This is a genomic window from Citrobacter sp. Cpo032 (assembly GCF_030332975.1).
Classification (GTDB): Bacteria; Pseudomonadota; Gammaproteobacteria; order Enterobacterales; family Enterobacteriaceae; genus Citrobacter; species Citrobacter portucalensis.
Genome location: NZ_JAOWGU010000034.1, coordinates 173,015 through 288,357, shown reverse-complemented (window position 1 = coordinate 288,357; position 115,343 = coordinate 173,015). Strand labels below are relative to the sequence as shown.

The window sequence follows — 115,343 nt, the reverse complement described above, 5'->3', positions numbered from 1 at the left end:
TTAACGTCCACGCGGGCGAAATTGTCGGTATCTATGGACTGATGGGGGCCGGACGAACCGAATTGTTCGAGTGCTTGCTGGGTACTGAGCGCAACTACCTCGGTAAACTGTGGCTCGACAGCAAGCCAGTTCCACAGCGCTTAACCACCGCCGACCGCATTCGTATGGGAATGAGTCTGGTACCGGAAGATCGCAAGCGCACAGGCATTTTCCCCATTTCTTCGGTTGCCAGCAATCTGACTATTGCCAGCCTGTGGCGTCGCCTGCAGCGCGGTTTTGCCATCGCCCGCAAAGATGAGGAGGCCGTCGTCGCCAGCACAATTGGTAATCTGTCGATCAAAGTGTCCTCACCGGATGTTGAAATCCAGGCTCTGAGCGGGGGTAACCAGCAGAAAGTGGTGATTGGTCGCTCCCTACTTACCAATCCCAAAATTCTGTTCCTTGATGAGCCCACACGCGGCATTGACGTTGGCGCGAAGGCCGATGTGTTTCGCATGATGGTACAGCTTTCACAACAGGGTATTGCCGTTGTCTTCTCCACCTCGGATTTAAAAGAAATTATGGCGGTCTCTGACCGCATTCTGGTGATGTCTGGCGGCAAGCTCACGGCCGATATTACTCGCGATCGTGCCGAAGAATCGGCGCTGGTCACCGCAAGTGCTCAGGGGTTCTGACATGAAAACACTACAATCTGCCGTCGTCGCACCGCGAGCCGGCGTCACCTTCTCGCGGGAAAATATCCTGCTGCTGATCCTGAAATTACGTACCTTTATTGCGCTATTTCTGATCGTCGGATTTTTTGCCTTCACCGTCCCCGGTTTCCTCTCTGGCGGCAGCATGGTCATTATGATCAAGCACATCGCCATTAACGCGTTGCTGGCGTTGGGAATCACTTTCGTCATTATTACTGCCGGCATTGATCTCTCGATTGGCGCTACGCTTGGGCTGTGCGGCATGATTGCCGGATGGCTGATCACCAAAGGCATTGTATTACCCATGTTTGGCATCGCTATCTTCCCCAGCGTCTGGGTGATTGTACCTGTCGTACTGCTGATTGGCGGATTGATTGGCGCAGCAAATGGCTGGATTATTACGCGCTATAACGTCGCACCTTTTATTTGTACGCTGGGCACCATGTACGTATTGCGCGGCGCGGCGATGCTGACCTCTGACGGACAAACATTCCCCGGGCTTTCCGGCAATCCACAGTTGGGTAACACCGGTTTTGATGAAATTGGCGCGGGAACTCTGTTTGGTATTCCGTGGGCCATCTGGATGATGATTGTGCTGGCGCTGGTTATTGCCTACGTTGCCCGCCGTCTGCCCTTTGGCCGCCACGTGTACGCCATCGGCGATAACGAACGCGCTGCTGAACTGTCCGGCGTAAAAGTGAGGCAGGTAAAAATCTGGGTGTACACCCTGTCCGGACTATGTGCTGCAATTGCCGGAATAGTTGTTTCAGCACAACTTTCCGCCAGTCATCCGGCCAATGGTACAGCATTTGAGATGAACGCCATTGCCGCCGTTGTACTTGGTGGTACGTCGCTGGCCGGTGGTCGAGGCACCATCTTAGGCACGTTGATTGGCGCTTTCGTTATCGGTTTTCTGGCCGATGGTCTGGTGATGATGGGCGTCAGCGAGTTCTGGCAAATGGTGATTAAGGGCATCGTGATTATTGTCGCGGTCATTATCGACCAGATGCAAAACCGGATGCAGCAAAAAGCCGCAGTGGTTGCGCAAAAGGCGGCGATGGAAAGTCAGTAGCCCTGAAATTACGCCTGATGGCGCTGCGCTTATCAGGCGTAGGTCGTGTATGACATATGGGCCTGATAATGCACCGCCATCCGGCAGTGGGGAAATTTTATTTCATGACGGCTTCAGCCTGCCCTGCCGAAACCTTATCATCCAGTTTAAACATCATCAGCAACCCCAAACTAATGGCATGGAAAATGGCAGGAATCCCGGCAATTAAGAACATAATCGCCGTCATCGTTTCCGATGACACCGCCTCACCCGCTTTGTAACCGCTAAGGGAGAGCACTAGCCCAACCATCCCACCCGCCAGTGCCAGACCAACCTTCATCGAAAAAAGCGTACCGGCAGCGACAGCCCCAGACATTCTGACGCCGGATTTGTCTTCACAATAGTCGGCACAATCAGAAGGCAGCGCCCAGGCAGTAATCGAGCCAAGTTCAGCCATCAATACCGATAGCACCAATAGAACACATGCCAGTGAGATTTGTTCAGGGTTAACGAAATAGAGACATAATGCCGCCACGCCACCGCCCAGTTGCGCCACCTTCAGCGTACCTAATTTCGAGAGCTTGTTGCGCTTAATCAGTTGAATAGCAATCATCGGCGCAATGATCCCCGCAATCGCTGTGGCCGAAAGCAGACCAGAAACAAAGCCATCCCCACGATTCAGGAAATACTTCACAAAATAAATAGTCACACTGCCTTTAATTACAAAAGCAATGGAGCTGGTAATTTTGAACAGATAGAAAACAACCACCGGTTTCGCTTTCAGCATAATTCCCAGTTGTTTGGTAAACGGGACTTTATCGGTCTCCACGCTAACCTGATATCGCTCCTTTGTTCCCCAGAAACAGAGCAGCATAAACGCCGTGGCCAGCACGGCAATAAAGCTCATCGCCATCATGTAGGCGCGTGCTTCATCGGTTTTTCCATACCAGGCGACGAAAATCGGCACTACCATTGAGCAGATAAGAAAGGCCATTTTAGCCAGTGGGAAACGCCAGGAGTTGGCGCTTAAACGATCCATGGGATCGGCGGTGAGTGTCGTCAACAACGCCACATACGGCACCACCGTGGAGGCATACATCAGGATCAGAAATAGATAGGTAATCACTGCATAGACTAGCTTTCCAGTGGGTGAAAAGTCCGGCGCCAGAAAGACTAAAAAACAGGAAATACCGTAAGGGATCGCCAACCAGAGCAAAAAAGGACGATACGAGCCGTGCTTTGTCCGCGTGCGATCGGAGATATTACCGATAAATGGATCATAGAAGGCATCAACCAGACGGGCAACAATAAACAATATCCCCATCGCCGCTGCCGAAATCCCTAAAACATCGGTATAAAAATAGGGCAAAAACATCATCGTCATCCCAAGAAAAATGTTCGCTGACGAATCACCTAACCCATAACAGATCTTCTCTTTGATACTCAATTTATGCTGTTGCTTCATGAGAAACCCTCTTTATGAATATATATTCATTATCGAATTACTATTCACGCAAAGGTTAAGCCCACGAATTTAGCGCTGGCAAGTGGTTAGTCGTGACATTGTTACCAGTATCACAATTAACCTCATTCTTTTGCTCCTAAGCGCGCCGTCATCTAGTGGCGAAATGTCATCTTATTAATAAACAAGACGTTTATGCTGGCTGGCCGTTTCTCTCGTCATTCAGATAACGCTTACTCCTTTCAGTCTCACAGTAAAAACCTCACAGTAATCAGCAGAAATGGCGGCGTTTTTGTGATCGCATGCTCATTTTTTCGCCTTGACAGTGGAATGTTAACGGTAACCTCCCTTACTCTCATCGTGAATATAAAATCACAATGGAATATATATTCCAAAGGAGAGGTGCTATGAGCGAACAAAGTATTGCCCTGTGGGGGCGGTTTGAGTATCAAGTCACGGACGTTGACGATCCTCGCCATTTTACCGACACCGAGCTATCAGCCACCTTTACCTGCGGCGAAGAATCCCGCACGGTTTGGGGCTTTTACAACGGTAACGGTCAGTTCATACTGCGCTTTATGCCGGATATCCCCGGCGTCTGGCACTATCGCATCAGCTCAAATATTCCTTCGCAGTCCCCTGTCGAAGGAACGTTTACCTGCGTCCCTGAAACACAGTTAACCGGCCCGGTACAGCGTGATGGCGACGGGCACTTCCGCTATGCCAATGGCAACGCGTTTTATCCTTTTGGCACCACGGCCTACGTCTGGAACTACCAACCGGACGATATACAGCAACAAACGCTGGCATCGCTGGCGGCGAGTCCGTTCAATAAAATCCGCATGTGCGTATTTCCTAAACACTATCGCTACAATCTGCAGGAACCGATGCGCTTCCCCTTTCCGGGTACCCTCGACCAGGGATTTGATTTTACCCGCTTCGATACCACCTTTTTTGCCCAGTTGGAGAGTCAAATACAAAAGCTGGATGAACTGAATATTGAGGTGGATTTGATCCTCTTTCATCCGTACGACCGCTGGGGATTTTCCGCCATGTCGCAGGAGACCGATCACCGCTATCTCCGCTACGTGGTGGCACGCCTCGCATCGTTTAAAAATATTTGGTGGTCGCTGGCCAATGAGTTCGACCTGCTGAAAGAAAAACCGATGTCATTCTGGGATGCCGCCATAGCGCAAATCAAACGCGAGGATCCCTCTTCGCACATGATCTCCATTCATAACTGGCACAACCCGCCGATCCACTACCGCTCAAATGCGCACTGGTACGATCATCACAATCCCGCGCTCACCCACGCCAGCATCCAGCACCACGATATGCACTTTGTCCCGGAATGGCGGCAGACATTTGCCAAACCCATTGTCATTGACGAATGCTGCTATGAAGGCAATGTCGATCTCGGCTGGGGCAATATCACCGGAGAAAAAATGACTGCATTGTTCTGGCATGGCGTAATACTCGGCGGCTATGTCACTCACGGCGAAACATACCTGAATGAAGATGAGATTATTTGGTGGTCACATGGCGGCACGCTCAAAGGAACAAGCATCCCGCGCATCGCTTTTTTGCGCAACATCCTTGAGGAAGGACAAGCCAAACGCCTGACACCGCTCCCGTGGGGTAGCCACTGGGATACGTCGATGGGGATAAGCTGCGAGGGCAACTGGGGACTGTTCTATTTTGGCGATCATTGCCCTGCCTACAAGATGATGACTATGTTGCCGGAGAATACGGCGTGGAAGGTCGATATCATTGATACCTGGGCCATGACGATCACGCCGGTTGCGGGGGTTATTCAACACGGTGACAAGCTGGATCTACCGGCTAAGCCATGGATTGCTCTACGCTTAACAAAACTCTGATGACTACAGCCAGCCCCAGAGGCTGGCGATAACTTGACTCGCCGCGGCGTCACCCTTTAACCAGATTGCGCGCTGTCGGGTAGTCGGTGATCAGTACGTCGATATAATTCCCCTGCAGCGCGCCACGGATCGCATTCTGTTTTTCTACCCCGCCCGCCAACGCTATCACATGGTTGCAGTCGCGGATCTGCGCCAGCTCCATGCCGATAACCGGGTCTTCCTCATGGCTGAGTACCGGATTGCCCGCCGCGTCGTAATAATGCAGACAGATATCCCCGACCGCGCCGCGTTCGGCCAGCAGTCGCAGCATCTCTTCGTTGTAATAGTTTCCTGAATTTTTCAGCAATTGAGAAGGTTCCAGCTCCCCGATGCCGACAATCGCCACATCCACTTCAGCAAATTTTTCGACGACCGCCGCCACATCCGGGCTGTTAACCAGCCGAGAACGTTCTTCCACCGAATGCTCAATACTTTGCGAAGGCAACAGCCAGGCCGGGCAGCCGAGGTGTGCCGCCAGCTGTTGCGTCAGAATCGTGGCCTGCACGTTGCCGTTTGGCCCCACGCCACCCAGTAATTGGATCACGCCTGCCGCCCGGATATTTTGCGGGTGCATTTCATCAACCATGCAGCGAATGGTACTACTCCAGGAGGAAATACCGACCAGGTCTTCGGCACGCAGACGAGTTTCAACGTAATGTGCCGCCGCACTGCCAATGGCATGCTTAATTTGCGTACTACTGGGGTTGTCGCCAACATCCACGACAATCGCCTGGCGCAGACCAAACCGCTCTTCAATGGCTTTTTCCAGCTCGACAAAGATATTAGTCGGCTGTACGACGGTGATTTTCACCAGCCCTTCTTTCTGACAACGCGTCAAGGCACGGGAGACAAAGGACTGCGACAAATGCAGCAGCGTGGCGATTTCAGACTGTTTTTTATTTTCGGCGTAGTAAAGTGTGGCAATCTTAACCAGCAACCGCTGTTCATCCTGCTTTGACATAACATTCCCCCTGGTAAACTGCCTGTTATTTTTATTCATACCTGAATAGATAACAAGTCGTCTGCGCCTTTCCGGTTATCGCGTTAGTGTGATCCTTTTCTCTTTTCGCCAAAATTTGCTGCTATAAGGCGTAGACAAACCCTCAGACAAGGCATATCTTTAATCATGAATAATAAATCAGTAGTGAATATTTATTCTAACCGATAACGACCAACTGTTTTAGCTGCATATTACGCAGTGGATAGCGAGACAGTTGCACTACTGCACCCACATGGAATATTTATTCACTAAGGATTAAACATTCAAGAGGTGTCTTATGAATCCGTTTTCGCTCTCAATACCAGAGCTAGTCAAGAAAGCACGTGCGGTACGTCGTCGCATTATCGTGTTGAATGCAGAAAGCCCGGCGGGGGGACATACCGGCGCTGACCTGTCGCAGGTCGAACTGCTGACAGCACTCTATTTTCGCATCCTGAATTGCTCACCAGAGCTTATAGCAAGCGATGAGCGCGACATCTACATCCAGTCGAAAGGTCATGCAGTGGGCGGTTACTACTGCGTGCTGGCTGAGGCTGGTTTTATTCCCGTGGACTGGCTGGCGACCTATCAGCACGCCGATTCACACCTGCCGGGTCATCCGGTGAAACACAAAACGCCTGGGATCGAACTGAATACCGGAGCGCTCGGTCACGGTCTGCCGGTCGCCGTGGGCATTGCGCTGGCAGCTAAACGTAACAACAGCAAGCGCCGGGTGTTTGTCGTTACCGGTGATGGTGAACTGGCAGAAGGAAGCAACTGGGAAGCCGCACTGGTCGCCGCCCACTACAAGCTGGATAACCTGATTATCATCAACGACAAAAATAACCTCCAACTTGCCGGCGCAACCAAAGAGATCATGAACACCGATCCATTGGATGAGAAATGGCGCGCCTTCGGTATGCAGGTCACAGAGTGCCGCGGTAATGATATGAGTGATGTGGTGCGCACGCTGGAAGGGTTAACCCCGGAAGGTAAACCGCACGTCGTCATTGCCCACACCACCAAAGGGGCCGGGATCTCCTTTATTCAAGGCCGCCCGGAATGGCACCACCGCGTGCCAAAAGGGGAAGAAGTTGAACTGGCGCTGGAGGAACTGAAAGATGCGTAATAGTGAACACCTCGCCACCGTGATGGTGAATACCTTAATTGCCGCAGTCGAGCGCGGAATGGACGTTGTACCCGTCGTTGCTGACTCCACGTCTACGGCGAAAATCGCCCCGTTTATGAAGGAATTTCCCGGTCGTCTGGTCAACGTGGGTATCGCCGAACAGACGCTGGTTGGCGCCGCCGCCGGCCTGGCGCTGGGGGGCAAAATCGCCGTCACCTGTAACGCTGCACCGTTCCTTATTTCGCGGGCCAATGAGCAAATCAAAGTCGACATTTGCTACAACAACACCAACGTGAAGCTGATCGGCCTGAACGCGGGCGCCAGCTACGGCCCCCTCGCCAGCACACATCACAGTATTGATGACATTTCCGTTCTGCGCGGTTTTGGCAATATTGAAATTTACGCCCCGTCCTGCCCAGTGGAATGCCGGCAGATTATCGACTATGCCTTAAGCCACGTCGGCCCGGTTTATGTTCGCCTCGACGGAAAAGCCTTACCGGAACTACACGACGAAAATTACCAGTTCACTCCGGGTAATATCGATATTCTGCGGAAAGGAAAAGATGTCGCTCTGGTCGCGATGGGCTCAACCGTCCATGAAATTGTCGAGGCTGCCACAGTGCTGGAACAGGCGGGTATTGATGCAAGCGTAATCAGTGTACCGTCAATTCGTCCCTGCAATACCCAACAACTGTTGGCGGCCTTAGCCCACTGCAAGGCCGTGGTCAGTGTGGAAGAGCATAACATTAATGGCGGCGTGGGAAGCCTGGTGGCCGAGGTACTGGCAGAAGCTGGCTGTGCCATTCCGCTGCGCCGACTCGGCATTGGCGATGGTCAATATGCTATCGCGGCCGATCGCGCGGCAACACGTGCCCGCCACGAAATTGACGCCGCTGGCGTCGTGAAAAACGCCGCCGCGCTGTTGCAGCACCACACGATAAAACAATAACAACAGAACACTTACTGGAGAAAGCGATGTCACGAATTCCTCAACAGTTGACCATGGCGGTGATTATTGGCAATCGGGGATTTTTCCCAAGCTATCTGGTTGCTGAAGCCCGCGAACAAGCCAGCGTACTCTTTGCACGACTGGGCATTAAAACCATTATGCTCGACGATACGCAAACGGAACTCGGTGGGGTAGAAACCCGCCAGGATGCGAAAGTGTGCGCCGAACTTTTCCGCGCTCACCGCGACGACATTCACGGCGTGGTCGTGCTGTTGCCGAACTTTGGCGATGAAAAAGCAATAGCGGAAACGCTGCGCCTGTCTGGCCTGAATGTCCCGGTACTGGTTCAGGCGCAGGAAGATAACCTTGATAAAATGGGGCTTGCCACCCGCCGTGACAGCTTCTGTGGAAAAATCTCCCTGTGCAATAACCTGCGTCAATATGGCATTCCATTTACGCTCACCACCCAGCATGTCTGCGATCTGGCCGGTGAGGTTTTTGCTCAGGATCTGAAACGTTTCGAACAGATTTGCCGTGTTGTCAGCAGCATGCGTGGCGTACGCGTCGGCGCTATCGGTGCTCGCCCGGCTGGATTCAATACCGTTCGCTACAGCGAAAAATTACTCGAAAGACTGGGTATCGCCGTTGAAACGCTGGATCTGTCTGAAGTCTTTACCCGCATCAAATGTCTGCGCGATGACGATATCCGTGTGGATGAAAAACGTCGTCTGCTGCTGGATAACGCCGATGCCAGCGCCATTCCCGCCGACAAACTCGTCACAATGGCAAAACTGTTTGTCGTCATCAGCGAATGGGTCATCGCTAACGATATAGATACCACTGCGATCCAGTGCTGGACTTCGCTGCAGGAAAATTTAGGCATCAACGTATGCTCAATCATGAGCGTGATGTCCGGGCAGTTAATGCCCAGCGCATGCGAAGTGGATGTGATGGGCGCGCTGTCAATGTACGCCCTCGCCAGCAGTAATTTAAGCCCGGCTTCCATTGCCGACTGGAATAACAATTTCGGCGACGATCGTGATAAATGTGTGCTTTTTCACTGCGGAAACTTTGCATCAGCCAGTCTGGAGAGCCCCAAAATGGGCACAGCGGACATCATCGGTACCACCGTTGGGAAAGAGAACACCTGCGGTGCGGTACATGGACGCATGAAAAGCGGCACACTGACCTATTTCCGCCTGAGCACCGACGATTTAACCGGTGAAATCAAAGCGTACGTCGGAGAAGGCCAATCGGTAGACGATCCGCTGGATACGGTTGGCTGTCGTGCAGTAATCCAGGTGCCGCATCTGGAGAATTTACTGGCGTGGATCTGTCGTAACGGTTTTGAACATCACGTGGCAATGAACCATTCCGCCAGCGCCGAGGTGCTGCATGAAGCCTTCACCCGCTATCTCGGGGTGGATACGTTGTTCCATCGCTAATACTCAGGGAAACAGAGAGGCTGGAGAAAACGATGTCAGCAACGAAAGACATTATTATTGCGCTTGATGAAGGCACCACCAATGCCAAAGCCGTTGCGCTGGACGGTCGGGGAAATGTGGTCGCGAAGTTCTCCCGCGCGCTGGCGATCCACACGCCTCGCGAAGGCTGGGTTGAACAGTCCGGCGACGCGCTGCTGGAGGCCTCTCTGGCTGTAATGGCGCAAGCAGTTGCCGCCGTAGGTACGCAGCGGGTGGCGGCGCTGGCGATCAGTAATCAGCGAGAAACGGCAATCGGCTGGTATCGCGCAAGCGGGCGTCCGCTCGGCCCCGCCATTACCTGGCAATGCTCGCGCACGGCTGACTTTTGCCGGGCGTTGCGCGAGCAAGGTCATGAGGCGAAAATAAAATCCATCACCGGATTGCCCGTCGCCCCGCTCTTTTCCGCCTCTAAAATGCGCTGGCTTCTGGAGTCCGTCCCCAACGGAATGGCGCTCGCGCAGCAAGGCGAAATTTGCCTCGGCACTATCGATAGCTGGTTACTGTGGAATCTTACCGGCGGTGCGGCGTTTCGTTGTGACGCCTCCAACGCTTCGCGCACGCAGTTGCTCAATCTACATAGCGGCCAATGGGATAGCGAGATGCTGGCGCTGTTTGGTATCCCGCAACAGGCGCTGCCAGAAGTTTGCCCTTCCAGTCATCATTTTGGCGTGACGAAAGGTCTGGCGACCATCCCCGATGGGATCCCCATTCTGGCGATGATTGGCGATTCTCATGCCGCGCTCTTTGCCCACGGGCTAGGTGCTGAAGGTTGTGTTAAAGCGACCTATGGCACCGGCTCATCGGTGATGGCTCCGGTATCTTCAACGCAGTCTGCGGTGAATGCGCTGGCAACAACTATTGCCTGGCATGATGGCGATACCCGGGTCTATGGTCTGGAAGGCAATATTCCCCATACCGGCGATGCTGTGGCCTGGATGGCCGACAGTACCGGCTTAAGCGAACTGCCGGAGGAGCAACTGTTACATGAACTCAATACTCTGCCCGCCACGGTCGACTCGACGCTGGGCGTCTATTTTGTTCCGGCACTTACCGGGCTGGGCGCCCCCTGGTGGGATGAAAGCGCCCGGGGGTTAATTCATGGCCTCAGCCGCGGCGTGAAACGCGCGCATCTGGTGCGCGCCGCGCTGGAGTCTATTACCTATCAAATTGCCGATGTGGTGCAAGCGATGCACCAGCACAGCGGTTTCAGCCTCAGCGCGCTGATGGTTGATGGCGGGCCAACAAAAAATGATTGGCTGATGCAGTACCAGTCCGATCTGCTGGGTTGCCCGGTGATGCGCAGCGACATTCCCGAGCTTTCAGCCATTGGCGCCGGGCTGCTGGCACGCAAGGCGCTGCTCGGTACAGAAACCGCTCAGCTACGCCATTTTTTGCCCGACCACATATCATTTCAGCCAAACGCAGAGCGTCACGGTCGATTGCAAAAACGCTGGCACGAGTGGCAAAGCGCCGTTGAGCGTACGCGCTGGCAAACACCTTAGCGAGTCAGCAATCATGATAAATCCGCCCGCAGCCACGACTGAGTGCGGGCGCTAATCGCGAACAAAGTCACCAATCGCCAGATAGGTGGCTTTTGCTTCCTGCGGGACTTTATCCTCCAGCATCAGATAAGCATGCGTCATCCCAGGAAAGTGAACATGCTGTACGGGTATCCTCTCAGCTTGCAGTCTGGCGACAAAAGCAAAATTCTCATCCCGTAAAGGATCCAACCCACCACTGACTACCAGAGTGGGTGGAAAATCCTGGCTCAACGGCAGGTAAAGCGGAGACGTCTGTTTACGATCTTCTCCATTGCGGAAATATTGCTGAAAATACCAGCGTATTTTGCTTTCATCCAGTAGCTTTCCTGCGCCGTTCTCCTGCACCGACGGCCAGTTCAGCGTGTAGTCCAGGCTCGGATAAATCAGCACCAGGCGATGAATAAATCCTGGCTGCTCGCGGGAAAAGTAGGCCGCCAGCGTCGCACTAAATGCACCGCCACCGCTGTCGCCGATAAGCGTGAGTTGGCAAGTGTAAGGAATATGCTGACTTTCGAGCAGCGACCAGACGTTTTCTATTACGGCTTTAGCATCGGAAAGACCAGCCGGATACGGGTTTTCTGGCGCAAGTCGATAATCAACCGACACAACGATATTCCCTGTCGCCATCGCCAGATGACGGGCAACCGGGTCATACACTTCCACGGAACCGCTCAGATGCCCACCACCATGGATAAACAGCACCACCTTCGGCTCTCCGGTCAGTGCCGGGCGATAAATCCGTACCGGGATGCGACGCTCTCCGGTATCCACTTCCGTATTGATAATCGCCGCCATCGGTTCTGAGGTGGACACATTTGCTTTTGTCAGTGCTGCTAACCCTGCTCTTGAGCTGAGCGTGTCGTAGCAAAGGTTGGGATTGCGAGGTTGTGCGGCGAGTAAATCAGCCAGAAGCGCGGGCGGTGTTTGCGTCAGCGAGCCGTGTTCCTGTTGCCAGCGCTGTTGATAACCTTGCTGTTGCATCTGCACAGTCTCAGCGTTGGCTGTCTCACAGGAAAAGCACTCTGCCATCGACTGGCGTTGCCGTCCGTTTTCATCAAAGTTCTCTGCGGCCAACCAGCGCTGTAACACGGCGTCACACTGGGGCCATTCGCTATCAATCATTGATAACCAGTCGCTGTCGCGATTACGCCCCTTGCGCACAATCTTCTGGCGAAAGCGACCTTCGAAGATAAACCCAAGGCGTTCCGCTGCCCGTCGAGAAGCGGTGTTCAGAGAATCGCATTTCCACTCCACGCGACGATAGCCCAACGCAAATGCCTGGCGTAACAGCAGCCAGATGCTTTCGGTGCCGAGAACCGTATTTTTCATACGCGGTGACCAGGTCACATGACCAATTTCGACCGAACCGTGCTCTCGTTCAATCGCCATAAAGCACACCAGTCCGACAGCTCGTCCTGAACGCTGTTCAATGACGGCATAGGGAACCAGAGATGCATCAGTAACTTTCCCCTGCACCCAGCAAGCTGCGGCCTCGACGCTTGTGGGGCGAGAGCTTGCAAGCCAGGTCCAGTCGCGATCGTCCGGCGCCTGCGCGTAGGCATCAAACAGATCGGCGGCATGGCTGTCGGCATCCAGGGGAACCAGTCGACAATATTGCCCTATCAGCGTTTCCCGTGGCAGTACGGCAGCGCCATTCCAGTCCGGCACGACATCGCCGACGGTCTGCCCATAAAGATTTATTTCCGGCACGATTCAACCCCAGTAGCGAAGTAAAAAATAGTTATAACACCGGCCATTACACCTTCAAAGCGTCATAAGGGTGATTTTGACGACGAACAGAAAATCAGCAGTCCTTCTATACTGATTAAAAATCAACGCGGAAGAGAGCCTTATGCCACTACCCGATTTTCATGTTTCCGACCCTTTTACGTTAGGCATTGAACTGGAAATGCAGGTGGTCAATCCGCCAGGTTACGACCTGAGTCAGGACTCCTCCCGGCTGATTGATGCCGTAAAACCGCAGCTCACCGCCGGAGAAGTGAAGCACGATATCACCGAAAGTATGCTGGAGATGGCGACCGGAGTTTGCCGCAATATCGACCAGGCTGATGCTGAATTGTCCGCTATGCAGCAGATAATTATGCGAGTTGCTGCAGAGCATCACCTCGCCATTTGTGGCGGTGGCACACATCCATTTCAAAAATGGCAGCGTCAGGAAGTCTGCGATGACGAACGCTATCGGCGCAACCTGGAAAATTTTGGCTATCTTATCCAGCAGGCGACGGTGTTTGGCCAGCATGTGCATATCGGCTGCGCAAACGGCGACGATGCCATTTACCTGCTACATGGCCTGTCGCGATTTGTTCCCCATTTTATTGCGCTCTCGGCCGCCTCACCCTATATGCAGACCTCCGACACGCGGTTTGCCTGCGCGCGACTGAATATATTCTCCGGATTTCCCGATAATGGCCCGATGCCATGGGTGAATAACTGGCAGGAATTCGAGGGGCTATTCCGTCGACTGGCTTACACCAGCATGATTGATAGCATTAAAGATTTACACTGGGATATCCGCCCCAGCCCGCACTTTGGCACGGTAGAGGTTCGGGTAATGGATACACCGCTGACCCTTGATCATGCGGTCAATATGGCAGGACTTATTCAGGCTACCGCCCACTGGTTACTCACCAAACGCCCGTTCAAGCACCAGGAGCGTGATTACCTGTTGTATAAATTCAATCGTTTTCAGGCCTGTCGCTTTGGTATGGCGGGAATCGTCACCGACGTCAATACCGGCGACGGCTGCCGCCTGTCAGAAGACACATTGCGACTACTGGAGAATATCGCTACCTCTGCAGATAAAGTAGGCGCAACCAGCGCGATTGAAGCTATACATCTGCAGGTTAAAAATGGTCATGATGAAGCACAGAATATGCGTGATTTCGTGGCGGAAGGGGGATCGTTGAGTGGTCTGGTGAAAAAGCATTGTGAGATTTGGGCGGGGTTGTAAGCGTGGGATTTGCGTTGTCCGCAGAGATCCCGGACAATGGTTTTTTAACTCAAGTTTAACAATGCCATGAAACACCCGCTTGAATCACTGATGACTGTCGCAGGGATCCTGCTACTGGCTTTTTTGTCTTGCCTGCTGCTACCCGCCCCCTCACTTGGCCTGGTGCTGGCACAAAAACTCGTCGCCATTTTTCATCTGATGGATCTCAACCAGTTTTATACTTTGCTGTTTTGCCTGTGGTTTTTACTGCTGGGCGTGATTGAATATTTGGTGCTGCGCTTCATCTGGCGGCGCTGGTTCTCGCTGGCGGATTAGGCCCGCGAGAACCCTCTGCTGTTAATGCGTTCGGCTATGATTTTCTTTACGATAAGCTCCCGGCGGCTGGCTGAACGTACGGGTGAAAATACGCGTAAAGGTCTGCTGCGAATCGAATCCGTATTTCAAACAGATGTCGTACACTTTCTGGTCGGTATCGCGTAGATCGCGCGCCGCCAGCAGCAGCTTGCGCTCGCGGATGTAACGCCCAAGACTTTCCCCTTTGTACTGCATAAAAAGACGCTGCAGGTGCCATTTGGAATATCCCGCATGGCGTGCAATATCATCAATGCGCAATGGCTGATTCAAATTATCATCAATCCATTCAACAATCGTATCAATTACCTGAGCAGAAATCGTCATCATGCTCTCCCCTGTATTCATTGTGTCACCTGTTGCCACCAGGCCGTAAACGGTTGGTCCGGTTCGGACAGTATTACCGGTTCACCCAGCATTGGCGTCAGCAGTCGGTAATCCTGATGACGGCTGGCAAGCGCCAGTCGTTTGTAAGGATCATCCCAGGTATGTTTCGCCAGAACGAAACGGCCGGCATGCCCTGGCAACACGGCTTTCGCATGCAGATCTGCCGCGGCCTGAGCCGTCTCTTCCGGCATCATGTGAATAAACTTCCAGTCCTGGTCATACTGACCGTTCTCCATAATCGCCAAATCGACAGAGCCAAACTGTTCGCCGATGGCTTTAAAATGCGGTCCATAGCCGGAATCGCCGCTGTAATAAACGTTCTGCTCCGGCGTTTCGAACATGAAGCTCGCCCATAGCGTTTGGTTGCGTTTGATACCGCGTCCCGAGAAATGACGAGCAGGCAGCACATGAACGATCAGCGAATCCGTCACTCTGACGGACTGATTCCAGTCCCGTTCTTCGATTATCTCGCTGCGCATCCCCCAGTAACGCAGATGCGACCCGACGCCGAGCGGCGTAATCACCCGCTTAATTTTCGGCATTAGCGCCTTGATAGTGGCGAGATCCAGATGGTCATAGTGATCGTGCGAGATGATGAGCAGGTCTATCTCCGGCATCGTCTGCGCAGTCCATGGATAATCACCGGCAAAGGCCTTGTTCAGGAACGAAAACGGTGCGGCATAATTGCTGAACACCGGATCAATCAGGATTCGTTGACCCGCCAGCTGTAAATACCACGAAGAATGGCCCAGCCAGACCAGGGTATCCTGCTGCGGCGAAAGCCCGGCGAGATCGGTCGCGACCATAGGTAACGGTTGTGCTGGTCGTGCATTTTCACGCTTAGCGACCAGAAACTCCCACCATGCCGCCAGCATGCCTTTGTTGCCGGTATAGCCCGGTGTCGGCACCTGGTTATGAAACTGTCCATCACGATAGTGCGGTGACTGTTCAACCTGACTCAGTTGTGCCCCTTGCGGTGCCTGACCAAACCCGGCATTGAGTACAAACGGTAAACTTGCAGCTGCGGCAATAAGCATAATAACAACCACACAAACTGTGAGACGCTTCATATCCTGACCTTAAACGCGCCCCCTTTCCGCTGGTTTGCGCGACTGACTCTTGATTATGAGTGAGTAAGCACTCATTATAGAAATCGAAAGTTCGTCGTCAAGATGATTTTCAATCTTTGACATTCGCCGTTGCGGTGCTGCAAAGGCCGTGATTCAATCATGTTTTTTACAGACTTAAGGGTAAAGTGTAGTGGCTCGTCCGAAGAGTGAAGACAAAAAATTGGCATTACTGGAAGCTGCAACCACAGCATTTGCACAATCAGGTGTTGCGGCCTCTACCGCCGTAATCGCGCGCAATGCAGGGGTTGCGGAGGGAACGTTGTTTCGCTATTTCGCGACCAAAGATGATTTGATCAACGAACTTTACCTCTTTTTAAAACACGATCTCTGCCAGTCGATGATGGCAAATCTGGATCGCTCAGTGACCGATGCCAAAACCATGACTCACTACATCTGGAATAGCTACATTAGCTGGGGTCTGAATCATACCTGCGGACATCGCACCATTCGCCAGTTGGCCGTCAGCGAGAAAATCAGTAAAGAAACAGAACAGAAGGCTGACAATATGTTCCCGGAACTGCGCGATCTTTGCCATCGCTCCGTGCGACCTGAATTTATGTCGGACGAGTATCGCGCCTTTGGCGACGGGCTTTTTTTAACACTTGCAGAAACAACCATGGAATTCGCTGCCCGCAATCCTGCCCGCGCTGCTGAATACATTTCGCTGGGGTTTGAAGCCATGTGGCGCGCCCTGACTCGCGAGGAAAAATAATGGACGGAAAGACACTGCATGCCTGCGCAAAGCGCCTTGCGCTAGAACTGCCTTTCACCGAGCACTGCTGGCCTTTTGGCCCGGAATACGACGTGTTCAAGGTCGGCGGCAAGATTTTCATGCTGGTGTTTGAACATCACGGACGCCCGCTGGTTAACCTGAAATCCGATCCGCAAAAATCACTGTTAAATCAACAGATCTACCCCAGCATTGAACCCGGTTATCACATGAATAAAAAGCACTGGATCTCAGTCTATCCTGGTGACGATATTACCGAGTCATTACTGGCAGAGCTGGTGAATGATTCCTGGCACCGCGTCGTCGATGGCTTGCCGAAGCGGGATCAAAAATGCCTGCGTCCAAGTTGATTTATCGCTAACCCCGATAAGTGTTTTTGCATTTTCCTGTCTTATCTTTTTCCTGCTAACCCTGTACCCTGCTGAAACAAAACGCACCCGCAGGGTATGGAAAATCACCAGGAGTAGTTATGGATATTGTTTCTGTCGCCTTAAAACGTTACTCCACTAAGGCATTTGATCCGAATAAAAAACTGACCGCTGAGCAGGCCGAAAAATTAAAAACGCTGCTGCAGTATAGCCCGTCCAGCACCAACTCTCAGCCATGGCACTTTATTGTCGCCAGCACTGACGAAGGTAAGGCGCGTGTGGCTAAATCCGCAGCTGGCGGCTTTGTATTCAACGAACGTAAAATGCTGGATGCTTCCCACGTCGTGGTGTTCTGCGCCAAAACGGCGATGGACGATGCGTGGCTGGAACGCGTGGTGGATCAAGAAGAAAGCGATGGTCGTTTCGCCACGCCTGAAGCGAAAGCCGCAAACCACAAAGGCCGCACCTTCTTTGCCGACATGCATCGCAAAGAACTGAAAGATGACAACCACTGGATGGCAAAACAGGTGTATCTGAACGTCGGTAACTTCCTGCTGGGCGTTGCGGCGATGGGCCTGGATGCTGTGCCTATCGAAGGCTTTGATTCAGCAGTCATGGATGCAGAATTTGGCCTGAAAGAAAAAGGTTTCACCAGCGTAGTGGTGGTTCCTGTGGGTCATCACAGCGTAGAAGATTTCAACGCCGCGCTGCCGAAATCTCGTCTGCCGCTGGAAACGACGCTGACGGAAGTCTAATCCTCCGCATTTGCATAAGCTCCGCACAGCGGTCATCATAGACCGCTGTTTATTAAGGAGACATTATGCAGGAATTGATATCTCAGGTAGAAGAACTCGGCATTGAAATAAATCACACCACCTCGCTGGTGATGATTTTTGGCATTATTTTTATCACCGCCATTATTGTTCACGTTATTTTGCACTGGGTGGTATTACGCGCATTTGAAAAGCGCGCCAACGCCAGCTCCCGCCTGTGGCTACAAATCATCACGCAGAACAAGTTATTTCACCGGCTGGCATTCACCCTGCAGGGTATCATTGTCAATATACAGGCCGCACTCTGGCTACAGAAAGGCAGCGAAGCTGCAGAAATATTGGTGAACTGCGCACAGCTGTGGATCATGATGTACGCCCTGCTGTCACTGTTTTCTCTGCTGGACGTTATTCTCAATCTGTCGCAAAAACTCCCTGCTGCGTCGCAACTGCCGCTAAAAGGCATATTTCAGGGCATCAAGCTAATCAGCGCAATCCTCGTCGGAATATTGATGATTTCCCTGCTGATTGGCCAGTCACCGGCAATACTGATAAGCGGTTTGGGTGCAATGGCCGCCGTGTTAATGCTGGTGTTTAAAGACCCTATTCTCGGTCTGGTGGCCGGAATACAGCTCTCCGCCAACGATATGTTAAAGCTTGGCGACTGGCTGGAAATGCCGAAATACGGTGCAGACGGTGCTGTTATCGATATTGGCTTAACCACCGTCAAAGTGCGCAACTGGGATAACACTATCACCACTATCCCCACCTGGTCACTGGTATCAGACTCTTTTAAAAACTGGAGTGGAATGTCGGCTTCAGGCGGTCGGAGAATCAAACGCAGCATCAGCATTGATGCCACCAGCATCCATTTTCTTGATGAGGATGAGCGTCAGCGGCTGCATAAAGCCCACCTGCTGAAACCGTATTTAACTACACGTCACCAGGAAATAGACGAGTGGAATCAGCAGTTAGATGCGCCTGAATCGGTGTTGAATCACCGCCGGATGACCAATATTGGTACCTTCCGCGCTTATCTGAACGAGTATTTGCGTCATCATCCGCGTATTCGCAAAGATATGACGTTAATGGTGCGCCAACTTGCGCCAGACGATCATGGTTTACCGATTGAAATTTATGCCTTTACCAATACGGTGGTCTGGCTGGAATATGAAAGTATTCAGGCTGATATCTTCGACCATATATTTGCCGTAGTTGAAGAGTTTGGCTTGCGCATTCATCAGTCGCCTACCGGAAATGATATTCGTGCTCTGTCTGGCGCGTTTCAGCGATAAAGCTCAGGTACTGGCGCGTGAAATATAGCGCCAGTCCATCATCACCCTTTCCGTCTGCGCGTCAGGATTTTCTATTTTATTCAGCAATAATCCTACCGCTTTGCGGCCTATATCCCGTGACGGCTGCTCAATGGTCGAAAGCTGTGGAGAAACCATTTCTGCCAGTTCCGTACCGTCGAAACCAACAACGGCGATATCCTGCGGGATCTGTAATCCGGCATCGAAAATAGCGCGCATCGCACCAGCGGCTAGCGTGTCCGATACGGCAAACACCGCGTCGGGTTTCACCTCTGCGGCAAGTAGTGTTTTCATCGCCGCAATTCCTGCACTGGAACTTAATTCACTGGCATATTCCACAGCCTGATATTCAAGCGACAGCGCATGCAGCGCCGCTTTATAGCCGCGTTCGCGCAAACGAGCATATTTATAACTCAGGTCATGATTGATTAAGGCAATTCGTCGGTAGCCCTTATCCACCAGGTGAGATATCACCGACTGTGCGGCGTCAACATCGTTAATCCCCACGCAGGAAACCGCGCCTTTGTCAGCATATTCCGCGCACTGAACCCAGGGCGCATCGCCAATCAGCGTAGTCAGTTCCGGTAATTTTGAGAATGCATCCATGGTGATAATGCCATCAACAATTTTCCCCGACAGGAGCTTCAACGCCGATTTTGAGCGGGCTGTATCCGAGCCGGAGTTACACAGTAAAATGCGATAGCCATTCTTCTCCGCCTCCTCTTCAATGCCTTTAACAACCTCTGCACAAAAAGGGTTGGCAATGTTGGAAACCATCACCAGAATCATCGAGCTGCGCGCTGTACGTAGCTGACGCGCCAGCAGGTTGGGCTGATAATTGCTTTCTTTAATAGCCTGTAGCACGCGCTCGCGATTTTTGGCTTTGACGGTATCACTGTGATTCAGCACACGCGATACCGTCGCCACCGACACACCGGCAAGCTGGGCGATTTTTTGAATAGACATAACGACGACACATCCTGCGGTTTACGCTTTGCGTTGAGGCTACCATAAAATCGCCGACTGGCGAACCGGATGCGTGTTTAGCGCTGTACTGATATCCAACGCTGCTGCTGATGGCTTTTTATAATTGCATCAATAATATACATCACATCCGCACCATCAGAAAAAGACGCAAATCGACGCTCCGCCGTCGCGGGCATTTTGCCTGCCAACACAGCCTGATAAAACTGCTGCATCATATTCTTGAACGCATCCGGCCAGCCCTCAATATGCCCACCCGGAAAGTGCGCACTGGCAGCTACATCAGCATTCATCAATCCTGGGTCGTCCGTCAGGATCTGGTTCGCCTGCTGACGGTGCCCGACCCAAAGCTGTTGCGGCGTTTCCTGATCCCAGTGCAGTGAACAGTGGCTACCGTTAATTTCAAAGCTCAGGTGATTCTTGCGCCCGGCACTCACTTGCGAAACGCTAAAGCAGCCTTTGCTGCCATCATCAAAACGTACCAGCACCGATCCACGATCTTCCGTCGTAACCGCTTTATCCTCAAATTGCACATCAGCCGTTTGCTGGCCAAACGTGGCGTTACTGGCAATGCTGGCTTTACGAACCGGCCAGACGATAGCCAAATCGGCCATCACCTCGACAATACGTTTTCCAGTCACGAATTGCACCGTATCACACCAGTGCGAACCGATATCCGCTACCGCCCGTGAATCGCCGCCCTGTGCGGCATCGACCCGCCAGTTGTAGTCAGTCTCCAGCAGCATCCAGTCCTGCAGGTAGCTCCCCTGTACGGCAAACAGATTGCCCACGCTGCCGCTTCTGACCATACTGGCCGCCTGCTGCACCATTGCAAACTGGCGATAGACAAAGCTCACGCCGTGCACCACTCCAGCCTGCTGTGCCAGCGTTTCCAGTTCACGAGCCTCATCCGGCGTCATACACAGCGGCTTTTCTGAAAACACGTGCAGACCCGCGCGTAAAATCTGCCGATTGATGTCGGCATGCAGATGATTCGGTGTACAGTTATGCACTACCTGCAGTCCGGGATGCGCCAGCAGCGCTTCAACGCTGCCGTAGGCATGAGGAATATGAAGAGCATCTGCGCGTTCCTGGGCAACCGCCAGTGAGCTATCACAGAGCGCCACCACGTTCACACCGCCGAGTCGACGCAACGCCTCAATATGTGCAGGCCCAATAAATCCGCTGCCAATAATGCCAACCTGTATCATTTGCGTACCTCATCGCCAGCGGCGAAATCATCAAATGCACGTGCAGAAACCGGAATAATATGGCGCCGTATAAAATCACTCCCCTCACGCGCCCCGGTTTGCGCGTCTTTCAGGCAACACTCCCATTCCAGCACCGCCCAGCCAGGGAAATCATATTGTGTGAGCTTGCTGAAGATCGTTTTGAAATCGACCTGCCCGTCCCCCAAAGAACGGAAGCGCCCGGCGCGATCGAGCCACGGCTGATAACCGCCATAGACACCGCTGCGGCTACTGGCATGGTACTCAGCGTCCTTGACGTGGAACGCTTTAATACGCGAGTGATAGACATCGATAAACCCAAGATAATCCATCTGCTGCAATAACAGATGGCTCGGGTCATAGAGAATGTTGCAGCGAGGATGATTATCAACCAGCGCAAGAAAACGCTCGAACGTCACGCCATCGTGCAGATCTTCGCCGGGATGGATCTCAAAGCAAACATCCACCCCATGGTGATCAAAGCGATCGAGAATCGGTCTCCAGCGGCGCGCCAGCTCCAGAAAAGCCTCTTCAAAGCGCTGACGATTATGCGGTGGCCACGGATAAAAGAAAGGCCAGGTGAGCGAACCTGAAAACGTGGCATGTGCCGTCAGCCCCAGTCTTTGCGAAGCCGCAGCAGCCTGGTGTAGGGTTTCGATGGCCCACGCCTGTCTGGCCTGCGGATTAGCGCGTACAGACGGCGGAGCAAATCCGTCAAAAGCGTCATCGTAAGCCGGATGGACGGCAACCAGTTGACCTTCAAGATGGGTAGATAATTCGCTAATCACTAACCCATATCCGGCCAGCATCCCGCGAATATCATCACAATAGGCCTGACTTACAGCAGCTTGTTCGACATCAAACAGCGACTTGTGATTACACGGGATTTGTAATGCCTTATAGCCCAACTCCGCCGCCCATTTTGCCACGCCTTCCAGGGTGTTAAATGGCGGGCGATCCCCGATAAATTGCGCCAGAAAAATGCCAGGCCCCTTGATGGTTTTCATAACCCCTCCTGAAAATTACGCCTGCTCTTTGTCGTCATACTTGAAAGAGAAAAGGAAAATCACGGCAATCACTGCGGCAGCGACTGCCGGGATCCACCAGAATGTGGTCCACGCCTGAGGCACGGTTTGCCCCGCCACCAGCCGGTTGTAAAGTGCGCCTGAAATTTGCGAGCCCAGCAGCATACCGATCCCATAGGTAAACATGACGATCATGCTTTGCGCCTGACCTTTTACTTTTTCCCCGGCGATACGATCGGTGTAAATAAAGCCGACCACGAAGAAAAAGTCGTAGCAAACGCCGTGCAGCAGAATGCCGAGATACAGCAGGAATCGCCCCTCTTCGCTGATGCCGAGGGCAAAGAAGGCATAACGCACGAACCAGGCGCACATCCCGATTAACAGCATGTATTTCACGCCCAAACGTCTGAACAGGAACGGGATCACCAGCATGAAGAATATTTCAGACATCTGACCAAACGACATCGCCGTACTGACGTCGCCGACGCCCGCATCAGCAAGAAACGACGCGGTATACGCGTAATAGGTTCCCAACGGTACAGAGATAAGCGTCGCGCAGAGCGAGAAGACAAAAAAGTGACGGACCTTGAGTAAGGCAAAAGCATCCGCACAAAACAGATCACGAACTTTCACCGGCAGTCCTTTCGCCGGTGCAGGCGTGTTGGGCAGCGTCAGGCTGTAGAGCGCCAGAATCACAGAGATAATCGCCGCCAGCGTAAAGATGCCGGTGGTGTCCGAAATTCCGGTTACACCGATAAAGATCCCCGCGACAATCCAGCCAATGGTGCCAAACACCCGCACCACCGGGAAGGTTTTGTCCTTATCCGACAGGCTATGAAAAGCAATATTGTTGGTAAGCGCCAGCGTTGGCATGTAGCACAACGTGTAGCCAAACAGCAGACCAATCAACAGTGCACCGTTTTGCGCCACCAATGCCTGCGGAACAAACCACAGGATTGCCGCGCCAGCAAGGTGCATCACCGCCATCACCTTTTGCGAGGCAAAAAAGCGGTCTACCAGCATCCCTAAGACGAATGGCGACAGAATAGAGGCAATGGGCCCGGCTGAGAACGCATCGCCAATCAACAGCGACATGTTGTGCTGGCTCATCACCAGCCCCAGCGTGACGGACCAACTTCCCCAGATAAAGAACTGTAAGAACATCATTAGCGACAGCCGGGGGACCAGCAGCCGGTACTGTACGCTCTGTTTTCCACTACTTTCGGTTGTTGACACCATTTTTTGCCCCATCCTTAAAAAGTAATCGATTACAAATTAGATTCAATAGAAAAGTAATCGATTACAAAATAAAGATCCTGTCAGCAGCAGCAAAATTGCGAGAACGGTCACGATAAACGTTGAGTGAGGATCCGATCCCACCCTGACGATGGGATCGGTAATAACAAGATCGGTAGAAACTTAGCGGGACTTACGACGCAGCAGTTTGAAGGCAACAAACAGGAACAGGATCCACACTGGCAGCAGGATAGCTGACAGGCGCATCTCATCCATCGTACTCATCAGCACCAGAATCATGCCAAGGAAAGCAATACACAGGTAGTTCCCTGCCGGATACAGCAGCGCTTTAAACTGCGTGTCACGTCCCTTACGACGCATCGCCGCCCGGAATCGCAGATGTGCCAGGCAGATCATAATCCAGTTCAGCAGCAGCGTCGCCACCACCAGCGCCATCAGCAGGCTAAAGGCCTTTTGCGGCAGCACATAGTTGATGAGTACCACCAGCGACGTAATAGCACCGGAAAGGATCAGTGAGTTCACCGGTACGCCGCGACGGCTGACGCGGGTTAAGAACTTCGGCGCGTTACCCTGAACCGAGAGACCAAATAGCATACGGCTGTTAGAGTAGACGCCACTGTTATACACCGACAGCGAAGCCACCAGGATGACAAAGTTCAGCGCAGAAGCCACTACGTTGCTGTCGAGATTATGGAAAATCATTACGAACGGGCTGCTGTTGGATTTCACTTCCACCCACGGGTACAGCGCCAACAGCACCACCAGAGAACCGATATAAAACAGCAGAATACGGTACACCACCTGGTTTACCGCCTTTGGAATGCTTTTCTGTGGATCCTGCGCTTCCGCGGCAGTAATCCCGATAAGCTCCAGCCCGCCAAAGGAGAACATAATCACTGCCAGCGACAGAATTAATCCGTTCCAGCCGGTAGCAAAAAAGCCGTTGTAACGCCACAAGTTATCGATGCTTGCATGTTCCCCGCCGTTACCGGAAAACAGCATCCACACGCCAAAACCAATCATGCCGATAATGGCCAGTACTTTAATCAGCGCAAACCAGAATTCCGTTTCGCCATACAGACGTACGTTGACCAGATTGACGGCGTTGATGATCACGAAGAATGCCGCGGCCCAAATCCAGGTTGGAACATCGGGCAACCAGTACTGCATGTAGATCCCTGCCGCTGTCAGTTCAGCCATGCCGACCAGCACAAACATCACCCAGTAGTTCCAGCCGGACAGAAAACCCGCGAACGGTCCCCAGTATTTATAGGCAAAATGGGCAAACGATCCGGAAACGGGTTCTTCGACCACCATTTCGCCCAGTTGACGCATAATCAAAAAAGCGATGATCCCGGCAACGCCGTAACCCAGTAACACCGCAGGTCCCGCCATCTGAATAGCCGGGCCAATGCCCAAAAACAGGCCGGTACCAATTGCGCCGCCCAGCGCAATTAACTGAATATGGCGGTTTTGCAACCCTCGTTGAAGCGTCGGCTCGTTCGTCGACGCGGCATCAGACACGCTGGTGTCAGATGCAGTTGACGCGTTTTTCACGCCCTTCCCCTGTGTGGTTTTTATTGAAGGGGCTTCTTTTAACATTTCAACCTGGTTGTCGCAAGGCGCAATCGATTGGATACGCCGGGCTTCCTTGCCCAACGCACCGAGGCTCGGGAGAAAAACAATAGAAAGAAGGCGAGCTGTTATTGTTTATTCAGGTCAATACGTACCACGTTATCTGGCGCAGACGTAGAGTGGTCTTTATTAAATTTCTGTTTCACGGTGACAAACAGGGTTTGCCCATCCGCCGAGAGCAGCAAGCTGTTAGGGTTAGGTGGTAAATCCCAGCTTTTCTTCACGCTGTAATCGGTCGCATTCAGGCTGAGCAATTTCCCTGAATCACGCTGGGTAATATAGATTTCGTTGCGTTTTGCGTTAAATTTCACCGCCAGCGAATCACCCACATCCAATTTTTTCAGCAGCTTACCGGTATGGATATCCAGCACCAGGGTAGTCTTCGCTTTCGAGTTGTCGGTGACAAACAGGCGACCCGTTTGTGCGTCCTCCGCCATATTCAGCAACAGCGCAGGTTGTTCCCCCAGCGGTTGCCAGCGTTTTTCTACGCGCTGATTACGCGGGTTGATAACAAGAATTTCACCGCCGCCGTTAGCTGCATAAATTCGCTGCGTCACTTCTGAATAATGCAGTCCGGTCATCCATTTACCCGTATTTTTAATGCGGGTTTTTTGTTTCAGGGTTTCAGCGTCAACCACCCAAATCACCGCCGGATCCGCCACGGCACCAATATAGAGCAAACCGTTATGCAGCAGCACCTGCCGCGCACCATACGGGAAACCTTCTGGGTTACGTTCCGGGAACAGTACGCGATTTTTCACTTTGCCGTCAGCGGTATTCAGCGCGCTCAGGCCACCATCCAATGAGTTGGTGACATACACCGTTTTACCGTCCGGCGAGATAGCCATACCAAAGTTTTTCATATCGGTATGACTCAAGCCGAGCGTTTTAAGCGTTTTTGGATCCAGCTTGTAAACCACGCCGCCCTGCACATCTTTAAATCCTTCGGCGCTGGCAACGTACAACGCATCCCCTGCCGGGCTAAGCGCCATTTCATATAACCCATCCGCCAGCGCGCGTTGTTGCACATCACTGACGGCAGGTTGCGCTGTTTTTTCCGTAACGCTGGCGTTGCTGGCTGGCGTGGTATGCGCCGCACAACCGCTTAACGCCGCAGCAATCAGCAATGCCAGCGCGGATGTTGTTTTTTTCATTGTCGGGATCCTTACCAGAAGTAATACAGGGAGTTAATAACAAAAGAGAATGAGAACTATACGCATTATCTTTACTGAATCAAGAATAATTACCCGAGAGTAAAAAACATGAAACAGAGGTTTGAAGATGCAGACAGGTGCGCGCGACTTCCGGTTTTTCATAATTACAGTGAATTATTCTGGACGAAAAGGCATCGCAGGCCACAGAATGCGCTTTACTGTTTTTCTAACATTTTCAAACGGGTGAACCTGTTGTACTTCAGCCACTCGTTTTTTAGCCAAGCCAGGCAATGACTGTCATGAATAAGATCATCAAACGACTGGAAATCGTCAAAAGCGCTATTGAACTGGAAGATGAGGAGATTATTTTCCAGCAGGTGGCGCATCTTAAAAATGAGCCTTTGTCAGTCGTACCTGGCACCATTGTGCAGGCGATCGAAGAACGACGCTTTGGTGATGCCCTGCGGGAAATCTCAGCCTGGCTGCAATCTCAACGGGCAGTCTCTACGTGGCAGGATCCCGCCATTGCCGCCAGTAAGCTGGAACTCAAAGCACTCGAAACACAGTTGCGTGACCTGATCGATAAGCGTAACACGCGCATTCAAATCCTCGATGATTTCAACGATCTGTATCACCTTCGTCTTGGACCGCTGATGAGCCGCATTCTCGAACTGCGTAAACAGCTCGCCGCCAGTGCCCAGCGCAAACAGGAAGCGGAGCGAAAACGCCGGGAAAAAGACTATCAATCCTGTCAGCACTATATTTCCCAGGCTGTTGATCAACTAGCCAGGCTCAAGCAGCACTGGATGAACCAGAATTCAGATTCGCGCGAATCGGTGGAAACACGCCAACGTATTCAGCAGCAAACTGAACTGATTACCGCCCTGCTGGCGGAGATTCGTGAGCTGGAAAACGACTTTTCTCGCCAGGACGACAGCGCAACCCGTCAGGCACAGGAAGAGGCCAGCCATGAATATGATGAATATCAGGAGCAGCAGCAGGATGCACAGCATCGTTTTAGCCGTGACCAGCGGCTTTCCTCTGATGAACGTAATGAGTTAAAACGCCTGTGGCGGCAGGCCAGTCGTCTTTGCCACCCGGACGTGGTAGCCGATGATCTGAAAGAGAAAGCGCATCAGATGATGGTGCAGCTTAACCAGGCGCGCCAAAATGCCGATCTTGCCACCGTCCGGGCGCTACTGACTCAATTGCAAAGCGGCCTCGAACCGATGATGGCCAGTGACCGATTGAACGATTTGCAGCATTTACGCAGCAAAATACAGCAGCTCAGAGAACAAATTAACGCGCTGCTCAAAGAGATTACCGAACTGGAAGCCGAAAACGCCTGGCGGCTTGCCACCTCCGTGACAGATAAAGAAGCCTACTTCTCCGATCAACAACGGGCGCTTACGGAAATCCGCAATACACTGGAACAGCAGGTACATCAGGTTGAACAGGAACTGTTGGCGGGCTAAGCCCTATCAGCAATAGCAATCAGAAAAAATAACCTCTTCAAGTGAGTTTTTAAAATTAAGCACAAAAAGCTAAAAATAGGATAATTCCCTAAAAACATCACAACGCTAAGAATTATCAACCTGGATACTCGAGTTTCAGGTCAATAACTGCAAATTTAGCGATATTTCTCTCTTCCCCTCGACGCCCCTTCTCTTTGTCCTGGTCTTGATTAAGAATTCTCCTACCAACCAGTAAGCCCATTAAGAAAAACGGATATCCATCTGAAATATAATGTTTTTCATGTAAATTCCCTCCAAAACAGATAGGAATACCCTGTCTTTATAGAAACCACTCAATCATTATTCATGCGATTCATAAGCGAAATCTATCAATCATTTACGCAGAGCTGAAATAAACGATTTATCTTAAATTTTAACAAAGTGTAATATCTACTTTAAGAATAGTTAATGATTCTAATAAATACAGAGAATATCTGTTTAATCTGGAATTAATAAGGATACGTTCACAACACAGAACGTAATACGAGATTTAATTAACATTTCACGCGTCGCAAGAAACTCTTTTTTAACCTACAAAAAGAGGCGGCTGCTTGCACCAAAATTTCAAGGAGATCGTTATGTCAAAGGCTATTTTTTTGGGTGACTCAATTTACCCTTGGCTAGGCATGCGAGAAATCCTACGTGGCTCATCATTATATATTGATATCGCGTATTACTCCTCCCAGACGCTCTCTGCTGTCAAAATGCTTCCTTATGAAACGGATTGCATCATCATTAATCCTGACAAATCAGATTTTTTAAAATATGCCAGGATTATCCGCAACATGGCTTTACGACCTGTCACCAAAATTATTGTTTTGGCAGATGAAGCTACTTTTACTCTTTTTCAAACCGTTTGTGGGAAGAACATGCTGTTTCTTGATCAAGATGCCAGTCTTGATCGGCTACACCATGCCGTTACACGTATCACAAAGAACAATAACCAACAAAATATCAAAGCATTACACAACAAGATCACAGCAAACGAATTCAACGTAATGATGATGCTTGCCCGAGGATGGTCACTGACACAAATCGCCGGGGCATCACAAAAAAGTGAAAAAACCATCGGGGCGTACAAAAGCAATATTGCCAGAAAACTCGGCAAAAATAACACCCGGCTCAAGTACACCATTTCCCACTATAGCCAGCCGTAACTGACTTATTTAAGGACAATTATCACGGTTATTATTTAAAAAGGTTTTCTTTCGACTCGCTTTTTAATTCCGCATCGCACGGAAGGAAACCCTATTCCCAAAAATCTATTACCGGGTAGCACATCCGCGTGCCAACCATAGCCAACAACTCAATGTATTAACACATGCATAACAGGAATGTAGACGAGGGTTATATATGAACAAAGTTTACAGCATTATTTGGAACGCGGCGCTCGGTATCTGGGTGGTCGTTTCTGAATTAACCAAAGGAAAGAAAAAAAGCAGCTCGCGTAAAACGGTTGCGGTATTGGCAGCGGGTGCATTAAGCGCTGCTTCAATGCAGGTTTCCGCTGATCCGATTATCGACACCGGTGATCACAATATTTTCACCGACTACCAGGCAGGTATTTCCGTTGGGGATTATACGGGTATCCACGACTACGGGTTCTTATATAAAGATATCACTGCTGGTCAGGCGCTCAATATCAGCGGCGCGATCCCAACGATCGGTCCGGGTCAAAGTGGCGTTGTTGAATCAACGACCATCAGAGAACTGCTGCAAACAAACAAAATCACTCTTAAGGCCACCAGCCCTGACCAGAGCGTAAAAACGATTACTACCGCTGAAGAACTGGCGGAATACCTGACGTACAATCGGTCGTCGACGCCTTCACAGAGCACAGAATTTGATATTAACGACCCGGCGTTCCCTGGCGAACCTACAACTATTAAAGTATTTGACACCAATGAGTTAAGTAATTTTCTTACTGAATCCCAGATTGGCGATTCGGTATTAAACACCTACGATCCAACATTGTCTAAAATCTATAAACAATTTGGCATCGCGCTGGCGACAAATGGCTCCATAGCCAATCTGGATATTGGCAACGACACGCTCAATGTCCGGGACAAAGCCAATACCATTGAGTTACTGGCCAAAGACTCCTCCTTGCTTGAGGCTCAGGACGCAGGTAGTCAGGTTAACTGGCAATCCGATAACTATATAAAATTTAACGCCGCCCCAGTTATCCCTGAAAAAACATTCGCCGGTTCAGCGCAAACCTCCGTGTTTGGCGATGAGTTTTCGTTCATGACGTATGGCTATAACGAGGATGGTGAAGTCGTTCAGACCGGTGAACGCAAGTTTACCATTACCAGTACGCAGGATCTGGCCGATTTCAACGACTGGTTGTTGGGCTACAGTAGCGACGCAGCAGAAAACCCTGAAGGGCAAAAGGTCAGCCAACTGCAGTTGTGGCTGGATGTTGAAAACGGTGATATCACAACCGTCGCCGCCGCGCAGACAAAATACGCGGAGCTGATTGATGGCTTGATCAACTCCAGCAAGTCTTCAGACGTGCTTACCTGGGATTACGACGTCTGGACCGACGGCTTGTCGCATAGCAATAACGCGACTGCTGGCCGCGGTGAGCTCCATGCCATTTACGCCAACGGTGCAGGCACCTCCGGCACCCTGAACAAAGATGCGATTATTGCCGTTGACGGCAGTATTAACGGTGTCATGAAATCCCTTGATGGCGGGGTTATCACTAACCTTGGCGAGCTGAACGCATTACGCACGTCTACCGGGCAGAGTCTGGCGATTGGCATGCTGGCAAAAGACGCAACGGCAACCAACAACGGGATCATCAACTCCGGGCTGTTTATCGACAAAGACGGCAACCAAAACGTCAACAGCTATGGCGCATTTGGCATGCAGGGGCAAGGCGCCAGCCAGATAGCAAACAACGGCACCATTAACCAGGCGATCACCACCGATAACTTTGGTACCGCGTCGGCAGCCGATCCCTGGAGTAAGGATGAGCCAGATTCTTCGCTGACGCTGGCTATTGGTATGCAATTGTCTGACGATGCGCAAGGGGTCAACAACGGTGATATCAACGTCGTGGACGGGCGCAAAAACGGTGCATCCTTTGCCAAAGGCACCGCTTATGGCGTAGAAGTCGCCGGGAATGCCACTTTCACTAACGCTCAGGATGCCTCAATTTATCTTGGTCGCGACGCAAGCGATCCGTCTAAAGATGTCACGATGGCTGGCGGCTCTAGTCTGAGCGCCGGGATCATGACCAAGAGTGCCAAAGAGGTGATTAACAACGGTCTGATCACGCTGGGAACCGGGATACGCAACGCCGCGGGGATTCTGGTCGGGAATGCTACAGGCAACGTTCTCAATACCGGCAATATCGTGATCAATGGAGGTTCTGACGGGGGCAGCAGTAAAAACTACGGCATCTCCGTACGCGACAGCGGCGCGGAAAATAATCAGGAAATCCGCAACGACGGCAAGATTAACGTAAATGGCACCAACAACGTGGGGATCCACGTTAGCGCCAATAACAAAAATGCCGAAGTCACCACCAGCGCTGCGGGCTCTATCGTGGTGGACGGAGAAGGTGGCGTCGGTAACCGTAACTACGCTATTTGGGCTGAAGGTGGCAGCAGCGGCCAGGCAGTGGTCAACGTTTACTCCAACATTACGCTGGATAAATCCGGTAACATCGGTGTGCACGTACGTGATAACGCCATCGCTAACGTTGACAGTCTGAGTAGCCCGACATTCAACAACACCGATCAGATTGGTTATTACCTGTATGGTAAAGGCGCTACCGCCAATATTGGTCAGGCGGTGATGAATGACAATGGTCAGGATCGCACCACCATTTTCCGTATCGCCAATGGCGCATTGCTGGCCGGTAACACGACTAACCCGAAAGATCAGTCCAGTTCCAACCTTGATCTTACCCTCAACGGTAAGAATTCCGTGGGCGTTCTCGCCACCGGCGCTGGCAGTAGCGTAGATACTGGTGAAGCAACGTTTGCCGTTAAGGGCAGCGACTCAGCGGCACTGGTAATCGAAGGCGGCGCGAAAGGGACCATCAGTGATAAAACCACCATCAATTTAACCGGCGAAAGAACCATTGCCGGGGTTGTGGATGGTCAGGCTCACCAGTTGAATGGCCGCACGCAGGGTGATCCTACTAGCACCACCCTCACCTCGAACGCGAAGATTACCTCTGAAGCTAGCGGCAATGAGGTTATCGCCTATGTGGCGAGGAATCAGGGCAACCTGATCCTGGATACCAACTCGCTTATTGATCTGGCCAGCGTCGACAGCATCGGTGTTGATGTTCAACAAGGCGGGAGCTTAACCAATAACTCTTCCAGCGCTCTGCATGTCAGCAACGGCATCGGTGTTAGAGCTTCAGGTGCCAGCGCACAGATCAATACACTGGGCAAAGTTCAGGTTGATAATGGTACTGCCGGGGTTCTGCTCACCCAAGGAGCCAGCCTGCTAATTAACGGTATTTCTGGCGACAGTATTACTACCGATGGCACCGCTGACGGTATTCGTCTGGCCGAAGGCGCTGGCGCTCTGTCCGCGCAAAATGTGGAGATCAGTGCAAAGGGTGACGGTGCAGGCATTCAAAACGATGCTAACAATAACAATATCCTGTTACGAAACGTTACCATAAACTCCAACGATGGCGCAGGCATCCGCACCAGCGTGGCGTTGACCATGACCGATAAAGACAGCGCTGGAAATATCCTCAACGTCAACGGGAAAGGTACCGGCTTCGCTTTTGAACAACGCGACGGCGGCTCGGTGACGGGCGATCTGACCATCGGAAAAGGCTACACCACTGAGGTACTGAACAGCGAAGGCAGCGGTATCCGCGCTAATACCAACGGTAATGTCACCACCAATGCCGACATTAACGTGCATAACGACGCAGGCGGTTCGGCGATCATCGCGAAAAACGTCAGCGCCTTGACCAACAGCGGCAAGATTATCTCTGCCAGCACCACCTCACCGGTAATTGACGCCAGCGGCGACAGCAGTAAAACCATTACCAACACGGGAACCCTGCAGGCCATCAACGACACGGCCGTGGCCATTCAGTCCGGCAAAGGCAATGACACCATTGATATCAGCGGCGGTGTAACCAGCGGCGTAATCAATACCGGCGAAGGTGCGGACATCTTTAACTGGCGTAGTGGCTCCTATGCGGGTGAAGTGAATTTCGCCGGTACTGGCGGTAACAATAAAGCCAACATCGGCAATGTGACGCTGGATAAAACACGCCACATCACTACTGAAGCTGGTAGCGGCAACGCCCTCACCTTCACCGATACAAAAGGTGCGAAGATTGGTACGCTGGCGAGCGACAATCTGACCACTGGCACCAACATCGGCACCGGCTGGGATTCGCTGACCATCAGCGGCTCAAACGCGGATGTCCGCGTCGTAGAAAACCTGACACTGGCAAGCAAAACCATTGCCGTAAACAATGGCGCAACCCTGAGCACCGGCGACCACGTCGAGCCGACCAGTACTGCAGCAAGCATTGGCGATTACAATGTTACGACCCAGGGCACAGGCAGCCGGGTTATCTTCGATACCCAGGGTGATGCTTCAGCGGCGCAAATTTATCGCGGTATCATCAGCGGTGACGGGAAGTTCGAACGTGCGGCGGGCGGTACCACGATCTTCACCGCTAACAATACCTACACCGGCTCTACCACTATCGCTCAAACCGGTACGCTGCAGTTGGGTGACGGCGGAAATACAGGCGAAGTCAGCGCCGTGTCAGACATTATCGACAACGGCATATTGGCGATTAATCGCGCCAACACCGTGCTGCTCAACGGCGTGATCTCCGGTATTGGCGCGCTACAGCAAATCGGCGGCGGCATTACCCGTCTGAACGGCAACAACACCTATACCGGCGACACCACCGTTACCAACGGCACGCTGCTGGTGAATGGCGATCAAAGCGCGGCGCGCGGTGCCACCACCGTTAGCGGCACGTCCACACTTGGCGGTAATGGCACTATCGGCGGCAACGTGCTGATGAACGATGCCACGACCCTCAGCGCCGGTGACGGTGGTGCGGGTACGTTATCCATTAACGGTAATCTGCAGCTTGGTAGCAAAACGACTTCCGCTTTCGAGCTGGGTCAGGCCTATACGCCAGGCGGCGCGCTAAACGATCTGATTAACGTCGCGGGCGATCTGCAACTGGACGGGACTCTGGATGTCACCACTTCACAGGGCGGTAACTTCGGACCGGGCGTGTACCGTATCTATAACTACGGCGGCACGCTGGATAACCAGACGCTGGAATTAGGCGCAATACCGGACAGTCAGGATAAGAGCAATATTTTTGTCCAGACCTCCATCGACAAACAGGTCAACCTGGTGAACGCCAACGGCGTTACCCTGCAGTTCTGGGACGGCGCAACCGTCAATCAGAGCCACGGCGCGTCGGGCATTGAAGGCGACAGCAAAATTGACGGTGGCGATGGCAAATGGATGGCAATCGGCAACCAGGGTGATAACAACTGGACCACCGCAACCGGTGAAGGTAACGCCCCTTGGGCACAGAAGTCCTTCGCCGTCTTCACCACCAAAGGCGGTACAGTTACCGTGGACAACGCCGCGGGAGAAGTTAACTTCTCCGGGGCACAGTTTGATGCCGATGGCTATGTCGTTAAAGGCGATGCGCTTAACGCGTATGCCACCACGGAAAACGCGACCCACGCAGGCCAGACGCCGGGAACTGGCGAACTGCTGCTGCGCGTTGGCGCCGGTGGCGCGGGGCAAAACTATACCGCGACCATTGAGTCTGTTATCCGCGAAGCCAGTACTGCTGATAAGCTGACGCTGGTGAAAACCGACCTTGGCCGTCTGATCCTCAGCGGTGACAACGAGTATCGCGGCGGCACGCGCATTGATGGCGGCACGTTGCAGATCTCCTCCGACAGCAATCTCGGCCAGAGCGGAACTGACCTGGCAATCAATAACGGTTCAACGCTGCAACTGGGCGCGGACCTGACCAGCAATCGCACCATCGAGCTGGGAGCGAATGAGAACGCAGCGGTGTTCGATCTCAATTCGCATCACTTCACGCCAACTGGTGAGATTACCGGCGACGGTAAACTGAAAGTCACCAGCAGCTCTAGCGATGCGGGCAGCACCTTGTCGCTCGACCGCGCAAACAGCTACAAAGGCGACACAGAAATTGCCGGTACCGGAAACGCCAACAATGTGACGGTCAACGTCAGCAAAACCGGAGCCTTTGGCAGTAACGAAAGCAGCACAGTGAACGTCAATAAGGGCGCGACGCTCAATGTCAGCGGGACAGATACCAGCCTGAAATCCCTGACCATGAACATCGCCGACAGCCTGTTAACGCTGGCAGATAACGTCACCGCAGCGAGCGCAATGCTGAACCTGACGGGCACGGCGAAAGCGGTGTTAACCAACAACGCCACCGCGGGCAACGCGACGGTTAACGTGTCAAAAGACAGTACTCTGGCGCTGGAAGAAGACGCCAGCGGCGGCAATGCCACCGTGAACAACAGCGGGCTGATGACCTTTGCTGACCTGGCGATGGCAGAAAATACCGTCGTTAAAAACCTGGCGGGCGGTAAGGTCGATATCAGCGCAGTCGACAGCGCAACATCGATCGGCTCGTTGTCCGGCGCGGGTAATGTCGAACTGGGCAATAAAGAGCTGTCGCTGGGTAATCTGCATCTTGATGACACCATCAGCGGCATTATCAGCGGCAACGACGGCAGCCTGGTGAAAATCGGTGACGGCACGTTAACGCTGACCGGCGACAACACATACACCGGCACCACGGACGTCAATGAAGGCGTACTGCTGGTCAACGGTAATCAGTCTGCGGCTACCGGCCAGGTGACAGTGAAATCCGGGGCAACGCTCGGCGGTAACGGGATTATTGGCGGCGCGGTTGATGTACTGGACGACGCTCATATTACCGCGGGTGCAGCTATCAACAGCGTGGGTAAACTGACTACCGGTTCGCTGACGCTCAGTGATAACGCACAGCTGGATTATCAGTTTGGTCAGGCTTACACCCCGGGCGGTGCTTTCAACGACTTGATTGACGTTAATGGCGATCTGACGCTCGACGGTAAGCTCAACATTGAAACCTCACCGGGCGGCAGCTTTGATGTCGGCGTCTATCGCGTCATCAACTACACCGGCACATTGACCAACAATGTGATGGATATTGCTAACGCGCCGGAAGCGGCTGACAGCCTGTACGTGCAGACATCGGTGAAAAATCAGGTCAACCTGGTCAACCACGCAGGACTAACGCTGCGCTTCTGGGACGGCACCGGTGGTGAAAATGGCGAGCTGAAAAACAACGGCGTCATCAACGGCGGCGACGGTATCTGGCAATCCAGCCAGGGTAACGACAACTGGACGACCGATGAATCAACGCCGGAAGGCGCGCTGAACGCACCGTTTACCGATGCCGCGTTTGCCGTCTTCCAGGGTGAAGCAGGCAACGTGACCGTCGATAACAGCAAAGGCGACGTCATCATCAGCGGTGCGCAGTTCGCCACCGATGGTTATCGCGTGGGCGGCGAAGCCATTACCACCGATACGGCCAACACCCTGATTCGCGTTGGCGATGGCACAGTAGACGGCGCCAACTACACCGCGACTATCGACAGCGTGATCCGCGGTACCGGCGGCCTGAATAAAGGCGATCTCGGTACCCTCATCCTCACGGGCGACAACACCTACAGCGGCGGAACGACCATCACCTCCGGGACGCTGCAGGTAGCGGGCGATACCAACCTGGGTGCGGCAGATACGGGAATTACCTTTAATGGCGGTACGCTGAAGTATGGCGAAGCGTTTGATACTGCCCGTCAGGTGACGCTGGAATCCGGCGGCGGGACATTCGACACCAACGGGCATGACGTTTCTCTGCTAACGGAAGTCGAAGGTAATGGTCAACTGACCAAAACCGGTAAAGGTTCCCTCACCCTGACGCTGGATAACACCTACACCGGTGGCACCACCATCGAACAAGGCGTTTTACAGCTGGGTAACGGCGGCGATATCGGCAGCATTCAGGGGGATGTCGTTGATAACGGCGTACTCAACGTCAATCGTGGCGATACCCTGGCGCTGACCGGCAATATCAGTGGTAAAGGCCAGTTGCATCAGACCGGTAGCGGCATTACCGAGCTGCAAGGTGAAAACAGCTACAGCGGCGCGACGTTGATCGCCAACGGCGTGTTACAAGCGGGTAATGCCAACACCCTGAGTAGCGCATCGCACCACTATGTGGTCGCAGACACCACGTTGAATACGCAGGGTTACAACCAAACGGTAGCAGGCCTGAGCAACGGCGGCGATGTCTCGCTCATCGGTCAGCAGACTGGCACAACCTTAACCGTCAAAGGGGATTACACCGGCGAAAAAGGGACTATCAACATGGCGGCTATCCAGAATGGTAGCGGCGCAGGCATTGCCGACCGTCTGATTATCGATGGCGGTAAAGCCAGCGGTAGCACGCTGCTGGATGTCGATGGTTCTGGTCTCGGCGCGCCGACCATTGGGGATGGTATCGAAGTGGTGACAGCGCTCAATGGCGCAACCACCACCGCACAAACGTCGCGGGATGCCTTCCATCTTGCCGCCGATCGTATGGCTGCAGGTGCGTTTGAGTACCAACTGCATGCGGGTAACGCTCAGGGCCAGGGTGAAAACTGGTATCTGAGAAGTGAATACCGTCCAGAAACCATGCTGTATTCTGGCCTCGCCAGCGTCGTACGTCAGGGTGATCTTAGCCTGTTGGGTAACATGCACCAACGTATGGGTGACGAGGTTAAACCGGGCATTGATGAAGACAATCGCGCCTGGGCAAGAATGATTGGCTACTCCGGTAAAACCAAACTGGATGATGCGGCCGGTACGCAAACCAGCTCCCATACCATGGGCATTCAGGTCGGCGTTGATATGTATGCTAACGAAAGCTGGAAAGCCGGGATGTATACCAGCATCCTTGATATCGACAGCAACGTGAAAGGCACGAAGACAGGCAGCGATGGCAAAGGCGGTAACATCGACGACAACGCATTTTACGTCGGCGGCTATGCTACCTGGTTCTCGGGTGACGGTATGTATGTTGATAACGTCCTGCAGTACGGTAACCATAAATCCCGCCTGGAGGCGACCGGGAACAACGGCTCGTATACGGTCAGAGGCAACACGCTGACGGCGTCGACAGAGGTGGGTAAATCGTTCCGTTTAGGTGCCAGCGTATGGAGTCTGGAACCTCAGGCTCAGTTGATCTACCAGTACAGCGACTTTGATAACAGCACGCTGGATGGTGTGACCCCAACGAAAGTGAAAATGGATACTGCGGATTCCTTTACCGCGCGTCTGGGCGTGCGTCTGGTCGCTGACTATGACACCAACCATGGCAAATTCCAGCCGTACGGCAGGGTAAACGTCTGGCAGGGTCTGGGTTCAAAAGACAAAACGCACTTTAGCAATGCGGTAGCCACCACCACGCTGGAATCTTCACAGCAGTACTCCAGCACTGAAGTTGCAGCCGGCCTGTCATGGTCCATCGACAGAAACCTGCAGGTCTACGGTGAGCTGGGTACGCAATTCAGCAACGGCGGCAGTAAATCGCAGGTAGAAGCGCCGGTCAATGCCTCTATCGGGTTTAAGAAATCGTTCTAAGCTGACATAAACTCACCAGCCCCCTGTTCTGCAGGGGGCTTTTTTTTGCCGTTCAAAGTCGCCTGATGCGCTACGCTTATCAGGCCTACAGACTTAACAGCAACGCGGAACAACCAAGGGGTTGGGAAACGTGAAAAGGAGGGATTAACGATTATATTGTGCTAAGAGTGAAGGGATCTCTTCTGCCAGCACCGGGGGAGAAATGAAAAAGCCTTGAATTTTGTCACAACCAATCTGCATCAACCGCTCCAGCTGGGACTGGGTTTCCACCCCTTCGGCAAGAACTTCAATGCCAAAATTATGCGCCAGTGAAATAATACCCTCAACAATCTTTGTTGATCGGGTGTCGGGCTCAATACCGGTGACAAATTCCTTATCAATCTTTAAGGTGTCAAAAGGATATTTCAACAGGTAATTAAGATTAGCATGGCCAGTTCCAAAATCATCAAGTGCAAGCTTGACCCCTATCGCCTTTAATTCTGTCATATTTTTAGCCGCAATCTGGCTGTCACACAGCGGTGACGTTTCCGTGACCTCTATTTGGCATCGATGGACCGGCAGTCCGGAAGTGGCAAGATTTTGTCTGACGCGTTGGGGTAACAGAGGATCGCAGAATTCAAGCGCGGAAATATTGACGGATAATACAATGGGGTCAGGCCAGGAAGTTGCAACATCCCACGGAGAGTGAGTAACCATATCTTCAATGGAAATAATATTGCCGCTATCTTCCAGTAAGGTAATAAAAACATCGGGAGAGATCATTCCCATCTGAGGACTATTCCAACGCATTAATGCTTCAAATCCGCTTATACGCTGGGCATGCAAATTGAAAATAGGCTGATAAACCATATAAAGTTGACTGGTATTCAAAGCCTTTTCAAGCGCAGTTAGCACCTCATTGGGATTAAACATTCCCCTCTCCCTCTACAAATCATAAAATTAAAAACCAGTCAAAATCACTCCCAAATTGTATCTACTATTAGGTGTATTACATCAGAAAAGAATGGTCAGGTTAGGGTAAAAAAGACATAGGATGGGTAAATCTGACAATTAACTTATTTAAATCAGAGGTATTGGTCAGGCCAAGCTTGACGACGACTCTCATCTTATGTGCCTGAATCGTTTTATAGTTCAGGCTAACTAACTCAGAAATTTCTTTGGCTGTATAACCACTTACCAGTAAGTTCAGGATCTGCTGTTCTCTTTCGGTTAATCTCTTCTGCGAACGATACAGTCGGGGGTTCCATTTCCCGACTGATAATGTTGCCAATTGACCAAAATCACGCAGTGAAGATTTTTCAGTCAAAACTATTGTTTTTTCGACATATAATAACTCTACGCATAATTTCGCCACCAAACTATCAGCAACAATCACCACGACGTTATTATAAAATTTGAATCGGTTTTTATTCAAAAACTGAACAATGTCTGAACACGCTTGTTCATTATCAATGATATTAAAAACCATGGTTTGATGCTGGCATAATGATGACTGATGCAACATATCCTCAAACTGGAATGTTTGTATCGGTACATGTTTGCTGGTCAGGTAGGCAAACATACCATTGCCCACAAAATTATCACTGCCACACATCAACATCCTGTTCACCGTTCCTTATAAGCTTCTAATCTTGTTACTCATTAAAAATTTAATAATGATTTTCTCGACTTCAGTCTCTTCACGACGATTTTTAAAGTCGAACTCACATGAGATCTGATGACAGGAATACAACTGGTTATCCTCATCAAATTCATTGATCGGGACGACATCGATCACTTTTAAGTCCAGTTGTAAACTGCCAAAGGTATCGAAATCCAGAGATGCATTTTTAATCACCGCATCTTTATAAAGAAAACGGGCGTTTACATCTTTAACGATTAACGCACAACCACCCTGCGAGATATTTTTAATCTTGAGAGAGTAGTTTTCTCCATTTTTGTAACGACCAAAACAGAAAAAGTCATAACCCTTCAGGAATGAAAAACGCTGATTTTGTCTCTGCTGGGCAAAGAAAATCATATCCGGGATGAAGTAGGATAATCCTGCTTCCGCACCTGCTGACGAGGTTTGTTCGAACCTGGCAGTAAACTTTACAATCCCGCTTTCACTGTGCAGGATAAAGTATTGGACCTTTTCAGGAACAATGTCTCCGTGTCCGGAGATGACAAACCGTTCGAAATCAATCTTCTCTAACTGCGTGATAACGCTACTGTCTCCACACAGGATTTCCAGTTTCGTTTTCTTATGAAGCTCTTCACGAAGGATAGCGATGATTTCAAACTTGTCTTCCTTTGCTAAGCCAAAGCTCATTCTAAAACCCTTATTTCCATATTTAAGATATGTCCCGCCTTTGGTTACTCACAAAACGCGAGATCAGCATCCACCCCTGGTGCTTAATTACCATAGTGGATTCCATGTCAAACAGTTGGTTAAAAATTAAGTTTTTAACTATCTTTAGTCAGTTATTGATACGTAAAAACATTTAATCAGGATTAATTCTAGCTCAAGCCAGGCCTAAAACCACGCGAACTTGCGTACTGGCTATAACAAAAGCGAATAACAAAATTTTTTAAAATGAGGTTTTGAGATAACGAATAGCAAGAATTGTACAGAAAAAAATAAAGCTATCATGATGGAGGGGCTAAGCAACATGCGGGTTGGCGTGCTATCGCGGGGGATAAGAGAAGATGTTTACTGCACTCTATCATTAACTAAAAATATAGCTCTGACTCGTTATGCTTCTAAATTGAATAATTGCAATTTATATATGCTTAATAAATTTACCTTAAGTCAGAAAAAAAGCCAGCATCCTGCTGGCCCGGTAAGTACCGAATCGAACTATAGTGGCTTGCTATCTTACAGAGGGCACAACGTTAAAAATTCAATATCGCTGCTTAATTATTGATCGGGATGAATCTGTGATGATCATCACTGCTCCCGCCAACATTAACGTGTCTTTCAACACCAACCGTCCGGCGCCTGACAAGTACGGAAATCCGTGGTGTAAATCACCCAGCGGCATTACCCATGCTTCCGGCGTGGTTATTAAAAATGATAAGGTAACAATTGGTGTGGCAAATGCCAGAACGCCGCCAATTAATCCCAACCAACGGCTAACAGGATTAGCCAGCACCAGCAAAGCGATAAGAACTTCGACTACGCCCAGGCCATTTGAGAACGTATACGTGTTATTCGCCGTCTGCCATTCACGAGCCTGCGGTTTGAATTCACCTTCGTGGGTTAAATGTTGTTTGTATTCTTCTGGATGCTCATAAAAAAATGACATTACCGGACTATTGGCGACAAACGGCGTAATGCTGTCGGCTTCGTAAGGTACAAATTTTAATAAACCAATCCAGATAAAAACAATCGCGATACTCAGGCGAATCAAGGTTAATCCAACTCTATCGCCTTTGCCCAATATACGAAGATACTTTTCCATCCCGGCTCTCCTCACTTATACAAAATTGCCGTTGCGTGAGTGCTGCTATCAATGCGCATTGAGGTAATTTTCCAGGAAGTCGCATTCTTTTCCTGCGCCAGTTTCGCAATGGCATCTTCCATCACGGAAGGAGAGCCAGACACGGCTGATACGCTAACGTGGGCAACCTCTGTTTGCGCTAACGCGGAAAATGTCACCGGAGCAGTCAGTAACGCAGTCATTAGTAACGTAGACTTAAACATGTTCATTTCTATTTCCATTAACGAGTTATTTCAGTGGGAATATAATAAAACATGTCACTTTATTTTATTTCATCCGTAACGCCAGAATAACTGTCAATTAGTATCAGGAGTATAAAAAACAAATAAAAAAAAGCCCCACACGGGTGGGGCAAATATGCAGACTACGTTATTATCATTTTATGAGAGAAAAGAGATCGTTTAATGATTCGCTCATACTTGGATGGGTAAATATCTGGTCACGCAATGTGGTATAAGGTAACCCCGCGTCCATAACCGTCTTGATGATATTAATCATTTCATGAGAATCCACGCACAGCAGCGACACGCCTAATATTTGTTTCGTTTCACTATCCACCACCGCTTTAAGAACACCACGCGTATCATTCATCACCCGCGCTCGCGGGATAGCCGCTACCGGCAACGTCACGACTTGCACCGCCGCACCGCTGGCGCGAGCCTGTTCTTCAGTCATTCCGACGCGGGAAAGCGGCGGCGTCATAAAGACGGAATACGGTACGTTTTGGCGATCGCCCGTGTTACGTAACCCCTCGCCTAGCAGGTTGTCACGCACAATACGGAAGTCATCCAGCGAGATATAGGTAAATTGTAATCCACCAGTGACATCGCCCATTGCCCAAATATTGTCTGCCGATGTACGCAAATATTTATTCACAACAATGGCACCACGATCGTTTACATCCACACCCGCTTTCTGCAATTGCAGGTTTTCTGTCGCCGGTTTGCGACCTGATGCTACCAACAGCGCATCCACCGTCTGGGCACCCTCCGGCATGTGCAGCTGTACTGCACCATCATGAGAGGAGACCGACTGCACGTTGGCATTGAGGATCAACTCGACACCTTTGTCGCGTAAAATGTTGGCGATAGCGTCAGCAATATCCCGGTCCTCACGAGGCAAAAACTGCGGAGCTGCTTCATAAATAGTGACTTTGCTACCAAAGTTGGCAAACATCGATGCGAATTCAACGCCGATATACCCACCGCCCAAAATGCCCAGACGCTCTGGACGTTGCGTCAAATTCAACAGCCCGGTGCTGTCAAATACGCCAGGTGTCGTGGTTAATCCCTCAACGTTTGGAATCGTTGACTGGGCGCCAGTATTAATAAAGATTTTCTCGCCGCTCAGCTCAATCTCGCCTGTTGACTGCACGACTCGCACAGTATGGTTATCAACGAATTCAGCACGACCTTCAATCACATCCACGTTTTCCAGATCGGCAAGATTATGGAAATTTTTATCGCGCAGAAAACTGACAACAGAGGCCTTGCGTTGCATTGCTTCGGCAAACTCATGCTGAAGTTCAGCATCATGTACCAGGGTTTTGGTTGGGATACAGCCGATGTTGATGCATGTCCCGCCATACATGGTGTTTGACTGTTCAATAATCGCTACCCGCCAACCCGTTTTGGCCAGTGTTGCCGCCAGCGTTTTACCCGCTTTGCCAAATCCAATAATAATCGCCTGATACTGATTCATGCTGTCTCTCCGCCAAGTCACTGTTCGTTTAATGAAATGAAGTATAGGTCTAACTCTGCCAGAACAATGTATCCACAACTCGCAGATAACTGTCAGATCGTCTAAATTAGCCTTAAAGATGACTAACATTTCGAGAATGAATTATTACACTAACACTTTGAAGGTATTAATATAATAATAAAATAAAGAGATAATATCGTTTCAATAAACGACAACAAAAAATGCTCAGGAGTCTCCATGGATGCCCTTAGCCGATTACTGATGCTTAACGACCCACAAGGCTCGATCGATCAAAATTGCCTGCTGAGCAGGGACTGGCAACTGCCGCACGCAGCAGGTGAATTGTCCATTATCCGCTGGCATACGGTCACACAAGGGGCAGCCCAACTGGACATGCCCGATGGGACATCTTTTACTCTGCGGCCCGGTACTATCGTGATCCTGCCGCAAAACTCCGCACATCGGCTCTGCCAGTCTGGCGATGAACAAACACACATTGTTTGTGGCAGCCTTCGATTGCACGCTTCCTCACGCTATTTTTTAACTGCGTTACCGGAAGTATTGGTTCTGGCACCTGATGAAAATAGCCCTGTCAGCCATTGGCTCAAGGCCATGATTGCGTTGATGCAACAGGAATCCATGAGTACTCTGCCAGGTTCCAGTGTAGTCTGCAGTCAACAATGCGCCACACTGTTCGCCTTAGCCGTTCGCGAATGGTTAACCAAGGCGACCCCCGTTCAAAACGTGTTGAATCTACTGCTTCATCCCAAACTAGGGGCTGTCGTCTTCATGATGCTGGAGTCACCGGCGTTTGCCTGGACCGTCGAAGAATTGGCGAAACGTGCACATATGTCGCGGGCCAGCTTCGCGCAGCTATTTCGTGAAGTCTCAAACTCCACGCCGCTCGCAGTATTAACCACTTTACGCCTGCAATTCGCTGCCCAGATGCTGTCACGTGGGTCGCAGCCATTGGTTGTGGTGGCCGAGTCGGTAGGCTACGCCAGCGAATCGTCATTCCATAAAGTCTTTTTACGGGAATTTGGCTGCACGCCGGGTGAGTACCGCAAACGCGTGAAGGCACTGGAGGTATAACGCGGCGCCTGCTTCGGCAACAAATCCGAATGCAGGCGCGCGCTTTAGAGCATTATTTTTGACCGCGGTGTCTGTGCAACCACATCAGCTTATACGCAGCCGGAATAATGAATAGCGACAGCAATGGTGCGGTGATCATGCCGCCAATCATCGGTGCGGCTATGCGGCTCATGACTTCTGAGCCTGCTCCCGTCCCCCACAAGATAGGTAACAGACCCGCGATAATCACCGCCACGGTCATCGCTTTTGGCCGCACGCGCAGCACAGCACCGTGATATAACGCTTCATCCAGCTTGTCCGCCGTAAAGGTTTGCGGATTTTCCAGCGCGGGTTCGGCTTCAATAGCGTGGCGCAAGTACATCAGCATCACCACGCCAAACTCCGCAGCAACACCTGCCAGGGCGATAAATCCGGTTCCGGTTGCGACCGACATATGGAACCCCATCCAGTAAAGGAACCAGATACCGCCCACCAGCGCAAAAGGCACACTGGTGATAATCAGCAGCGCTTCGCCAAAGCGACGGAAGGCCAGATAAAGCAATACGAAGATAATCATCAGCGTCATTGGCACCATCAACTTGAGCTTATGGCTGGCGCGCTCAAGCAGCTCGAATTGCCCCGAAAACGCCACACTGGTCCCCGGCTTTAACTGGACCTTTTCAGCAATAGCCTTTTTCAGATCGTTCACCACTGAGACCATGTCACGATCTCGGGCGTCGATGTAAATCCAACTGGTTGGTCGCGCATCTTCGGTTTTCAGCATCGAAGGCCCCGAAACCACCGTCACATCGGCGACATCCGCCAGCGTAATTTGCTGTTTCATGGGCGTCAGAATCGGCAGATTACGCAATGCTTCCGGGCTATCACGATAGCTCTGCGCATAGCGCAGGTTGATAGGATAGCGTGCAATCCCTTCCACCGTTTCGCCCACCATTGCCCCTCCTACCGCTGAAGTGACAAACAGCTGCACAGCACCTACAGTCATGCCGTACCGGGCCGCTCTTTCACGATTAATATCTACGTTGAGATAGCGTCCGCCCACCAGACGCTCGGCCAGCGCCGAAGATACACCCGGCACGGTTCTGGCCACCTCTTCAATTTGCTCCGCCGTGGCGTCGATATCTGCCAGAACATTACCCGACACCTTAATGCCAATTGGGCTTTTGATCCCCGTAGAGAGCATGTCGATACGGTTACGAATCGGCGGAACCCACAGATTCGCCAGGCCCGGCAAGCGTACTGTTTTGTCCAGCTCGGCGATGATTTTGTCCATCGTCATCCCCGGACGCCACTGGTCCTGCGGCTTCAGTTGGATCGTCGTTTCAACCATTTCCAGCGGCGCGGAGTCTGTTGCGGTTTCTGCCTTACCGGTTTTACCAAACACGCGCGCCACCTCCGGAACGGTCATGATCAGCTTGTCGGTTTTCTGCAGCATGTCCGCTGCCTGCGCCGCTGAGATCCCCGGCAATGTCGAAGGCATATACAGCAGATCGCCTTCGTTAATCTGCGGCAGGAATTCACCACCGACTTTATTCAGCGGGTAGACAACCGTCAGTATTGAAAGCACCGCCACCAGAATGGTGGTCTTGGGCCAGTGCAACACCTTCAGCAACAACGGATGGTAAATACGGATCAGAAAACGGTTAAGCGGGTTGCTACTTTCGGCCGGTATTTTTCCACGGATCCAGAACCCCATCAGGATAGGAATAACCACAATCGCCAGAAATGCCGCGCCTGCCATCGCATACGTTTTGGTGAACGCCAGCGGGCCGAACAGTCGCCCCTCTTGCCCCTCAAGCGTGAAAATGGGGATAAACGACAACGTGATGATCAACAGGCTGATGAACAATGCCGGGCCGACTTCTACCGAGGCGTCAGTAATAACCTTCCAGCGCGTTGCGTTATCGAGCTTTTCATTCGGATGCTGATGCCCCCACTCTTCGAGCCGCTTATGGGCGTTTTCAATCATCACGATTGCGGCATCAACCATCGCCCCGACGGCAATGGCAATTCCCCCTAGCGACATGATGTTGGCGTTCAAACCCTGGAAATGCATCACGATAAACGCGATACACAGCCCCAGCGGCAAGGAAATAATCGCCACCAGCGCCGAACGCAGATGCCACAGAAACAGTGCGCACACCAGCGCCACGACGATAAACTCTTCCAGCAGCTTGTAGCTGAGGTTATCAATGGCACGATCGATGAGCTGACTGCGATCGTATGTTGTAACTACCTCTACGCCTTCCGGCAGGCTGCTTTTCAGCGTGTCGAGTTTGGCTTTAACGGCAGAGATCACCTCACGCGCATTTTTACCGGAACGCAGGATAACCACCCCGCCCGCGACTTCGCCTTCACCATTCAGTTCGGCGATCCCGCGGCGCATTTCCGGCCCAATCTGTACGCGCGCCACATCGCGCAGGTAAACAGGTACACCGTCGGCCCCTGTTTTCAGGACGATGTTATTAAAATCATCGAGCGTTTGCAGATATCCACTGGCGCGGACCATATATTCCGCTTCAGCCATCTCAACAGATGAGCCGCCCGCTTCCTGATTCGACGTATCCAGCGCCGATTTCACGTCCGCCAGGCTGATGCCATATTGCGTCAGCTTCATCGGATCGATAACGACCTGATACTGTTTAACCACGCCGCCTACCGAAGCTACTTCCGCCACGTTAGGAATCGTTTTTAACTCATACTTTAAAAACCAGTCCTGAAGAGAGCGTAATTCCGCCAGATCATGTTTCCCACTGCGATCCACCAGCGCGTACTCAAATATCCAGCCGACGCCCGTGGCGTCCGGTCCCATTTCCGCGCTAACGCCAGCCGGTAATTTTCCCTGAACCTGGTTGAGATACTCCAGTACGCGCGAGCGCGCCCAGTAAGGATCGGTACCATCTTCGAAAATGACGTACACGTAGGAATCACCAAACTGCGAGAAACCGCGCACGGTTTTCGCGCCGGGTACCGACAGCATGGTGGTGGTCAGCGGGTAGGTCACCTGATTTTCAACAATTTGCGGCGCCTGCCCCGGATAGCTGGTTTTGACGATCACCTGAACATCAGAGAGATCGGGCAGCGCATCAACCGGCGTATTGATGATGGTCCAGGTTCCCCAGACGCTAAGAAACAGCGCCCCCATCATCACCAGAAAACGGTTTGCCACCGAACGACGGATAATCCATTCAATCATTTATCATGTCCTCAGTGTGAATGGGTCGCCTGGGCTGGCATGGCGGCTGCGTCTTGCGCCTTACTGTTCTGGGCGCGCATACGGTCCAGTGCGCCAGAGATATTCGCTTCAGAATCAATCAGGAACAGGCCACTGGACACCACTTTTTCGCCTTCGGTCAGGCCGGAGCGGATAGCCGTCAGCCCCTGGGATTCATGGAATACCGCAACCTGTTTCGGCACAAATCGGCCTTCGTTATCAACGGTGATGACCCGCTGCTCGGTACCCGTATCAATCAGTGCTTTAGACGGGATCAGCAGCATTGGCTCGCTTTGTGTTTTCAGTTGTAGGTAAGCATTCATCCCGGGCTTGAGCGCCTCGTCGGGGTTATCGACCTGTAAACGGAGCTGGAGCGTACGCGTGGTAGCATCAACGCTTGGTAAGATACTCCACTTGCTGATGGTGAAAGGCTTATCCGGCCAGGCGGGCACGGTGATGGTAAATTGCGAGGCATCTTTAATCAGCCAGGCGATAGATTCCGGGACCGACGCGCTAACCCATACCGGGTCCATACCCTGAATTTTCGCGACCACATTGTCTTTGGAAATGTTCATACCGGTACGCAAATCGAATGCGGTGATCACCCCATCGATAGGCGCTTTCAGAGTAAAGCGGGTCTGAATTTTACGCGTCGATTTTAAGCGCTGAATATCCGCTTCAGGCATTCCAGCCAGACGTAATCTCTCCAGAATCCCTTCCACCTGCGTCGCGCTGCCGCCCGTTTCCCGCAGCAATAAATATTCGCTCTGCGCCTCAACCCAATCAGGAATAGTCAGGTCGATCAGCGGCGAACCCTTCTTAATTTTGTCCCCCACGGTCAGCGGGTAAACCTTCTCGATAAAGCCCGCAGAGCGTGCCTGGACAATAACAAACTGGTATTCGTTATAACTAACGTTGGCCGGGAAAGTTTGCGCGTAGTGCAGTGGTCCACGACGCACTGGCTCTGTTTTCAGCCCCAGGTTCTGGGTCTGTGTAGGATCGATGCGCACGCCTGGTGATGATGCGTTCGCGGTCTCTTCATCGGCATATTTCGGGATCAGATCCATATCCATAAACGGTGATTTACCCGGTTTATCAAAGCGCGTGTTCGGATACATGGGGTCATACCAGAACAACACTTTTCTGGCTTCTTTTTGCTGAACTGGTCCGGCTACAGACGATATTTTTGCCGATGAATAATAAGTATAAACACCGACAGAAATAATCCCGCCGGCAATCATGCTACCGAGAATAAGCGCGGTATTTTTAATATTTAAAGACGCCATAGTGATTTCCATTGCGCGATAGTCTCGCCCGCGTTCGCAAAAACCCGGGCAAGAATAAAAGAGACCAGCGAGAACGTTATTTACTGATGTGAATATCGCGTAACACAGAGAGATTTCCCTGCTGAACAAACGTAAACGCGACCTTATCGCCTGGCTTAATATCATCAGCCTTCGTATCAGCAACCAGCGTAAAGCGCATCGTCATGGCCGGCCAGTTCACCGCTGGAATAGGGTCATGTTTGATCGTGATTTTTTTACTCTCCATATCAACAGCTTCAATCACCCCGGTAGCGCTAATGCGTTGTTCCTGTTGAGCCGCTGGCTGCATATTCATCATCTCACCATGCTGATTCTCACTGGCCTGAGCGTTAAACATAACCACAGAGAAAAGGCTAAACAGTACGGCTTTGGCGGTAGTATTCATACATCATGCTCCTGAAAAGTTAATATTAAGGATTACTCCACCCAACCGCCGCCTAAGGCAGCAAACAGTTTAATTTCATTAACCTGTTGGGCGTAATTAAGATCGAGCAGCGATTGCCGCGTAGCGAATAAAGAACGTTCTGCGTCTAATACTTCGATATAGCTAACTGCGCCATTCTGATAAAGCGCTCTGGCGCGCTGTAGTGTGATTTGCAATGAATCCAGATAACGCTGCTGCCCACTAATTTGATCGGCAATGCTTTGGCGTAACACCAGTGCATCCGCCACTTCTTTAAACGCGTTCTGAATTTTTTGTTCGTAATTCACTACCGACTGTTGCTGGCGAATTTCTGCCAGGTCGAGATTGGACTGATTACGTCCGGCATTGAAGATTGGAATATCTATTTTGGGGACAAAATTCCACATGCCGCTGGAGGCATTAAATAAATTGGAAAGATCGCTACTGCTACTGGACACGGAACTGGTCAACGTTATCGACGGAAAAAATGCCGCCCGTGCAGCACCGATATTGGCATTTGCCGCCAATAATCCGTGCTCAGCTTCCATAATATCCGGGCGCTGCAACAGTATTTGCGACGAAAGCGATGGCGGCAGCGTTACCGGTTTAATATCCCCACGGCTGCGCGCCTGGTCATCGGGTAATTTCCCGTATGTACCCAGCAACAGTTGCAGCGCGTTATTGGCCTGTGCCAACTCACCTTTACGCTTGGCAATTTCGCTACGCGTACTTTCAATCACGCCGCGCGCTTGTTCCAACGCCAGTACGTTGGTGCTACCGGTTATCAGTTGCTTCTCTACAAAAGCATAAGAGCGCTGATAGTTTTGCAGCGTTTCTTCGGCAACTTGCAACTGCGCGTAAGCCAGACGCTGGTTGAAATAACTTTGCGATACGTTGGAAATTAATAAGATATGCACCGCCCGATGCGCCTCTTCGCTGGCGAAGAAGTTCTGCCGTTCGGCTTCACTCATATTTTTAAGCCGCCCAAAGAAATCCAGGTCGAAACTGAGATTGAGTCCAGCTTCGAATTGACGATCGGTGCTGCTATCACCTTTTAATTTACCGCTGTAGGTACCGCTGGAGCCTGCCGTGATTTGCGGATAACGGTCAGCGTCCGTGACGCCATACTGCGCTCGCGCTTCCTGAACCTTCAGCGTCGCCATGCGTAAATCGCGGTTATTGATCAGCGCTTCACCAATCAACGCCTTCACCTGGTCGTCAACAAAAAAGGTTCGCCACCCCGTGTCCTGGTATTCACCAGGAGCCAATACCAGGGAATTCTGGCTTAAAGAAAATTGCTGTGGCACCGGCAAGGCCGGGCGCTGATAGTCCGGCGCCAATGAACAACCAGCGAGCACGAATATAGCGCTGAGAGTAAGAAGCTTAAATTTGCTCATAGTTCTTCTCGTCCTGACCGGACTGATGTCCCTAAAATAAGTAGGAATTTATAGTCTTGTACTTTAACGAAGTGACTCTGTTTAACCGGTGACAGGAAAATGACAAAACTGTCATTTTCCCAATAACAGATTGCTATCCGATCCCGCTTCCCTAGAATTGAAAGTCCGCACAACCAGTGCGAGAAGGAGAATGCGATGAAGGTTTTGATAGTCGAAGATGAGAAAAAAACCGGTGAATACCTGACAAAAGGCCTGACGGAAGCGGGTTTTGTCGTGGATTTAGCGGATAACGGCCTGAACGGGTATCACCTGGCGATGACCGGCGATTACGACCTGCTCATACTCGACATCATGCTGCCGGATGTAAACGGCTGGGATATCGTGCGGATGCTGCGTTCCGCCAACAAAGGAATGCCCATTCTTCTCCTCACCGCACTGGGTACCATTGAACATCGGGTTAAAGGTCTGGAATTGGGTGCTGATGATTACCTGGTTAAACCGTTTGCCTTCGCGGAACTGCTGGCACGGGTCAGAACGCTGCTGCGCCGGGGCGCTGCGGTGATTGTTGAAAGCCAGTTTCAGGTCGCGGATTTAATGGTCGATCTGGTCAGCAGGAAAGTCACCCGCAGCGGTACGCGCATCACCCTGACCAGCAAAGAGTTTACGCTGCTTGAGTTTTTCCTGCGCCATCAGGGGGAAGTTTTACCCCGCTCACTGATCGCCTCCCAGGTCTGGGATATGAATTTTGACAGCGATACTAATGCCATCGACGTCGCCGTTAAGCGTCTGCGCGCCAAAATTGATAACGATTTTGAGCCGAAACTGATTCAGACCGTGCGCGGTGTGGGATATATGCTTGAGGTTCCTGATGGCCAGTAAACGATGGCGACGCCCTTTTTCGCTGGCGACACGACTGACCTTTTTTATCAGCCTGGCGACAATTGCTTCATTTTTCGCCTTTGCATGGATAATGATCCACTCCGTGAAAGTCCACTTCGCCGAGCAGGACATCAACGATTTACAAGAGATTAGCGCCACGCTGGAGAGGATTATTAACCAACCCAACGAGCCAGAATCACGCCGCCTGGAAACGCTAAAAAATGTGGTGTCGGGTTATTCGAACGTCATTATTTCTCTGGAAGATAGCAACCAGAAGGCCATTTTCCATTCGCCCAATGCGCCGGATCTCCGGCAGTTTATCGCCAGTGCAAGGCCGGATAAAAATGCTCATGCCAGCGATGTTTTTATTATCTCAGGCCCCACACTGCAAACCTCCAAACATATCCACGGACAGAAAACATCGTCTAACTGGCGAATGATTCGCCTGCCGGTAGGACAACTTGCCGATGGAAAACCAGCGTATACGCTGTATCTGGCATTATCGATCGACTTTCATCTGCACTATATTAACGATCTGAAAAACAAGCTGATTATGACAGCATCGCTGATTAGCATGATGATTGTTTTTATCGTGTTGTTCGCCGTATACAAAGGTCATGAACCGATTCGTAACGTCAGTCGTCGCATCCAAAATATCACCTCGAAAGATCTCGATGTACGCCTCGATCCGCAAGCTGTTCCTATTGAACTGGAACAACTGGTGAGTTCGTTTAATCACATGATCGAACGCATCGAAGACGTATTTAAACGCCAGTCGAACTTCTCAGCGGATATTGCCCATGAGATCCGCACGCCAATAACTAACCTCGTCACCCAAACGGAAATTGCGCTCAGCCAGACCCGCAGCCAAAAAGAGCTGGAAGATGTGCTGTATTCTAATCTCGAAGAGTTTGGCCGTATGTCGAAGATGGTGAGTGATATGCTGTTTCTGGCGCAGGCGGATAACAATCAGCTGATCCCAGAAAAAAAAGCGCTCAATCTGGCTGATGAGGTCGGTAAAGTGTTCGACTTTTTCGAAGCCTGGGCTGAAGAGCGTGAGGTTGGTTTACGGTTTGAAGGACGCGCATGCTGGGTTTCAGGCGACCCATTAATGTTACGCCGGGCAATGAGTAATCTGCTGTCAAATGCCATGCGCTATACGCCAAAAGGCGAGTCGGTAACCGTACGGGTGAAAGAGGCGGATGGCCAGGTGCAGATAGTCGTTGAGAATCCCGGAAACCCCATTCCCCCGCAACATCTTCCGCGACTCTTTGACCGCTTTTATCGAGTGGACCCTTCACGACAGCGTAAGGGCGAAGGCAGCGGCATTGGTCTGGCGATTGTGAAATCAATTGTGACTGCCCATCAAGGAAAAGTCTCGGTGACTTCCGACCCTCATGCCACTCGCTTTATTCTGACGCTGCCCAAGCACGCGATTTAATTTATGGTGATGACGCTTATACCCGTCATCACCTGTTGTCTGACACAACCGTCATAATCCTGTCACGCCACTGACAGCCCCTATTAATTATACTTTCTTCCGTAAACCCAAACAGGAGAAATATGATGAATAAGATGTCCTCTTTTTTAGCTATCGCGTTTTTTATTTCAGCTGGCGTTAATGCGGCAGAAACACCCAAAATGCATCAGCAGGCCGCAATGGCTCATGAAATGATGAATAACAGCGACGCTCCTGCACATCAACAAATGGCACAAGCACACGCCGCGCAAGCAAATAATTCATCGTCAATATCAACCAATGCGAAATCATTTTCACAAATGAATGAACATGAAAAAGCGATGGTTGTTCACCAATCGGTAAACAACGGCCATTCATTTGCTCATGAGGTACAGGCCGAGCAGCACCGCGCGCAGATCTCCACTCAGGGGTAAAGACGAACTATATTGACAACGACATCCATAAATACGCGAAGTTTGAATATTGTGGACTACTCTCCCCACGCGGGCCTGTTTATATACAAGCCCGCGTCCCACTTCATCGTTAATGTCAATATTAATAATTTATTAAATCCTTCTTCTAAAAGTGAATACATCTTAGTTCTCTACCCGGGTTGTATAAAATAAGTAAATAAACGGCTTGTTTTGTTGCGTATTACAGCATTCATCACCCCACCCTAATTATAAATTAGGATTCCCCCTGGTATGCTTCATTAATATTTAATGGGAGACTGCCGTCGTCGTAAACATGACAGTCCAAAAGTTCGTATGCCTATAAATAAATTTAATGATGATAGTGAGTAAAAAATGAATAAACGTCTGCTAACCCTCCTGGTCCTTGGCCTGACAACTGCCACAACAGCATGTGCAATTACCCCGGCAATGCAGAAAAAGTATGAACGTTCAGGTTGTACACAGATGAGTGAACTCAATGGCTGCGATGTGAATAAATCCTATCAGTGGAACCGCGATCATGGCTTTATTGAGAACAGCAACGGCCAGCAGAATCGTCATCATCATGGTGAAAAACAGCAAAATACCACTAACACGGATAACCACGATAATGCCGGTATTGATGGCAAATTCAGCGGAAATTACGTAGCCAAATTTGCCAATGGTCAACGCAGTGTTGATATTCACGTCGAAGATTCCGGCGTTTACGTCAATGGTAATGAAGTGCGTGACGTAAATACCTATAAGGATACGATGACCTTCCGTGTCGGCTATGCCACCTATACGATTAAAACAAATGGTCACGGTAGCTGGAATGACAGCGATGCAGGAAACGCAGGCAAAATTGTGCGTGAATAACGGATAACGCTAAAGAGCGCTGAGATCACAGCGCTCTCAAAAGCGATGCATTACAGTATGCCGTTTTAATACGGGAGTCAGGCATGGCTTTAACCCTCACGGTGCTGCTTGAAAACCGACGCGCTGCTGGCGCAGAAAAATCAATACTGGCCAAGCCTGGATTAAGTCTGTTAGTTCAGGATGAAACAACCACCATATTGTTTGATACCGGGCCGGATGGCAGCTTCATGCACAACGCTGCACAAATGGGCGTGGACCTGACCCAATTAACCGCCGTAGTGCTGTCGCACGGTCATTATGATCACTGCGGCGGCGTGCCATGGCTTGCGGATAACAGCCGTATCATTTGCCATCCCCAAATAGCCTGCGAACGGTACGCCTCAGTTACGGTTGCGGGAACACCACGAAAAATAAAAAAACTCTCGCGTGATAACAACTACTCTCGATTCATAATGGAATACACCCGCGAGCCGCTGGCTATCAGCGATCGCTTTTTGTGGTCCGGGGAAATCAGTGTCCCCACGCCACAGTCCTATGGCGTGATTAGCGAGAAAACACTCCAGCCAGATTACATCAGTGACGAAGGCGTATTGATCTATAAATCTGCACGCGGGTTAGTCATCATTACCGGTTGCGGGCATCGGGGAATAGAAAACATCGTACGCCATTGCCAGAAAATCACCGGGGTTAACAAAATTTATGCCCTGGTCGGTGGGTTTCATTTACGCGCCGCCTCCCCCGCTAAGCTATGGCGGACTCGACAATTTGTTCAGCAACAACAACCCGAAAAACTGCTCGGCTGTCATTGCACCGGTTCGTGGGGGCGATTGTGGCTACCGGGAACTGACGCCCCGGCAACGGGAGATGTGATTGTGCTGGCTGAGTAACAACAGTAAAAAGCAGCCCAAACAGCAATAAAAAACGGGAGCCTTACGGCCCCCATTTATCAGTCATCACTACATGGTGACAATTGCTGGCTCATCAAAGACGGTGAGTTTTGGCGCTTCACCGGTGTATTTTTCTGCGTATACCAGGCTGGTATTCCCGGCACAGCCGTTCGCCAGTCTTGAAGTCGGGATATCCGCCGTCAGCACGTTCGCGCCGCCATTTTTACAGATACCGTTTTCAATATCCGGCCATGCGCCTTCATGAATACAGATGATGCCCGGTTTGATGCCGTCGCTGACGTGCGCCCCAACCAGAACCTGTCCACGAGCATTCCATACGCGGACCAGATCGCCCTCGGCAATCCCTCTGGCTTTTGCGTCATCCGGATGAATCGTCACCGGTTCACGATTGGCAATCGCGTACTCTTTACGTAGCGACGCGTAGTTCAGCTGACTATGCAGACGATGTGCCGGGTGCGCCGTCAGTAGCTGCAGCTGATCTTTATCCGCAGTTCCTTTCCATTCATCCGGTTCAATCCAGGACGCATGCGGCGGACAGTCTTTATACTGATAGCCTTCAATCGTTTTCGAGTAGATTTCTATCTTGCCGCTCGGCGTTCCGAGTGCGTTCATCACCGGATCGCTGCGGAAATCCGCGTAGCGCACATATTTGTTATTCTTTTCATTCTCACGCATTTCGATCAGTTTATTCTGCTGCCAGAACGCGTTGAACTGAGGCATGGCAACACGCTGGGCGCGGGCGGCTTTTTGCGCGACGTCATAGAACTGCTTCAGCCACGCCATTTCATCTTTGCCTTCGGTGTAGACAGCTTTCCCCCCCGGCTTGAGCATCTCAGCCAGATCGGCAAAGACGTCAAAATCACTACGCGCTTCAAACTGCGGCTCAATGACCTGCTTCATCGGTACCAGATGCTGGTTACTGTAATCACCGGTCATGGTCAGATCGTTACGCTCAAACGAGGTGGTGATTGGCAGAACGATATCGGCGTGTTTGGCCGCAGCGGTCCAGTAGCATTCAGAGATGACAACCAGTTCAGGCTTCTGCCAGGCTTTGATTAAGCGGTTGGTATCCTGATGATGGGTAAAGTTAGCGCCGCCCGCCCACCAGATCATTTTGATATCCGGGAAGGTTTGCTCTTTACCGTTATGTTGATATTTGCCGCCTGGGTTTTCCAGCGCCTCGACAATTCTCGCTACCGGCAGGCTGGTCACCGCATCGGAAACCGCCCAGTCATTACCTGCCGATGACCCACCCTCAATTTTGGCGGAGATCGCCGGTAAGACTCCACCGATGCGCGTTGGATTACCGCCGTTGGAATAGTGATAAGAGAACCCGAAGCCGCCGCCTTCGGTACCAATTTGCCCCAGCATCGCCGCCAGAGTCACCAGCATCCAGTGTTTTTGCTCACCGTATTGCTGGCGCTGAATCCCCCAACCTGCCATGAGTATGGTTTTGTTGCTGGAGAAAATTTCCGCCAGCTTTTCCAGTTGCTCAGCAGGCACGCCACACACGCCAGATGCCCACTCGGCGGTTTTCTCTACTTTATCGCTCTTGCCGAGCAGGTACTCTTCAAACTGCGGATATCCGGTAGTGTATTTTTCCAGGAAGGCTTTGTCGTGAAGGTTTTTCTTCACCAACGTATGGGCAATCCCTAACATCATTGCCACATCGGTCCCCATATGTGGCGCAATCCAGGTCGCATTATCACCAAAGAACTCGATAGTTTCAGAACGCATCGGATCGATGGCGATGACGCTTTTCCCTGATTTCTTCAGCAGATTAAAGTATTCGATCCCTTGTTCATCCGTGCTGCTCCAGGCAATCTTAAGGGTGTTGAGCGGGTTCATCCCCCACAGCACCACGACCTGACTGTGCTCAAGCACCATCGGCCAGGTGGTTTGCTGCTCATAGACCTCAACCGATCCCACAACATAAGGCATGATCACCTGCGCGGCACCGGTTGAATAATCTCCGGTATGCCCAGCGTAGCCACCGGCCATGCTCATATAACGTTGCAGTAAGGTTTGCGCCTTATGCAGAACGCCGCTGGATCGCCAGCCATAAGAACCGGCAAATATCGAAGCGGGACCATAGCTGCTGCGGATCCGGCTGTGCTGTTCATGAATGAGCTTCAGCGCTTGCTCCCAGCTGACCCGCACGAAAGGATCGTTACCGCGTTTGCCATCCGCTTTACCCGGGTTTTCCAAATAGCTTTTGCGCACCATCGGATACTTAACGCGGATATTGGTATGAACCTGATCTGGCGCAGTTTGCTGTAATGAGTTCGGCACCGTTTTCGGCAACGCACCTTTTGAGGAAACCACTTTTCCGTCTTTTACTTCCACGTATACCGCACCCCAACGTGCTGCCGTCAGGATTGCTCCGCCATTCTGGCCTTCGGCCCAGGCTGGCATTGGGATCACCGAAGAAATCGCCATTGTCCCGGTTGCCGCGCCAGCCGTCTTAATAAAGTCACGTCTTGTGAGTTTCATGATTTCTCCTGATTGATCGCTTATTTATTCATGTCTTTAGCGTTGTACTGGAAGTAACGGCTCAGGATATCCAGTTCGGTTTCACTGATATTGGTGCGAGCGCCCATCCCTTTGGCTACTGAAGGCCAGGCGTTGAGCGTGAAATGATTCGCCGGAATTGGCGCATGACAGCCTGCGCAGTACACATTGTCGAGTTTGCGCGCGTAATCCCACATTGGTTCGCGGCTGGCGAGAGCGGAACCGCTCCATTCCCCCTGTAGCACGACATCTCGCCACGCATTGCCGTAGTCATCTTTTTTCCAGTCGGAGAGGATCTTCAGCGACTGTTGACCTTTTTCACTCAGGCTGGCAAGAATCAAACGCTGCCCTGCTGCGTAGTAAATAACCTGTTCACTTCCTTGCATCTGGCTACCGCGAATCTCGACCAGTCGCGCGTTGTCCGTTGTTTTCAGGACCTGCATTTTAGTTGCCGGGTAAACGGTTCCCAGATCGCCCAACGCGGTGTTGCTTACAGCATAAAGTTCAGTTGCTGAAGCTGGGGTGGAGGCTGACTGCGCTTCAAGCCCTTTAAGCGCGCTGTCATCCATTTTTATTTCAGGTGGGAAATGGGCGACGCCTTTATGGCAATCAATACAGGTTTGCTTTTCCGCGATGCCCATTTTGTGCATCTTCTGAGCATCCGCGCTTTGTGCGGCAAGATCCATGGAGTCCATACTGTGGCAGCTACGGCAGGTCGCAGAATCATTAGCCTTGAGCTGTGCCCAAACGGTTTGCGCCATCTCCAGACGGTGTTCTTCAAATTTTTCCGGGGTATCGATCTTTTTGGTGATGAACTGATGATAAACATCTTTTGTGGCCCGCAGCTTAGCCACCAGAAAATCCAGACCGCCCTCCGGGATATGGCAGTCCGCGCACTCTGCGCGAATGCCTTTCTGATTCTGGAAGTGAACCGAGCCGGTATATTCTTCGTAGGGCGCCTGCATCGTATGGCAAGACAAACAGAATTCTGTACTCGAGGTTTTATGTAATGTCCATTGCCCCGCCAAAACAATAACTGCGCCAAGAACAATGCACAGCAGCATCGTCCATAGGATAGTTTTATTTATTTTTCTCATCTTTTATTTCCATCAGACGAATACCCTTTTAGAGGTAGACAATAAATATCCTAAAGCAGCTATTTATTGATATTCATCAAGAAAAGAGAGAAATAAGAATCAGCCAATGGGTAAGTTTGAAGGGGCTCGCATAATTAGTGAGAATGAAATGTAAATATAAAATTTCGTTTAAAATTAGAGTTTTATTCTATATGCAAGGTTTGATTATCCATTAACCACACAAACTTCAGAATAAAAACTCTATAAACAGTAAAAGTCGCTGAAGTTAATCCCGCGTTAACACTCGCTATATAATTAAATATACAATGAAAGCATATAAAAAAGAACCCTTTTCTATTTTGCGATTACACGTATTAATGAAGATACCTGTCTTACTATTTCGCTCACATATACATTACGGCCAGACATACGACACACACACATTTCATTGGCCCGAACTGATGCACACATTCTTGATCTGGTCACTTATTATACAGAAACAACTTTCGCTACACTCAGGGTAGAGGTAAAACAAACAGGAGGTAGTGAATATGTATCGCTCAATTCTGGTGCCCATTGATATCTCTGAAGCCGATCTCACTCGTCATGTTGTGCCGCAGGTCCAGGCGCATGCCAAAACCGCGAAGGTCCACTTTTTAGCAGTTATTCCTACCGTTCCGTTCTATGCCTCGCTGGGACTGGCCTACTCTACCGAATTTCCGGACAGAAGTGGTCTGCAGGCCAAGGCCAGCGAAAAACTCGAAGAGATTATTAAGCAGTTCAATATTCCTGCCGGCAGGACACAGACCCACGTTGTTTACGGCCCGCCGAAGGATCAGATCCTCAAGCTGGCGGAGGCGGTTGACGCCGAGCTTATCGTCATCGCCTCACACAAGCCGGGGTTTAGCACTTATTTACTGGGTTCAACGGCGGCAGCCGTAGTCCGCCACGCGAAATGCCCGGTGCTGGTTGTGCGGTGATAAGGTTAAAACGGGAGCGAATGTGCTCCCGTTTTTCTGTGGCTCAGGCCATCACTCAGTTCTGATGATCCAGCCTGACAAATGCCAGCAGCAGCTGGCTCAACGCACCGTAGAAACCAAAGTCATCATATCGGCGGCATTTAGCGGTGAACTCCGGTAACCAGCGTAACAGCCCCGCCAGCGTTTCTCTGCGCAACGCATCAATACGCTGACGGCTCCCTCCTGGCTCACCAAGAGAAAAATGCAGATGACTCAGCAATTCGATAAAAATCGCCAGATGATCGGCTGATTCGCTAAACGTATCGCTTACCTGCATGCCCGTATCAGATAACAGTTGTTTAATGACCCCGTAGTTTGGCCCTTCTTCAAGATGAGCCGACGCATAGGGTAACGCGGCGTGTTTATCCGACATCAGGAACAGGCTGCAAAAATCTGCCGCCAGTTCCAGGGTAGCGTCTTCACGTACCTTGAGCGCGGCAATTTTCGCTTCCAGCAAAAGAACATCCGCCTCAAGCGACGGTTCACCTTTGAGTACGGTGAACCACTCAGTCATTTCGCTGGACTGCAATTGCGCTAATCCCTCACCGTCACGCTCCCGGGAAAACATTTGCGCCAACCATGCATAAACACAGGCCATCTGTTCTGTCGTCAGGGAGGTGTGTTTCATCATGACGTCACCTTCTGTGCCGGGACATATTCACACTGCGCCACCATTTTTATCGGGCCGCTGAACGCCGTCACGTTATCCACCTTACCGGTATATTTCTCAATTTCCACCAGCGTAGTATGCGCACTGGTCGCCTGCGCCAGCTGAGACGTGCCGATATCTAGGGTTAACACGTTCGGATTGCCGTATTTACACAGCGATCCGATTTCTCCACCGTTATCAGGATCGTACCAGGCACCTTCATGGATGCGCGCCACGCCCGGCGAGTAGAGATCGGAGACAACCGCGCCGGCCAGCACTTGTCCACGCGCGTTAAATACACGAACTATATCGCCGTTGCGGATCCCCCTGACGCTGGCATCCTGCGGGTTAATAAACACCGGTTCTTTGCCACCTACCGCGTAATGCTTACGCAGCGCTTCGGACTCGCAGAGCTGTGAGTGCAGACGGAAATCCGGGTGGACGGATTGCAGATGCAGCGGCCAACGTTGCGATCCAGGCCCACCGTGTGAACGTTCGATTTTCTCAAACCACATCGGATGCCCCTGGCAATCGTCATATTGCATATCGGCAATAGTTTTCGAATAGATCTCGATCAAACCGCTCGGCGTCCCCAGAGGTTCAAGGTCGGGATCTTCGCGGAAGGCCTGATGACGGACAAACATCTGCGGATGTTCGAATTCAACGTACTCCTGCTGATTCCAGAAAACGTCGAAAGCCGGGAGATGGACGCCGCGCCCTTTCCCCTGCAGGCTACCTTCCTGCCAGATCCGTTTTAACCAACCCATCTCATCCAGCCCTTCGGTGAACGCTTCTTCACGGTTAAAGCGGCGGCAAAGATCGCGGAAAATATCGAAATCATTACGCGCTTCAAACTGCGGCTGCACCAGCTGCTTCATAGCGATAATGCCGCGGTTGGAGTGGTTGCCATATTGGTCGAGATCGTTACGTTCAAACTGGGTCGTCGCCGGCAATACGATATCGGCGAATCGACAGGTCGAAGTCCACTGATTGTCGATGGCGATAACGGTTTCCAGCTTACGCCAGCCCTCAATAATACGGTTGATCTGCTGGTGACGATGGAACGGATTGGTCCCGGCAAAAACGCACATCTTCAACGGTGGCAGCTTGACGGTTTTACCGTTCCAGTTAATGCTCTTGCCGGGCTCCAGAATCGCATCGATAAAACGCGCGATCGGAATGGTACTGCTGTAGCCCTTATAATCGGTGCTGTCATGTACCGGTGGAACGGTGGTAGAACCAGAAAATCCGCTCAGGATAACGCCTTTACGACCTGGGGTGCCCGCGCCGTTGTAATGCCAGCCAAAGCCAAATCCCCCGCCGGGTAAGCCAATTTGCCCAAGCATTGAGGCCAGCACTACGATCATCCACGCCCACTGTTCCCCATGCTGCATACGCTGCACGCACCAGCCAGCAATAATTTGCGTTCTGCCCCCCGCCATCTGCCGAGCCAGTTCACGGATTGCCTCAGCATCAATCCCGCAGATTTTTTCCGCCCACTGAGCATCTTTAGGCTGTCCGTCACTTTCTCCCAGCAGATAAGGCAGAAATTGCTCAAACCCAACGCAGTAGTTCTCGAGGAAATGCTTATCGTAGAGCTTCTCGGTATACAGCGTGTGTGCCAGCGCCAGCTGTAGTGGCACATCAGCCTGCGGGTTTACGGCGATGTGCTTAACCTTGTCGCGGCCCAGGTAGTCATGAGTCGAGGTGACGACCGGGTCAACGCTGATGACCGAAATCTCGCCCCGAGCCACTTTTTCCTTCAGTTGCTCGTAGTATTCGTAGACATCATGATCCGGGCACCACCAGTTCGCCTGCTGGTTTTTGATAAGGTCAGAACCCCACAGCACAATGGTTTTGCTGTTTTCGAGTACCAGTGGCCAGGAGGTCTGCTGTTCATATACCTCCATTGAACCCACCACGCGCGGCAGAATGACCTGAGCGGCACCGGTGGAATAGTCGCCCCCCGTACTCACACTGTTGCCATGCAGCGCAATGGCACGTGCCAGCATCCCGGAAGCATTGTGGAACATCCCGGTCGATTGCCAGCCGCTGGCCGTTAGCAGCGCGCTCGGACCATAAGTCTTCTGAATGCGCTCCAGCTCCTGATAGAAGAAATCCAGCGCTTCATCCCACGAAACGCGCACAAAGCGGTTATCTCCACGTTGCGAGGTATCGCTCTGATGGCGTTTACGCAACCAGTCCACGCGGACCATCGGGTAGCGAATACGCGCTCCACCATGTACGTGATCCGGGAGTCCGGCAATCATTTTTGACGGGTATTTATCGCGCTCGAACGGCCTGGCCTCAATGAAACGACCGTCAACCACGGTGGCACGAATCGCCCCCCAGTGAGAACCGGTCAGAATCCCCTCTTTGACGCCTGCCCCCTGCACCTCTGCAGCACTAGCGCTACGCGGCGTGAGCAGCGAAGGCCCTAACATACCAGCTACGGTCAAGCCGCCCAGTTGCAGCAAAAAACGTCGGCGCGATGCCTGAAAGAGATCGTTATTTTTCATTGCTTTCTCCCTTATCGCCATGCGGCTTATCCGTAGTGTCAGAGGCATTCATCTGCAAATATTTCAGCAAGGTACGTTCTTCACGTTTATCCAGACTGGTAAATCCAATCATGCCGTTCAACGTGCCAATCCAACCGTTAGCATCAAAGTGTTCTTTCTCTGGTGCACCGTGGCATTGGTTACAGGTTCCGTTATAGAGCGAGTCGGCATAAGCCCAGATAGGTTTGATATCGTTGACCATATCGCCCTTCTGCATCCAGGCAGTGGCCTGCAATTTACTCCATGGCGTATTCGTTTCCGCAACGGTGGTTTGCTCCAGCGTCTTCACGTGCTGCTGGATGTCACCACGAATGGAAGCCACAAAAATGCGCTTGCCCGGCAGTTGCGCCAACACGCGCTGACGCCCATTACTCTCGGTCCAGCCCACAATTTCAATTTGCAGCCAGTCACCATCACGCTTTAACACTTTCACTTCAGAAGCGGGCAGCAGTGAGCCTGCAGGTTCTTTATCACCTTTGGCGGCATAAATAGGTTTGATGTCCAGAGAGTAGAGCGTCTCGCCATCGTCGTTCGCCCTGGCGCGTAACTCATCAAACTGCTTGCGGAAACCGCTGCTCATATCGGGAAGCTGGTGTGCAATACCTTTATGGCAGTCGATACAGGATTGGTTGTCCTTGGCCGCAATCTTCATCTGGCGCGCAGCTTCAGGATGTTGTTTCGCGTGGTCCATCGCATCATAGTCATGACAAGAACGACAGGTCGCGGAGTTGTTCTCCTTCATTCGCGCCCATTCGCGCTCCGCCAGCTCAGCGCGTTTGGCTTCGAATTTCTCTGGAGTATCAATAGAGTGGGCAACAAAGGTTTGGTAAATATCGTTGCTGGCCTCCAGCTTACGTTTCACCATGCCTGGAATATCGGATGGAATGTGGCAGTCATGACATTCTGCGCGCACCCCGGAGGCATTCTGAAAATGCGCAGACTGTTTATATTCTTCGTAAACCGGCTGCATACTGTGGCAGCTCACGCAAAACTCGGTAGAACTCGTTAATTTAATACCAACGTGCGGCAAGACGATCAGCGCAATACCGACCACAATCCCGATAACGACCAGCGCCAACACTGACCAACGTGCGCTCGGTCTGAGCAGCGCCCTCCATAGTTTCCGCATAATAGCCCCTGTAATCATATGGTTTAGTTACAGAGGATCTTATTTCTCAAATGTGAACAGCAACACTGGTCAGGATGAATGGCTTACGGCACAATGTGAACAGATATGAACAGAAAGAGAACGCCATCAAGATGCCGCATCACATTGTCATTGTTGAAGATGAACCCGTCACCCAGGCGAGGTTACAGGCATATTTTGAACAGGAAGGTTATCATGTCTCTGTCACCGCCAGCGGAGCTGGTCTGCGTGAAATAATGTCACAACATCCTGTCGATCTCATTCTGTTGGATATCAACCTCCCGGACGAAAATGGCTTAATGCTGACCCGCGCCCTGCGCGAACGCTCAACGGTGGGGATCATTCTGGTGACAGGTCGTAGCGATCAAATTGACCGGATCGTTGGCCTGGAAATGGGCGCTGATGATTATGTCACCAAGCCGCTGGAGCTACGTGAACTGGTGGTTCGGGTTAAAAATTTGCTCTGGCGTATCGATCTTGCCCGCCAGGCACAGCCGGAGACCAAAGATAACTGCTATCAGTTTGCCGGATACTGTCTGAATGTCTCCCGGCATACCCTGGAGCTGGGCGATGAGACGATCAAACTCACCCGCGCCGAGTATGAAATGCTGGTCGCCTTTGTCACCAATCCGGGGGAAATTCTCAGCCGCGAACGTTTACTGCGTATGCTTTCGGCACGACGGGTAGACAATCCAGACTTACGCACCGTAGATGTACTGATCCGCCGTTTGCGCCACAAGCTACGGGCTGATTTACTGGTGACGCAGCACGGTGAAGGTTATTTTTTAGCGGCCGACGTGTACTGATACAGATAAACCGGACGGAACCCGCCAGGAGACAGCGAGCGTTGAACATGCTGGCTGTCGGCATTTTTCGGGGTGAGCACCAGGATCGGCGGACTGATATTTTCCGGTACCGGTTGCCCTTGTAGTACCCTGATCGCCTGTTGAATCGCCAGTTCACCTTGCCAGACCATCTGATCGCTGGCAGCCATAATGATTCTTTCGCGTTTAAGTCCGCGATACACCTGATGCGACAGGTAAAAAGAGACCACGGTGAGCGACGTCCCCGGATTCCGCTTCTCTCCCATCGCCGCTTCCGCAGCAATTGCCGTACCGGCAACCACATCGACATCCGGGTGACGCTCAAGCATCTCCTGCAACAGGTTGCGCTGAACTTCAATATCATTATCCCCCAACGCCACATCCACGATGTTCACCTGACTACCGGCAATCGCCTGACGGAATCCTGCCACCATTTCGCGGCTACCTCCGGCGTCATCAGGTCCTGGCAATAGCAGAACCTTTAACGGTTTGCCGCCGCTCCACTTGACCAGATAGCGGCCCGGCTGATACCCCATCTGGAACCACGGAACGCCGACCCGAGCTTTCACCGTCGGATCGTGTATCGCATTCACTACCTCAATGACCGGCAACGCGCCTACCTGCGCGGAAAGATCCGGGAAGGTCGTCGTGCTGCTACCCAGCAATATGACATCTGCTCCCCATTGCTGGCACTGGGCGATTTGTGTTTTTTGCGTGGAGAACTGACGATACCCTCCCGCCTCTAACACCTTCAGACTTACCCCGTATTTTCTCGCCGCCTCAAGCATGCCGTAATTCACGGAAAGCCAATAGGAGTCTTTCAGGCTGGGATACAGTGCGCACAGTTTCCAGACTTTGTTTGCAGTAACGTCCGATTGCAGTTCCGGGACTGCCTGCTGCGTATCCTGCCAGCGCAGCAATGCGGACCCGGCCGCATGACTCAAACCGGGAAAAAGCGTGATTAACAGGAAAACCAATACGCGCATGATAGCCTCAACATTGATAAGGCTTTATCCTAGTTGCTTTCCTCTTTTGGACTCAACCTTTTTAATCTGTGGCGACCAGACAGTGAATTTATCTCTGACCAAACGACTGTGGATAGGCTTTGCGCTGATGGCGGCACTGACTCTCATCAGTACGCTGACAGGCTGGTATAACCTGCGTTTTGTCAGCCAGGTTGAGCAGGCCAATACCCAGGCGCTAATTCCAACCATGGATATGGCGCGCCAGCTCAGCGAGGCCAGTGCCTGGGAACTGTTTTCCGCACAAAATCTGACCACCGCAGACAATGAAAATATGTGGCTGGCTCAGGGGAGAATGCTAACCGCCCAGAGCCTGAAAATAACCACATTACTCAGAACCCTTCGAGAACAGGGCTTTGATACTTCTGCCATTGAACAGCAGGAGAAAGAAATCGCCCGGTCGTTAAGCCACCAGGGGGAGATGGTTGGCGAACGCCTGAAATTACGCACTCAACAGCAACAACTCAGCCAGCAAATTATTGAGGCCACCGCCGACGTTGCCGAAATGGCACGCGGACAGGCAAGTAATGCCGCCACGTCGGCGGGTGCGACACAGGCCAGCATTTATGATTTGATTGAGAGCCATCAGGGGCAGGCCGCTGAACACGCGCTGGACAGGCTCATCGATATCGATCTGGAATATTATAACCAGATGAATGAACTGCGCCTGAGTGCGCTACGCGTGCAGCAAATGGTCATGAACCTGGGGAATAACCAGGCGCAGAATAACCTGGCTGCGCTGGAAAACCAGTTGAATGCCGCCGTCAGAGTACTTCAGCGCCGACAAATACGTATTGAAGATCCCGTGGTGCGCATTCAGGTGGCCAACACCGTCAATACGATTAGCCGTTATGTTGAGCTGCTGTCCCTGTATCGCCAGGATAATGACATCACGACCCAATTGCAGATCTTATCGCAGAATAATATCGAGCAATTTACCCGTTTCAGTAGCGAAGTCAGCCAGTTGGTGGAAACCATCGGCCAGCGTAATCAAAGTGGACTGGCGCATCTCAAACAGGCCAGCCAGCGCGGGCAACACTTGCTGCTGCTGTTAAGTGGCGTGTCATTATGTTTGCTGATTCTTATACTTTGGCGTGTGGTTTATCGCTCAGTCACTCGACCACTGGCACAGCAAACCCAGGCGTTACAGCGTCTGCTGGAGGGGGATATTGACTCCCCATTCCCGGAAACCGCAGGCGTTCGTGAACTGGATACCATCGGGCGGTTGATGGATGCCTTTCGCGGCAGCGTTCACGCCCTCAATAGCCATCGCGAACATCTGGCCGCACAGGTTAAAGCTCGCACCGCCGAGCTGCGTTCTATGGTATCTGAACACCGACAGGCCCGTGCAGAAGCTGAAAAAGCTAACCAGGCAAAATCGGCGTTTCTTGCCGCCATGAGCCATGAAATACGCACCCCGCTGTATGGTATCCTCGGCACTGCGCAGTTGCTCTCAGACAATCCCTCCCTGGCACAGCATCGGGAAAATCTACGCGCAATCACCGATTCGGGCGAGTCTCTGCTGACCATCCTCAACGATATCCTGGACTATTCCGCCATCGAAGCCGGTGGAAAAAATGTGGCGATAGGCGATGAGCCTTTTGAACCCAACCCCTTGCTGGAAAGTACGCTTCAACTCATGAACAGCCGCGTTGCCGGTCGCCCGGTCGTGCTGGTTGCGGATTTTGCCGATGATGTTCCCGCTTCCCTGCGTGGCGATCCGCGCCGCATCCGGCAAATCATTACTAATTTATTAAACAACGCACTACGCTTTACCGATCGGGGACACATCATCCTGCGTAGCCGATGTGAGGGCAAAAACTGGTACATCGAGGTTGAAGATACGGGATGTGGAATTGACCCTGCCCGCCAGCACGATATTTTTCAGCCGTTTGTTCAGGTCAGCAGTAAACGAGGTGGAACCGGACTCGGACTAACCATCAGCGCCAGTCTTGCCCAGGCAATGCAGGGAGAGCTGAGCGTCACCAGCACACCCGGCGTCGGGAGTTGTTTCCAGCTGCGTCTGCCATTGCGGGCAACCACGATGCCCATCATGAAACCCGCACAACGCTCCATATCGTTACAGGGCTTACGCTTATTGCTTATCGAGGATAATCCTCTTACACAACGTATCAGTACTGAAATGCTCATCCTCAATGGCGCACAGGTTACTGCTGCCAGCAGTGCCGCTGAGGCGCTAAAAATATTGCAGGAAGATACACACTACAATGCTGCTCTGGTTGATTTCGATCTTCCTGATATCGACGGGATCACGCTGGCACAGCAGTTAGCCCACGACTATCCGGCACTTAACCTGATCGGCTTTAGCGCGCACGTCATCGACGAAACGCTAAGCCAAAGAACCAGCACCCTGTTCCTTGGGATTATTCAAAAACCAGTCCCCCGGGATGAACTCAGTCGACTTATTACGCATTATCTGCACGGTAGTGCGACTCTCCCGCTTGCATCAGAAAATAACAACAAACGGTTAGATTTTCAGCAATTGGCTGGAGATATCCAGGTTATGGGGTGGCAAAAGGTGCACGAATGGTTAGCGCTCTTTAAGCAACACACTCTTCCTGTATTAGATGAGATTGACGCTGCCCGCGCAGCACATGACGACGAGCAGATAAAACGTCTGATGCATCAGCTAAAAAGCAGCTGCGCCAGCATGGGAATGCGCTCAGCCAGCACGATGTGTGCAGCACTTGAACAGCAGCCGTTGGGTGATTTTTCACTCAGAGAGGAGATCCAACAAAGTCTTTATGAGGTAGAACGTTGGCTGGAAAAAGAAAAACCGTCCCGCGCGTAACGGTACGTTGAAGCTGAGCATAGGGACTAACTTTAAATGGTACGCCCTGTAGGATTCGAACCTACGACCTACGGCTTAGAAGGCCGTTGCTCTATCCAACTGAGCTAAGGGCGCATTGCGAAGTGATTACTTCATGCAGATGAAACGCGTGAATTATACGGTCAGCGCCTGCTGAGTCAATGCCTTTTGTTTCAGTTGCTGGCGAAGTGAACGAATGTTGTTTTTTTCTGCTTGTTCAAGGGTATCCAGGAAATCGCCTGGTAACAACTCAGCCCACGAAACGCCAGATTTAGGGATACATGTATTTAGAATATTTATGATTTTGCTTAACATTCCCTTACCCCTCCAGCGGTTCAGGAACTCTTTAATGTTAAGTATCGCCATCAAGGAAGAAAACAGTCACTTCGAACATGGACTAAAAATTATCATCTCCCATTTGGCAAATCAGTGGCATCAGGAGATTTGCTTTTTGCCTGTCGAGGATATTGATCGCGCTGACATCGCGTTTATTTCCCTGGATGAAGATTGGCTCAGCGCCGATTGCTATCAGATTCCGGTCCATACCCGCCGCCAACACCGGGTTGTCATCTGCAACAGAAACGATAAAGATAAGCTGATGTTCCGGCCCTGCCTGTACATGTTGCCACTGATCTATCGGGAAGATGACGTTGAGGAAATGACTAAAAAATTAGTCCTCATCCTGCAAAAACGTGCGCTGCGCAACAACGTGCCCGCAACTATCTGCCATTACTGCACCACTCGCAACTTTTCTATCGAAGAACGTCAGTTCTTAATGTTTCTCGCCAGCGGCTATACCTTAGCCGAAACGGCTCACTTGCTCTCGGTAAGCGAAATTCAGGCTAAAGCCACCCGTCGCAGCATTATGAAAAAGCTGCATGTGAAAAACGATCAGCAATTCTTAAGATACATCCGGGCGCATCTGAACTTTCTACAAAATTAGGTGGCATCTCTCTGCCTGATTTTTTATTGAGAAAAATCTCATCACCAATTAAGTATCGGCACCTACTGTACCTATCTCCATGCTGCCAGAATAATCTTGGCTTACTATTTCCGGGGTAACAGAAAGACACACCCGGTAATATTTTATCTAATCCCATAGAGAGGTTGAACTGGATAAAACGACTTTTTGGGCATTGAGTAAGACATCAGAAAACTTCCGGCAGATTATTCTGATGGGATACGCAATTGCCAGTCTGATGATTGCTGAAGCATTGAAACCCAACAGCACAAGGAAGCTCGCCTTTACGCTGGAGAAAATTTGGGTCAGGGATGTTTATAGCCAGCAATTTATCCAGACCTGCCGCAACAGAAATGGAATGGAAAAGGATGCACAGCGCAAAACGCCGGGATCGACATCGCCGTATACGAAACACTAACTGTACCTGGCAATATCCTCACTACACATCACAGGTATTTGACCAACTTGAGTATCTGACGCAAAAACTCGAATACACATTACCGAGTGACACTATATCTCAGGCGATTATTACGACAGATTACTATCTGGCCTATGCACTGGGTCGACATTTATTTTCAGGAGCACGTACCGCGATCTTCCAGAGCATTGAATCGGCCAAAATCAGCCTGCGAGAGTCGGTAATTAGTCAGTTAGTGGTTGATATGGAAGGTTTAACAATCTCTTATTTTGATGTTCTGGAGTATCTGCGCCAGCTAATTAAACCGCGGAATAACATCCAAATCTTCATATTACTTTCCCGCCACGATGAAGACCTAATCCCTTTTATTTCTCTGTCCGGTCCATTTTATATCTTGTCACGTAGCCTGCGCCTCCCGGAGATGCGCCGCGCTTTATTGTCGCCAGTCCTTAACTATATTCACTCCAGGCACATAAACCAGCTTGATTGGGAGATGGTGGAATTACTCTTACAAGGTAACTCCTTAAAAGAGATTGCTTTGTTACAAGCTCGCCCCTACCACCGTATCATCTATCGCCTGAACCAGCTGATTGCGCGTCTGGGCTTAGCAAACCGGCAGCGTTTTTTGCACCTGATACATCGCCTCAGCGTTACCTCTGCTCATTTAATTTAACACCCTAACCCTATGTGCCATAAGATTTTTTAGGAAATTACTTATTTTTATATGAGATAAAAGATCTAAATTTCACAACTATTTAATATTTACAACTATTCCTGGTATTATGCTAACTTCCACCACCCCAGTAAACCATACTGATTCTGTGCATATCAGCACAAATAGCGTCATTCCCACCTTAACAAATCCTAAACAATTAGTTTATTGTATTGTTTTTACCATTTAAAAATTTTTTTCACTCCGCCATAATTCAAACAGCAGTAAAATAATGCCAATAGTCATTAACACATCTGGATCTTTTAGAACATCCTAACTGACATTAACAACCTGAATGTTGTAAGCCTTTTCCGAAAGAACAGAGCAGGTATAATCCCCATAGTTTTCTGATTAATTGTTAGTTTTCCCAGTGTGAAATGGATTTTCCACAAATTCATTGTTCTGTAGAAGAGCAACCGAATAAACAAGGATGAAATAATATTTATTCGACTCTCCCTCAGAACAACCCTTGGCTATTTGACAATATTATAACGCCTGATGTTTTATAAAATTATCAAGATACGCATACAGTTTGAGGCATACAACAATGAAACCAGCATCCGTTATCATTATGGACGAACACCCTATTGTCAGAATGTCGATAGAAGTACTACTTGAAAAAAACAGTAATATCCAGGTTGTGTTGAAGACCGATGACAGCCGTACGGCAATAGAGCACCTGCGCACTTACCCTGTCGATCTTGTCATTCTGGATATTGAACTACCTGGTTCAGATGGATTTACATTACTCAAGAGAATAAAGTCTCTGCAGGAGAATACTCGGGTGCTGTTTCTCTCCTCCAAATCGGAGTCTTTTTATGCCGGGCGTGCTATCCGGGCCGGTGCAAATGGTTTTGTCAGTAAACGAAAGGATTTGAATGATATCTACAATGCGGTAAAAATGATTTTATCGGGATATTCTTTTTTCCCTTCAGACACCCTTAACTTCATTAACAATATAAATATGAAAAAAGGTGTATTGAATGACATGCCGCTCTCTAATCGCGAAGTTACGGTTTTGCGTTATCTGGCAAATGGCCTTTCTAATAAGGAAATTGCTGAGCAGCTGTTACTCAGCAATAAAACGATTAGTGCTCACAAAGCTAACATCTACGCCAAACTCGGCTTACATACTATCGTTGAGCTGATCGATTACGCAAAAATGCATGAATTAATGTAATAGCACTCCCGGCGAGACTTCGTTCGGGAGCGTTTTATCCGCGCATTGATTAGTTATAGTTAATCATAAATGTGGCATCGGCCCTGGCGAGGCCAGGCTGAACCCCGTCTGCTAACGCGATATAGTTGGCGAAAAAGGTCAGCGTGGCATTGCCGTTCTCATCAATCCCTACGGTTTGGCTGGCCTGCTCGAGCGGTAATCGCGTACGGTCGCTGTCATGCAGTTCGATCGCCACCTTTTGCGCCATCACCGCGTCATCAAGCGCCAGCAACGTCGTACCGGGGGCCGGAGTACCAGAAAACGTTATTGACGCGGATCCCGGCGGGCAGCCTTCCAGCTTCAGCGTAAACGCGACTGGTTGGGTAGTATCCCCGCTGGTCTGTAACTGCTTTGTTGGCCAGGTGCCCAATTCAACCGACTTATTGCTGTCGCTGGCAATCACCGCACAGGTAAAGTCCACCACGTTTCCGCGCAGTTCAATATTGATTTCGCCCAGCGATGAGGACGCATGGCACAACGAGCTGAATGTCAGTATGGGCAGCATCACCAGAAGCGCCCATGAAGTTGGCGTTTGCTTGTTAGTCATAATCTACTCGCAGATAGCCACGGGCAGTAAAAGGCCCTTCGGTAGGTTTATTCCCCGTCACGCTGACCGGCCATGTCCGAATACTCACGTTTGCCGCGGCGTTATCATCCAGTTGAAATGGGATCGTGCTGGACAGATTATTGGGCGTCAGCGGTCTACCGGTTTTGTCGGCGACAATGAACCCTAAGTCAGGATTGTCCGATACCATCATTTGCCCGGAGGCTTTCTCGGCCTCTACCCGCATGGTTAAGTAGGCCTGTGCGGCGACGTTGGTGCATTTTATCGCCACCGTTTTGGTCTGCGGATTAATGCCTTCGGGACGGTTTCCTGCCCCCGCCTTGCTGAACAACGATGCGCCAATATCGCCAAAATCAAACTCGACAATCTGCCCTGCGTTCACCTCACAGTTTTGTGGAACCTCCACCTTACCGCTGTAGCTGATGGTATAAACCGGCGTGCTTAGCGCATCTCCGGTACTGGTCGTGACATAGACTCTGAACATGGTCTGGCGCGGGATCGGCACCATGTTAATAAACGAGCGGATCACTTTGAGTTTAAACACCAGGTTTGAATCCTGTACGCCAAAAGGCTTCTGCTTCGAAACGTTCGAGTCAACGCCCATACGGATATAATTTCGCGGAGGATAAAACAACCCGGCATAGCTGTCGGTGATGCTCATGGCCCCCAGCAGGTAGTCATTGAGCTTCAGATACTGAAAACCACCCTCGGTACTTTGAACCGGAAGTTCAGTGACATAGCTTCGATAGGTGTAATTCACCGTTGTCCCAGCCGGACAGGTGGCATTAACGCCAACCCAGCCCGATTTTTCCGGTAACGTCACCACCTGCCCCGGCTGATTATTGCTGCTGTTAAAGACGTTCGACAGATCGTAAAAAACATCCGTTGGTGTGCCATTCGAGTTTTGGCAGACCGTCGCCCAGGACGAATGAGCCATCAGCAGTAAAGCGCTTCCCAGTAACAAACCTGTTTGTCGTTTCATCGTATTATTCCTGTCGCGCCGTTGGAGATTCGCACGTCACGTTCGTGAGCGTCACCGCCTGTTTCAGACTCTCCTCAGGCAAGGCATAGTGCGCCACGCAGCGAGCGTTAGCGCTTTCCCCCCATTGGATCAGCAATTCGCCTTTTAGCGGTAAGCCGCTCAGGTAGATTTGTCCGTCTTCGCCCACCATACTGGTCACGCCGCTGGTGTTTTCACGCACAACGGATCCAAATGGCACAGGTTTACCTGCATATTTCGCGGTTATCAGCGCCCGCACGCCGATACGTGTATCAAACGCTGCTCGCACCAATGCCCCTTGCGTTGGCACGACGCTGCTAACGTTATTTTCCACATCGGTATTGTTGTTCATTGAATTGGTATCTAACGCGACGCGGTTATAGCGATAAACGGTGGCATACGGCATCACCGCGTATCCGCGCCAGTCGGTTTGCACGCCGGTCTGGTTTTCTATCCGCACACCCTGCGCGCCAGGTGCTTTAACCAGCACATTGGTGTCCCCCAGCGGCTGACTGAGGGTAATACCGTCCGCATGCCCCACCACGCCGCCGGAGAGCTGCCAGTTATAGTCATGTTGATCGCGATCGTAGTTGTATCCCACGCCCAGCGTGCCATAAGCCGCCTGCCAGTTGGCGCTGGCGTTTCCGCTGTAACCGTTGGTGCTGCTGTGCCCCTGATTCACGCTGTAGCTCAGGTTGCGTCCATCCAGTAATGTACCGCCGATCCCGCTCTGCCAGCTGTTTTGTCCGTTGCTGTTGCGGTTGGCATTAAAAGTGGCGTAGGTGCGATCGAGTGCGTTATCACGCGAGTAGCGCCGTCCACTTAGCAGGCTGAACGGCACTGACATATTGAATGCCAGAATACGGTCAGTGTCGGAGATGCCTACCGATTCATTCCACGACCAGGAGAGTGAATAGCTAATTCCCTGCCAACCGCTGGCATAGCCCACCTGATACCAGGTATTGGTGTCTGAGGTATTCCAGTACGTTTGCTGACTCCCCGAAACATACAGCGAGCCGTAGTCTCCCAGGTTCTGCGAAATGTTAATCTGGAAGCGGCCCTTTTTGCTGTAACTCAGGTTGTGGTAACTCTTCACATCGGGCACGTCGTGGCGATTGCCTTCGCTGTCGTATTCATACCCTTCCATGCTGCGATACGCGACGTCATCAAGGGTATAGAAGCCGCGCGTTGAGTAGCGATATCCCAACAGCTGGAAGTTTGTACCAAAGTTGTTCAGCGATTTTGCATACAGAAAACGCAAAGACTGCCCCTGATGCGTACTGTCATCCGCCAGTTGACTGCGCGCATGGGTTAAATCCACAGAAACCGCCCCCCAGTCCCCCAGGTTTCGGCCGGTGCCTAAAACTACCGCGGTGTAACGTGAGGCCAGCTGCGTACCGCCATAAGCGGTGTAGCCTTCTGGTAACCCGGCAATTAATGTTCCCTGGAAAAAGAACGGTGAAGATTGCTGGCTATTGCCGCTGCGAAAATCCCCGGCAACCACGTCGTATTTGAAACGCCCTTCTCGTTGTAACAAGGGAACCGTGGAGTACGGCACCGTATAGCGCTGCTGGCTGCCGTCCTTTTCGTCCACCGTCACCTCAAGGTCACCGCTGGATGACGTCGGGTTGAGATCGGCTATCGAAAAAGCGCCCGGTGACACATAGCTTTGATAAATCACATAGCCATTCTGACGAATGGTCAGTTTCGCTGCGGTACGCGCAATGCCACGAACGGTTGGCGCGTAGCCCTGTAAGCTGTCGGGATACATACTGTCTGAGGAATAGAGCCGCGCCCCACGAAATCCGACGCTGTCAAAAACGTCGTTGCCGGTGTTGCTGTCGCCCATCACCAGTTCACCCTTCAGCGGGATAATCGCGCGCTGAAGCCATGTACCGATATTTTTCCAGCTTTGTGAGTGGTATCCGTCACCTTTGGAATAGCTCCATGCGCCGTTATTTCTCAAGCGCCAGGGGCCATAATTCAGGCCACTGAGCATACTTAAGAAATAGCTGTCAGTGTCACTGCCGCGGCTGCCGGTAAAGCTGTAATTGACCAGCGCAGCCGGGATCCCTTCATCCCACTCCTCCGGCGGAATATAGCCACGCGCGCTGTTTAACATTGACGCCTGCGGCAGGCTGACGTTTAAGCGCAGGGTAGAAAAATCAAATGCAATCTCACTGCCTGGAATCGCCTCCGGTAGATTGATGCAGGTATCGTTCGGATCCTTACTGAGTGCCGGAAATGCAGCGATATTGACGCCAAGGCGCTTCACCCAGTCGAGTCCAAAACACGGCATCAGCCCACCAGACTTCTCCCCGGCTTTTCCCGCACTGCTCGTAAAACGAATATCCTGAGTAGCAACAAACTCATCGTTGCGCCAGATATCCACACGATAAACACCTTCAGGCTGATGATTGCCTTTTTCAAAACGTGATAAATCCGCCACGGTTGCCGTATCCGCAGATAAAAAGGCCGGATTAAAATAGCTTTCCCCATGGCTTAAAGAGGGAAAGAGCGCCGCCAGCGTGGACAACGCCACCCCCGCCAGCGGTGGCGTAACCCCCGGTAACAGGCCAGGAAAATACGTTGTCTTATTCATCGTTATCTCAACGCACGCTAACCGTTTGGGCCGGAGTCACGGCACCATAATCATTGACCGTCTGGAACGTGACGTTGCCCTGAACGCCCGTTGGTAGCAGGACCTGCGCATCACTTTTCGGCGCGACCATCACGTTATCAACCTTCGTTTTCCCCACGTTGAGATTGACCAAGGTGACGTAATACGCTGACGGATTATTGATTTTCAGGTGGTTGCCGGTACGGGAAAATTTCAGCATCCCGGGCGCATCTTCCGGAATTTGCGGCAGATTATTCGGACGGACAAAAAGCTTGATGCGGGACAGAATCGCCAGTTGCAGAACGTTTTTACCCTCAAGGCTGTTTTTATTGACTGACGGAATGGCTTTCACATTCATCCAGAACAGCGATTCACGGTCTTTGGGCAGCGGAACACCTGCATAGATGATACGCAGCGTGTTTTCGCTTTTGGGTTCGCTGACGAACAGCGGAGGCGTAACCACAAACGATTTTTCTTTAACGCCTGCGCTATTCTCGATCCATGAATTGACCAGGTAACGTTCTTTGGTATCACTATTGCTAATAGACAGGGACGTTTGTTTGGCATCGGCTGGATAAATAACGCGGGTGGCGCCTAATGCAATGCCTCCGGCAGCCTGAACACTGGCAGCAGAAAATAAGGCCAGTAAAAGGATAAAACCTGATTTTAGATAATTAAACATAGCTACAAATACCTTTGGTGTGATTATCGTTGGGAAATTAATCAGGGATAAACCAACGTAAACCACACGTCTGAACGAAGCGTTCCCGGCGTTATATTTTCCGAGACAGCCCGATAACGAGCAGTGAAATGAAACGTCATCTCTTGCGTTATAATCGGCGCATAATGAAGCGGCAGCGCATTCGGAATAATTTGCTGTTGGCGCTCATCAAATAACGCCAGACCGATCCCCGAAGCCGCAGACGCATCACCACTAGCAAGAAAAACCTGCGGATCTTCTGCTGGTGTCACACCTGCAAACGCAATCCCAACGTGGTCGTAAACATCGGAGCTGCATGACGTTAAGCGCAGTGAAAACGGCACGCTGGTCGAGGCAAAGCTTCCCGTCCCGGAGAAAGCATTGGTGCGATACTGCCCCATTTGCACCCGCAAATTTTGGCTGTCGGTAGCGACCGTACAGGCACCATTGACGAGCTGCCCCCGTAAGTGAAGGCGGCCACTTTCCAGTATTACCGTATGTGCAAACACAGGCAGTACGCACAGCATTCCCGCCAGCGCCACGCCTTTCCCTATCATCTGCCGCATCCTTCATCATCCCCGGAAATTGCCTCATCCAGTGAGGCGAACGTCATCCTTGCGCAAATCAGAACGGCTTATTCGTACTTCATAATGAACGTCGCGTCGGCATTTGCCTGACCCGGCGTAGCGCTGGTGGCTGTGGCTTTGTAACGCGCAGAGAAACGCAGGGTGTTGGTCCCTTCTACCAGCGCCTGAGCTGTAGAGAAGGTGGCTCCATCCGGCTTCAGCGCGGTGGACGTATTGTCCAGGATTTCAATCCCGACACCGCTGGCAGTAGTACCGTTATCTGCAGAAGTGACAGCCAGCAGGTTGTTGTTGGTAATATCGGATTGACCAGAGAAAGCCACGGCTGCGGTTGCGGCAACTTTCGGGTCACAGTCGTTTAGCACGATTGAGAACGGAATTTGCGCCGTTGTATCGCCAACTGCGGTAAAACTGGCGGTACGATACTGGCCTAAGGTGACAACCTGATCGGATGACTGAGTACTGACTGCACAGGCTGCATTGACCAGTTCACCTTCAAAATGCACAGTACCGCCGCTAACGCTTACCGGATCGGCTGCAACCGCTGCACCTGCAACTAACATCAGGCTGGCAATAACAGAAGAGGTCATTAATTTACGTTTCATGGATTTCCCTTGAATTACACACATCCGGCTCCGGCGTCCTGCGGGATCCGTTTGAATCATTATCGACATTAAATGTCAGGCTAATTATCTCTGCATCCTGTAAAGATATATATCGCAAGAGAATTAGCTAACCTTTTACCCCAACTCTCCTGAGTATTTGATTCACTAATTAATCTTCGCGAATATGACTATTCGTCACAGGGTTAAATTAAACATTTCAATTAATGAAAAATACCTGCAAATCCTTTTATTGACCCTGGCCAATTCTTATTGGGACCTAAGAAAAATCTGGGTGAATATTACTTAAATGCTCCCATAAAGGTACGTAACAGACTGGTTTATGGCGCATTACCCCTGAAAACACCAGGGTGATGAATTGTTTCATTCACGTTAATTTTAATTCGCATGCTCATTAATTACCTGGGAGACTTCAGCCTCTGTGCTGATCCCATGCTCTGACCATGGCACCCGTTATCGCACGTAAAAACGCAAACGAAAACTGACAGCACGCCCCGCTTCTGACAAAATAGTGACATCCCCTTCGGTTTAACGTAACAGACGGAATTCTCTCTCTGATGGCAGCAAAGATTATTGACGGTAAAACGATTGCGCAGCAGGTGCGCTCTGAGGTTGCTCAAAAAGTTCAGGCGCGTTTAGCGGCTGGATTACGCGCCCCAGGCCTGGCTGTTGTGCTGGTAGGTAGCAACCCGGCTTCGCAGATTTATGTTGCGAGTAAACGCAAAGCCTGTGACGAAGTGGGGTTTGTCTCCCGCTCCTATGACCTGCCTGAAACCACCAGCGAGGCGGAGCTTCTTGAGCTGATCGATACGCTCAATGCAGATACCACCATCGACGGTATCCTGGTACAACTGCCGTTGCCGGCGGGTATCGACAACGTGAAAGTGCTGGAACGTATTGCACCGGATAAAGACGTTGACGGTTTCCACCCGTATAACGTCGGTCGCCTGTGCCAGCGCGCACCGCGTCTGCGCCCATGTACTCCGCGCGGTATCGTTACCCTGCTTGAGCGTTACAACATCGATACCTACGGTCTGAATGCCGTGGTCATTGGTGCCTCGAATATTGTCGGTCGCCCAATGAGTATGGAGCTACTGCTGGCTGGCTGCACCACCACCGTCACCCACCGATTCACTAAAGATCTGCGCCGCCACGTAGAAAATGCTGACCTGCTGATTGTTGCCGTCGGTAAACCGGGCTTTATTCCTGGTGAGTGGATCAAAGAAGGTGCGATTGTGATTGATGTCGGCATCAACCGTCTGGAGAATGGTAAGGTTGTTGGCGATGTGGTCTTTGACGATGCGGCCGCACGAGCGTCATATATCACGCCGGTCCCCGGCGGCGTAGGCCCAATGACGGTCGCCACACTTATCGAAAACACGCTGCAGGCGTGTGTTGAATATCATGATGTAAAGGACGTTTAAGATGGCCACATTTTCACTGGGTAAACACCCACACGTTGAACTCTGCGATTTGCTGAAGCTGGAAGGCTGGAGCGAAAGCGGCGCCCAGGCAAAAATTGCTATTGGCGAAGGGTTAGTGAAGGTCGATGGCGTTGTTGAAACGCGTAAACGCTGCAAAATCGTTGCCGGACAGACCGTCAGCTTTGAAGGCCACAGCATTAACGTCGTGGCGTGACCCTAAGTGCCGGATGAGGTTAACACCGTATCCGGCCACTTCCCCTTCTCGTTTTCAGATAATGACTTCATCCCCACTTCACAGTGAACTGATAGCATGTTGTTTTTCCTCACGAAGCGATCATCATGCCCACTATCGTTACCCACGCGGCCGTTCCGCTCTGTTTAGGGTTAGGTCTCGGACTTAAAGTCATCCCCCCACGATTACTGTTTGCTGGCGTCGTTCTGGCCATGCTGCCAGATGCCGACGTGTTGTCATTTAAGTTCGGCGTCGCCTACGGCAATGTGTTTGGTCACCGGGGTTTTACCCACTCACTGCTGTTCGCCTTCGTGGTACCGCTGCTCTGCGTCTTGATTGGCCGACGATGGTTTAAGGCGGGATTGATTCGCTGCTGGCTATTCCTGACGGTTTCACTGCTGTCGCACAGTCTGCTGGATTCTGTCACCACCGGCGGCAAAGGCGTCGGCTGGCTGTGGCCGTGGTCGGATGAACGCTTTTTCGCGCCGTGGCAGGTGATTAAAGTCGCGCCGTTCGCGCTGTCACGCTACGCCACGCCGTACGGGCACCAGGTGATCATGTCGGAGTTGATGTGGGTATGGCTGCCGGGAATCGTAATGATGGGTGTGCTGTGGTGGTATCGGAAATATTAATCTGCCGGATGCGACGCGATGCGTCTTATCCGGCCTACACGGCCCGGTAAGCGTAAGCGCCACCGGGCATTACAGAGTTACTTACGACGCCAGGTGGTACCCTGCGGGCCGTCTTCCAGCACGATGCCCATCTCGTTGAGACGGTCACGCGCGGCGTCAGCTGCCGCCCAGTCTTTCGCCTTACGCGCATCCAGACGCTGTTGGATTAACGCTTCAATTTCAGCGACTTCACCGTCATCCGCCTGCGCACCGCTTTGCAGGAACGCTTCTGGATCCTGTTCCAGCAGGCCCAGTACGCTGGAAAGCTTACGCAGATGCGCAGCCATGCCGTTAGCCGCCGCCATATCTTCACCCTTCAGACGGTTTACCTCACGTGCCATATCAAACAATACGGAGTAGGCTTCCGGGGTGTTGAAGTCGTCGTCCATCGCTTCAATAAAGCGCGCTTCAAAGGCTTCGCCACCGGCTGGCGCAACGGATTTGTCGGTGCCACGCAGCGCGGTATACAGACGCTCCAGCGCAGAACGCGCCTGCTTGAGGTTCTCTTCGCTGTAGTTTAACTGGCTACGGTAATGACCAGACATCAGGAAGTAGCGAATGGTTTCGGCGTCGTAGTATTTCAGCACATCGCGAACGGTAAAGAAGTTGCCCAGCGATTTGGACATTTTCTCGCGGTCAACCATCACCATCCCTGAGTGCATCCAGTAATTAACGTACTCACCGTCATGCGCACAGGTGGACTGAGCAATTTCGTTTTCATGGTGCGGGAACATCAGGTCCGAACCGCCGCCGTGAATATCGAAATGGTTGCCCAACTGTTTGCAGTTCATCGCCGAACATTCGATGTGCCAGCCCGGACGGCCCGCGCCCCACGGAGACGGCCAGCTCGGCTCGCCTTCTTTGGACATTTTCCACAGCACGAAGTCCATCGGGTTGCGTTTCACATCAACCACGTCAACGCGTGCGCCTGCCTGCAGCTGATCCAGATCCTGGCGCGACAGCTGGCCGTAGTTCGGGTCAGTCGGCACGTCGAACATCACGTCGCCGTTATCGGCAACATAAGCGTGACCTTTGGCAATCAGCTGTTCAGTGATTTCGATAATTTCAGCGATATGGTGCGTAGCACGCGGCTCCAGATCCGGGCGCAGAATATTCAGCGCATCGAAATCGCTGTGCATTTCCGCGATCATTCTGTCGACCAACGCCACAAAGCTTTCGCCGTTTTCATTCGCGCGCTTGATGATTTTGTCATCGATATCGGTAATGTTGCGCACATACTTCAGCTTATAGCCGAGGAAGCGCAGATAACGCGCAACGACGTCGAAAGAAACGAAGGTACGTCCGTGGCCAATATGACAGAGATCGTAAACGGTAATACCACACACGTACATGCCGACTTCCCCGGCATGAATAGGTTTGAATTCCTCTTTTTGGCGCGTCAGTGTATTAAAGATTTTTAACATCGAAGATTCCGTGTAGACGTGTGTGGATAGTAAAGTCTGTATAATACCCATAATTTAGACCGGAAGCAGCACACTTTGCGAGGTGATCGCAGCTTGCGGTTATGCTATAACACACCCCTAACTCTGACCCTTGACGGGGTCGAAGCACCAATCTATCGGAACAGGATGCAAAAATGGTTACTTTCCACACTAATCACGGCGATATCGTAATCAAAACGTTTGATGATAAAGCGCCTGAAACAGTTAAAAACTTCCTGGACTACTGCCGCGAAGGTTTTTACAACAACACCATTTTCCACCGTGTTATTAACGGTTTCATGATCCAGGGCGGCGGTTTCGAGCCAGGCATGAAGCAAAAAGCCACGAAAGAAGCGATCAAAAACGAAGCGAACAACGGTCTGAAAAACACCCGTGGTACGCTGGCGATGGCGCGTACTCAGGCTCCGCACTCCGCAACCGCACAGTTCTTCATCAACGTTGCAGACAACGACTTCCTGAACTTCTCCGGCGAAAGCATGCAGGGTTGGGGTTACTGCGTGTTCGCTGAAGTTGTTGAAGGCATGGACGTGGTTGATAAAATCAAAGGCGTTTCCACTGGTCGCAGCGGTATGCATCAGGATGTGCCAAAAGAAGACGTTATCATCGAAAACGTGACCGTCAGCGAGTAATCGTGGCGACACTGTTTATTGCAGATCTTCACCTCTGCACAGAAGAACCGGCGATCACCGCCGGTTTTCTGCGTTTTTTAGCCGGTGATGCGCGAAAGGCCGATGCGCTATATATTCTTGGCGACCTGTTTGAAGCCTGGATTGGTGACGACGATCCTAATCCGCTGCATCGTGAAATGGCCGCGGCGATAAAATCACTGACTGATTCCGGCGTTCCCTGCTTTTTTATTCACGGCAACCGTGATTTTCTGCTCGGTAAACGTTTTGCCCGTGCGAGCGGCATGACCTTGCTTCGCGAAGAAAAAGTGCTCGACCTGTATGGCCGCAAGGTGCTGATCATGCATGGCGACACCTTATGCACCGACGACGCAGGCTATCAGGCATTTCGCGCCAAAGTGCATCAACCCTGGTTACAGAAGCTGTTCCTCGCTCTGCCGCTGTTCGTTCGCCAGCGAATCGCTGCGAAAATGCGTGCCAACAGCAAAGCAGCCAACACCACCAAATCGCTGGAAATCATGGATGTGAATCAGCAGGCCGTGATTAGCGAGATGGAAAAACATCAGGTTCAGTGGTTAATTCACGGCCATACCCACCGCCCTGCCGTCCACAAACTTACGGCCAATGAGCAACCCGCTTTCCGCGTGGTATTAGGCGCATGGCACACCGAAGGTTCGATGATCAAAGTCACCCCTGACGACGTTGAACTGATCGCCTTTCCGTTTTAATTCTGCAGATACCCAGTTCCTCTTTACACAAAACTATTCGAGTTGCATCAAAGCGGCAAATCTGTGAGTCCCCTGGAGCTTACAAAAGTAAGTGACTGGGGTGAGCAGATGCAACCAACAAAGAGGCAGCTTGAAGAGTGAAGTGCAAAGCGCGCAATCGTTTTCCTTGGCGGTGAATTATGCTATTCTCTGTGGCCTCAAAAGTCGAGTGTAGTGCACCACAGGAGTTTTCAGACGCATGTCTTCCCGCAATAATCCGGCGCGTGTCGCCATCGTGATGGGGTCCAAAAGCGACTGGGCTACCATGCAGTTCGCCGCCGAAATCTTCGAAATCCTGGACGTTCCGCATCATGTTGAAGTCGTCTCCGCCCACCGCACCCCAGACAAACTGTTTAGCTTCGCCGAAAGCGCTGAAGAGAACGGTTATCAGGTGATTATTGCCGGGGCCGGTGGCGCAGCGCATTTGCCTGGCATGATTGCGGCGAAAACGCTGGTGCCAGTTTTGGGCGTTCCGGTGCAAAGCGCAGCGCTGAGCGGCGTAGATAGCCTCTACTCTATCGTTCAAATGCCGCGCGGTATTCCGGTCGGCACGCTGGCGATCGGCAAAGCGGGGGCGGCAAATGCGGCCCTGCTGGCAGCACAAATTCTGGCAACACACGACAAAGAACTGCATCAGCGTCTGGCTGAGTGGCGTAAAGCGCAAACCGACGAGGTGCTGGAGAACCCGGACCCGCGAGGTGTCGCATGAAGCAGGTCTGCGTACTTGGCAACGGACAGCTAGGGCGCATGCTGCGCCAGGCCGGTGAGCCACTGGGCATAGCGGTCTGGCCCGTCGGGCTGGACGCTGAACCGGCTGCGGTCCCTTTTCAGCAAAGCGTGATCACCGCTGAGATTGAGCGCTGGCCGGAAACGGCACTCACCCGCGAACTGGCACGCCACCCGGCGTTTGTTAACCGCGACGTCTTCCCGATTATTGCCGACCGTCTGACGCAAAAGCAGCTTTTTGACAAGCTCGGTCTGGCGACCGCGCCATGGCAACTGCTGGCAGATAAAAGCGAATGGTCTGCGATATTCGACAAACTTGGCGAGCTGGCGATTGTGAAACGTCGCGTCGGCGGCTACGACGGACGTGGACAGTGGCGCTTGCGCGCAAATGAAACTGAGCAACTGCCGGACGACTGCTACGGCGAGTGCATCGTCGAGCGGGGAATCAACTTCTCCGGAGAAGTCTCACTGGTTGGCGCTCGTGCGCACGACGGCAGCACCGTTTTCTATCCGCTGACCCATAACCTGCATCAGGACGGCATTCTGCGCACCAGCGTGGTGTTCCCGCAGGCTAACGCCAGACAGCAGGAACAAGCTGAAGCAATGCTCTCTGCCATCATGCAGGAGCTGGGCTATGTCGGCGTGATGGCGATGGAGTGTTTCATCACCCCGGAAGGTCTGCTGATTAACGAACTGGCTCCGCGCGTGCACAACAGCGGGCACTGGACGCAAAACGGCGCCAGCATCAGCCAGTTTGAGCTGCATCTACGTGCCATTACCGACCTGCCGTTACCGACGCCGGTGGTGAACCACCCTTCGGTGATGGTAAACCTGATTGGTAGCGACCTGAACTACGACTGGCTGAAGCTGCCGCTGGTGCATCTGCACTGGTATGACAAAGAGGTGCGTGAAGGGCGTAAGGTGGGTCACCTGAACCTGAGCGACAGCGATACCGCGCGCCTTAGCGCGACGCTGGAAGCGCTTATCCCCCTGCTGCCGCCGGAATATGCCAGCGGTATTATCTGGGCGCAGTCAAAGCTGAAATAAGCCAATAATGCCGGGGAGTTGATTTTATCCTTCCCCGGCCCCTCCTCTGGCGCGTAAAATCCCCTCCATTGCTGTTTTGTATTTTCAGGATCAAACATGAACGATGGAACGGACTACCGCGCAATTTTGCTTGCCGGTACGCCTTTAATCGATGTACGCGCCCCCGTGGAATTTCAGCAGGGCGCAATGCCGGGCGCAATCAACCTTCCCTTAATGAACGATGACGAACGTGCCGCCGTGGGTACCTGTTACAAACGCCAGGGGCCCGAAGCCGCCCTCGCGCTCGGCCATCAACTGGTCTCGGGGGAGACCCGCCAACAGCGCATGCATGCCTGGCAGGATGCCTGCCGTCAAAATCCTGCAGGCTATTTATGCTGCGCGCGTGGCGGTCAGCGTTCGCATATTGTGCAGCAGTGGCTGCATGAGTCCGGCATTGACTATCCTCTGATTAAAGGCGGTTACAAAGCCCTGCGCCAGGCAGTGATACAGCTGACTGAAGAATTAGTGCAAAAGCCGATCGTCTTAATTGGCGGCTGTACCGGGAACGGCAAAACCCAACTGGTGCAACAACAGCCAAACGGTGTGGATCTCGAAGGTCTGGCGCACCATCGCGGCTCCTCGTTTGGGCGCACCGTTGAACCTCAATTGAGTCAGGCGAGTTTTGAAAACCTGCTGGCGGTTGAAATGCTCAAAACCGATAGCCGTCAGGATTTACGTCTGTGGGTACTGGAAGATGAAGGCCGCATGATCGGGGCTAATCATCTGCCCGAATGCCTGCGCGAGCGCATGACCCAGGCATCAATTGCAGTGGTGGACGATCCTTTTGAGCGTCGTCTGGAGCGACTACGCGAAGAGTATTTCGTGAAGATGCACCACGATTTTACCCACGCTTATGGCGAGAGCCAGGGCTGGCAGGAGTACAGCGAGTATCTGCACCACGGCCTGTTTGCTATACGCCGTCGTCTGGGTTTACAACGTTTTGCCGAGCTGACCACCCTGCTCGACGAGGCTCTGCGCGAACAGCAGGCAACGGGCAGCACCGACGCCCATATGGGCTGGCTGGTACCGTTGCTCAACGAATATTACGACCCGATGTATCGTTATCAGCTGGAAAAGAAAGCCGCGAAAATCGTTTTTCGCGGCACATGGCAGGACGTTGCCGACTGGCTTAACGCACAGTGATCAGTGTCTGTCGCGCTTATCTGCGCGTTTTGCCAGCCAGTCACCCAGCACCTGAACGACCTGCACCAAAATAATCAGCGCCACCACAGTGACGATCATGACCTGGGTTTCGTAGCGGTAATAACCAAAGCGAATCGCCAGGTCGCCGACTCCACCGCCGCCAACGATCCCGGCCATCGCGGAGTAACCGATCAGACTCACCAGCGTTATCGTCAACCCACGCAGCAGACCCGCGCTCGCTTCAGGTAACAGAACGGTGCAGATGATGCGCATCGGGCTGGCACCAAACGCTTCCGCTGCTTCAATAATCCCTTTATCGACTTCACGTAGCGCGCTATCAACCAGACGGGCATAGAAGGCGATTGCCGCCACTGAGAGCGGGACCGACGCCGCAATCGGGCCAATGGTATTCCCGAGCAAAAACTGGGTTAGCGGCAGCAGCAGAACCAGCAGGATCACAAACGGTACCGAACGAATGATATTCACCAGCACGGAGCTGAGCAGATACACAAAACGGTTTTGCCAGAATAAATGCCGGTCGGTGACGAAAATCAGAAAACCGAGCGGCAGACCACCAATAATTGCCAGCACCGTAGAGATGCTCAGCATCTGGAAGGTTTCATTAAACGCCAGCGTCAAATCAGGCAATAAATCATCCACGAATCACCTCCACCTGTGCAGTACGTTGACGAATATGTTCCACGGCGACTTCCACCGCTGAAGGGTTATGCGGCGCGGTCAGCTGCACGACCAGAATCCCCAGCGCACGTTCGCCAATATATTCAATTTTGCCGTGCAGAATGTTCACCGCCACGCCAAATTTAACCGCGACTTCTGACAACACCGGCTGTTCCGCCGAATCACCGATAAACAGGATTTTTAGCAACTGACCAGGCAGATGCTGGCGCAGACGCTCGGGCAGCGTCAAATTGAGGGTATGCGACACCAGCTGCTGGGTGAAAGCGTGCTGCGGGTGAGCAAAAACGTCAAACACCTCACCAGACTCCACCACCTTGCCACCGGACATCACCGCCACGCGATCGCAAATCGATTTGATCACGTTCATCTCGTGAGTGATCAGCACGATTGTGATCCCCAACTGTTGGTTGATCTGCTTAAGCAATGCCAGAATCGTGGCTGAGGTTTCGAGGTCCAGCGCCGAGGTAGGTTCATCACACAGCAGCACATCCGGGTGATTGGCAATCGCGCGGGCAATACCCACACGCTGCTTTTGCCCACCGCTGAGCTGAACCGGAAAGCGGTTCGCCTTGTCTGACAGCCCCACCAGCGCCAGGATTTCGCTTACGCGCGGACCAATTTTACTGCGCTCCCATCCGGCAGCCTTCAGGCTAAAGGCGACGTTTTGCGCCACGGTACGGGTATGCATCAGGTTAAAATGTTGAAAAATCATACCGATACGCTGACGGGCTTTACGTAGATGCCCCCCTTCCAGCGCGGAAATTTCTACGCCGTTCACCTTCACGCTTCCCTGGCTCGGACGCGTTAAGGCGTTCAGGGTGCGCAGCAGCGTACTTTTCCCCGCGCCGCTGGTCCCGACAATGCCAAATATCTCACCTGCGCCAATGCGCAAGCTAACGTCATCAACCGCCCGGGTTGATGGTCCACGGCCTGCGCTAAAATCCACGCAAACCTTTTCTATCTCAATCATATCCACCTCAGAAATGCGAAAAGGGCAGTCGTCGCTGCCCCTGTTAACCCTTGTGCGCAGCGATTATTGGGCTGCCGACATCCATTCCGGTTTCTGGAAGGCGCTGTAGATATTTTGCGGATCGTCGATCACCGCGCGATACGCCGGAGATTTCACCGCCTCAACAATATCTTTCGCGAACGGTTTATCCGCATCTTCAGTGCGTACCGCGATGATATTTTTCAGATTTTCGTCCAGGTGCTCTTGCTTGATGGCGCTGGAAAGATCCAGTTTTGCCGCCACGGCAAAGTTACCGTTGACCAGCGCGCCGGTCACACCGTCCAAAGTGCGCGGCAGCTGTGCCGCTTCCAGCGGTTTAAACACCAGCCCTTTCGGGTTGCTGGCGATATCGCGCTCGGAGGCTTTCGTTGGATCAATATTGTCTTTGATGGTGATAAGGCCAATAGACTGCAGGAAACGCAGACCGCGAGCCAGGTTGGTGGGATCGTTGGAAAGCGTGATCACATCCCCTTTTTTCAACTCATCCAGGCTTTTGATTTTATGTGAGTAAAACCCCATTCCGGCCGTCGGGACCACAATCAGCTTGCTCAGCTTCAGGCCTTTATCGGCGGTGAATTTGTCAAAATAGAGCGAATGCTGGAACAGGTTAGCATCAATGCTACCGTTGGAGAGCGCCATGTTTGGCTGCACGTAATCGCTGAATTCGCGCACCACTACCTTATAGCCTTTCTCTTTCAGCGTGGGGGCAATGGCCTGTTTCACCATATCACCGTATGGCCCAGGCGCGACGCCAAACACGATTGTGTGCGGGTCACTGTTCGCATGAGCAAACTGTAATCCACAGGCCAGTAACAGCGCCCCGGTCGCGACGCGTAAACTCTGACGCAATCCCATATTTTCTCCATTTTAACGTTGTGGTGTCATGTCTCACGCCGTTCATGCGGCGTTGTTCTCGTTGGCCTGATAACAGGCAGATTTCTAACATGACACAGATCACAACCTGCTGTCCTTGAAATTATTTCATGATGTTGCAGAGTATGTTTTTAAATGTGAGAAGGTATGAAAAAGCCGGATGTCGGCACAAGTGCCTTATCCGGCCTACAACAGCTTTCTTAGGCCCGATAAACGCAAGCATATCGGGCGGCAGGCGTCGATTAGAAGTCGTAACGCAGACGAACCAGGTTCATGTCACCCAGATTGTCGGTGCTGGAGGTAAAGACGTGTTCGTAATCAACACGGAAACCGTAATCCAGCTGGAAGCTGATCCCTACGCCGTTGTCGGTACGCAGGTAGTTACGGCCATTCACGTACTCAATACGGTCGCCCATAAAGTAAGGCTGAACGGATTTCAGCGCATATTGACCCACCGGGAAGGTGTAACCGGCGAAGTATTCCAGACCCCAGGCGTCACCGGCAAAGTAGTCGTTAACAGAGACTTTTTTGGTGGTCATGAAGTTTTGATACCAACCGCCGCCCATCGAGAAGGTCCAGTTGTCCGGTTTCCAGCTCAGCGCGGTACCGACGATGTTTTGATCGTAGGTTTTGCTGGTGTTGCCACGCATTTCCGCGCGAGTGTAGTTCCACGCCGTACCCCAGGTCAGGTCATCGGTAATGTGATAATCCACACCCAGTGAGCCGCCGCCTTTACGCTTGTAGCGCAGACCGTTGTTCGGGTTGTAATCATCGCTGAACAAATAAGATGCATAGAGATCAACATCCCCCACCGTTTTCTTATACTTCAGAGATTTACGTGTACGATAGGAACCGTCATAGTCGCCATTAATACCGTTACCTGGAGCCTGACCAATCATGTCATAGTCCCAGATATCCGTTTTCGCACCGACTACATCATAGTAAATGCTGTTTTGTTGACCGAAGGTCAGCGTACCCCAGGTTGCACTCTTCAGACCGGTGTACAACATACGACGCGTGGTATCGTTGGCACCGTCAGCGTAGTGGTTATCCCAGTTGAACATCGCCGGGAAGTTAACGCCCAGCTCGTAGTAGCTCACCCAACTAATATCATCAAACAGATAGTAGTCAGCGGCAAAGCGGAAACGTGTACCGCCATCGAAGCCATTACGTTTGTAGCCATTCTTACCATCGTCACCGGCCATATTCTGGAACTGCGGACGAATACTGCCGCCGACGGTGAAGTTAAGACGGCTCAGCGGGTTGCCCGCTTGCGGATCTTGTTTCAGGACCGTGATTTCCGCCTGTGAAGCGAAAGTCGTTAATGCCACTGCTGCGCCGATCGATACCGCCAGCGCTGTTTTTTTTATAGTCATTATTTATACCTTGATAGATAGCCTGCCAATTATTCAGCACACAAATATTAACGTTTATTAATACTCTCGTGTTGTTGGGTTTTTATTGTTCTGTGCTGTTAAATATCAAGGAGTTATCAATTTGTGCTACATAGAAAAAAAGACGCACCGATTTTAAAACCGGTGCGTAATCATCACAAATATGAATTAACTACTGAACTGACGGAACAGCGCTTTACCTTTTAGCAGACGTGAACCGAGCCATCCGCCGCATAAAGAGAGCAGCAATGCTCCACTAAATGGTAATACTACCCACAGTCGCCAGTCTGGCCCCCACGGGAAATCAAACACTTTGGTTTGCAGTACCGCCAACGCTGTTTCCGCACCGATGGCCGCCACCAGTCCGGCAACCATCCCGAGCATGGCGAACTCGCACCACAGCGTGGTACGCAGCAGCTTCTTACCGGCTCCCAGCGTGCGCCAGACCACCAACTCCTGATGACGTTGACGCATCCCCACCTGAACCTGCGCCAACAGCAACAACATGCCGCAGGCGGTAACCAGCACAACCATCACTTCCAGCGCTCTACTTACCTGCTCCAGCACCTGCCCTACCTGTTTGAGGATGGCGCCAATATCCAGCAGGCTGATGGTCGGGAATTCGCGGTTAAGCTGCGTCAACATGCCGTTGCCGTTCTCCCAACGAAAGCTGGTTAACCAGCTCTGGGGCTGATCGTCCAGCGCCCCGGCAGGGAAAATAAAGAAGAAGTTAGGCCGCAGGCTTTCCCAGTCCACTTTACGCAGGCTGCTGACCGTGGCGCTGAAATCCTGGGTATCGCCCATAAAAGTCACTCGATCGCCGAGTTTGACGTTCAGCCGTTTCGCTAACCCCTCTTCCATCGACACTTCACCCGCTTTTGGCGGCCAGCCTCCGGCAGTTATCGGGTTATGATCCGGTCGGGTATCCTGCCAGGTCAGGTTAAGCTCGCGGTTCAGCGCCTCATCCTGATTGCCTTCGGTCGGCTTCTCATTGATCGCCGTCAGACGCGCCCGTACAATCGGATAGAACGATTCCGGGATCACCTGATGTTCCGACAAGAAAGCCTTCAGCGGAACCACCTGCTCGGTGGCAATGTTGATCAGATAATAGTTCGGGCTTTCCGGCGGCATTTGCTGCTGCCAACGGTCGAGCAGATCGCCGCGCAGTACCAGTAACAACGCCAGCAGCATAAAGGAAAGCGAAAATGCCGATAGCTGGCTGAGCGTTGACCACGGCTGGCGCAACAGTCGACTGACCGCCAAACGCAACGGCAGCGAGGAGAGCGTCAGACCACGCAGCACGTTGAGCAGCATCCAGCCGAGCACCCCGCACAACAGCGCCAGTACCACCGCACCAGCCAGTACCGCCCACAGCAGCGGACTTCCGCCCATCAGTCCAGCAAGCAGTGCAATCACGACTATCACTACCACCGGCAAATAAAACTTCAGCGGCCAGACGTTTGCCACCACGTCACGGCGCAGCACCCGCAGCGGCTGCGTCGCCAGCAGCAGGCGGTAAGGGCGTAACCCGACCAACAGCGAAATCACCGTCATGGTGCCTAGTGCCCATAGCCACGGCCAGGGGCTGGCAGGCGGTAGTTCTCCAGGCAGAACCGGCTTGAGCAGTAGCACCAGCACGCGCTCAAATAGCAGTCCGAACAGCCCGCCGGTCAAGCCAGACAGCGCCAGCACCATCAGCCATTGACCAACAATCAGCCTGCGCAGTTGCGCTCTGCCCGCGCCGAGGGTTTTCAGAATAGCCACCAGATCGTAACGGCTGCGGCAATAATGGCTCATCGCCACAGCAACCGCGGCGACCGCCAGCAGCAGCGTTAACAGCGCCGACAACAGCAGGAACTGTTGCGAACGCTCCAGAGATTTCCCAAGCGCGCCTTCATCCTGCTCCAGCCCGTACCAGCGCTGTTCAGGCTTTAGCTGCGGCAACAGCCATTTTTCGTAGGCGTCCAGTTGCTGCGGCGTTCCGCCAAATTTATAGCGCCAGGTCACGCGGCTTCCCGGCTGGACCGCCGCCGTTTTTTCGACATCCGCCATGCTCATCATCAGACGCGGTGCTATCTGGAACGGATTAAAACCAGAGTCCGGCTCCTGCACCACCTCCCCGGCAATGCGCAGCGTGGCATCACCGACGTCAATAGAATCACCGATTTTTAGATTGAGCAGCGCCATCAGACGCGGGGCCAGCAACACCATGCCCGGCTGTGGTTTCAACCCCGGTGGATTAGTTTGTAACGTGCCGTACATCGGATACACGTCATCCACCGCTTTGACATTCGCCAGTTGCGGCGTATCCCGGGCAAAAGTCATGGTCGCAAAAGTCAGCTGCTCGCCGACTTTCAAACCCCGCTGTCGCGCCTCGTCAATCCACGCTTTCGGCACGGTACGCGAACTTTGTAGCGACCGATCGCCCGCCATAAACTCACGGCTTTGCTGGCTCAGCCCTTTTTCCATACGGTCGCTGATATTGCCCAGCGCCAGCACACAGGCTACCGCCAGGCTTAGTGCCAGCCAGACAATCAGTAATGAAGGCGAGCGCCATTCGCGCCAGAACCAGCGTGCAATCATGCCTCCTCCTGCAACTGTCCATTCACCAGACGTAAGCGCCTGTCGCAACGCGCCGCCAACTGCGGGTCATGCGTCACCAGAATCAGGGTGGTGCCGTGTTCCCGGTTCAGAGAAAACAGCAGGTCGGCTATTTTGTCTCCGGTCTGGCGATCGAGGTTGCCTGTCGGCTCATCGGCAAACAGCACATCCGGACGCCCGTTAAACGCTCGCGCCAGCGCCACGCGCTGCTGCTCCCCGCCGGAAAGCTGGGCCGGAAGATGATCAAGACGTTTTCCCAGTCCCAGTTGTTCCAACAGCGTTTTTGCCCCGTCACGACTTTTTCCGCTATTTTCGCCGCGCAACAGCGCGGGCAGTTCGACGTTTTCCAGCGCGTTGAGGGTCGGAATTAACATGAATGACTGGAAGACAAAACCCACGTGCCGCGCCCGCAGCTGCGCCCGGGCTTCTTCGTCCATGGTGTGCAACGCCTGCCCCACCAGGCTGACTTCACCGCTGGTGCCATCGTCCAGCCCGGCGAGGATCGCCAGCAGCGTGGATTTCCCCGATCCCGACTCGCCAATCAGCGCAATGGTCTCGGCGCGTTTGACAACCAGTTCAACTCCGGTAAGGATGGATAGCTCATGATCACCCTGACCGACGGATTTCTTAAGATGATGAACTTCAACAATGTTTTCCGCTGGCATTGGCCTTTCCTGTTCCTGGTCCTGTTAACTTTCCGCGCCGCCGCAGCGGACACGTTATTAATTCTGGGTGACAGCCTGAGCGCCGGATACCGAATGTCCGCCAGCGCCGCGTGGCCTGCGCTACTTAATGATAAATGGCAAACCAAAACGCCAGTGGTGAATGCCAGCATTAGCGGCGACACCTCGCAGCAGGGCCTGGCCCGTCTGCCTGCATTACTCAAGCAGCACCAGCCGCGTTGGGTACTGGTCGAACTTGGCGGCAACGATGGCCTGCGCGGCTTTGCGCCTGCGCAAACCGAACAAACCCTGCGCACGATTTTGCAGGACGTGAAAGCGGCAAATGCCGAACCGCTATTAATGCAAATTCGTCTGCCGGCAAACTACGGTCGCCGTTATAATGAAACCTTTAGCGCGATTTATCCAAAGCTCGCCAAAGAGTTTGATATCCCTCTGCTGCCCTTTTTTATGGAAGAGGTTTATCTGAAACCCCAGTGGATGCAGGATGATGGTATTCATCCTAACCGTGACGCCCAGCCGTTTATCGCCGACTGGATGGCGCAACATCTCACACCTCTAGTAAATCACGACTCGTAATTCAACGGAGATCCTGACAGGTAAAGTTATGCAAAAATCGGTCTTAATAACAGGATGTTCCAGCGGAATCGGCCTGGAAAGCGCGCTTGAGCTAAAGCGCCAGGGTTTTCAAATTCTGGCAGGCTGTCGCAAACCTGACGATGTCGCGCGTATGAACAGCATGGGATTCACTGGCGTGTTGCTGGATCTGGATTCACCCGAAAGCGTGGATCGTGCCGCCGATGAAGTGATCGCCCTGACCGATAATCGTTTATATGGGATCTTTAACAACGCCGGATACGGTGTCTATGGTCCACTGCCCACCATCAGCCGTGAACAGATGGAACAGCAGTTTTCCGCCAACTTCTTTGGCGCACATCAGCTTACCATGCGCCTGTTACCTGCCATGTTACCCCACGGCGAAGGGCGCATTGTGATGACCTCCTCGGTGATGGGATTGATCTCAACGCCGGGACGCGGCGCCTATGCCGCCAGCAAATATGCACTGGAAGCCTGGTCCGACGCACTGCGTATGGAACTGCGCCACAGCGGGATTAAGGTCAGCCTGATTGAACCCGGCCCCATCCGTACCCGCTTTACCGAAAACGTCAACCAGACCCAGAGCGATGCTCCCGTTGAAAATCCCGGCATTGCCGCGCGTTTTACGCTGGGACCAGAAGCGGTTGTCGCCAAAGTGCGTCATGCGTTTGAGAGCGATAAACCAAAGCTACGTTATCCGGTTACGCTGGTGACGTGGGCAGTGATGCTGCTTAAACGCCTGCTGCCAGGCCGCATAATGGACAAAATTTTACAGGGTTGAGTTGAAGCTCGCGCGTCAGCCCCCATGTAACAAGAAATCGACAAAAGAGAGTAACTCCATGTCCACACAGAATATTGTTAACATTAACGAATCGAACCTACAGCAGACCCTTGAACAGTCGATGACCACCCCGGTCCTGTTCTATTTTTGGTCTGAGCGCAGCCAGCATTGTCTGCAATTAACGCCGGTACTGGAGAGCCTTGCCGCCCAGTATAACGGTCAATTTATTCTCGCTAAGCTGGACTGCGACGCCGAACAGATGATCGCCTCCCAGTTTGGTCTGCGCGCGATCCCTACGGTTTATCTGTTCCAGAACGGCCAGCCGGTAGATGGATTCCAGGGCCCGCAACCGGAAGAGGTTATTCGCGCGCTGCTGGAGAAAGTGCTGCCGAGCGAAGAAGAGCTGAAAGCACGCCAGGCTATCGAATTCATCGAAGCTGGTAATCACGCGGATGCGCTGCCGCTGCTGAAAGAAGCCTGGCAGATCTCCAACCAGAGCAGCGAAATCGGTCTGCTGCTGGCGGAAACGCAAATCGCCCTGAACCGTTCTGATGAAGCCGAAGCGGTACTGAAAACCATTCCGTTGCAGGATCAGGACACCCGCTATCAAGGGCTTATCGCACAGATCGAATTACTGAAGCAGGCCGCTGATACACCGGAAATCCAACAGTTGCAGCAGCAGGTCGCCAGCAATCCACAGGATGCGGCGCTGGCAACGCAGTTGGCTATTCAATTGCACCAGGTCGGACGTAACGAGGAATCGCTGGAATTACTGTTCAGCCACCTGAAGAAAGATCTTACGGCTGCCGATGGTCAGGCACGTAAGACTTTCCAGGAGATCCTTGCCGCACTGGGTACCGGTGATGCGCTGGCCTCGAAGTATCGCCGCCAGCTGTACGCGCTGTTGTACTAATTGGTTCATCATGCCCGATGGCGCTACGCTTATCGGGCTTACAAACACAACCAACACCTCATTCCCGTCGGCCGGATATGGCGGTAGCCGTCATACGGCATCACATCACGGTTTCTTTAATGGCGTCACCACCAGTTGGTGGCGCGAATTATAGAACTTCCGATAGGTTAAATAGCAGGCGATAATGGTCGACAGGCTGGCGGTTGATAGCAGCATAAACGTCACCATAATCTGATACTTAATCGCTTTTACCGGGTCAATACCTGCAAAGATCAATCCTGACATCATTCCCGGTAAACTCACCAGCCCCACGGTCTTCGCTGAATCAATCGTCGGGATCAGCGAGGCGCGAATGCTGTCGCGAATCAGCGGCGCGGAGGCCACTTTCGGCGTCGCGCCGAGGCTGAGTTTTTCCTGAATTTGCTGCTGCTCGCTGTTAAACCTCTGCCCCAAATTGTTGTAACACAGCCCCACCGCCACCATCGCATTGCCTGCAATCATGCCAGAGATCGGGATGACCTGCATCGGCGTGAACTCGATAGAGCCTGAAAGAACCAGCACCGAAAGCGTTAGCCCCGCCCCCGCCGTAATGGCAATAAACGACGAGAGAAAAGCTTTATCAATATATTTACTGCGTTTTTGCGCGTTATAGGCCGCGTTAAAGCAGATAAACAGCACCATCAATAAGGTCAGAATGCTATGGTTGACGCCAAAAATATATTTCAGCACGTAGCCCACGATAATAAGCTGAACCACTGCCCGGCAAACGCTCCAGAGAATATCTTTTTCCAGCGCCAGCTTTTCTTTGTTGCTGATCAGTATCGCGACCACCACCAGCATCATCGCTAACGCCAGGGATTCATTGGTAATATTATGCTCGTTCATTGCTGACTTCCTGCATTTCACCGGCGTGCGGTTGAAGGGTTATGACGTTATCCGCATGTTCAATTTCATCTTTGTCATGCGTCACCCACAGCACAGCAATATTCTTGTCGCGAACATAGTGGTGAATTAATTCGTTCACATTACGCTTGTTGGCTTCATCCAGCGCGCTGGTGATTTCATCAAGCAGCAGGATTTTCGGCAGAAACTGCAAATTACGAATTAACGAGACGCGCTGCTTTTCGCCACCAGATAGCTCATTGATATTTTTTTTCAGGATCGTCTCGGGCAACTGAAAACGAGCCAGATCTTCCAGAAACACATCCGGTTCCGGGCGTTTATCGCGGATTTGCCAGGGAAAAATGAGGTTGTCGTAGACGGTATCACCGAACAAAGCGGGCGTTTGCGCGCAATAAGAGACCTGCTGGCGATAAGCTTCAGGCTTAAGCGTTGATATCTCCTTACCCTCAAAAAGGATTTCACCGGAACTCGGGCTAATTAACGACGCGACTATCTTGAGTAACGTACTTTTACCGCAGCCGGACTGGCCGGTAATCAGCTTAAATTCTCCGGCGCGGAGATCAAAACAGATGTTATTAAGAATCTGCGTCGCCCCTGCCTGCCACGCGACATTTTTTAACTGAAGCAGAATGCTGCTTTCTTCCATTACCAATCCCTTTTTACATCTTTCGTGCAGATAGTCTATCCCTGTAATTTATTATAGGGGAGCCCACCTTGATAAATCGGGTATAATTTGACTAATGAGGCAGTAAAGGACAGCACAACAGGAGGTTTCATCAATGCTCATTTTTATTCCTATTCTTATTTTTGTCGCGCTGGTGATCGTCGGCGCAGGCGTCAAAATCGTCCCGCAGGGATATCAGTGGACGGTAGAGCGTTTTGGTCGTTACACCAAAACCCTGCAACCGGGTTTAAGCCTTGTTGTACCGTTCATGGACCGCATTGGTCGTAAGATCAATATGATGGAACAGGTGCTTGATATCCCCTCTCAGGAAGTCATCTCCAAAGATAACGCCAACGTCTCGATTGATGCTGTGTGCTTCATTCAGGTGATCGACGCGCCGAAAGCCGCGTATGAAGTCAGCAACCTGGAACTGGCGATCATCAACCTGACCATGACCAACATTCGTACTGTTCTCGGCTCGATGGAGCTCGATGAAATGCTCTCCCAGCGCGACAACATCAACACGCGCCTGCTGCATATCGTTGATGAGGCAACCAATCCCTGGGGCATCAAAATCACCCGTATTGAGATCCGCGACGTGCGTCCTCCGGCAGAACTTATCGACGCCATGAACGCGCAAATGAAAGCCGAACGTACCAAGCGCGCCTACATTCTTGAAGCCGAAGGGATCCGTCAGGCAGAAATCGTCAAGGCCGAAGGTGAGAAGCAGTCGAAAATCCTCATCGCGGAAGGTGAACGTCAGTCCGCATTTTTACAGGCTGAAGCGCGTGAACGTTCCGCAGAAGCAGAAGCCCGCGCAACACAGATGGTGTCTGAAGCCATTGCCGCCGGGGATATTCAGGCCGTGAACTACTTCGTGGCGCAGAAATATACCGAAGCGCTGCAGCATATCGGCTCGTCGAATAACAGCAAAGTGGTGATGATGCCGCTGGATGCCAGCAGCCTGATGGGTTCCATTGCCGGGATCGCCGAACTGGTTAAGGACAGCGCCAGCGAGCGGAAAAAATCATGATAGCGATGATTCTGGTGCACCCGCATATCTTCTGGCTCAGCCTCGGTGGTCTGTTACTGGCCGCCGAGATGCTGGGCGGCAACGGCTATCTGCTGTGGAGCGGCGTGGCAGCGGTGATTACCGGTCTGGTCATCTGGCTCGTTCCACTAGACTGGGCGTGGCAGGGGGCAATGTTCGCTGCCCTCACCTTGCTGGCAGCCTGGCTGTGGTGGAAGTGGCTGGCAAGGCGCGTTCAGGAGCAGCAGCCAGCCGACAGCCATCTTAACCAACGTGGACAACAGTTAGTTGGCCGTCGATTTACTCTGGAAACTGACCTGGTCAATGGTCGCGGACATATGCGCGTCGGCGACAGTTCCTGGCCCGTTAGCGCCCGTGACGATTTGAGCGCCGGAACGCAGGTTGAAGTCATTGCCGTTGAGGGAATCACCCTGATTATAAAAGCGGTATCACACTAAAAAGACAGGAAATAAGACTATGGTCAGGAAGACACCCCTTGCCTTTGCCCTTTGCACATTGCTGACCGCCGCTCCGCAGGCATTCGCTTCGTTCGATATGGAAGACTGCAAATGGAGCGACGACAGCTGCCTGCTGAAGGGAACGCCGACCTTTAACCCTGAAAACGACAGCCGCGACAACCTGCTGCGGCTGCTGAGCCAGGAAAAATCATTTGCTCTGCCCGTGCAGTCGATGCCCGCAGACATCACTCGCTCCCGCGATTTCTATTTTGCCTATCACCCGCAATGGGATGAGGCTGCCCCGCAAACAGCGGCAGCTCAGGCATCCGCCGCGGACAGCCCTCTCTCCCGACAGATGGCCGAGCTGAACATTAGCGCCGACGAAATAAACATCAATGACGCTGAGTTAGAGAACCGTCATGTTTCGAATAACGCCGAGAGCGTTAGCGCCTTTTTTGCCGCGCTGTTGGCCGATTCCACATTAACAGCGGAACAGCGTCAGGCTTTAGCCCAGGCGCGTACGGGACTGCTTTCTGGGGCAACCCGCGAGCAAATTGAGTCTTCTCTTGCCACCTTCCCGGCAGATTCTCAAGCTCTGCCCTATAAAAGCTATCTGGCAGCAGCCGCCAGTTTCTATGCCGGTGATTATGCCAGTGCCGAACGGGATTTCACTCAGCTTGCTACAAGCGATCGTCCGTGGTTAGCAGAGACCGCGCAATACATGCTGATGCGCACGGCGTTGAACAAGAGCAGTCAGAACAGCGTGGGCGAGTACGGCGATTTTGATATTGCGAAAATTAATCGCGAGGATGCCACTCAGGCTCAAGAGTTGGCGCAGGCCTATCTGCAGCGTTTTCCCCAAGGACTCTACGCTGACTCTTCACGAGGCATGTTGCGTCGCATCAACTGGTATTTACAGTCATGGCCGCAGCTGGCCGGGTTGTATGAACAGACGCTAAAGCAGTCGGCTGACGCACGGCAACTGCGCGAAAATGTCATCGAATACGATAATGTCTATGGCATGGCGTTCTACGACCAGTCCGTCGTTGAGTCCTTCCCCGACGCGCCGCGAGTCAGCTATATCGAACTGCTACGCGCGCTGCGCCTGGATAACAACAGCAAACCCACGCTGACGCAGGCACAGCTCGACGCCAGCAAACCGGTGTTTGAACAGAGCCAAAAACTGCCGCTATGGCGCGATCTGCAACTGAATCTGTGGCTGGCAACGGGCAACTACGCGGCAATTATTCAGACAGTTACGCCAGCGCAGAAACTTGCCGCTCACGATACCCTCGCCTTCAGCGAACAGGTGCTGTACGGCGAAGCGTTGATGGGCCAGAAGAAATGGGCCGAGGCGCGCGATTTTTGGCAGCAGTTGTTAAAACTCAGCCAGGATAACGAACAGCAGCAATATGTGCAGGCTAAGCTTGCCGCCACGCTGGTATATAGCGGCGATGTGGCGGCAGTTTTCGCACCGAATAGCGCGGTGACCAACCTGCGCTTTCGCTCGCAGGTGCTGAAAACGCAGGCCACGCCAGAACTGCTGCGCCAGCAGGCCGTTCATGGCCCGAATAACGAAGAGCGTACCATTGCGCTGCATACGCTGCTGGTGCGGGATCTTACAGAGAATCGTTTTGGCGACTGGCTTACTGACAGAAAACTGGCCAGCGCGATTACATCACCGGTCATTGGCGAAGCGTTTGATGACGTTAACCTGAGCATATTCGACTGGAATGGCGACACGGCGCAGGCGGGTTATACGTGCCGCAGCCTCAATGAAACGGTAACGGTATTGAGCAAAAAAGCGGATGATGCTCACGCGCTGAACTGCCTTGGCGAATTCTTCCGCACCACGCAAACACATGTTGATCTGTGGAAAAACAGTGCTGGCAACGACGTGCTTGAATCAGCTATTTCGCGTAAGAAACCGTTCGGCCAGTTCGACAGACAGAGCTACTACCAGCAGGTAATCACCTCACCCACCGCGGAAGTCGAAGATAAGAGCTTCGCGCTGTATCGCGCCATCATGTGCTATGCGCCATCAGGCGCTAACGAATGTGGCGGTGAAGACGTGGATAAACTGCAGCGTAAGGGCTGGTTCACCCAACTGAAAACGCAGTATCCGGGAAGCCCGTGGGCGCAAAAACTCAAATATTACTGGTAACCACACTGCTTCTCGGCCAGGCACAGGCGGCGGATATCGTCGCCGCCCGTGAACATTCAGCCTTCTGGCTGTGGTCTGGGGTGAAAGCCAGTTACGAGCTGAAAGACGCGCAAACGGTTTATCTGCACCAGGGCGAGGTACTGGTTCGTTCCGGTAACGTGGTGTTCCAGCGCCTCGGACTGCCGGTCAGTCGTCTGTCTTTTCCCTCAATCTGGCTGACCGTACGCTTTACAACCCTCGACGTACCGGAAGAGATCCCGGCGCGTATCATACGGTTGATGCAGCGCTGGCAGACCGCCGGGAATCACGTCGTTGGCCTGCAGGTTGATTTTGACGCAGCGACCCATCAACTGACCGACTACGCCCGCTTTCTGCAGCAACTGCGCCAACAGCTCCCGGCCGAGTTTGCGCTAGGCGTAACCGGACTACTGGATTGGGCAAAAACGGGCGACGTCGCTACGCTGAACGCGTTGGCGGTCGATGAACTGGTGGTGCAAAGCTATCAGGGGTGTCACACAGTGACGAATTATCAGGCGTATCTACCCGCGCTGAGCCGCCTGCGCATTCCATTTAAGCTGGGACTGGTGCAAAACGGTAACCGGGACCCACTGGCTGAAGCGCAGCTTGAGAAATCCCCGTGGTACCGCGGCACGGTGGTGTTTATGCTTAATCCCTCTCGCCGTTAAGCCTTCGCTTTGTGATGACTGCAACCGGAGAGATTATCCATGATCGGACATTCAGCACTGTCATCGCCAGGGCAACTGTCTGCCAGCGCCAGCAAATGCAAGCGCATGGCCTGCAATTCTCTGATATGCCGCTCAATGTCAGCCACCTTTTCCAGGGTGCGCTTTTTCACATCCGCGCTATGACGCGCCGGATCGTTAAACAGGTTTACCAGCTCGCCGCACTCTTCCAGGTTAAACCCAACCTGCCGCGCCTGACGCAGCAGCATCAGTTCATTCAAATGCTTTTGGCTGTATGTGCGATAGCCATTTTCACCACGCAGCGGCGGCGTCACCAGCCCTTTCTCTTCATAAAAGCGAATCGCTTTACTGGTTAAACCGGTTTTTTTAGCAACATCGGATATATTCACATCTCCCCCCTTGACCTTCCCCTTGATGGAAGGTTTAACCTTTATAACAGTTAGTCAAAACGATTGCTAAGGTCAATGAATCTCAGACCAATCATAGAGGAAATTTGTTATGTCTCAAACAATCGATCTAACCCTGGACGGCTTGTCCTGTGGTCACTGCGTAAAACGCGTTAAAGAAAGTCTGGAGCAACGCCCGGACGTTGAGCAAGCGGATGTCACTGTGACTGAAGCGCACATCACCGGGAGCGCCAGTGCTGAAGCGCTGATTGAAACCATCAAACAAGCCGGTTACGGCGCGGAGTTAAGCCACCCAAAGGCTAAACCGCTGACGGAGTCATCAATCCCGTCGGAAGCACTGGCAGCGGTCCCTTCCGAGCTTCCGGCAGCTACGGCTGATGATGACAGCCAACAGTTGCTGTTAAACGGCATGAGCTGCGCCAGCTGTGTTATCCGCGTACAAGATGCTCTGCAAAGCGTACCGGGTGTCACGCAGGCACGGGTAAACCTGGCGGAACGTACTGCGCTGGTAATGGGCAGTGCGTCCGCCGACCAGTTAGTGAAAGCGGTGGAAAAAGCGGGCTACGGCGCAGAAGCCATTGAAGATGATGTTATGCGCCGCGAGCGTCAGCAAGAAACCGCCGTAGCAACCATGAAACGTTTTCGCTGGCAGGCGGCCGTCGCGCTGCTGCTGGGTATCCCTGTCATGGTATGGGGAATGATTGGCGAAAACATGATGGTCACTGCCGACAACCGTAGCCTGTGGCTGACGATTGGTCTGGCAACGCTTGCCGTGATGGTTTTCGCGGGCGGTCATTTTTACCGCAACGCGTGGAAAAGCCTGATGAACGGCACCGCGACCATGGATACGCTGGTGGCGCTGGGTACAGGGGTGGCATGGCTTTATTCCATGAGTGTCAACCTCTGGCCGCAATGGTTCCCGATGGAAGCGCGACACCTCTATTATGAAGCCAGTGCGATGATTATCGGTCTGATTAACCTCGGGCACATGCTGGAAGCGCGGGCTCGCCAGCGTTCGTCCAAAGCACTGGAAAAATTACTCGATCTGACGCCGCCGACCGCGCGTGTTGTTACCGACGAAGGCGAAAAGAACGTGCCTTTGGCAGACGTTCAGGCGGGAATGCTGCTGCGCCTGACCACCGGTGACCGCGTTCCGGTAGACGGCGAAATCACTCAGGGCGAAGCCTGGCTGGATGAAGCCATGCTGACCGGAGAGCCTATTCCGCAACAAAAAGGCGAAGGCGATAGCGTCCACGCCGGTACGGTCGTACAGGACGGCAGCGTGCTGTTCCGCGCCAGTGCCGTTGGCAGCCACACCACGCTGTCACGCATTATTCGTATGGTGCGCCAGGCGCAAAGCAGTAAACCGGAGATTGGTAAACTAGCCGACCGTATCTCCTCAGTGTTCGTTCCGGTCGTCGTCGTCATCGCGCTGGTGAGTGCGGCAATCTGGTATTTCTTCGGGCCGGCACCACAAATTGTTTATACGCTGGTGATTGCCACTACCGTACTGATTATTGCCTGCCCTTGTGCGCTGGGCCTGGCTACACCAATGTCGATTATTTCCGGTGTAGGTCGTGCCGCTGAGTTTGGGGTTCTGGTACGTGATGCCGATGCGCTGCAGCGCGCCAGTACGCTTGATACCGTCGTATTTGATAAAACCGGGACATTGACTGAAGGTAAACCGCAGGTTGTCGCCATCAAAACGTTTGGCAATACCGATGAAGCGCTGGCGATTCGTCTGGCTGCGGCCCTTGAACAGGGTTCCAGTCACCCGCTGGCCAGGGCGATTCTGGACAAAGCCGGTGATGTTACGCTGCCACAGGTCAATGGTTTCCGTACGCTGCGCGGTTTAGGCGTAAGCGGTGAAACGGAAGGTCATACGCTGCTGCTGGGCAACCAGGCACTGCTCAATGAGCAACAGGTTGATACCACTGAAATGGAAGCTGAAATCACCGCTCAGGCATCCCAGGGTTCAACCCCGGTCCTGTTGGCGATTGATGGTAAAGCGGCGGCGCTGTTAGCGGTGCGTGATCCGCTGCGTAGCGACAGCGTGGCAGCACTTCAGCGCCTGCACCGCAACGGGTATCGTCTGGTGATGCTTACTGGTGACAACCCGACCACGGCTAACGCTATTGCCAAAGAAGCCGGTATTGATGAGGTGATTGCCGGTGTTCTGCCGGACGGTAAAGCCGAGGCGATTAAACGTCTGCAAAGCCAGGGGCGTCAGGTTGCCATGGTGGGTGACGGTATTAACGATGCGCCTGCGCTGGCTCAGGCCGATGTCGGAATTGCCATGGGTGGCGGCAGCGATGTGGCGATTGAAACCGCCGCGATTACGCTGATGCGTCATAGCCTGATGGGCGTTGCGGATGCACTGTCTATCTCCCGGGCAACGTTGCGTAATATGAAGCAGAACCTGGTCGGCGCGTTTATTTATAACAGCATCGGTATCCCCGTTGCCGCGGGGATCCTGTGGCCGTTCACCGGAACACTGCTGAATCCGGTCGTTGCAGGGGCGGCGATGGCACTCTCCTCCATTACTGTGGTGAGCAACGCTAACCGACTGCTGCGCTTCAAACCGAAAGAGTAACCCTCTGCCGCATGGCGCTCACGCTTATCCGGCCTACAAAGTGCAGGTAACATTGTAGGCTGGATAAGACGATTTCGCGTCGCCATCCGGCGATTCTCGCATTGCACCTTCCTGGACCACGCGCTAGCATGAAAGTCTACTTAGGGAGGTCGTATGGATCTGTTATACCGGGTAAAAACATTTTTCACCGCGCTACGCGGCAACCACTATACCTGGCCTGCCATCGACATTTCATTGCCCGGCAACCGCCATTTTCATCTGATTGGCAGTATTCACATGGGCAGTCGCGATATGGCACCTCTGCCTGCCAAATTACTCAAAAAACTCAACCATGCCGACGCGCTGATTGTCGAAGCGGATGTTTCCGGTGACGACGCGCCGTTTGCTAACCTTCCTACATTTGCCGCACTCGAAGAACGTATCAGCCCGGAGCAGTTAGAAAACCTGCATAAAGTCACCAACGAACTGGGCATTTCCCCATCGCTGTTATCTACTCAGCCGTTGTGGCAAATCGCCATGGTATTACAGGCGACACAGGCACAGCAGTTGGGGCTACGGGCGGAATACGGAATTGATTACCAATTGCTGAAAGCGGCAAAACAAGCGCATAAACCCGTTATCGAGCTGGAGGGCGCATCCAGTCAAATCGAGCTGTTATGTCAGTTGTCTGATAACGGACTGGCCTTGTTGGACGATACTCTGACGCACTGGCATACCAATGCCAGATTGTTGCAACAAATGATGGGCTGGTGGCTTAAAACACCGCCACGCAATAGCGAACTGACGCTTCCCAATACCTTTAGCCAGTCGTTGTATGACGTATTGATGCATCAACGCAACACAGCCTGGCGCGATCGGCTCAGGGCGATGCCTGCTGGTCATTACGTCGTGGCCGTTGGCGCGTTGCATCTGTACGGAGAGGGAAATTTGCCGGAGATGTTACGGTAAAAAAAATGGCCAATATTTCTATTGGCCCGTCAAAGAGGAATTTCATCATTATTATGATCCCAATGCTTAAAGCATCGGTGTAGTTCGATTGTCGCTCAAAGTCATCATCCTGCCAATACTATTGCGCAAGATGGTACTATTTTTTAGACAGACATCAGGCGTATGCTTGAGTCGTATTTTGTCTGGTCCAGGAAAATTGCTATGACACCCGCCGTTAAATTACTCGAAAAAAACAAAATTTCTTTCCAGATTCACACCTACGATCACGACCCGTCCGAGACGAACTTTGGTGATGAAGTGGTACGCAAGTTAGGTCTGAATGCGGACCAGGTCTACAAAACGCTGCTGGTTGCCGTGAATGGCGATATGAAGCATCTGGCGGTTGCGGTCACGCCTGTAGCCGGTCAATTGGATCTCAAAAAGGTCGCTAAGGCGCTGGGGGCTAAAAAGGTCGATATGGCCGATCCAATGGTTGCGCAACGAACCACCGGTTATCTGGTGGGGGGGATCAGCCCATTAGGACAGAAAAAGAGATTGCCAACGCTCATTGATGCCCCTGCCCAGACGTTTGACACCATTTATGTTTCCGGCGGCAAACGCGGGCTGGATATCGAACTGGCAGCGGGCGATCTGGCGAAAATTCTGGATGCGAAATTCGCCGACATCGCTCGTCGCGATTAAGCGGTTATAGACTGATTGCCTGATGGCGCGCAGCTTTAAGGCCTACAAACCGAATACTCAACAGGGCGTTATTGGTGAAGGCAGTTTGGACTCGGCCAGCGCGCAGGAACCGGAGCGTACATGTAGTACGTGAGGATTCCGAGCACTGCCCGCGTTCAAAATGGCGAACAAAATAGCCCTGTTACTGCCAGGTAACTTCACCCTTCGGCTCATACACACTGGCATCCAGCGGTGAGTTCTTCTGCACGAACTCTTTCAGCACTTCCGCATCAATAAACCCGGTATTCACATAGCCTGGTTTGTTATCAATGCGCGGATAGCCATCGCCGCCGGTCGCGTTGAAGCTTAGCGTTGCCATGCGATATGTCTTCGCTGGGTCAACGGGCTCGCCTTTGATTTTCAAATCGTTAAACTTGCCGTCTTTCGCCACAAAGCTGACGTTAGCAAACTGCGGATAAGCCCCGGAGTCCGGCTTCATTTGCGCCACGACGGTCAGATAGTCAATCACCTCTTTCCCGCTCATGTCGGCATACACCACGATGTTTCCGAACGGCTGTACTTTCAGTACGCTCTTATAGGTGATATCACCGCCTTCGATGGAATCACGGATGCCACCGCCGCTCATCACGCCAAAATCAGCGCTGGTTCGCGCCATTTGCGCAGCCAGCAGCAAATGTCCCATGTTGGTCTGCACGAAACGGACTTTGCTTCGGTCGCCTTCGAGGCGCGCATTGACGCTACCAATTTTCACGTCGAGCTGCGCTTTACCTTTATTCTGGAACGGCGTCAGCAGCGAAAGCATTTGCTGATTTTCAGCTATTTCCGGGGTATAGAGTACGCGCTCACTTTTACCGTTGTCCCAGGTCACTTTTTTCTTCAGGTTGACGGGAATGAGCTGGTAGTTGACCATTTTCATTTCGCCGTTACGGAACTCAAAGTCCGCCCGGCCCACATATTTCCCCCACTCGTGCGCCTGCACAATCCAGATCCCATTTTGCTTGTCTGGCGCACACGGCGTACCCGGTACGTAATCAACCTGCTTCTTGTTCTCTGAAGCCATACACACCGGATCCTGCGAGTGACCACCGACAATCATCGCCAGCGATCCCGCTGGCAGGCTACGCGCCATTTCGACATCGCCAGGGGCGTTCGAGCCATGGTTGCCGTTGTCATAATGTCCCATATGGGTGGTCGCGATAATGATGTCTGGCTTTTCACCCATATTCAGTTCCTGGATAACCAGTTTGGCTTCATCAGCAGGTTTACGGAACTCAATATCGGTAAAGAACTCGGGGTTGCCTATTTTCGCCGTATCGTCGGTGGTTAAACCGAGTACGGCAATTTTTAAATCCTGGCGCTTAAAGATGGCCCACGGCTTAAACAAACGCTCGCCAGTGCTTTTCTGATAGATATTGGCCGAGAGAAACGGGAATTTGGACCATTTTTCCTGCTGGCGCAGTACGGTCATGGGATTATCAAACTCGTGGTTTCCGACCGCCATTGCGTCATAGCCAATCAGGTTCATCCCACGAAAATCAGGTTCCGCATCCTGCAGATCGGACTCCGGTACGCCGGTATTAATGTCGCCACCGGAAAGCAGCAGTACGCTTCCCCCTTCCTCTGCCACCTCTTTACGAATACTGTCCACCAGCGTTTTTTGCGCCGCCAGTCCGTATTCTCCGTATTCGCTGCGCCAGAAGTGACCGTGATGATCGTTGGTATGCAGAATGGTAATTTTGTAGGTTTTATCTTTTTCGTACGCTTGCGCTGGCTGACCTGCCAGCGTAAATGCGGCTAATAACGCCAGCGCCACGCCCCGTTTTAAAAACTTCATATTTCTCTCCCTGAGCCAAAATCAACGACTGAAATTACAATGATATGAAATAATAGTCGAAAATGTTTTCAGAAATGAGACTTCCTTCAAACACCTTCCGCAGGTATGTTAGTCAGGTAATAATAACAAAATAGATTACCCTCATAATCGCAACCCAAACAGAAGTGACTTTCTATGGCAATAAGTGAACCAACCCAGCCTGTGGCTGGCGCGTCAGCGTCGGTTGCTAAAGCACGCACCTCATTTGGCATTTTAGGAGCGATCAGCCTCTCCCATCTGCTAAACGATATGATTCAGTCGCTGATCCTGGCGATTTATCCGCTATTGCAGTCAGAGTTCTCGCTAACGTTTATGCAGATCGGGATGATCACCCTAACCTTCCAGCTTGCTTCCTCGCTGCTGCAACCGGTGGTGGGTTACTGGACGGACAAATACCCGATGCCGTGGTCGCTGCCCATTGGGATGTGCTTCACGCTGAGCGGACTTGTTTTGCTGGCCATGGCCGGCAGCTTCCATATGGTGCTGCTCGCCGCGGCGCTGGTTGGCACCGGCTCTTCGGTATTTCATCCGGAATCGTCCCGCGTTGCGCGCATGGCCTCCGGCGGTCGTCACGGCCTGGCGCAGTCAATTTTCCAGGTTGGCGGCAACTTCGGCAGCTCTCTGGGGCCCTTGCTGGCAGCTGTCATCATCGCGCCATATGGTAAGGGTAATGTGGCCTGGTTTGTTCTGGCTGCGTTATTAGCGATTGTCGTCCTGGCACAAATCAGCCGTTGGTATGCCGCGCAGCATCGGATGAGTAAAGGAAAACCGAAAGTCGCCATCGTAAATCCGTTACCGCGCAATAAAGTGGTGCTGGCGGTAAGCATCCTGCTGGTGCTGATTTTCTCCAAATACTTCTATATGGCGAGCATCAGCAGCTATTACACCTTTTATCTGATGCAAAAATTCGGATTATCGGTACAAAACGCCCAGTTTCATCTGTTTGCCTTCCTGTTTGCCGTCGCGGCCGGGACGGTGATTGGCGGACCATTAGGCGATAAAATTGGCAGAAAATATGTTATTTGGGGCTCTATCCTCGGCGTTGCGCCATTTACCCTCGTTTTACCCTACGCAACTCTGGAATGGACCGGGATTTTAACCGTGATCATTGGTTTTATCCTCGCATCGGCGTTTTCTGCTATTTTGGTCTACGCGCAGGAGCTGCTTCCTGGGCGTATCGGCATGGTTTCTGGGCTATTTTTCGGGTTTGCCTTCGGCATGGGCGGCTTGGGAGCCGCGGTGCTAGGGCTAATAGCCGACCATACCAGCATCGATTTGGTCTACAAAATATGTGCTTTCCTGCCACTTCTGGGGATACTGACCATATTCTTACCTGATAACCGACACAAAGCCTGATTTTCTGACGGCCAAAAGTAAATTTTGGCCGTCATTACTTGCAGTAGCCATCAGCCTTTACCTCTCACATATCACCGTACTTTTCCGATCCGTGCTTTTTTACGCTTAAAATCCCGTTTTCTTCAAAATTCAATAATTATTCATAAACATAAACATTAAAATTGTCATAAACTATTACTCGTAGTTTGGGTTTTCAGGATCATCACAGCAACCAAAGGAGACGGAATGCATCACGCCACCCCGCTTATCACCACCATTGTCGGCGGCCTTGTGCTCGCTTTTATATTAGGCATGATTGCCAATAAACTGCGTATTTCTCCTCTGGTGGGATATCTGTTAGCGGGCGTTCTGGCCGGTCCATTTACACCTGGTTTTGTTGCTGATACTAAGCTCGCGCCTGAGCTGGCCGAGCTTGGCGTTATTCTGCTGATGTTTGGCGTGGGGCTGCACTTTTCGTTGAAGGATTTGATGGCGGTAAAGTCTATCGCCATTCCCGGCGCGATTGCCCAGATAGCGGTGGCAACGCTGCTGGGTATGGCGCTTTCCGCCATATTGGGCTGGTCACTGATGGTGGGTATCGTGTTTGGTCTGTGTCTTTCAACCGCCAGTACCGTGGTGCTACTGCGTGCGCTTGAAGAACGACAGCTCATTGACAGCCAGCGCGGGCAAATCGCCATTGGCTGGTTGATTGTCGAAGATCTGATGATGGTGCTGACGCTGGTTCTCCTGCCAGCCGTCGCCGGGATGCTGGAAAAAGAAGACGTCGGCTTTGCCTCGCTGGCCGTCGATATGGGTATTACCATCGGTAAGGTGGTGGCGTTTATCGCGATCATGATGCTGGTGGGTCGTCGCCTGGTACCGTGGATTATGGCCCGCAGCGCCGCAACCGGTTCACGCGAACTGTTTACCCTCTCAGTCCTCGCCCTCGCCTTAGGTATCGCCTTTGGCGCAGTAGAGCTGTTCGATGTCTCCTTTGCGCTGGGCGCGTTCTTCGCCGGTATGGTGCTAAATGAATCTGAACTAAGCCACCGTGCGGCGCATGATACTCTGCCGCTGCGCGATGCGTTCGCCGTGCTGTTCTTCGTTTCCGTCGGGATGCTGTTCGATCCGTTAGTTCTGATCCAGCAGCCGTTGGCGGTACTGGGCACGCTGGCGATTATCATCTTTGGTAAATCCCTTGCCGCCTATTTCCTGGTGCGCCTGTTTGGTCACTCCCAACGCACAGCGCTCACCATTGCCACTAGCCTGGCGCAGATTGGTGAATTTGCCTTTATCCTGGCGGGTCTGGGAATGGCGTTGAACCTGTTGCCGCAGGCCGGACAGAATCTGGTGCTGGCCGGGGCAATCCTGTCCATCATGCTCAACCCGGTGCTGTTTGCGGTGTTAGAAAAATACCTCGCCAAAACAGAAACGCTGGAGGAGCAGACGCTGGAAGAGGCCATCGAAGAAGAGAAGCAAATTCCGGTGGATATCTGCAATCATGCCTTGCTGGTTGGCTTTGGTCGCGTCGGCAGCCTGCTGGGTGAGAAATTGATGGCTGCGGGGATCCCGCTGGTGGTGATCGAAACCTCACGTACCCGGGTGGATGAACTGCGCGAGCGTGGGATCCGCGCGGTACTGGGAAATGCCGCCAACGAAGAGATTATGAATCTGGCGCATCTGGATTGCGCGCGCTGGCTGCTGCTGACCATTCCCAATGGTTATGAAGCGGGTGAAATTGTCGCTTCTGCACGTGAGAAATGCCCGTCGATTGAGATTATCGCCCGCGCGCATTATGACGATGAGGTGGAATATATTACCGAACGCGGCGCCAACCAGGTCGTCATGGGTGAGCGTGAAATCGCCCGCACCATGCTGGAGCTGATTGAAACGCCGCCTGCAGGTGAAGTTGCTACGGCCAGTTAATGTCCGTGCCGGATAGCGTTATCGCTTATCCGGCCTATGCAAGATTTAACGGTCCCAGTACGACTCTTCGAGACTGTCTTCACGTTCCGGTAAACCGCGCGTCAGGCGCGGTGAATGCTGGTTCAGCACCTGATAACTCACGCGATTAGCATACTTACACACCTGGGCTAACGACGAATAGGTCAGCCAGGTGAACTTGTGCTTGCTGGAGTTAGGCACGTTACTGCGGTGATAGCTGTTGGCGGTAATATCATGCAGCAATGCCGCCAGCGCGCCGTCACCTGCGCCGTTGGTGTTCATGATCTTCTCAGGCCCGCCCATATACGGTGCGATGTGCGAATACACGCGCAGCGGATTGGTACAGTCTTTATGGCGCATGGCGCGGCTGAATTCGTACTGGTTAAATTCGGCAATAGCACCAGGGAGCAGCGGATGCTGGGTTTTACGTTTAACTTCTTCTTCCGTAAAGCCCGCCATATACAGACCCGCCGGACCCGCCGTGCACAGCACCAGATCCACCCAATCCAGCGCCTTATCAGACGCCAGCAGCGGGTCGTTCTCGCCGGTCAGCGCTTCAGCCTCTTCTTCATTCATCGCCAGAATAGAGACATGCTCTTTCAGGAATGCCTGCCACCACTGCGGGTTATCGGCAATGACGAATTTGGTGCCCAGGGTCAGAACCACCGGCACATTGTGCTTTTTGGCGTATTCAATCGCCTTCATGGTCGCTTCCGGCATCGGCTCACCCGGTTCGCAGCGCACCAGATAAGACGTCAGCACCAGCGCGGACGCTCCGGCAATCACTGATTCAGGGATGCTATCCGCTCGTAGCTTATTCATATGCCCAGGGCTGATTGCGAAGGTACGCTCACCTGACTCGCCAATCAGCGTAAAGCAGCGGCCAATCGGTCCGTTAACGCCTTGCAGGTAATTCAGGTCGGTACGGCTGGAGGTATTGCATAAATAGCGGTAAGCATAGCTGCCAATCTCGATATTGCTGCACATCACGCCCAGCAGCACCGAGCGGTCATCCGCCAGCACAGAGTAGTTGTGCATCGTGTTACCGATAGTACCGCCCGCAAACTGATGGGTGATCAAATTTTCACGCACCAGTTCCTGGTAGAGCGCTTCTGCGACATCATCGGCAATCACCAGAGAATGCCCGGCGCTTAATCCATAACGTTTTACAAAGTCATCATCCACTTTGGCTTCAATATCCACCAGCGTCTGGTCGATACCTACCACCCAGGCTGCGCTGGTTTCATTTTCTGGCTGAATTTGTTGCAGCAACGGATCGCGCGCGCTGACGGGAAAATAGTGTTTGGATTTGCGTTTACCGGGAAATTTCATGGTCGATTTTACGGGTGGTTAACTGAGCGATGCATGGTAGCACATTCCCTGCCACGCATGCGATGCGGCGCTAAGTTTCAATATCAGACGGTGAGATCGCAGTTTATACGGGATTAATTTCTACAATAACTCACCTTCACAAGGAGCGTTTTATGAAGCTGGAAAACAAGATCCCCGTACTCGACAGAATTTCGGATGAAATGAAAAGCGTGGTGAATTTTCATCGCGACGATCTGCCGCCGTGGCCCCCTGCAGATGACTTCGTGGCCCAGCGCCAACACTACATTCATGAACGGCAGCTGTGGAATGCCGATGCCCCAGAGATGAATACCCGCGAATGCGTTATTTCTACCGCATGCGGCCCCGTGGCCACACGTATTTACTCACCGCAGCCTCATAGCCTGGCAACGTTGTATTATCTGCACGGCGGCGGTTTTATTCTCGGTAATCTGGATACCCACGACCGTATTATGCGCTTGCTGGCACGCTATACGCAGTGCACGGTAATTGGTATCGACTATTCGCTTGCGCCAGAAGCCCGTTTCCCGCAAGCCATCGAAGAGATTGCCGCCGTCTGCCAGTATTTTCATCAGCACGCTGGCGACTATTCTCTTAATGTGAATCATATCGGTTTTGCGGGCGATTCCGCCGGAGCCATGCTGGCGCTTGCCAGTGCTCTGTGGCTGCGGGATAAACGCATTGTCTGCGGCAAGGTGGCTGGGGTGCTTTTGTGGTATGGGCTTTACGGCCTGCAGGATTCACTGAGCCGACGGCTGATGGGCGGAGCGTGGGATGGGTTAACCCGCGAGGACTTGCAGATATACGAAAACGCGTACCTGCGTAGCGCTGACGATCGCGAGTCACCGTATTATTGCCTGTTTAATAACGATCTGACGCGTGACGTGCCACCGTGTTTTATCGCTGGCGCTGAGTTTGATCCGCTGATTGACGATAGCCGCTTACTATTCCAGACGTTGCAGGCGCATCAGCAGCCCTGCCAGTACAAAATGTACCCTGGCACGCTACACGCCTTCCTGCACTATTCGCGAATGATGAAAACCGCCGACGATGCATTACGGGAAGGCGCTCGTTACTTCAGAGCCCAGCTTTAACGGTAAGCGTCGGTCAGTTTAACCATCATTTCGATATGTTCCGGTGCGGCATTAAGCGCCGGAATATACTCATATTGCTTACCGCCAGCTTCGAGGAAAATCTCCCGGTTTTGTACCGCTATCTCTTCCAGCGTTTCGAGGCAATCTGCCGAGAAGCCCGGACACATAACCTGGATATGTTGTGTCCCTTTCTCCGCCAGCATTTTTAACGTTTCGTCGGTATACGGCGTCAGCCACGGTTCGCGACCAAAGCGAGACTGGAAGGTCATCATTACTTTTTCTGGCGGCAGGCCAAGCGCTGAAACCAGCTCTCGGGTGGTATCGCGACAGCGCTGCGGGTAGTCATCGCCTTCATCGGCGTAACGCTGCGGAATGCCGTGATAGGAGAGCAGCAGCAAATCAGGTTCACCGTGTTGAGCAAATGAATCCCGGGCACTCTTCGCCAGCGCATCGATGTAGCTGCTGTCATCGGCGTAATCACGAATAAATGAAACGCCAGGAATACCGCGTTTACGCGCTAAGATTCGCGCCAGCTCGTCCCAGACTGCCGCCACCGTCGAACAGGAATATTGCGGGTACA

The 115,343-nt window shown here is 52.1% G+C and carries 95 protein-coding genes, 1 tRNA gene and 2 pseudogenes (2 of these 98 running past the window's edge); 49 read left to right on the top strand and 49 right to left on the bottom strand.

Going from position 1 to position 115,343, the window contains the following annotated elements; translation table 11 throughout:
* Together OGY33_RS03355 and OGY33_RS03350 are read left to right on the top strand one after the other, a co-directional pair.
* Positions 1–674, top strand: the 3' end of a protein-coding gene (locus tag OGY33_RS03355; RefSeq protein WP_187426960.1) for a sugar ABC transporter ATP-binding protein. It extends 853 nt beyond the left edge of the window; only the last 674 of its 1,527 coding nucleotides appear in the window; the start codon falls outside the window, past its left edge; the stop codon is at positions 672–674.
* A gap of 1 nt (position 675) precedes the next feature.
* Positions 676–1,764 (top strand): ABC transporter permease, encoded by a 1,089-nt coding sequence (locus OGY33_RS03350; RefSeq protein WP_286571105.1) that lies wholly within the window; start codon positions 676–678, stop codon positions 1,762–1,764.
* Between the two features lie 97 nt (positions 1,765–1,861).
* Here the strand turns inward: OGY33_RS03350 and OGY33_RS03345 are convergent, their stop codons facing one another.
* Complete coding sequence (locus OGY33_RS03345; protein ID WP_063940731.1) at positions 1,862–3,208, bottom strand: glycoside-pentoside-hexuronide (GPH):cation symporter; 1,347 nt, start codon at positions 3,206–3,208, stop codon at positions 1,862–1,864.
* A 404-nt stretch (positions 3,209–3,612) separates the two neighbouring features.
* On the opposite strand from OGY33_RS03345, the gene OGY33_RS03340 reads away from it, so the two are divergent.
* Positions 3,613–5,085, top strand: a complete 1,473-nt coding sequence (locus OGY33_RS03340) for an apiosidase-like domain-containing protein (protein ID WP_165787397.1) — start codon at positions 3,613–3,615, stop codon at positions 5,083–5,085.
* A 49-nt stretch (positions 5,086–5,134) separates the two neighbouring features.
* Here OGY33_RS03340 and OGY33_RS03335 read toward each other — a convergent pair whose 3' ends face one another.
* The gene (locus tag OGY33_RS03335; RefSeq protein WP_048214728.1) at positions 5,135–6,085 is read right to left on the bottom strand and encodes a sugar-binding transcriptional regulator; all 951 of its coding nucleotides are present in this window, start codon (positions 6,083–6,085) and stop codon (positions 5,135–5,137) included.
* A 316-nt stretch (positions 6,086–6,401) separates the two neighbouring features.
* Between OGY33_RS03335 and OGY33_RS03330 the strand changes: the two genes are divergently transcribed.
* Genes OGY33_RS03330 through OGY33_RS03315 form a run of 4 tightly spaced genes read left to right on the top strand, consistent with a single transcriptional unit; the run spans position 6,402 to position 11,167 of the window.
* A complete protein-coding gene (locus OGY33_RS03330; protein ID WP_032942640.1) occupies positions 6,402–7,232 on the top strand; it encodes a transketolase in 831 nt (276 codons plus the stop codon).
* On the top strand, positions 7,225–8,181 hold the full coding sequence (locus OGY33_RS03325; protein ID WP_191238773.1) for a transketolase family protein: 957 nt from the start codon (positions 7,225–7,227) through the stop codon (positions 8,179–8,181). The genes OGY33_RS03330 and OGY33_RS03325 overlap by 8 nt, the downstream gene beginning before the upstream one ends.
* Before the next feature lie 26 nt (positions 8,182–8,207).
* A complete protein-coding gene (locus OGY33_RS03320; protein ID WP_032942637.1) occupies positions 8,208–9,626 on the top strand; it encodes an L-fucose/L-arabinose isomerase family protein in 1,419 nt (472 codons plus the stop codon).
* Positions 9,627–9,658: 32 nt separating this feature from the next.
* Positions 9,659–11,167: an FGGY family carbohydrate kinase gene (locus tag OGY33_RS03315; RefSeq protein ID WP_048214730.1), complete on the top strand. Its 1,509-nt coding sequence runs from the start codon at positions 9,659–9,661 to the stop codon at positions 11,165–11,167.
* Positions 11,168–11,218: 51 nt separating this feature from the next.
* Here OGY33_RS03315 and OGY33_RS03310 read toward each other — a convergent pair.
* Positions 11,219–11,932, bottom strand: a pseudogene (locus OGY33_RS03310) (alpha/beta hydrolase); the annotation flags it as partial.
* Between the two features lie 294 nt (positions 11,933–12,226).
* Positions 12,227–12,916, bottom strand: a pseudogene (locus OGY33_RS03305) (GNAT family N-acetyltransferase); the annotation flags it as partial.
* 142 nt (positions 12,917–13,058) lie between these two features.
* On the opposite strand from OGY33_RS03305, the gene OGY33_RS03300 reads away from it, so the two are divergent.
* Positions 13,059–14,177 (top strand): YbdK family carboxylate-amine ligase, encoded by a 1,119-nt coding sequence (locus tag OGY33_RS03300; protein ID WP_008784045.1) that lies wholly within the window; start codon positions 13,059–13,061, stop codon positions 14,175–14,177.
* Between the two features lie 66 nt (positions 14,178–14,243).
* Entirely contained in the window at positions 14,244–14,492 is a 249-nt protein-coding gene (locus OGY33_RS03295; protein ID WP_008784044.1) for a DUF1158 domain-containing protein, read from the top strand.
* Between the two features lie 21 nt (positions 14,493–14,513).
* On the opposite strand, the gene OGY33_RS03290 is transcribed toward OGY33_RS03295, so the two are convergent.
* The gene (locus tag OGY33_RS03290; protein WP_003021996.1) at positions 14,514–14,855 is read right to left on the bottom strand and encodes a RamA family antibiotic efflux transcriptional regulator; all 342 of its coding nucleotides are present in this window, start codon (positions 14,853–14,855) and stop codon (positions 14,514–14,516) included.
* Positions 14,856–14,872: 17 nt separating this feature from the next.
* Positions 14,873–15,985: an MBL fold metallo-hydrolase gene (locus OGY33_RS03285; protein WP_008784042.1), complete on the bottom strand. Its 1,113-nt coding sequence runs from the start codon at positions 15,983–15,985 to the stop codon at positions 14,873–14,875.
* A 190-nt stretch (positions 15,986–16,175) separates the two neighbouring features.
* Between OGY33_RS03285 and OGY33_RS03280 the strand changes: the two genes are divergently transcribed.
* From OGY33_RS03280 to OGY33_RS03265, 4 genes are all read left to right on the top strand, one after another.
* Entirely contained in the window at positions 16,176–16,757 is a 582-nt protein-coding gene (locus OGY33_RS03280; protein WP_191238775.1) for a TetR/AcrR family transcriptional regulator, read from the top strand.
* Complete coding sequence (locus OGY33_RS03275; RefSeq protein ID WP_191238776.1) at positions 16,757–17,125, top strand: MmcQ/YjbR family DNA-binding protein; 369 nt, start codon at positions 16,757–16,759, stop codon at positions 17,123–17,125. Before OGY33_RS03280 ends, OGY33_RS03275 begins: the two co-directional genes overlap by 1 nt.
* 119 nt (positions 17,126–17,244) lie before the next feature.
* Positions 17,245–17,898 (top strand): oxygen-insensitive NAD(P)H nitroreductase, encoded by a 654-nt coding sequence (gene nfsB / locus OGY33_RS03270; RefSeq protein ID WP_048214736.1) that lies wholly within the window; start codon positions 17,245–17,247, stop codon positions 17,896–17,898.
* Between the two features lie 65 nt (positions 17,899–17,963).
* Positions 17,964–19,208, top strand: coding sequence for a mechanosensitive ion channel family protein (locus OGY33_RS03265; protein WP_153753592.1), 1,245 nt, complete (start codon positions 17,964–17,966; stop codon positions 19,206–19,208).
* Positions 19,209–19,211: 3 nt separating this feature from the next.
* Here OGY33_RS03265 and OGY33_RS03260 read toward each other — a convergent pair whose 3' ends face one another.
* The 6 genes from OGY33_RS03260 to OGY33_RS03235 all read right to left on the bottom strand — a co-directional run bounded on the left by OGY33_RS03260 (position 19,212) and on the right by OGY33_RS03235 (position 26,510).
* Positions 19,212–20,192 (bottom strand): LacI family DNA-binding transcriptional regulator, encoded by a 981-nt coding sequence (locus OGY33_RS03260; RefSeq protein ID WP_003831159.1) that lies wholly within the window; start codon positions 20,190–20,192, stop codon positions 19,212–19,214.
* A 77-nt stretch (positions 20,193–20,269) separates the two neighbouring features.
* Entirely contained in the window at positions 20,270–21,421 is a 1,152-nt protein-coding gene (locus OGY33_RS03255) for a Gfo/Idh/MocA family protein (RefSeq protein WP_048214738.1), read from the bottom strand.
* Complete coding sequence (locus OGY33_RS03250) at positions 21,418–22,446, bottom strand: sugar phosphate isomerase/epimerase family protein (RefSeq protein ID WP_048226170.1); 1,029 nt, start codon at positions 22,444–22,446, stop codon at positions 21,418–21,420. Before OGY33_RS03250 ends, OGY33_RS03255 begins: the two co-directional genes overlap by 4 nt.
* A 15-nt stretch (positions 22,447–22,461) precedes the next feature.
* Positions 22,462–23,703: an MFS transporter gene (locus tag OGY33_RS03245; protein ID WP_003835691.1), complete on the bottom strand. Its 1,242-nt coding sequence runs from the start codon at positions 23,701–23,703 to the stop codon at positions 22,462–22,464.
* 180 nt (positions 23,704–23,883) lie between these two features.
* The gene (gene pheP, locus OGY33_RS03240; protein ID WP_191238777.1) at positions 23,884–25,278 is read right to left on the bottom strand and encodes a phenylalanine transporter; all 1,395 of its coding nucleotides are present in this window, start codon (positions 25,276–25,278) and stop codon (positions 23,884–23,886) included.
* 146 nt (positions 25,279–25,424) lie between these two features.
* Positions 25,425–26,510, bottom strand: a complete 1,086-nt coding sequence (locus OGY33_RS03235) for a YncE family protein (protein WP_048214740.1) — start codon at positions 26,508–26,510, stop codon at positions 25,425–25,427.
* Positions 26,511–26,809: 299 nt separating this feature from the next.
* On the opposite strand from OGY33_RS03235, the gene OGY33_RS03230 reads away from it, so the two are divergent.
* The 3 genes from OGY33_RS03230 (at position 26,810) to OGY33_RS03220 (ending at position 38,722) form a co-directional block, all read left to right on the top strand.
* A complete protein-coding gene (locus OGY33_RS03230; RefSeq protein ID WP_008784034.1) occupies positions 26,810–27,985 on the top strand; it encodes a coiled-coil domain-containing protein in 1,176 nt (391 codons plus the stop codon).
* A gap of 617 nt (positions 27,986–28,602) precedes the next feature.
* The gene (locus OGY33_RS03225) at positions 28,603–29,181 is read left to right on the top strand and encodes a helix-turn-helix transcriptional regulator (protein WP_008784033.1); all 579 of its coding nucleotides are present in this window, start codon (positions 28,603–28,605) and stop codon (positions 29,179–29,181) included.
* Positions 29,182–29,377: 196 nt separating this feature from the next.
* Positions 29,378–38,722, top strand: a complete 9,345-nt coding sequence (locus tag OGY33_RS03220) for an autotransporter outer membrane beta-barrel domain-containing protein (RefSeq protein ID WP_191238778.1) — start codon at positions 29,378–29,380, stop codon at positions 38,720–38,722.
* A gap of 144 nt (positions 38,723–38,866) precedes the next feature.
* Here OGY33_RS03220 and OGY33_RS03215 read toward each other — a convergent pair whose 3' ends face one another.
* From OGY33_RS03215 to rclA, 6 genes are all read right to left on the bottom strand, one after another.
* Complete coding sequence (locus OGY33_RS03215) at positions 38,867–39,634, bottom strand: putative bifunctional diguanylate cyclase/phosphodiesterase (RefSeq protein ID WP_103015058.1); 768 nt, start codon at positions 39,632–39,634, stop codon at positions 38,867–38,869.
* A 100-nt stretch (positions 39,635–39,734) separates the two neighbouring features.
* The gene (locus OGY33_RS03210) at positions 39,735–40,316 is read right to left on the bottom strand and encodes a helix-turn-helix transcriptional regulator (protein ID WP_188110104.1); all 582 of its coding nucleotides are present in this window, start codon (positions 40,314–40,316) and stop codon (positions 39,735–39,737) included.
* 21 nt (positions 40,317–40,337) lie between these two features.
* Positions 40,338–41,033, bottom strand: a complete 696-nt coding sequence (locus tag OGY33_RS03205; RefSeq protein ID WP_103015057.1) for a flagellar brake protein — start codon at positions 41,031–41,033, stop codon at positions 40,338–40,340.
* 571 nt (positions 41,034–41,604) lie between these two features.
* Positions 41,605–42,165, bottom strand: a complete 561-nt coding sequence (gene rclC / locus OGY33_RS03200; protein ID WP_149607753.1) for a reactive chlorine resistance membrane protein RclC — start codon at positions 42,163–42,165, stop codon at positions 41,605–41,607.
* Positions 42,166–42,176: 11 nt separating this feature from the next.
* Positions 42,177–42,407: a reactive chlorine resistance periplasmic protein RclB gene (gene rclB, locus OGY33_RS03195; protein WP_048226462.1), complete on the bottom strand. Its 231-nt coding sequence runs from the start codon at positions 42,405–42,407 to the stop codon at positions 42,177–42,179.
* A 172-nt stretch (positions 42,408–42,579) separates the two neighbouring features.
* Positions 42,580–43,905 (bottom strand): reactive chlorine resistance oxidoreductase RclA, encoded by a 1,326-nt coding sequence (gene rclA, locus OGY33_RS03190; protein WP_149607754.1) that lies wholly within the window; start codon positions 43,903–43,905, stop codon positions 42,580–42,582.
* Between the two features lie 237 nt (positions 43,906–44,142).
* On the opposite strand from rclA, the gene rclR reads away from it, so the two are divergent.
* Positions 44,143–44,997 (top strand): reactive chlorine-specific transcriptional regulator RclR, encoded by an 855-nt coding sequence (gene rclR, locus OGY33_RS03185; RefSeq protein ID WP_048214745.1) that lies wholly within the window; start codon positions 44,143–44,145, stop codon positions 44,995–44,997.
* 52 nt (positions 44,998–45,049) lie between these two features.
* On the opposite strand, the gene OGY33_RS03180 is transcribed toward rclR, so the two are convergent.
* The 4 genes from OGY33_RS03180 to OGY33_RS03165 form a co-directional block, all read right to left on the bottom strand.
* The gene (locus OGY33_RS03180) at positions 45,050–48,193 is read right to left on the bottom strand and encodes a CusA/CzcA family heavy metal efflux RND transporter (protein WP_008784025.1); all 3,144 of its coding nucleotides are present in this window, start codon (positions 48,191–48,193) and stop codon (positions 45,050–45,052) included.
* A gap of 11 nt (positions 48,194–48,204) precedes the next feature.
* A complete protein-coding gene (locus tag OGY33_RS03175; protein WP_008784024.1) occupies positions 48,205–49,497 on the bottom strand; it encodes an efflux RND transporter periplasmic adaptor subunit in 1,293 nt (430 codons plus the stop codon).
* Between the two features lie 76 nt (positions 49,498–49,573).
* Positions 49,574–49,921, bottom strand: a complete 348-nt coding sequence (gene cusF, locus OGY33_RS03170) for a cation efflux system protein CusF (RefSeq protein WP_032942611.1) — start codon at positions 49,919–49,921, stop codon at positions 49,574–49,576.
* 32 nt (positions 49,922–49,953) lie between these two features.
* Entirely contained in the window at positions 49,954–51,336 is a 1,383-nt protein-coding gene (locus OGY33_RS03165; RefSeq protein ID WP_048214747.1) for an efflux transporter outer membrane subunit, read from the bottom strand.
* Positions 51,337–51,531: 195 nt separating this feature from the next.
* On the opposite strand from OGY33_RS03165, the gene cusR reads away from it, so the two are divergent.
* The 5 genes from cusR to OGY33_RS03140 all read left to right on the top strand — a co-directional run bounded on the left by cusR (position 51,532) and on the right by OGY33_RS03140 (position 55,871).
* Complete coding sequence (cusR, locus tag OGY33_RS03160) at positions 51,532–52,215, top strand: copper response regulator transcription factor CusR (RefSeq protein WP_048226190.1); 684 nt, start codon at positions 51,532–51,534, stop codon at positions 52,213–52,215.
* Positions 52,205–53,656, top strand: coding sequence for a Cu(+)/Ag(+) sensor histidine kinase (locus tag OGY33_RS03155; protein ID WP_128317225.1), 1,452 nt, complete (start codon positions 52,205–52,207; stop codon positions 53,654–53,656). The genes cusR and OGY33_RS03155 overlap by 11 nt, the downstream gene beginning before the upstream one ends.
* A 125-nt stretch (positions 53,657–53,781) precedes the next feature.
* On the top strand, positions 53,782–54,108 hold the full coding sequence (locus OGY33_RS03150; RefSeq protein ID WP_048214749.1) for a PcoE/SilE family metal-binding protein: 327 nt from the start codon (positions 53,782–53,784) through the stop codon (positions 54,106–54,108).
* Between the two features lie 372 nt (positions 54,109–54,480).
* Entirely contained in the window at positions 54,481–54,984 is a 504-nt protein-coding gene (locus tag OGY33_RS03145) for a hypothetical protein (RefSeq protein ID WP_008784020.1), read from the top strand.
* 83 nt (positions 54,985–55,067) lie between these two features.
* Entirely contained in the window at positions 55,068–55,871 is an 804-nt protein-coding gene (locus OGY33_RS03140) for an MBL fold metallo-hydrolase (protein ID WP_149607755.1), read from the top strand.
* Positions 55,872–55,940: 69 nt separating this feature from the next.
* Here OGY33_RS03140 and OGY33_RS03135 read toward each other — a convergent pair whose 3' ends face one another.
* Complete coding sequence (locus OGY33_RS03135) at positions 55,941–58,385, bottom strand: trimethylamine-N-oxide reductase 2 (RefSeq protein ID WP_191238780.1); 2,445 nt, start codon at positions 58,383–58,385, stop codon at positions 55,941–55,943.
* Between the two features lie 20 nt (positions 58,386–58,405).
* Positions 58,406–59,500 (bottom strand): NapC/NirT family cytochrome c, encoded by a 1,095-nt coding sequence (locus OGY33_RS03130; RefSeq protein ID WP_191238781.1) that lies wholly within the window; start codon positions 59,498–59,500, stop codon positions 58,406–58,408.
* A 530-nt stretch (positions 59,501–60,030) separates the two neighbouring features.
* Here OGY33_RS03130 and uspF point away from each other — a divergent pair.
* Positions 60,031–60,459, top strand: coding sequence for a universal stress protein UspF (gene uspF / locus OGY33_RS03125; RefSeq protein WP_003831130.1), 429 nt, complete (start codon positions 60,031–60,033; stop codon positions 60,457–60,459).
* Between the two features lie 55 nt (positions 60,460–60,514).
* Here the strand turns inward: uspF and torD are convergent, their stop codons facing one another.
* The 3 genes from torD to torC are packed head-to-tail and all read right to left on the bottom strand — an operon-like array spanning position 60,515 to position 64,834.
* On the bottom strand, positions 60,515–61,129 hold the full coding sequence (torD, locus tag OGY33_RS03120; RefSeq protein WP_103015047.1) for a molecular chaperone TorD: 615 nt from the start codon (positions 61,127–61,129) through the stop codon (positions 60,515–60,517).
* Positions 61,126–63,666, bottom strand: a complete 2,541-nt coding sequence (gene torA, locus OGY33_RS03115) for a trimethylamine-N-oxide reductase TorA (RefSeq protein ID WP_191238782.1) — start codon at positions 63,664–63,666, stop codon at positions 61,126–61,128. Before torA ends, torD begins: the two co-directional genes overlap by 4 nt.
* Entirely contained in the window at positions 63,656–64,834 is a 1,179-nt protein-coding gene (torC, locus tag OGY33_RS03110; protein ID WP_003831126.1) for a pentaheme c-type cytochrome TorC, read from the bottom strand. The genes torA and torC overlap by 11 nt, the downstream gene beginning before the upstream one ends.
* A 131-nt stretch (positions 64,835–64,965) precedes the next feature.
* On the opposite strand from torC, the gene torR reads away from it, so the two are divergent.
* Positions 64,966–65,658: a two-component system response regulator TorR gene (gene torR / locus OGY33_RS03105; RefSeq protein ID WP_020996565.1), complete on the top strand. Its 693-nt coding sequence runs from the start codon at positions 64,966–64,968 to the stop codon at positions 65,656–65,658.
* Here torR and torT read toward each other — a convergent pair.
* A complete protein-coding gene (gene torT / locus OGY33_RS03100) occupies positions 65,631–66,662 on the bottom strand; it encodes a TMAO reductase system periplasmic protein TorT (RefSeq protein WP_191238783.1) in 1,032 nt (343 codons plus the stop codon). The genes torR and torT overlap by 28 nt on opposite strands.
* Before the next feature lie 82 nt (positions 66,663–66,744).
* Between torT and torS the strand changes: the two genes are divergently transcribed.
* Positions 66,745–69,510, top strand: a complete 2,766-nt coding sequence (gene torS, locus OGY33_RS03095; protein ID WP_191238784.1) for a TMAO reductase system sensor histidine kinase/response regulator TorS — start codon at positions 66,745–66,747, stop codon at positions 69,508–69,510.
* A gap of 37 nt (positions 69,511–69,547) precedes the next feature.
* On the opposite strand, the gene OGY33_RS03090 is transcribed toward torS, so the two are convergent.
* Positions 69,548–69,624: transfer RNA gene (locus OGY33_RS03090), tRNA-Arg, on the bottom strand.
* A 39-nt stretch (positions 69,625–69,663) separates the two neighbouring features.
* A complete protein-coding gene (locus OGY33_RS03085) occupies positions 69,664–69,843 on the bottom strand; it encodes a hypothetical protein (protein WP_191238785.1) in 180 nt (59 codons plus the stop codon).
* Between the two features lie 34 nt (positions 69,844–69,877).
* Between OGY33_RS03085 and fimW the strand changes: the two genes are divergently transcribed.
* The 3 genes from fimW (at position 69,878) to fimZ (ending at position 72,799) form a co-directional block, all read left to right on the top strand.
* Positions 69,878–70,471: a fimbria biosynthesis transcriptional regulator FimW gene (gene fimW / locus OGY33_RS03080; RefSeq protein WP_008784010.1), complete on the top strand. Its 594-nt coding sequence runs from the start codon at positions 69,878–69,880 to the stop codon at positions 70,469–70,471.
* Positions 70,472–70,857: 386 nt separating this feature from the next.
* On the top strand, positions 70,858–71,580 hold the full coding sequence (gene fimY, locus OGY33_RS03075; RefSeq protein WP_191239030.1) for a fimbria biosynthesis regulator FimY: 723 nt from the start codon (positions 70,858–70,860) through the stop codon (positions 71,578–71,580).
* 586 nt (positions 71,581–72,166) lie between these two features.
* Positions 72,167–72,799: a fimbria biosynthesis transcriptional regulator FimZ gene (fimZ, locus tag OGY33_RS03070; protein ID WP_003831119.1), complete on the top strand. Its 633-nt coding sequence runs from the start codon at positions 72,167–72,169 to the stop codon at positions 72,797–72,799.
* A 49-nt stretch (positions 72,800–72,848) separates the two neighbouring features.
* Here the strand turns inward: fimZ and sfmF are convergent, their stop codons facing one another.
* The 6 genes from sfmF to fimA all read right to left on the bottom strand — a co-directional run bounded on the left by sfmF (position 72,849) and on the right by fimA (position 78,912).
* The gene (sfmF, locus tag OGY33_RS03065) at positions 72,849–73,343 is read right to left on the bottom strand and encodes a fimbria assembly protein (protein ID WP_103015051.1); all 495 of its coding nucleotides are present in this window, start codon (positions 73,341–73,343) and stop codon (positions 72,849–72,851) included.
* Positions 73,344–73,377: 34 nt separating this feature from the next.
* On the bottom strand, positions 73,378–74,385 hold the full coding sequence (gene fimH / locus OGY33_RS03060; RefSeq protein ID WP_048214757.1) for a type 1 fimbria D-mannose specific adhesin FimH: 1,008 nt from the start codon (positions 74,383–74,385) through the stop codon (positions 73,378–73,380).
* A gap of 4 nt (positions 74,386–74,389) precedes the next feature.
* Positions 74,390–77,005, bottom strand: a complete 2,616-nt coding sequence (locus OGY33_RS03055) for a fimbrial biogenesis usher protein (protein ID WP_191238786.1) — start codon at positions 77,003–77,005, stop codon at positions 74,390–74,392.
* A 7-nt stretch (positions 77,006–77,012) separates the two neighbouring features.
* The gene (gene fimC / locus OGY33_RS03050; RefSeq protein ID WP_008784004.1) at positions 77,013–77,705 is read right to left on the bottom strand and encodes a type 1 fimbria chaperone FimC; all 693 of its coding nucleotides are present in this window, start codon (positions 77,703–77,705) and stop codon (positions 77,013–77,015) included.
* A gap of 41 nt (positions 77,706–77,746) precedes the next feature.
* A complete protein-coding gene (gene fimI / locus OGY33_RS03045; protein WP_048214759.1) occupies positions 77,747–78,280 on the bottom strand; it encodes a type 1 fimbrial protein subunit FimI in 534 nt (177 codons plus the stop codon).
* A 77-nt stretch (positions 78,281–78,357) separates the two neighbouring features.
* Entirely contained in the window at positions 78,358–78,912 is a 555-nt protein-coding gene (gene fimA, locus OGY33_RS03040; protein ID WP_032934356.1) for a type 1 fimbrial major subunit FimA, read from the bottom strand.
* A 575-nt stretch (positions 78,913–79,487) separates the two neighbouring features.
* Between fimA and folD the strand changes: the two genes are divergently transcribed.
* From folD to OGY33_RS03025, 3 genes are all read left to right on the top strand, one after another.
* The gene (gene folD / locus OGY33_RS03035) at positions 79,488–80,354 is read left to right on the top strand and encodes a bifunctional methylenetetrahydrofolate dehydrogenase/methenyltetrahydrofolate cyclohydrolase FolD (protein WP_003831112.1); all 867 of its coding nucleotides are present in this window, start codon (positions 79,488–79,490) and stop codon (positions 80,352–80,354) included.
* A gap of 1 nt (position 80,355) precedes the next feature.
* Positions 80,356–80,568 carry a ribosome-associated protein YbcJ gene (gene ybcJ / locus OGY33_RS03030; RefSeq protein ID WP_003831111.1) on the top strand — a complete coding sequence of 71 codons (213 nt, stop codon included), beginning with the start codon at positions 80,356–80,358 and terminating at the stop codon, positions 80,566–80,568.
* Between the two features lie 125 nt (positions 80,569–80,693).
* A complete protein-coding gene (locus tag OGY33_RS03025) occupies positions 80,694–81,218 on the top strand; it encodes a metal-dependent hydrolase (RefSeq protein ID WP_048214760.1) in 525 nt (174 codons plus the stop codon).
* Between the two features lie 77 nt (positions 81,219–81,295).
* On the opposite strand, the gene cysS is transcribed toward OGY33_RS03025, so the two are convergent.
* Entirely contained in the window at positions 81,296–82,681 is a 1,386-nt protein-coding gene (gene cysS, locus OGY33_RS03020) for a cysteine--tRNA ligase (protein WP_003831109.1), read from the bottom strand.
* Between the two features lie 173 nt (positions 82,682–82,854).
* Between cysS and ppiB the strand changes: the two genes are divergently transcribed.
* From ppiB to mnmH, 5 genes are all read left to right on the top strand, one after another.
* The gene (gene ppiB / locus OGY33_RS03015; RefSeq protein WP_003021875.1) at positions 82,855–83,349 is read left to right on the top strand and encodes a peptidylprolyl isomerase B; all 495 of its coding nucleotides are present in this window, start codon (positions 82,855–82,857) and stop codon (positions 83,347–83,349) included.
* Between the two features lie 2 nt (positions 83,350–83,351).
* Positions 83,352–84,074 carry a UDP-2,3-diacylglucosamine diphosphatase gene (gene lpxH, locus OGY33_RS03010; protein ID WP_191238787.1) on the top strand — a complete coding sequence of 241 codons (723 nt, stop codon included), beginning with the start codon at positions 83,352–83,354 and terminating at the stop codon, positions 84,072–84,074.
* Between the two features lie 238 nt (positions 84,075–84,312).
* Positions 84,313–84,822, top strand: a complete 510-nt coding sequence (gene purE, locus OGY33_RS03005) for a 5-(carboxyamino)imidazole ribonucleotide mutase (protein ID WP_048226215.1) — start codon at positions 84,313–84,315, stop codon at positions 84,820–84,822.
* Positions 84,819–85,886, top strand: coding sequence for a 5-(carboxyamino)imidazole ribonucleotide synthase (purK, locus tag OGY33_RS03000; protein ID WP_149607762.1), 1,068 nt, complete (start codon positions 84,819–84,821; stop codon positions 85,884–85,886). Before purE ends, purK begins: the two co-directional genes overlap by 4 nt.
* Before the next feature lie 96 nt (positions 85,887–85,982).
* A complete protein-coding gene (gene mnmH, locus OGY33_RS02995; RefSeq protein WP_048214763.1) occupies positions 85,983–87,068 on the top strand; it encodes a tRNA 2-selenouridine(34) synthase MnmH in 1,086 nt (361 codons plus the stop codon).
* Here the strand turns inward: mnmH and OGY33_RS02990 are convergent, their stop codons facing one another.
* The 6 genes from OGY33_RS02990 to ybbA form a co-directional block, all read right to left on the bottom strand.
* Positions 87,069–87,728 (bottom strand): methionine ABC transporter permease, encoded by a 660-nt coding sequence (locus OGY33_RS02990; RefSeq protein ID WP_003831085.1) that lies wholly within the window; start codon positions 87,726–87,728, stop codon positions 87,069–87,071.
* A complete protein-coding gene (gene sfbB, locus OGY33_RS02985; RefSeq protein ID WP_032942581.1) occupies positions 87,721–88,737 on the bottom strand; it encodes a virulence-associated ABC transporter ATP-binding protein SfbB in 1,017 nt (338 codons plus the stop codon). The genes OGY33_RS02990 and sfbB overlap by 8 nt, the downstream gene beginning before the upstream one ends.
* A gap of 63 nt (positions 88,738–88,800) precedes the next feature.
* Positions 88,801–89,631 (bottom strand): MetQ/NlpA family ABC transporter substrate-binding protein, encoded by an 831-nt coding sequence (locus OGY33_RS02980; protein WP_191238788.1) that lies wholly within the window; start codon positions 89,629–89,631, stop codon positions 88,801–88,803.
* A gap of 260 nt (positions 89,632–89,891) precedes the next feature.
* Positions 89,892–91,025: a porin gene (locus OGY33_RS02975; protein ID WP_048214766.1), complete on the bottom strand. Its 1,134-nt coding sequence runs from the start codon at positions 91,023–91,025 to the stop codon at positions 89,892–89,894.
* A 186-nt stretch (positions 91,026–91,211) separates the two neighbouring features.
* Complete coding sequence (gene ybbP / locus OGY33_RS02970) at positions 91,212–93,626, bottom strand: putative ABC transporter permease subunit YbbP (RefSeq protein ID WP_191238789.1); 2,415 nt, start codon at positions 93,624–93,626, stop codon at positions 91,212–91,214.
* Positions 93,623–94,309, bottom strand: coding sequence for a putative ABC transporter ATP-binding protein YbbA (gene ybbA / locus OGY33_RS02965; RefSeq protein WP_008783992.1), 687 nt, complete (start codon positions 94,307–94,309; stop codon positions 93,623–93,625). The genes ybbP and ybbA overlap by 4 nt, the downstream gene beginning before the upstream one ends.
* On the opposite strand from ybbA, the gene tesA reads away from it, so the two are divergent.
* The 3 genes from tesA to OGY33_RS02950 are packed head-to-tail and all read left to right on the top strand — an operon-like array spanning position 94,280 to position 96,615.
* Positions 94,280–94,903 (top strand): multifunctional acyl-CoA thioesterase I/protease I/lysophospholipase L1, encoded by a 624-nt coding sequence (gene tesA, locus OGY33_RS02960; RefSeq protein WP_032932667.1) that lies wholly within the window; start codon positions 94,280–94,282, stop codon positions 94,901–94,903. The two genes, ybbA and tesA, sit on opposite strands and share 30 nt — an antisense overlap.
* 28 nt (positions 94,904–94,931) lie before the next feature.
* Positions 94,932–95,702 carry an SDR family oxidoreductase gene (locus OGY33_RS02955; RefSeq protein ID WP_003835790.1) on the top strand — a complete coding sequence of 257 codons (771 nt, stop codon included), beginning with the start codon at positions 94,932–94,934 and terminating at the stop codon, positions 95,700–95,702.
* Positions 95,703–95,760: 58 nt separating this feature from the next.
* Positions 95,761–96,615, top strand: coding sequence for a co-chaperone YbbN (locus OGY33_RS02950; protein WP_048226259.1), 855 nt, complete (start codon positions 95,761–95,763; stop codon positions 96,613–96,615).
* 105 nt (positions 96,616–96,720) lie between these two features.
* Here the strand turns inward: OGY33_RS02950 and fetB are convergent, their stop codons facing one another.
* Together fetB and fetA are read right to left on the bottom strand one after the other, a co-directional pair.
* Complete coding sequence (gene fetB, locus OGY33_RS02945; RefSeq protein ID WP_048214769.1) at positions 96,721–97,500, bottom strand: iron efflux ABC transporter permease subunit FetB; 780 nt, start codon at positions 97,498–97,500, stop codon at positions 96,721–96,723.
* On the bottom strand, positions 97,487–98,164 hold the full coding sequence (fetA, locus tag OGY33_RS02940) for an iron efflux ABC transporter ATP-binding subunit FetA (RefSeq protein WP_191238790.1): 678 nt from the start codon (positions 98,162–98,164) through the stop codon (positions 97,487–97,489). Before fetA ends, fetB begins: the two co-directional genes overlap by 14 nt.
* Before the next feature lie 133 nt (positions 98,165–98,297).
* On the opposite strand from fetA, the gene OGY33_RS02935 reads away from it, so the two are divergent.
* The 4 genes from OGY33_RS02935 to OGY33_RS02920 are packed head-to-tail and all read left to right on the top strand — an operon-like array spanning position 98,298 to position 102,520.
* A complete protein-coding gene (locus OGY33_RS02935; RefSeq protein ID WP_003831073.1) occupies positions 98,298–99,215 on the top strand; it encodes an SPFH domain-containing protein in 918 nt (305 codons plus the stop codon).
* Positions 99,212–99,670 carry an NfeD family protein gene (locus OGY33_RS02930; RefSeq protein ID WP_048214771.1) on the top strand — a complete coding sequence of 153 codons (459 nt, stop codon included), beginning with the start codon at positions 99,212–99,214 and terminating at the stop codon, positions 99,668–99,670. The genes OGY33_RS02935 and OGY33_RS02930 overlap by 4 nt, the downstream gene beginning before the upstream one ends.
* Before the next feature lie 19 nt (positions 99,671–99,689).
* Positions 99,690–101,834, top strand: a complete 2,145-nt coding sequence (locus tag OGY33_RS02925; protein WP_191238791.1) for a PA5441 family protein — start codon at positions 99,690–99,692, stop codon at positions 101,832–101,834.
* Positions 101,804–102,520: a DUF3142 domain-containing protein gene (locus tag OGY33_RS02920; RefSeq protein WP_191238792.1), complete on the top strand. Its 717-nt coding sequence runs from the start codon at positions 101,804–101,806 to the stop codon at positions 102,518–102,520. The genes OGY33_RS02925 and OGY33_RS02920 overlap by 31 nt, the downstream gene beginning before the upstream one ends.
* Here the strand turns inward: OGY33_RS02920 and cueR are convergent.
* Positions 102,517–102,927 (bottom strand): Cu(I)-responsive transcriptional regulator, encoded by a 411-nt coding sequence (cueR, locus tag OGY33_RS02915; protein ID WP_048226264.1) that lies wholly within the window; start codon positions 102,925–102,927, stop codon positions 102,517–102,519. The genes OGY33_RS02920 and cueR overlap by 4 nt on opposite strands.
* Before the next feature lie 109 nt (positions 102,928–103,036).
* Here cueR and copA point away from each other — a divergent pair, with 109 nt between their 5' ends.
* From copA to ybaK, 3 genes are all read left to right on the top strand, one after another.
* On the top strand, positions 103,037–105,538 hold the full coding sequence (copA, locus tag OGY33_RS02910; RefSeq protein ID WP_191238793.1) for a copper-exporting P-type ATPase CopA: 2,502 nt from the start codon (positions 103,037–103,039) through the stop codon (positions 105,536–105,538).
* Between the two features lie 153 nt (positions 105,539–105,691).
* The gene (locus OGY33_RS02905; protein WP_191238794.1) at positions 105,692–106,486 is read left to right on the top strand and encodes a TraB/GumN family protein; all 795 of its coding nucleotides are present in this window, start codon (positions 105,692–105,694) and stop codon (positions 106,484–106,486) included.
* A 201-nt stretch (positions 106,487–106,687) separates the two neighbouring features.
* Positions 106,688–107,167 carry a Cys-tRNA(Pro)/Cys-tRNA(Cys) deacylase YbaK gene (gene ybaK / locus OGY33_RS02900; protein ID WP_003831056.1) on the top strand — a complete coding sequence of 160 codons (480 nt, stop codon included), beginning with the start codon at positions 106,688–106,690 and terminating at the stop codon, positions 107,165–107,167.
* 181 nt (positions 107,168–107,348) lie between these two features.
* Here the strand turns inward: ybaK and ushA are convergent, their stop codons facing one another.
* On the bottom strand, positions 107,349–109,001 hold the full coding sequence (gene ushA, locus OGY33_RS02895) for a bifunctional UDP-sugar hydrolase/5'-nucleotidase UshA (protein WP_191238795.1): 1,653 nt from the start codon (positions 108,999–109,001) through the stop codon (positions 107,349–107,351).
* A gap of 174 nt (positions 109,002–109,175) precedes the next feature.
* On the opposite strand from ushA, the gene fsr reads away from it, so the two are divergent.
* Both fsr and ybaL read left to right on the top strand, forming a co-directional pair.
* A complete protein-coding gene (fsr, locus tag OGY33_RS02890; protein WP_003021788.1) occupies positions 109,176–110,396 on the top strand; it encodes a fosmidomycin MFS transporter in 1,221 nt (406 codons plus the stop codon).
* A 225-nt stretch (positions 110,397–110,621) separates the two neighbouring features.
* The gene (gene ybaL / locus OGY33_RS02885; RefSeq protein ID WP_048214776.1) at positions 110,622–112,301 is read left to right on the top strand and encodes a YbaL family putative K(+) efflux transporter; all 1,680 of its coding nucleotides are present in this window, start codon (positions 110,622–110,624) and stop codon (positions 112,299–112,301) included.
* Between the two features lie 45 nt (positions 112,302–112,346).
* On the opposite strand, the gene gsk is transcribed toward ybaL, so the two are convergent.
* Complete coding sequence (gene gsk, locus OGY33_RS02880; protein ID WP_003021781.1) at positions 112,347–113,651, bottom strand: inosine/guanosine kinase; 1,305 nt, start codon at positions 113,649–113,651, stop codon at positions 112,347–112,349.
* Positions 113,652–113,803: 152 nt separating this feature from the next.
* Here gsk and aes point away from each other — a divergent pair, with 152 nt between their 5' ends.
* Positions 113,804–114,763 (top strand): acetyl esterase, encoded by a 960-nt coding sequence (gene aes / locus OGY33_RS02875; RefSeq protein WP_191238796.1) that lies wholly within the window; start codon positions 113,804–113,806, stop codon positions 114,761–114,763.
* On the opposite strand, the gene hemH is transcribed toward aes, so the two are convergent.
* Positions 114,760–115,343: the 3' portion of a ferrochelatase gene (hemH, locus tag OGY33_RS02870; RefSeq protein WP_003831052.1), read on the bottom strand. Its footprint extends 379 nt past the window's final position; 584 of the gene's 963 nt are visible here — the last part of the coding sequence; its start codon lies beyond the right edge, outside the window — the gene reads right to left on this strand; it ends in the stop codon at positions 114,760–114,762. The genes aes and hemH overlap by 4 nt on opposite strands.

Coding starts and splice junctions, on each gene's coding strand:
- fimW (WP_008784010.1), top strand. CDS start 69,878: ATGTTAAGTATCGCCATCAAGGAAGAAAACAGTCACTTCGAACATGGA.
- rclB (WP_048226462.1), bottom strand. CDS start 42,407: ATGTTTAAGTCTACGTTACTAATGACTGCGTTACTGACTGCTCCGGTG.
- OGY33_RS03255 (WP_048214738.1), bottom strand. CDS start 21,421: ATGATACAGGTTGGCATTATTGGCAGCGGATTTATTGGGCCTGCACAT.
- OGY33_RS03235 (WP_048214740.1), bottom strand. CDS start 26,510: ATGAAAAAAACAACATCCGCGCTGGCATTGCTGATTGCTGCGGCGTTA.
- OGY33_RS03175 (WP_008784024.1), bottom strand. CDS start 49,497: ATGGCGTCTTTAAATATTAAAAATACCGCGCTTATTCTCGGTAGCATG.
- OGY33_RS03130 (WP_191238781.1), bottom strand. CDS start 59,500: ATGAGAAAAATAAATAAAACTATCCTATGGACGATGCTGCTGTGCATT.
- fimA (WP_032934356.1), bottom strand. CDS start 78,912: ATGAAACGTAAATTAATGACCTCTTCTGTTATTGCCAGCCTGATGTTA.
- uspF (WP_003831130.1), top strand. CDS start 60,031: ATGTATCGCTCAATTCTGGTGCCCATTGATATCTCTGAAGCCGATCTC.
- OGY33_RS02905 (WP_191238794.1), top strand. CDS start 105,692: ATGGATCTGTTATACCGGGTAAAAACATTTTTCACCGCGCTACGCGGC.
- OGY33_RS03295 (WP_008784044.1), top strand. CDS start 14,244: ATGAAACACCCGCTTGAATCACTGATGACTGTCGCAGGGATCCTGCTA.
- ybaK (WP_003831056.1), top strand. CDS start 106,688: ATGACACCCGCCGTTAAATTACTCGAAAAAAACAAAATTTCTTTCCAG.
- fimC (WP_008784004.1), bottom strand. CDS start 77,705: ATGTTTAATTATCTAAAATCAGGTTTTATCCTTTTACTGGCCTTATTT.
- cysS (WP_003831109.1), bottom strand. CDS start 82,681: ATGTTAAAAATCTTTAATACACTGACGCGCCAAAAAGAGGAATTCAAA.
- ybaL (WP_048214776.1), top strand. CDS start 110,622: ATGCATCACGCCACCCCGCTTATCACCACCATTGTCGGCGGCCTTGTG.
- fimI (WP_048214759.1), bottom strand. CDS start 78,280: ATGATAGGGAAAGGCGTGGCGCTGGCGGGAATGCTGTGCGTACTGCCT.
- torA (WP_191238782.1), bottom strand. CDS start 63,666: ATGAAAAATAACGATCTCTTTCAGGCATCGCGCCGACGTTTTTTGCTG.
- fimZ (WP_003831119.1), top strand. CDS start 72,167: ATGAAACCAGCATCCGTTATCATTATGGACGAACACCCTATTGTCAGA.
- OGY33_RS02930 (WP_048214771.1), top strand. CDS start 99,212: ATGATAGCGATGATTCTGGTGCACCCGCATATCTTCTGGCTCAGCCTC.
- copA (WP_191238793.1), top strand. CDS start 103,037: ATGTCTCAAACAATCGATCTAACCCTGGACGGCTTGTCCTGTGGTCAC.
- OGY33_RS03330 (WP_032942640.1), top strand. CDS start 6,402: ATGAATCCGTTTTCGCTCTCAATACCAGAGCTAGTCAAGAAAGCACGT.
- rclR (WP_048214745.1), top strand. CDS start 44,143: ATGGATGCCCTTAGCCGATTACTGATGCTTAACGACCCACAAGGCTCG.
- torT (WP_191238783.1), bottom strand. CDS start 66,662: ATGCGCGTATTGGTTTTCCTGTTAATCACGCTTTTTCCCGGTTTGAGT.
- OGY33_RS03300 (WP_008784045.1), top strand. CDS start 13,059: ATGCCACTACCCGATTTTCATGTTTCCGACCCTTTTACGTTAGGCATT.
- gsk (WP_003021781.1), bottom strand. CDS start 113,651: ATGAAATTTCCCGGTAAACGCAAATCCAAACACTATTTTCCCGTCAGC.
- OGY33_RS03135 (WP_191238780.1), bottom strand. CDS start 58,385: ATGAAACTCACAAGACGTGACTTTATTAAGACGGCTGGCGCGGCAACC.
- OGY33_RS02950 (WP_048226259.1), top strand. CDS start 95,761: ATGTCCACACAGAATATTGTTAACATTAACGAATCGAACCTACAGCAG.
- OGY33_RS03210 (WP_188110104.1), bottom strand. CDS start 40,316: ATGTGTGGCAGTGATAATTTTGTGGGCAATGGTATGTTTGCCTACCTG.
- fimH (WP_048214757.1), bottom strand. CDS start 74,385: ATGAAACGACAAACAGGTTTGTTACTGGGAAGCGCTTTACTGCTGATG.
- sfbB (WP_032942581.1), bottom strand. CDS start 88,737: ATGATTGAGATAGAAAAGGTTTGCGTGGATTTTAGCGCAGGCCGTGGA.
- cusR (WP_048226190.1), top strand. CDS start 51,532: ATGAAGGTTTTGATAGTCGAAGATGAGAAAAAAACCGGTGAATACCTG.
- rclC (WP_149607753.1), bottom strand. CDS start 42,165: ATGGAAAAGTATCTTCGTATATTGGGCAAAGGCGATAGAGTTGGATTA.
- OGY33_RS03260 (WP_003831159.1), bottom strand. CDS start 20,192: ATGTCTATTCAAAAAATCGCCCAGCTTGCCGGTGTGTCGGTGGCGACG.
- OGY33_RS03085 (WP_191238785.1), bottom strand. CDS start 69,843: ATGTTAAGCAAAATCATAAATATTCTAAATACATGTATCCCTAAATCT.
- OGY33_RS03320 (WP_032942637.1), top strand. CDS start 8,208: ATGTCACGAATTCCTCAACAGTTGACCATGGCGGTGATTATTGGCAAT.
- sfmF (WP_103015051.1), bottom strand. CDS start 73,343: ATGCTGCCCATACTGACATTCAGCTCGTTGTGCCATGCGTCCTCATCG.
- fetB (WP_048214769.1), bottom strand. CDS start 97,500: ATGAACGAGCATAATATTACCAATGAATCCCTGGCGTTAGCGATGATG.
- fetA (WP_191238790.1), bottom strand. CDS start 98,164: ATGGAAGAAAGCAGCATTCTGCTTCAGTTAAAAAATGTCGCGTGGCAG.
- OGY33_RS03265 (WP_153753592.1), top strand. CDS start 17,964: ATGCAGGAATTGATATCTCAGGTAGAAGAACTCGGCATTGAAATAAAT.
- OGY33_RS03150 (WP_048214749.1), top strand. CDS start 53,782: ATGAATAAGATGTCCTCTTTTTTAGCTATCGCGTTTTTTATTTCAGCT.
- OGY33_RS02955 (WP_003835790.1), top strand. CDS start 94,932: ATGCAAAAATCGGTCTTAATAACAGGATGTTCCAGCGGAATCGGCCTG.
- OGY33_RS02925 (WP_191238791.1), top strand. CDS start 99,690: ATGGTCAGGAAGACACCCCTTGCCTTTGCCCTTTGCACATTGCTGACC.
- OGY33_RS02980 (WP_191238788.1), bottom strand. CDS start 89,631: ATGGGATTGCGTCAGAGTTTACGCGTCGCGACCGGGGCGCTGTTACTG.
- OGY33_RS03275 (WP_191238776.1), top strand. CDS start 16,757: ATGGACGGAAAGACACTGCATGCCTGCGCAAAGCGCCTTGCGCTAGAA.
- OGY33_RS03230 (WP_008784034.1), top strand. CDS start 26,810: ATGAATAAGATCATCAAACGACTGGAAATCGTCAAAAGCGCTATTGAA.
- OGY33_RS03325 (WP_191238773.1), top strand. CDS start 7,225: ATGCGTAATAGTGAACACCTCGCCACCGTGATGGTGAATACCTTAATT.
- OGY33_RS03245 (WP_003835691.1), bottom strand. CDS start 23,703: ATGGTGTCAACAACCGAAAGTAGTGGAAAACAGAGCGTACAGTACCGG.
- OGY33_RS03145 (WP_008784020.1), top strand. CDS start 54,481: ATGAATAAACGTCTGCTAACCCTCCTGGTCCTTGGCCTGACAACTGCC.
- OGY33_RS03140 (WP_149607755.1), top strand. CDS start 55,068: ATGGCTTTAACCCTCACGGTGCTGCTTGAAAACCGACGCGCTGCTGGC.
- OGY33_RS03350 (WP_286571105.1), top strand. CDS start 676: ATGAAAACACTACAATCTGCCGTCGTCGCACCGCGAGCCGGCGTCACC.
- tesA (WP_032932667.1), top strand. CDS start 94,280: ATGAACTTCAACAATGTTTTCCGCTGGCATTGGCCTTTCCTGTTCCTG.
- OGY33_RS03340 (WP_165787397.1), top strand. CDS start 3,613: ATGAGCGAACAAAGTATTGCCCTGTGGGGGCGGTTTGAGTATCAAGTC.
- OGY33_RS03315 (WP_048214730.1), top strand. CDS start 9,659: ATGTCAGCAACGAAAGACATTATTATTGCGCTTGATGAAGGCACCACC.
- OGY33_RS03285 (WP_008784042.1), bottom strand. CDS start 15,985: ATGAAGCGTCTCACAGTTTGTGTGGTTGTTATTATGCTTATTGCCGCA.
- OGY33_RS03055 (WP_191238786.1), bottom strand. CDS start 77,005: ATGAATAAGACAACGTATTTTCCTGGCCTGTTACCGGGGGTTACGCCA.
- OGY33_RS03345 (WP_063940731.1), bottom strand. CDS start 3,208: ATGAAGCAACAGCATAAATTGAGTATCAAAGAGAAGATCTGTTATGGG.
- ybbP (WP_191238789.1), bottom strand. CDS start 93,626: ATGATTGCACGCTGGTTCTGGCGCGAATGGCGCTCGCCTTCATTACTG.
- ybcJ (WP_003831111.1), top strand. CDS start 80,356: ATGGCCACATTTTCACTGGGTAAACACCCACACGTTGAACTCTGCGAT.
- OGY33_RS03335 (WP_048214728.1), bottom strand. CDS start 6,085: ATGTCAAAGCAGGATGAACAGCGGTTGCTGGTTAAGATTGCCACACTT.
- OGY33_RS03225 (WP_008784033.1), top strand. CDS start 28,603: ATGTCAAAGGCTATTTTTTTGGGTGACTCAATTTACCCTTGGCTAGGC.
- torC (WP_003831126.1), bottom strand. CDS start 64,834: ATGCGGAAACTATGGAGGGCGCTGCTCAGACCGAGCGCACGTTGGTCA.
- OGY33_RS03220 (WP_191238778.1), top strand. CDS start 29,378: ATGAACAAAGTTTACAGCATTATTTGGAACGCGGCGCTCGGTATCTGG.
- fimY (WP_191239030.1), top strand. CDS start 70,858: ATGCACAGCGCAAAACGCCGGGATCGACATCGCCGTATACGAAACACT.
- OGY33_RS02975 (WP_048214766.1), bottom strand. CDS start 91,025: ATGACTATAAAAAAAACAGCGCTGGCGGTATCGATCGGCGCAGCAGTG.
- OGY33_RS02935 (WP_003831073.1), top strand. CDS start 98,298: ATGCTCATTTTTATTCCTATTCTTATTTTTGTCGCGCTGGTGATCGTC.
- fsr (WP_003021788.1), top strand. CDS start 109,176: ATGGCAATAAGTGAACCAACCCAGCCTGTGGCTGGCGCGTCAGCGTCG.
- rclA (WP_149607754.1), bottom strand. CDS start 43,905: ATGAATCAGTATCAGGCGATTATTATTGGATTTGGCAAAGCGGGTAAA.
- aes (WP_191238796.1), top strand. CDS start 113,804: ATGAAGCTGGAAAACAAGATCCCCGTACTCGACAGAATTTCGGATGAA.
- mnmH (WP_048214763.1), top strand. CDS start 85,983: ATGAACGATGGAACGGACTACCGCGCAATTTTGCTTGCCGGTACGCCT.
- OGY33_RS03165 (WP_048214747.1), bottom strand. CDS start 51,336: ATGAGCAAATTTAAGCTTCTTACTCTCAGCGCTATATTCGTGCTCGCT.
- OGY33_RS03180 (WP_008784025.1), bottom strand. CDS start 48,193: ATGATTGAATGGATTATCCGTCGTTCGGTGGCAAACCGTTTTCTGGTG.
- ppiB (WP_003021875.1), top strand. CDS start 82,855: ATGGTTACTTTCCACACTAATCACGGCGATATCGTAATCAAAACGTTT.
- OGY33_RS03025 (WP_048214760.1), top strand. CDS start 80,694: ATGCCCACTATCGTTACCCACGCGGCCGTTCCGCTCTGTTTAGGGTTA.
- OGY33_RS03290 (WP_003021996.1), bottom strand. CDS start 14,855: ATGACGATTTCTGCTCAGGTAATTGATACGATTGTTGAATGGATTGAT.
- OGY33_RS03250 (WP_048226170.1), bottom strand. CDS start 22,446: ATGAAAACCATCAAGGGGCCTGGCATTTTTCTGGCGCAATTTATCGGG.
- torD (WP_103015047.1), bottom strand. CDS start 61,129: ATGATGAAACACACCTCCCTGACGACAGAACAGATGGCCTGTGTTTAT.
- purE (WP_048226215.1), top strand. CDS start 84,313: ATGTCTTCCCGCAATAATCCGGCGCGTGTCGCCATCGTGATGGGGTCC.
- OGY33_RS03155 (WP_128317225.1), top strand. CDS start 52,205: ATGGCCAGTAAACGATGGCGACGCCCTTTTTCGCTGGCGACACGACTG.
- cusF (WP_032942611.1), bottom strand. CDS start 49,921: ATGAATACTACCGCCAAAGCCGTACTGTTTAGCCTTTTCTCTGTGGTT.
- OGY33_RS03205 (WP_103015057.1), bottom strand. CDS start 41,033: ATGAGCTTTGGCTTAGCAAAGGAAGACAAGTTTGAAATCATCGCTATC.
- ybbA (WP_008783992.1), bottom strand. CDS start 94,309: ATGCCAGCGGAAAACATTGTTGAAGTTCATCATCTTAAGAAATCCGTC.
- ushA (WP_191238795.1), bottom strand. CDS start 109,001: ATGAAGTTTTTAAAACGGGGCGTGGCGCTGGCGTTATTAGCCGCATTT.
- purK (WP_149607762.1), top strand. CDS start 84,819: ATGAAGCAGGTCTGCGTACTTGGCAACGGACAGCTAGGGCGCATGCTG.
- nfsB (WP_048214736.1), top strand. CDS start 17,245: ATGGATATTGTTTCTGTCGCCTTAAAACGTTACTCCACTAAGGCATTT.
- torR (WP_020996565.1), top strand. CDS start 64,966: ATGCCGCATCACATTGTCATTGTTGAAGATGAACCCGTCACCCAGGCG.
- OGY33_RS03215 (WP_103015058.1), bottom strand. CDS start 39,634: ATGTTTAATCCCAATGAGGTGCTAACTGCGCTTGAAAAGGCTTTGAAT.
- folD (WP_003831112.1), top strand. CDS start 79,488: ATGGCAGCAAAGATTATTGACGGTAAAACGATTGCGCAGCAGGTGCGC.